This window comes from Oceanibaculum indicum P24, from assembly GCF_000299935.1.
GTDB classification, from domain to species: Bacteria; Pseudomonadota; Alphaproteobacteria; order Oceanibaculales; family Oceanibaculaceae; genus Oceanibaculum; species Oceanibaculum indicum.
The window spans coordinates 56231-168166 of sequence record NZ_AMRL01000004.1 but is presented as its reverse complement, the minus strand read 5'-3'; the positions used below and the strand labels follow the sequence as shown (position 1 = coordinate 168166).

107 protein-coding genes, 5 tRNA genes and 1 riboswitch (2 of these 113 only partly in view) are annotated in these 111936 nt (G+C 64.2%); of the genes, 88 read left to right on the top strand and 24 right to left on the bottom strand.

What is annotated here, in order from left to right; genetic code table 11:
* Positions 1–1233, bottom strand: the 5' portion of a protein-coding gene (locus P24_RS05375; protein WP_008943681.1) for an NAD(P)/FAD-dependent oxidoreductase. The gene continues 84 nt to the left of window position 1, outside the view; only the first 1233 of its 1317 coding nucleotides appear in the window; it begins with the start codon at positions 1231–1233; its stop codon lies beyond the left edge, outside the window.
* Complete coding sequence (locus P24_RS05370; RefSeq protein WP_040706677.1) at positions 1234–2688, bottom strand: cryptochrome/photolyase family protein; 1455 nt, start codon at positions 2686–2688, stop codon at positions 1234–1236. It lies immediately after the preceding gene.
* Between the two features lie 175 nt (positions 2689–2863).
* Between P24_RS05370 and P24_RS05365 the strand changes: the two genes are divergently transcribed.
* Positions 2864–3262 (top strand): cyclic nucleotide-binding domain-containing protein, encoded by a 399-nt coding sequence (locus tag P24_RS05365; protein ID WP_008943679.1) that lies wholly within the window; start codon positions 2864–2866, stop codon positions 3260–3262.
* Here P24_RS05365 and P24_RS05360 read toward each other — a convergent pair.
* Positions 3259–4098 (bottom strand): helix-turn-helix transcriptional regulator, encoded by an 840-nt coding sequence (locus P24_RS05360; RefSeq protein ID WP_008943678.1) that lies wholly within the window; start codon positions 4096–4098, stop codon positions 3259–3261. The genes P24_RS05365 and P24_RS05360 overlap by 4 nt on opposite strands.
* A 96-nt stretch (positions 4099–4194) precedes the next feature.
* On the opposite strand from P24_RS05360, the gene P24_RS05355 reads away from it, so the two are divergent.
* The gene (locus tag P24_RS05355; RefSeq protein ID WP_156816184.1) at positions 4195–5298 is read left to right on the top strand and encodes a putative glycolipid-binding domain-containing protein; all 1104 of its coding nucleotides are present in this window, start codon (positions 4195–4197) and stop codon (positions 5296–5298) included.
* Between the two features lie 225 nt (positions 5299–5523).
* Here the strand turns inward: P24_RS05355 and P24_RS05350 are convergent, their stop codons facing one another.
* Positions 5524–6627 carry a cis-3-hydroxy-L-proline dehydratase gene (locus tag P24_RS05350; RefSeq protein ID WP_008943676.1) on the bottom strand — a complete coding sequence of 368 codons (1104 nt, stop codon included), beginning with the start codon at positions 6625–6627 and terminating at the stop codon, positions 5524–5526.
* Between the two features lie 174 nt (positions 6628–6801).
* Between P24_RS05350 and P24_RS05345 the strand changes: the two genes are divergently transcribed.
* The 9 genes from P24_RS05345 to P24_RS19995 all read left to right on the top strand — a co-directional run bounded on the left by P24_RS05345 (position 6802) and on the right by P24_RS19995 (position 17295).
* On the top strand, positions 6802–8307 hold the full coding sequence (locus P24_RS05345) for a M81 family metallopeptidase (RefSeq protein WP_008943675.1): 1506 nt from the start codon (positions 6802–6804) through the stop codon (positions 8305–8307).
* A 111-nt stretch (positions 8308–8418) separates the two neighbouring features.
* Complete coding sequence (locus P24_RS05340; protein ID WP_008943674.1) at positions 8419–9924, top strand: M81 family metallopeptidase; 1506 nt, start codon at positions 8419–8421, stop codon at positions 9922–9924.
* Between the two features lie 237 nt (positions 9925–10161).
* Entirely contained in the window at positions 10162–11766 is a 1605-nt protein-coding gene (locus tag P24_RS05335) for an ABC transporter substrate-binding protein (RefSeq protein WP_040706619.1), read from the top strand.
* A gap of 50 nt (positions 11767–11816) precedes the next feature.
* A complete protein-coding gene (locus P24_RS05330) occupies positions 11817–12758 on the top strand; it encodes an ABC transporter permease (RefSeq protein ID WP_008943672.1) in 942 nt (313 codons plus the stop codon).
* Positions 12758–13642, top strand: a complete 885-nt coding sequence (locus tag P24_RS05325) for an ABC transporter permease (RefSeq protein WP_008943671.1) — start codon at positions 12758–12760, stop codon at positions 13640–13642. The genes P24_RS05330 and P24_RS05325 overlap by 1 nt, the downstream gene beginning before the upstream one ends.
* A 240-nt stretch (positions 13643–13882) precedes the next feature.
* Complete coding sequence (locus P24_RS05320; RefSeq protein ID WP_008943670.1) at positions 13883–15031, top strand: TRAP transporter substrate-binding protein; 1149 nt, start codon at positions 13883–13885, stop codon at positions 15029–15031.
* A gap of 108 nt (positions 15032–15139) precedes the next feature.
* Positions 15140–15760 (top strand): TRAP transporter small permease subunit, encoded by a 621-nt coding sequence (locus P24_RS05315; RefSeq protein ID WP_008943669.1) that lies wholly within the window; start codon positions 15140–15142, stop codon positions 15758–15760.
* The gene (locus P24_RS05310; RefSeq protein ID WP_008943668.1) at positions 15757–17106 is read left to right on the top strand and encodes a TRAP transporter large permease; all 1350 of its coding nucleotides are present in this window, start codon (positions 15757–15759) and stop codon (positions 17104–17106) included. The genes P24_RS05315 and P24_RS05310 overlap by 4 nt, the downstream gene beginning before the upstream one ends.
* 12 nt (positions 17107–17118) lie before the next feature.
* On the top strand, positions 17119–17295 hold the full coding sequence (locus P24_RS19995; RefSeq protein ID WP_156816183.1) for a hypothetical protein: 177 nt from the start codon (positions 17119–17121) through the stop codon (positions 17293–17295).
* 4 nt (positions 17296–17299) lie between these two features.
* On the opposite strand, the gene P24_RS05305 is transcribed toward P24_RS19995, so the two are convergent.
* On the bottom strand, positions 17300–18340 hold the full coding sequence (locus P24_RS05305; RefSeq protein ID WP_192813231.1) for a DUF4340 domain-containing protein: 1041 nt from the start codon (positions 18338–18340) through the stop codon (positions 17300–17302).
* Between the two features lie 283 nt (positions 18341–18623).
* Here P24_RS05305 and P24_RS05300 point away from each other — a divergent pair, with 283 nt between their 5' ends.
* Positions 18624–19034 (top strand): hypothetical protein, encoded by a 411-nt coding sequence (locus P24_RS05300; protein WP_008943665.1) that lies wholly within the window; start codon positions 18624–18626, stop codon positions 19032–19034.
* Between the two features lie 203 nt (positions 19035–19237).
* Positions 19238–20866, top strand: a complete 1629-nt coding sequence (locus P24_RS05295; protein ID WP_008943664.1) for an ABC transporter ATP-binding protein — start codon at positions 19238–19240, stop codon at positions 20864–20866.
* A gap of 7 nt (positions 20867–20873) precedes the next feature.
* Here the strand turns inward: P24_RS05295 and P24_RS05290 are convergent, their stop codons facing one another.
* Together P24_RS05290 and parE are read right to left on the bottom strand one after the other, a co-directional pair.
* Entirely contained in the window at positions 20874–21710 is an 837-nt protein-coding gene (locus P24_RS05290) for a YkgJ family cysteine cluster protein (RefSeq protein ID WP_008943663.1), read from the bottom strand.
* A gap of 10 nt (positions 21711–21720) precedes the next feature.
* On the bottom strand, positions 21721–23715 hold the full coding sequence (gene parE, locus P24_RS05285; RefSeq protein ID WP_008943662.1) for a DNA topoisomerase IV subunit B: 1995 nt from the start codon (positions 23713–23715) through the stop codon (positions 21721–21723).
* A 107-nt stretch (positions 23716–23822) separates the two neighbouring features.
* Here parE and P24_RS05280 point away from each other — a divergent pair, with 107 nt between their 5' ends.
* On the top strand, positions 23823–24215 hold the full coding sequence (locus P24_RS05280; RefSeq protein WP_008943661.1) for an acyl-CoA thioesterase: 393 nt from the start codon (positions 23823–23825) through the stop codon (positions 24213–24215).
* A gap of 170 nt (positions 24216–24385) precedes the next feature.
* Positions 24386–24607: a hypothetical protein gene (locus P24_RS05275; protein WP_008943660.1), complete on the top strand. Its 222-nt coding sequence runs from the start codon at positions 24386–24388 to the stop codon at positions 24605–24607.
* A gap of 144 nt (positions 24608–24751) precedes the next feature.
* Here P24_RS05275 and glnA read toward each other — a convergent pair whose 3' ends face one another.
* The 3 genes from glnA to P24_RS05260 all read right to left on the bottom strand — a co-directional run bounded on the left by glnA (position 24752) and on the right by P24_RS05260 (position 28055).
* Positions 24752–26161, bottom strand: a complete 1410-nt coding sequence (gene glnA / locus P24_RS05270) for a type I glutamate--ammonia ligase (protein WP_008943659.1) — start codon at positions 26159–26161, stop codon at positions 24752–24754.
* 76 nt (positions 26162–26237) lie between these two features.
* Entirely contained in the window at positions 26238–26576 is a 339-nt protein-coding gene (locus P24_RS05265) for a P-II family nitrogen regulator (protein WP_008943658.1), read from the bottom strand.
* 276 nt (positions 26577–26852) lie between these two features.
* The gene (locus tag P24_RS05260; protein ID WP_008943657.1) at positions 26853–28055 is read right to left on the bottom strand and encodes a pyridoxal phosphate-dependent aminotransferase; all 1203 of its coding nucleotides are present in this window, start codon (positions 28053–28055) and stop codon (positions 26853–26855) included.
* A 152-nt stretch (positions 28056–28207) separates the two neighbouring features.
* Between P24_RS05260 and P24_RS05255 the strand changes: the two genes are divergently transcribed.
* Both P24_RS05255 and P24_RS05250 read left to right on the top strand, forming a co-directional pair.
* Positions 28208–29383 (top strand): aminotransferase, encoded by a 1176-nt coding sequence (locus tag P24_RS05255; protein ID WP_008943656.1) that lies wholly within the window; start codon positions 28208–28210, stop codon positions 29381–29383.
* A gap of 69 nt (positions 29384–29452) precedes the next feature.
* Positions 29453–29529: transfer RNA gene (locus P24_RS05250), tRNA-His, on the top strand.
* 78 nt (positions 29530–29607) lie between these two features.
* Here P24_RS05250 and P24_RS05245 read toward each other — a convergent pair.
* Positions 29608–32181 carry a 5'-nucleotidase C-terminal domain-containing protein gene (locus tag P24_RS05245; RefSeq protein ID WP_008943655.1) on the bottom strand — a complete coding sequence of 858 codons (2574 nt, stop codon included), beginning with the start codon at positions 32179–32181 and terminating at the stop codon, positions 29608–29610.
* A gap of 244 nt (positions 32182–32425) precedes the next feature.
* Here P24_RS05245 and P24_RS05240 point away from each other — a divergent pair, with 244 nt between their 5' ends.
* The 31 genes from P24_RS05240 (at position 32426) to P24_RS05090 (ending at position 62364) form a co-directional block, all read left to right on the top strand.
* Positions 32426–33208 carry an HpcH/HpaI aldolase family protein gene (locus tag P24_RS05240; protein ID WP_008943654.1) on the top strand — a complete coding sequence of 261 codons (783 nt, stop codon included), beginning with the start codon at positions 32426–32428 and terminating at the stop codon, positions 33206–33208.
* Between the two features lie 2 nt (positions 33209–33210).
* A complete protein-coding gene (locus P24_RS05235) occupies positions 33211–34692 on the top strand; it encodes an NAD(P)H-hydrate dehydratase (protein WP_008943653.1) in 1482 nt (493 codons plus the stop codon).
* Between the two features lie 138 nt (positions 34693–34830).
* Positions 34831–34915 (top strand) — tRNA-Leu (locus P24_RS05230).
* Between the two features lie 103 nt (positions 34916–35018).
* The gene (gene tig / locus P24_RS05225) at positions 35019–36596 is read left to right on the top strand and encodes a trigger factor (protein ID WP_008943652.1); all 1578 of its coding nucleotides are present in this window, start codon (positions 35019–35021) and stop codon (positions 36594–36596) included.
* A 114-nt stretch (positions 36597–36710) separates the two neighbouring features.
* Positions 36711–37352, top strand: coding sequence for an ATP-dependent Clp endopeptidase proteolytic subunit ClpP (gene clpP, locus P24_RS05220; protein ID WP_040706670.1), 642 nt, complete (start codon positions 36711–36713; stop codon positions 37350–37352).
* A gap of 181 nt (positions 37353–37533) precedes the next feature.
* Positions 37534–38802, top strand: a complete 1269-nt coding sequence (clpX, locus tag P24_RS05215; protein ID WP_008943650.1) for an ATP-dependent Clp protease ATP-binding subunit ClpX — start codon at positions 37534–37536, stop codon at positions 38800–38802.
* Between the two features lie 237 nt (positions 38803–39039).
* On the top strand, positions 39040–41445 hold the full coding sequence (gene lon, locus P24_RS05210) for an endopeptidase La (protein ID WP_008943649.1): 2406 nt from the start codon (positions 39040–39042) through the stop codon (positions 41443–41445).
* 259 nt (positions 41446–41704) lie between these two features.
* Positions 41705–41995 (top strand): HU family DNA-binding protein, encoded by a 291-nt coding sequence (locus tag P24_RS05205; RefSeq protein WP_183077919.1) that lies wholly within the window; start codon positions 41705–41707, stop codon positions 41993–41995.
* Positions 41996–42091: 96 nt separating this feature from the next.
* A tRNA-Val gene (locus P24_RS05200) sits at positions 42092–42166 on the top strand.
* Between the two features lie 137 nt (positions 42167–42303).
* A tRNA-Asp gene (locus P24_RS05195) sits at positions 42304–42380 on the top strand.
* 312 nt (positions 42381–42692) lie between these two features.
* Entirely contained in the window at positions 42693–43058 is a 366-nt protein-coding gene (locus tag P24_RS05190) for an NADH-quinone oxidoreductase subunit A (RefSeq protein WP_008943647.1), read from the top strand.
* The gene (locus P24_RS05185; protein ID WP_051013081.1) at positions 43049–43612 is read left to right on the top strand and encodes a NuoB/complex I 20 kDa subunit family protein; all 564 of its coding nucleotides are present in this window, start codon (positions 43049–43051) and stop codon (positions 43610–43612) included. Before P24_RS05190 ends, P24_RS05185 begins: the two co-directional genes overlap by 10 nt.
* Before the next feature lie 27 nt (positions 43613–43639).
* Positions 43640–44263, top strand: coding sequence for an NADH-quinone oxidoreductase subunit C (locus P24_RS05180; RefSeq protein ID WP_040706613.1), 624 nt, complete (start codon positions 43640–43642; stop codon positions 44261–44263).
* Entirely contained in the window at positions 44263–45441 is a 1179-nt protein-coding gene (locus tag P24_RS05175; RefSeq protein ID WP_008943644.1) for an NADH-quinone oxidoreductase subunit D, read from the top strand. Before P24_RS05180 ends, P24_RS05175 begins: the two co-directional genes overlap by 1 nt.
* On the top strand, positions 45438–46103 hold the full coding sequence (gene nuoE / locus P24_RS05170; protein ID WP_008943643.1) for an NADH-quinone oxidoreductase subunit NuoE: 666 nt from the start codon (positions 45438–45440) through the stop codon (positions 46101–46103). The genes P24_RS05175 and nuoE overlap by 4 nt, the downstream gene beginning before the upstream one ends.
* On the top strand, positions 46103–47395 hold the full coding sequence (gene nuoF, locus P24_RS05165; protein ID WP_008943642.1) for an NADH-quinone oxidoreductase subunit NuoF: 1293 nt from the start codon (positions 46103–46105) through the stop codon (positions 47393–47395). Before nuoE ends, nuoF begins: the two co-directional genes overlap by 1 nt.
* A gap of 21 nt (positions 47396–47416) precedes the next feature.
* Positions 47417–49492 carry an NADH-quinone oxidoreductase subunit NuoG gene (gene nuoG / locus P24_RS05160; RefSeq protein WP_008943641.1) on the top strand — a complete coding sequence of 692 codons (2076 nt, stop codon included), beginning with the start codon at positions 47417–47419 and terminating at the stop codon, positions 49490–49492.
* Positions 49485–50495 (top strand): NADH-quinone oxidoreductase subunit NuoH, encoded by a 1011-nt coding sequence (nuoH, locus tag P24_RS05155; RefSeq protein WP_008943640.1) that lies wholly within the window; start codon positions 49485–49487, stop codon positions 50493–50495. The genes nuoG and nuoH overlap by 8 nt, the downstream gene beginning before the upstream one ends.
* Positions 50496–50618: 123 nt before the next feature.
* Positions 50619–51107: an NADH-quinone oxidoreductase subunit NuoI gene (nuoI, locus tag P24_RS05150; RefSeq protein WP_008943639.1), complete on the top strand. Its 489-nt coding sequence runs from the start codon at positions 50619–50621 to the stop codon at positions 51105–51107.
* An 88-nt stretch (positions 51108–51195) separates the two neighbouring features.
* A complete protein-coding gene (locus P24_RS05145; protein ID WP_008943638.1) occupies positions 51196–51810 on the top strand; it encodes an NADH-quinone oxidoreductase subunit J in 615 nt (204 codons plus the stop codon).
* A 5-nt stretch (positions 51811–51815) separates the two neighbouring features.
* Positions 51816–52124: an NADH-quinone oxidoreductase subunit NuoK gene (gene nuoK, locus P24_RS05140; RefSeq protein ID WP_008943637.1), complete on the top strand. Its 309-nt coding sequence runs from the start codon at positions 51816–51818 to the stop codon at positions 52122–52124.
* 6 nt (positions 52125–52130) lie between these two features.
* Entirely contained in the window at positions 52131–54062 is a 1932-nt protein-coding gene (gene nuoL / locus P24_RS05135; RefSeq protein ID WP_008943636.1) for an NADH-quinone oxidoreductase subunit L, read from the top strand.
* A gap of 3 nt (positions 54063–54065) precedes the next feature.
* Entirely contained in the window at positions 54066–55583 is a 1518-nt protein-coding gene (locus P24_RS05130; protein WP_040706610.1) for an NADH-quinone oxidoreductase subunit M, read from the top strand.
* A gap of 18 nt (positions 55584–55601) precedes the next feature.
* The gene (gene nuoN, locus P24_RS05125) at positions 55602–57065 is read left to right on the top strand and encodes an NADH-quinone oxidoreductase subunit NuoN (protein WP_051013080.1); all 1464 of its coding nucleotides are present in this window, start codon (positions 55602–55604) and stop codon (positions 57063–57065) included.
* Positions 57062–57805: a biotin--[acetyl-CoA-carboxylase] ligase gene (locus tag P24_RS05120; protein ID WP_008943633.1), complete on the top strand. Its 744-nt coding sequence runs from the start codon at positions 57062–57064 to the stop codon at positions 57803–57805. Before nuoN ends, P24_RS05120 begins: the two co-directional genes overlap by 4 nt.
* A gap of 14 nt (positions 57806–57819) precedes the next feature.
* Positions 57820–58593, top strand: coding sequence for a type III pantothenate kinase (locus P24_RS05115; RefSeq protein WP_008943632.1), 774 nt, complete (start codon positions 57820–57822; stop codon positions 58591–58593).
* Complete coding sequence (locus P24_RS05110) at positions 58590–60332, top strand: ribonuclease J (RefSeq protein WP_008943631.1); 1743 nt, start codon at positions 58590–58592, stop codon at positions 60330–60332. The genes P24_RS05115 and P24_RS05110 overlap by 4 nt, the downstream gene beginning before the upstream one ends.
* A 41-nt stretch (positions 60333–60373) precedes the next feature.
* On the top strand, positions 60374–60778 hold the full coding sequence (gene mce / locus P24_RS05105) for a methylmalonyl-CoA epimerase (RefSeq protein WP_008943630.1): 405 nt from the start codon (positions 60374–60376) through the stop codon (positions 60776–60778).
* A 10-nt stretch (positions 60779–60788) separates the two neighbouring features.
* Positions 60789–61022, top strand: a complete 234-nt coding sequence (locus tag P24_RS05100; protein WP_008943629.1) for a DUF1467 family protein — start codon at positions 60789–60791, stop codon at positions 61020–61022.
* A gap of 13 nt (positions 61023–61035) precedes the next feature.
* Complete coding sequence (locus P24_RS05095; protein WP_008943628.1) at positions 61036–61578, top strand: DNA-3-methyladenine glycosylase I; 543 nt, start codon at positions 61036–61038, stop codon at positions 61576–61578.
* A gap of 417 nt (positions 61579–61995) precedes the next feature.
* A complete protein-coding gene (locus tag P24_RS05090; protein WP_156816182.1) occupies positions 61996–62364 on the top strand; it encodes a hypothetical protein in 369 nt (122 codons plus the stop codon).
* Positions 62365–62413: 49 nt separating this feature from the next.
* Here P24_RS05090 and P24_RS05085 read toward each other — a convergent pair whose 3' ends face one another.
* A complete protein-coding gene (locus tag P24_RS05085; RefSeq protein WP_008943626.1) occupies positions 62414–63634 on the bottom strand; it encodes an acyl-CoA dehydrogenase in 1221 nt (406 codons plus the stop codon).
* A gap of 197 nt (positions 63635–63831) precedes the next feature.
* Between P24_RS05085 and P24_RS05080 the strand changes: the two genes are divergently transcribed.
* Complete coding sequence (locus P24_RS05080; RefSeq protein ID WP_008943625.1) at positions 63832–64050, top strand: DUF6898 family protein; 219 nt, start codon at positions 63832–63834, stop codon at positions 64048–64050.
* A 140-nt stretch (positions 64051–64190) separates the two neighbouring features.
* Here P24_RS05080 and P24_RS05075 read toward each other — a convergent pair whose 3' ends face one another.
* On the bottom strand, positions 64191–64634 hold the full coding sequence (locus tag P24_RS05075; protein ID WP_040706662.1) for a MucR family transcriptional regulator: 444 nt from the start codon (positions 64632–64634) through the stop codon (positions 64191–64193).
* 403 nt (positions 64635–65037) lie between these two features.
* On the opposite strand from P24_RS05075, the gene rpiB reads away from it, so the two are divergent.
* The 12 genes from rpiB to P24_RS05015 all read left to right on the top strand — a co-directional run bounded on the left by rpiB (position 65038) and on the right by P24_RS05015 (position 76598).
* A complete protein-coding gene (gene rpiB, locus P24_RS05070) occupies positions 65038–65475 on the top strand; it encodes a ribose 5-phosphate isomerase B (RefSeq protein WP_008943623.1) in 438 nt (145 codons plus the stop codon).
* Positions 65476–65552: 77 nt separating this feature from the next.
* Positions 65553–66869 carry a serine hydroxymethyltransferase gene (glyA, locus tag P24_RS05065; protein ID WP_008943622.1) on the top strand — a complete coding sequence of 439 codons (1317 nt, stop codon included), beginning with the start codon at positions 65553–65555 and terminating at the stop codon, positions 66867–66869.
* Positions 66870–66922: 53 nt separating this feature from the next.
* A complete protein-coding gene (nrdR, locus tag P24_RS05060; protein WP_008943621.1) occupies positions 66923–67393 on the top strand; it encodes a transcriptional regulator NrdR in 471 nt (156 codons plus the stop codon).
* A gap of 14 nt (positions 67394–67407) precedes the next feature.
* The gene (ribD, locus tag P24_RS05055; RefSeq protein WP_040706660.1) at positions 67408–68502 is read left to right on the top strand and encodes a bifunctional diaminohydroxyphosphoribosylaminopyrimidine deaminase/5-amino-6-(5-phosphoribosylamino)uracil reductase RibD; all 1095 of its coding nucleotides are present in this window, start codon (positions 67408–67410) and stop codon (positions 68500–68502) included.
* A gap of 42 nt (positions 68503–68544) precedes the next feature.
* Positions 68545–68693: riboswitch (FMN riboswitch) on the top strand.
* A 150-nt stretch (positions 68694–68843) separates the two neighbouring features.
* Positions 68844–69458, top strand: coding sequence for a riboflavin synthase (locus P24_RS05050; RefSeq protein ID WP_008943619.1), 615 nt, complete (start codon positions 68844–68846; stop codon positions 69456–69458).
* Between the two features lie 6 nt (positions 69459–69464).
* On the top strand, positions 69465–70613 hold the full coding sequence (ribB, locus tag P24_RS05045) for a 3,4-dihydroxy-2-butanone-4-phosphate synthase (protein WP_008943618.1): 1149 nt from the start codon (positions 69465–69467) through the stop codon (positions 70611–70613).
* Between the two features lie 4 nt (positions 70614–70617).
* Positions 70618–71046, top strand: coding sequence for a 6,7-dimethyl-8-ribityllumazine synthase (locus tag P24_RS05040; RefSeq protein WP_008943617.1), 429 nt, complete (start codon positions 70618–70620; stop codon positions 71044–71046).
* A gap of 2 nt (positions 71047–71048) precedes the next feature.
* Positions 71049–71549, top strand: coding sequence for a transcription antitermination factor NusB (nusB, locus tag P24_RS05035; protein ID WP_008943616.1), 501 nt, complete (start codon positions 71049–71051; stop codon positions 71547–71549).
* Positions 71546–72550 carry a thiamine-phosphate kinase gene (thiL, locus tag P24_RS05030; protein ID WP_008943615.1) on the top strand — a complete coding sequence of 335 codons (1005 nt, stop codon included), beginning with the start codon at positions 71546–71548 and terminating at the stop codon, positions 72548–72550. Before nusB ends, thiL begins: the two co-directional genes overlap by 4 nt.
* A gap of 39 nt (positions 72551–72589) precedes the next feature.
* The gene (locus P24_RS05025) at positions 72590–73048 is read left to right on the top strand and encodes a flagellar basal body-associated FliL family protein (protein WP_008943614.1); all 459 of its coding nucleotides are present in this window, start codon (positions 72590–72592) and stop codon (positions 73046–73048) included.
* Between the two features lie 91 nt (positions 73049–73139).
* A complete protein-coding gene (locus P24_RS05020; RefSeq protein ID WP_008943613.1) occupies positions 73140–74360 on the top strand; it encodes an MFS transporter in 1221 nt (406 codons plus the stop codon).
* A 159-nt stretch (positions 74361–74519) separates the two neighbouring features.
* Positions 74520–76598 carry a sodium-translocating pyrophosphatase gene (locus P24_RS05015; protein ID WP_008943612.1) on the top strand — a complete coding sequence of 693 codons (2079 nt, stop codon included), beginning with the start codon at positions 74520–74522 and terminating at the stop codon, positions 76596–76598.
* A gap of 75 nt (positions 76599–76673) precedes the next feature.
* On the opposite strand, the gene P24_RS05010 is transcribed toward P24_RS05015, so the two are convergent.
* Entirely contained in the window at positions 76674–77192 is a 519-nt protein-coding gene (locus P24_RS05010) for an outer membrane protein assembly factor BamE (RefSeq protein ID WP_008943611.1), read from the bottom strand.
* Positions 77193–77380: 188 nt separating this feature from the next.
* Here P24_RS05010 and P24_RS05005 point away from each other — a divergent pair, with 188 nt between their 5' ends.
* The 8 genes from P24_RS05005 to P24_RS04970 all read left to right on the top strand — a co-directional run bounded on the left by P24_RS05005 (position 77381) and on the right by P24_RS04970 (position 82016).
* Entirely contained in the window at positions 77381–77956 is a 576-nt protein-coding gene (locus tag P24_RS05005) for a ubiquinol-cytochrome C chaperone family protein (RefSeq protein ID WP_008943610.1), read from the top strand.
* The gene (locus P24_RS05000; protein ID WP_008943609.1) at positions 77953–78528 is read left to right on the top strand and encodes a YceD family protein; all 576 of its coding nucleotides are present in this window, start codon (positions 77953–77955) and stop codon (positions 78526–78528) included. The genes P24_RS05005 and P24_RS05000 overlap by 4 nt, the downstream gene beginning before the upstream one ends.
* 122 nt (positions 78529–78650) lie before the next feature.
* Positions 78651–78827, top strand: coding sequence for a 50S ribosomal protein L32 (rpmF, locus tag P24_RS04995; protein ID WP_008943608.1), 177 nt, complete (start codon positions 78651–78653; stop codon positions 78825–78827).
* Between the two features lie 26 nt (positions 78828–78853).
* Positions 78854–79900, top strand: coding sequence for a phosphate acyltransferase PlsX (gene plsX / locus P24_RS04990; RefSeq protein ID WP_040706607.1), 1047 nt, complete (start codon positions 78854–78856; stop codon positions 79898–79900).
* Positions 79900–80874 carry a beta-ketoacyl-ACP synthase III gene (locus P24_RS04985; RefSeq protein ID WP_008943606.1) on the top strand — a complete coding sequence of 325 codons (975 nt, stop codon included), beginning with the start codon at positions 79900–79902 and terminating at the stop codon, positions 80872–80874. The genes plsX and P24_RS04985 overlap by 1 nt, the downstream gene beginning before the upstream one ends.
* Before the next feature lie 112 nt (positions 80875–80986).
* Positions 80987–81298, top strand: coding sequence for an integration host factor subunit alpha (locus tag P24_RS04980; protein ID WP_008943605.1), 312 nt, complete (start codon positions 80987–80989; stop codon positions 81296–81298).
* A 37-nt stretch (positions 81299–81335) separates the two neighbouring features.
* Positions 81336–81863, top strand: coding sequence for a MerR family transcriptional regulator (locus P24_RS04975; protein ID WP_008943604.1), 528 nt, complete (start codon positions 81336–81338; stop codon positions 81861–81863).
* A gap of 76 nt (positions 81864–81939) precedes the next feature.
* Positions 81940–82016, top strand: a tRNA-Pro gene (locus P24_RS04970).
* Positions 82017–82028: 12 nt separating this feature from the next.
* On the opposite strand, the gene P24_RS04965 is transcribed toward P24_RS04970, so the two are convergent.
* Positions 82029–82448, bottom strand: coding sequence for a hypothetical protein (locus P24_RS04965; protein WP_156816181.1), 420 nt, complete (start codon positions 82446–82448; stop codon positions 82029–82031).
* A gap of 119 nt (positions 82449–82567) precedes the next feature.
* Between P24_RS04965 and P24_RS04960 the strand changes: the two genes are divergently transcribed.
* Complete coding sequence (locus tag P24_RS04960) at positions 82568–83302, top strand: aldolase (protein WP_008943602.1); 735 nt, start codon at positions 82568–82570, stop codon at positions 83300–83302.
* A 6-nt stretch (positions 83303–83308) separates the two neighbouring features.
* On the opposite strand, the gene P24_RS04955 is transcribed toward P24_RS04960, so the two are convergent.
* The 5 genes from P24_RS04955 to P24_RS04935 all read right to left on the bottom strand — a co-directional run bounded on the left by P24_RS04955 (position 83309) and on the right by P24_RS04935 (position 88765).
* On the bottom strand, positions 83309–84373 hold the full coding sequence (locus tag P24_RS04955) for a response regulator (protein ID WP_008943601.1): 1065 nt from the start codon (positions 84371–84373) through the stop codon (positions 83309–83311).
* Between the two features lie 43 nt (positions 84374–84416).
* Entirely contained in the window at positions 84417–84920 is a 504-nt protein-coding gene (locus tag P24_RS04950; RefSeq protein ID WP_008943600.1) for a hypothetical protein, read from the bottom strand.
* 50 nt (positions 84921–84970) lie between these two features.
* Positions 84971–85219 carry a hypothetical protein gene (locus tag P24_RS04945; protein WP_008943599.1) on the bottom strand — a complete coding sequence of 83 codons (249 nt, stop codon included), beginning with the start codon at positions 85217–85219 and terminating at the stop codon, positions 84971–84973.
* A 122-nt stretch (positions 85220–85341) separates the two neighbouring features.
* The gene (trpE, locus tag P24_RS04940; protein ID WP_008943598.1) at positions 85342–86847 is read right to left on the bottom strand and encodes an anthranilate synthase component I; all 1506 of its coding nucleotides are present in this window, start codon (positions 86845–86847) and stop codon (positions 85342–85344) included.
* Between the two features lie 34 nt (positions 86848–86881).
* Positions 86882–88765 (bottom strand): SurA N-terminal domain-containing protein, encoded by a 1884-nt coding sequence (locus P24_RS04935; RefSeq protein ID WP_008943597.1) that lies wholly within the window; start codon positions 88763–88765, stop codon positions 86882–86884.
* Between the two features lie 239 nt (positions 88766–89004).
* On the opposite strand from P24_RS04935, the gene tpiA reads away from it, so the two are divergent.
* The 12 genes from tpiA to P24_RS04875 all read left to right on the top strand — a co-directional run bounded on the left by tpiA (position 89005) and on the right by P24_RS04875 (position 101766).
* Positions 89005–89757, top strand: a complete 753-nt coding sequence (gene tpiA, locus P24_RS04930; protein ID WP_008943596.1) for a triose-phosphate isomerase — start codon at positions 89005–89007, stop codon at positions 89755–89757.
* Between the two features lie 66 nt (positions 89758–89823).
* Positions 89824–90171 carry a preprotein translocase subunit SecG gene (secG, locus tag P24_RS04925; RefSeq protein ID WP_008943595.1) on the top strand — a complete coding sequence of 116 codons (348 nt, stop codon included), beginning with the start codon at positions 89824–89826 and terminating at the stop codon, positions 90169–90171.
* 118 nt (positions 90172–90289) lie between these two features.
* Positions 90290–91918, top strand: a complete 1629-nt coding sequence (locus P24_RS04920; RefSeq protein WP_008943594.1) for a CTP synthase — start codon at positions 90290–90292, stop codon at positions 91916–91918.
* Positions 91919–91934: 16 nt separating this feature from the next.
* On the top strand, positions 91935–92786 hold the full coding sequence (kdsA, locus tag P24_RS04915; RefSeq protein ID WP_008943593.1) for a 3-deoxy-8-phosphooctulonate synthase: 852 nt from the start codon (positions 91935–91937) through the stop codon (positions 92784–92786).
* 100 nt (positions 92787–92886) lie between these two features.
* Complete coding sequence (gene eno, locus P24_RS04910) at positions 92887–94161, top strand: phosphopyruvate hydratase (RefSeq protein WP_008943592.1); 1275 nt, start codon at positions 92887–92889, stop codon at positions 94159–94161.
* A 137-nt stretch (positions 94162–94298) separates the two neighbouring features.
* On the top strand, positions 94299–94712 hold the full coding sequence (locus P24_RS04905) for an FtsB family cell division protein (protein ID WP_008943591.1): 414 nt from the start codon (positions 94299–94301) through the stop codon (positions 94710–94712).
* Between the two features lie 220 nt (positions 94713–94932).
* Complete coding sequence (gene pdhA, locus P24_RS04900) at positions 94933–96000, top strand: pyruvate dehydrogenase (acetyl-transferring) E1 component subunit alpha (RefSeq protein ID WP_008943590.1); 1068 nt, start codon at positions 94933–94935, stop codon at positions 95998–96000.
* Positions 96001–96068: 68 nt separating this feature from the next.
* On the top strand, positions 96069–97451 hold the full coding sequence (locus P24_RS04895) for a pyruvate dehydrogenase complex E1 component subunit beta (RefSeq protein ID WP_008943589.1): 1383 nt from the start codon (positions 96069–96071) through the stop codon (positions 97449–97451).
* A 41-nt stretch (positions 97452–97492) separates the two neighbouring features.
* On the top strand, positions 97493–98809 hold the full coding sequence (locus P24_RS04890; RefSeq protein ID WP_008943588.1) for a pyruvate dehydrogenase complex dihydrolipoamide acetyltransferase: 1317 nt from the start codon (positions 97493–97495) through the stop codon (positions 98807–98809).
* Between the two features lie 22 nt (positions 98810–98831).
* On the top strand, positions 98832–100247 hold the full coding sequence (lpdA, locus tag P24_RS04885; RefSeq protein WP_008943587.1) for a dihydrolipoyl dehydrogenase: 1416 nt from the start codon (positions 98832–98834) through the stop codon (positions 100245–100247).
* A gap of 54 nt (positions 100248–100301) precedes the next feature.
* The gene (gene lipA / locus P24_RS04880; protein WP_008943586.1) at positions 100302–101273 is read left to right on the top strand and encodes a lipoyl synthase; all 972 of its coding nucleotides are present in this window, start codon (positions 100302–100304) and stop codon (positions 101271–101273) included.
* A 10-nt stretch (positions 101274–101283) separates the two neighbouring features.
* Positions 101284–101766: a type II toxin-antitoxin system RatA family toxin gene (locus tag P24_RS04875; RefSeq protein ID WP_008943585.1), complete on the top strand. Its 483-nt coding sequence runs from the start codon at positions 101284–101286 to the stop codon at positions 101764–101766.
* 127 nt (positions 101767–101893) lie between these two features.
* Here the strand turns inward: P24_RS04875 and P24_RS04870 are convergent, their stop codons facing one another.
* From P24_RS04870 to P24_RS04855, 4 genes are read right to left on the bottom strand one after another with little or no spacing between them, the layout of a single operon-like run.
* Positions 101894–102379, bottom strand: coding sequence for a CinA family protein (locus P24_RS04870; RefSeq protein ID WP_008943584.1), 486 nt, complete (start codon positions 102377–102379; stop codon positions 101894–101896).
* 5 nt (positions 102380–102384) lie between these two features.
* Positions 102385–102846, bottom strand: a complete 462-nt coding sequence (locus P24_RS04865; protein ID WP_008943583.1) for a phosphatidylglycerophosphatase A family protein — start codon at positions 102844–102846, stop codon at positions 102385–102387.
* Positions 102843–104000 carry a bifunctional 2-C-methyl-D-erythritol 4-phosphate cytidylyltransferase/2-C-methyl-D-erythritol 2,4-cyclodiphosphate synthase gene (locus P24_RS04860; protein ID WP_008943582.1) on the bottom strand — a complete coding sequence of 386 codons (1158 nt, stop codon included), beginning with the start codon at positions 103998–104000 and terminating at the stop codon, positions 102843–102845. Before P24_RS04860 ends, P24_RS04865 begins: the two co-directional genes overlap by 4 nt.
* 48 nt (positions 104001–104048) lie before the next feature.
* Positions 104049–104357, bottom strand: coding sequence for a hypothetical protein (locus tag P24_RS04855; RefSeq protein WP_008943581.1), 309 nt, complete (start codon positions 104355–104357; stop codon positions 104049–104051).
* Between the two features lie 258 nt (positions 104358–104615).
* On the opposite strand from P24_RS04855, the gene ccsA reads away from it, so the two are divergent.
* The 6 genes from ccsA to ntrX form a co-directional block, all read left to right on the top strand.
* Positions 104616–105416: a cytochrome c biogenesis protein CcsA gene (gene ccsA, locus P24_RS04850; protein ID WP_008943580.1), complete on the top strand. Its 801-nt coding sequence runs from the start codon at positions 104616–104618 to the stop codon at positions 105414–105416.
* A gap of 116 nt (positions 105417–105532) precedes the next feature.
* Positions 105533–106546, top strand: coding sequence for a tRNA dihydrouridine synthase DusB (dusB, locus tag P24_RS04845; RefSeq protein WP_008943579.1), 1014 nt, complete (start codon positions 105533–105535; stop codon positions 106544–106546).
* Complete coding sequence (locus tag P24_RS04840; protein WP_008943578.1) at positions 106546–107712, top strand: two-component system sensor histidine kinase NtrB; 1167 nt, start codon at positions 106546–106548, stop codon at positions 107710–107712. The genes dusB and P24_RS04840 overlap by 1 nt, the downstream gene beginning before the upstream one ends.
* Positions 107712–109172, top strand: coding sequence for a nitrogen regulation protein NR(I) (gene ntrC, locus P24_RS04835; RefSeq protein ID WP_008943577.1), 1461 nt, complete (start codon positions 107712–107714; stop codon positions 109170–109172). Before P24_RS04840 ends, ntrC begins: the two co-directional genes overlap by 1 nt.
* Positions 109173–109262: 90 nt before the next feature.
* Positions 109263–111608 carry a sensor histidine kinase NtrY-like gene (locus P24_RS04830; RefSeq protein WP_237740162.1) on the top strand — a complete coding sequence of 782 codons (2346 nt, stop codon included), beginning with the start codon at positions 109263–109265 and terminating at the stop codon, positions 111606–111608.
* Positions 111598–111936, top strand: the start of a protein-coding gene (gene ntrX, locus P24_RS04825; protein WP_008943575.1) for a nitrogen assimilation response regulator NtrX. 1065 nt of this gene lie beyond the right edge of the window; only the first 339 of its 1404 coding nucleotides appear in the window; the start codon lies at positions 111598–111600; the stop codon falls past the right edge of the window. The genes P24_RS04830 and ntrX overlap by 11 nt, the downstream gene beginning before the upstream one ends.

Sequence of the window (111936 nt, the reverse complement as noted above, 5' to 3'; positions counted from 1 at the left end):
CAGCGCACGCGCAACGGCGATGCCGGATTTCAGCCCGTCCTCGTGAAAGCCATAGCCGCCCCAGGCACCGCAGAACCACAGGCCGCGCGTGCCCTGAATGCGGTTCAGCTCCCGCTGTGCCTGCATGGCGGGGCCATCGAACACCGGATGGCTGTAGGAAATCCGGGCGAACACCTTGTCCGGGTCGGGCTGGCGGATCGGGTTCAGCGTGACGAACAGCGGGCAGGCGGGGTCGATGCCCTGCAGCAAATTCATCCAGTAGGTGACGGCAACCTCGCGGTCATAGGCGTCGCCCTCGGCCAGATAGTTCCAGCTCGACCAGACGCCGCGGCGCCGCGGCATCAGGGCCGGGTCGCGGTGTAGCACCGCCTCGTTCAGCTGGTAGCGGAACCGCCCCATAATGCCGCGCTCTGCCGCGTCGGCATCGGCCAGCAGCGCCAGCGACTGGTCGGCATGGCTGGCTAGGATGACCTGGTCGAACAAAGTCTCTTCGCCATCCGCGCCGCGCACCATCACGCCGCCGGGCACCCGCCGCACCGACACCGCGGCATTGCCGAGGCGGAACCGGTCGGCAAAGGGCGCCGTGAGGCGCCGCACATATTCGCGGCTGCCGCCTTCGACCGTCATCCATTGCGGCCGGTCGTTTACGGTCAGCAGGCCGTGATTGTGGAAGAAGCGCGCGAAGCTGGCTGCCGGGAACTCTAGCATGGTCTCTACCGGGCAGGACCAGATGGCGGCCGCCATCGGCAGCAGATGGTCGTACAGGAAACCGTCGGAATAGCGGTTGCGCTTCAGATACTCGCCAAGCGACTGCGCACCGGCATCGCCCTCCAGCAGCTCCGGCGCCTCGCGGAAGAAACGCAAGATATCACGCACCATCCTGACAAAACGCGGGCGCAGCAGATTGCGCTTCTGCGCGAACAGCTGCGGGATACTGCCGCCGCCATATTCCAGGCGCCCGCCATCGATGGAGACGCCGAAGGACATCTCGCTGTTCCGGTAGGGCACGTCCAGTTCGCTGAACAGGCCGCGCAGGTTCGGATAATTGCGGTCGTTGAACACGATGAAGCCGGTATCGACCGGAATCTGCTTGTCGCCGAAATCCGCTTCCACCGTGTTGGCGTGGCCGCCGATCCGGGACTCCTTCTCGTAGATCGTGATCTCGTGGCGCTGGTGCAGCAGCCAGGCGGCGCCGAGGCCGGAGATACCGCTGCCGACAATCGCTATTCTCATTCAGGCCGCCTTCTTGATGCGGGAGAAGGCGTCGAGCGCGCGGTCGCGCGCCGTGCCATGGTCCACGATGGGGTTGGGATAGCTCTTGCCCAGCGTCACGCCGGCCTGACGCATCACATCGTCGGGGGCCAGCCAGGGCTTGTGGATATGGGAGGCCGGCATCTTCGCGAGCTCCGGCACCCAGCGCCGGACATAAGCACCCTCCGGGTCGAACTTCTCGCCCTGCAGCACCGGGTTGAAGATGCGGAAATAGGGCGCGGCATCGGCGCCGCAGCCGGCGACCCACTGCCAGCTCGCCGCGTTGTTGGCGAGGTCGGCATCGACGAGCGTGTCCCAGAACCAGGCTTCGCCCTCCTGCCAGGGGATCAGCAGATCCTTCACCAGGAAGGAGGCCACGATCATCCGCACCCGGTTGTGCATCCAGCCGGTCGCCCAGAGTTCCCGCATGCCGGCATCGACAATGGGATAGCCGGTCAGGCCGCGCTGCCAGGCGGTCAGCGCCTTGTCGTTCTCGTGCCAGGGGAAATCCGCGAATTCCGGCCGCAGGGGATGCTCGGGCAGGGCATCATTGTGATAGAGCAGATGGTGGGAGAATTCCCGCCAGCCGACTTCCGACAGGAATTTCTCGGCGCTGGCCTCGTTAAGATCATGGGCGGCCATGGCGGCGCGGGTGGCATGCCAGATCTGGCGTGGGCCGATCTCGCCGAAATGCAGATGCGGCGACAGGCGGGATGTCGCCTCGATATCCGGGCGGTCGCGCTCTGCCTTGTAGCGGTTGACCGCTTCGTCAAGGAAGCCCGTCAGCCGCTCCTGCGCGCCGTTCTCTCCGGGCGTCCAGGCGGACTCGAAGCGCTTCGCCCAGTTCGGCTTGGTGGGCAGCAATTTCCAATCCCCGATGCTGTCGCTGGCCGGCGCGGAAGCCGCCACAAGCGTTTCCGGCGCGGGCAGCGGCTTGTCCGGCTTGCCCTTCGCCAGACAGGCACGCCAGAAGGCGGAATAGACACGGAACGGTTCGCCGGACTTGTTCTCGACCGTCCAGGGTTCGTGCAGCAGTGCGGAATTGAAGCTGCGGGCCTCGATCCCGTCCTGTTTCAGGGTAGCCTTGATGGCCTCGTCGCGCTTGCGGGCAAAAGGCTCGTAGCAGCGGTTCCAGTACACCGCCGTTGCGCCGGCCTCCCTCACCAGCGAGTCGATTACCTCGCGTGAGTCGCCCCGCCGCAGGATGAGCGGTGCACCAAGCGCCTTCAGGTCATGCGACAGCGCCGTCAGGCTGTGATGCAGCCACCAGCGCGCGGCACCGCCAATCGCCCAGGCACCAGGCGTCTCGTCATCGAGGATGTAGACGGGCAGGATCGGTTGTCCGCTCTCCACCGCCGCGCGCAGGGCCGGATTGTCCGCAAGGCGCAGATCCTGCCGGAACCAGAGGAGGAGGGGCCTGTCGCTGTCTCGGTGCATGGAATGCAAGGCGCTCACGAAGATATGGTGTAGAAACATTAACTTTTACGGAAGCGCGTGCCTAACGGATCATTCGTGGCGTGCATCCGCACGGCGATAACATCCTATTGATTTGCAAGCCTAGGCAGGCTGCGCGATAACGGGCTTTATCAGGGCTGAAGAGGCGGCGCACAGCATGGCCAAGACCAAGGTACTCGACCGTCGGGTGTTTTATGCCGGTGCGGTGCTGTTCCGGGAGGGGGAGCTTGGCAGCCATGCCTATCTCATCGAATCCGGCCGGGTTGAGGTGTTCGTCGGCCGGAACGAGCAGGAAACCGTGCTCGCCGAACTGGGCGAGGGCGAGATCATCGGCGAGATGGCGCTGATCGCCAAGGGGCCGCGCCAGGCCTCGGTCCGCGCCCTGGAACTGACCGTCTGCTCGACGATCAACGAGCAGGTCATGGACAAGCTGCTGGAAAGCTGCGAGCCGGGCGTGAAGGCGCTGCTGAAGGTGCTGATGAAACGGCTCTACACCACCAACATGATGCTGGCGGACCATCTGCGCCGCGATGCCGAAATGGGGCGCTGGAACTAGCGCTTGCTCCGATAGGATGCCGGCGTCTGCCCGAAGGTGCGGCGGAAACGCCGGGTGAATTCCGACAGATCGCCGAAACCGGAAGACAATGCCGCGTCCAGCACGCTCCTGCGATCCGCGCGCAAGGTACGGGCGGCCGCTCGCAGACGACGGTTCAGCAGATACTGATAGGGCGTCATGCCCATGGTGGCGCTGAACAGGCGCAGGAAGTGATAGCGGCTGAGACCGACCCTGGCGGCGATATCGGCAATCGTCAGCGGTTCGGTGTAGTGCTCCTCGATCAGCCGGGCGGCAGCCGCGATGCGGCCGATATCCCGGGCGCGGTCCGGTGGCGGTGAATCGGCGTGGCTGAGACGCAGTGCTGCGCCCGCCATGCGCAGCGCCAATTCCTCCAGTGCAGGGGCGTCTTCTTCCAGCAAGGCGGTTTCCGCCGCCGCGAACAAGGGCGTCAGCGTGGCCATCGGCGGCAGGCGATGCTGCGGGAAATCGATCCACCGCAGGCCGGGCAGGCCGCCCGCGACATCCTCAAGGAAACCGGGCGTGAAATGGAAGGCCAGGCAACGGTCCCCGGCACCATGCTCATGCCCGCAGGAATAGCACGCCCCTGCGTTGCCCAGCATCAGCGACCCCGCCGCCATCAGCGTGCTGCCCCGGTCCGAGCGATAGACGAAATTGCCGGACAGCACGGCGGCGATCACTGAAGGGCCATGCTGTTCCTCATAGGGTTTGTCCTCTGGCCCGCAGCGGCAGATCACGTCGCTGACGCTCCAGCCATCGCCTCTTGCGAGGTCGGTCTGGGTGACCTTCTCCTGGTGGATGGCGGGGGCGATGTTCATGGACGGAATTATAGCAATAATCCCCAAGAAAGGCGTGCATTTCAGGCGCTAGGGTCCGGCATTCCGAGACCATGCCCGAGACCAAGGAGGCAATAAATGACATCGAGCATGCGGACCCTGATGTGGCGGCGCGACTGGGACGGCAACAGCATGGAGCAGGCGACCTTCCGCCGGGGCGAGGACGGGATAGAGATCGCCGGCACGGTGCTGCTGGCGGAGAAGGGCATCCCCTTGCGCGTCGAATACCGGGTGCAGTGCGATGCCGGCTGGAATACCCGCCGGATCGAGGTCAGCCAGGATTTCCAGGGTAAGACGCGCAGCCTGACCCTGCTGCATGACGGGGCGGGCAACTGGCGGCTGAATGGCGCGGCTGCCCCGGATCTCGCCGGCTGCACCGATATCGATCTGGGTGTCAGCCCGTCCACCAATGCGCTGCCGGTGAACCGGCTGCGTCCCGCCATCGGTGCAACCGGGGAAATCCGCGCCGCCTGGGTGCGGTTTCCCGAACTGACGGTGACGGCAGCGCCGCAGGCCTATGATCGGCTGGCGGAGCGGCGCTACCGCTACCGCAATCTCGACAGCGACTTCAAGGCGGTGCTGGAGGTCGATGAGGACGGATTCCCCGTCCAGTATGAAGGTATCTGGACACGCATCGCCGATGGCGCACCGGCACGCGGGCTGACCCATGCGCTGGCTGGGGCCCTGTTCTCGCCCGGCCCGTCGCCAGAACTGGGGGAGGCCGCGAAGGCCTTCGACTGGGTGATCGGCGGATGGCGCGCCGAAGTGTTCGACTATGGCCAGGATGGCACGGTCCGCACAGGCCACGGCGAATGGTGGTTCAGCTGGGCGCTGGAGGGCCGTGCCATCCAGGACATCTGGATCGCGCCGCCCCGTGGCGGTAGGGAGACGGGAGATCTGCCGGTCCGCGACCGGTACAGCACCACCCTGCGCTGGCTCGATGGCGATGGTGAGACATGGCGCATCCTCTGGCTGAACCCGGTGACCGGCGTGCTGAACCGGCTGCAAGGCCGCATGAAGGATGGCCGGATTGTACTGGAAGGCGAGGAATATGGCCGCCCGGCGCGCTGGAGCTTCAACGACATCACGCCCGACAGCTTCGTCTGGCGCGGCGAGAGCCAGCAGGAGGATGGCAACTGGCGGCTGGACGCCGAATTCCGGCTGCGGCGGATGGTGGGGTGACGAACTCTAGACGTAGCAGACAAAAAAAGACCGTCATTCCCTCAATATGTCAGGGGAATGCCGATTTCTCTGACCGTCACCCCCGGCCTTGTGCCGGGGGTCCAGGCCTACGCTCACTGGATGCCAGTCGCATAAGCTGAACCCTGGATTCCCGGGCGAAGCCCGGGAATGACGATCAGAGAGAAATAGCGGCCAGAGTGTCTCTGGAAAGCAACCCTCTCTAACTCACCCCACGCTGAACACGGGCGCGCCCAGCACTTCCATGCGCGGCAGGACGCCCAGTCCCGGCGCGGGGGAGGCGCTCATGCGGCCGTGCTGGCGCTGCGGCGCGCCCTCGGCCAGCGAGACGGTGACGTAGGAGTTGAAGTCGGTTGCCGAGAACAGGAAGTCCGCCGGGGTCGAGTGGGCGAGATGGGCGATGGCGGCGGTGGTGATGTCACCGCCCCAGGTGTCCTCGATGGTCATGGCGATGCCGAGCGACAGGCAGAGGTCGCGGATCTGCCGCGCCCTGGTCAGCCCGCCGACCTTGGAAATCTTCAGGTTGATGACGTCCATGGCGAGGTCCGATGCGCCGCGCAGCACGGCGGGCAGCCCGTCGATCACCTCGTCCAGGATGAAGGGCTTTGGCGTGCGGCGGCGGATCGCCAGGCACTCCTCGTAGGACGGGCAGGGCTGTTCGATATAGACATCGACATCGCGCACGCCCTCGACGACGCGCGCCGCCTCATGCATCAGCCATCCGGTATTGGCGTCGGCGATCAGCACATCGCCGGGCAGCAGTTTCTTCGAGACGGCATGAATGCGCGCGATATCGGTATCGGCGTCGCCGCCCACCTTCAGCTGGAACTTGGTGTAACCCTCCGCCCGGTAGCCGGCGACATTGGCGGCCATCGCCTCGGGCGTGTCCTGCGAGATAGCGCGGTAGAGCAGGACATCCTCGCCGCAGCGGCCGCCCAGCAGCGTCACCACCGGCAGCCCGGTGGCCTGGCCCAGAATATCCCAGCAGGCGATGTCGAGCGGCGATTTCACATAGGGGTGCCCGCGCATCGCCTGGTCCATGACGCGGTTGATGGTGCCGAGATCGCGCGGGTCGAGCCCGATCAGCTTCGGTGCCAGCTCGCGGATCCCGGTGCGCGCGCCATTGGCATAGGCCGGCAGATAGGCCGGCCCCAGCGGGCAGACCTCGCCATGGCCGGTGATGCCTGCATCGGTTTCGATGGCGACCACGGTGGAATCGAACACCTCGACCGACTTGCCATCCGCCCATTTGTAGCTGCCCTCATGCAGCGGAAGATCGATCTGGTAGGCGGAAATCCGGGTGATCTTCATGGCGCGCTTCCTCCGCTGGCCGGCTTCTTGTGAGACGCCACACTAACCTTTGAGTCAGGAGGATTCCATACGGCTTTAGTAATTTAGCACGGGAGGGGTTGACGAGAGTTGTAAAGAAAGTTTGCATATCCCCGCCTATCAAAAAACAAAACGGCTGAACGGGGGTTCGTTTCGATGCATTTCTTGCTGGCGATGATGAAACACGAGACGAACACCTTCTCCCCGGTGCCGACGCCGCTGGAGCGGTTCGCCCGTGGCCGGGGCACGCCGCCGGAAGGTCAGGATGCGGTGGATGCCTATCGCGGTACGCAGAGTGCGCTGGCCGCCTTCATCGACATCGCGGAGAAGGAGGGGGCCACCTACGACATTCCGGTCGCCGGCCAGGCTTGGCCCTCCGGCCCGGTGCAGGATGACGCCTACAATTACATGACCGGCAAGATCATCGCGGCGGCGAAGGCGCGCAAATACGACGCCATCCTGCTCGACCTGCATGGCGCGATGGTGACCGAGAGCTTCGAGGATGGCGAGGGTCAGCTGATCAAGGCGCTGCGCGAGATCGCACCGGATACGCCGATCGCCGTAGCATTGGACATGCACACCAACCTCTATGCGGAGATCATCGATAACGCGACCTCGGCCGCCGGCTACCAGACCTATCCGCATATCGACGTGTACGAGACCGGCACGCGCGCGGCGCTGCCGGTGATCGCCAAGCTGAAGGGCAAGGCCAATCCGGTCATGGCCTGGGGCAACCGGCCGATGCTGCCGCATGTGATGCGTCAGGGCACCGACGATTTCCCGAACAAGGAACTGCAGATCCGGGCTCGCGAGATGGAAACGACCGGCGGCGCGCTGGCGGCGACCCTGTTCACCGGCTTCCCGCATGCCGACATCCACAATGCCGGCCTGTCGGCGGTGGTGGTGACCGATGGCGACAAGGCACTGGCGCAGAAATATCTGGACGAGCTGCTGGACTTCGCCTGGGACGAGCGCGAGGCCTTCGTCTACAAGCTGGAGCCGCTGGGCGAATCGGTGGCGCGTGCCAAGAAGATGAGCGACGGGCCGGTGGTGCTGCTCGACCATTTCGACAATGCGGCGTCGGGCGGCACGATGGATACCACCGCCGTGCTGGGCGAGATCGTCCGGCAGGGGCTGGAGAATGTCGCTTTCTTCGCGATCCATGATCCCGAAGCCGTGCAGCAGATGATCAAGGCCGGCATCGGTGCCAAGATGACGCTGAAGCTGGGCGGCAAGATCAAGATGCCGCTGCTGGCCGCCGATGCGGTCAGCGAGCCGCTGGAGGTCACCGGCACGGTGCGTGTGCTGACCAATGGCGAGTTCCGCAACCGCGGGCCGATGGGCACCGGCATCCTGAACGATATGGGGCCGACCGCCGTGTTCGATACCGGCAAGGTGGAGATCGTCGTGATCTCCCGCCATCAGGAGCCGAACGACCTCAACTGCTTCTACAGCCTGGGCATCGATCCGCTGGCCAAGCGCTATCTGTGCCTGAAGAGCCGCGTGCACTGGCGCGCTGGCTTCAAGCCGATCATGACGGATGTGGTGGAATGCGCCGGCGTCGGCGTCTGCACCTCGGACTACAACCAGCTGGAGTTCAAACATGTCCGGCGGCCGATCTATCCGCTCGACATTCTGAACGAGGCGAAGGCCGGGCAGTAAGGAGCGTTTGCAACCTGCCAGCGTAACTGTCCTGCTCGGTACAATATTGTACCGAGCAGGCGGAGCGGGCAGTCTTATTTTCCAACTGGCGAAAAACAGGAGGCCCAAGGTATGCGTCTCGTCCTCGGCATGATGAAGCACGAGACCAACACCTTCTCCCCGCTGCGGACCGACTGGGCGCGGTTCCAGGACTGGGGTGCCTTCGCCGGCGATGAGGCCCGCAAGGCCTTCGAGAAGACGGCGATGCCGCTGGGTGCCTACATGAAGCTGGCGCGCGAGCGCGGCGCCGAGTTCACCATCCCGATGGCGGCGGAGGCGATGCCCTCCGGCCCGGTCGAACGCGATGCCTATGAGCGGATGGCTGGCGCCATCTGCGAGGAAGTCGTCAAGGGCTGCGATGGCGTGCTGCTCGACCTGCACGGCGCCATGGTTACGGTCGATCACGAGGATGGGGAAGGGGAACTGCTGGCCCGCATCCGCGAGATCGCACCCGATGTGCCGATTGCCGTCACGCTGGACCTGCACACCAACCTGACCCAGCGCATGATCGACAATTGCACGGCGCTGATCGGCTACAAGACCTATCCGCATGTCGATATGTACGAGGTTGCCGAGCAGATCGGCCGTGTCGTGCTGGACAGCATGGAGGGCAAGTGCCGCCCGGTGATGGCGTGGCGCAGCCTGCCGCTGCTGTCCCAGACCCTGAAGCAGGGCACCGATGACGAGCCGATGAAGTCGCTGATCGCCATGGCGTGCGCGGCGGAAGCACGGCCGGGCATCCTGGCGGCCAGCGTGTTCGGCGGCTTTCCGATGGCCGATATCCGCGATGCCGGCACCTCGGTCATCGTGGTGGCCGATGGCGACAGGGAAAAGGCCGGTGCGGCCTGTGAGGAGATCGGCCAGGCGGCCTGGAAGGCCCGCGAGACCTTCATCTATCAGCATGAACCGCTGGAGCAGGCGGTCGCCCGCGCCAAGACGCTGACCAACGGCCCGGTGCTGCTGCTCGACCATGCCGACAATACCGGCTCCGGCGGCACGCAGGACGTGATGACGGTGATTGCCGAGGTGATCCGCCAGGGGCTTGAGGATGTCGCCGTCGCGGCTGTCTGGGACCCGGCAGCGGTACAGGACATGGCGAAAGCCGGTATCGGCGCAACTGTCACCATCAGGCTGGGCGGCAAGACCGACATGCCGTCCATCGGCCTGAAGGGCGAGCCGCTGGAGATCACCGGCAAGGTGAAGATTCTGACCGATGGCGAATGGGTGGTGCACGGCCCGATGTACACCGGCGTGACGGTGCGGATGGGGCCGACGGCGGTGCTGGATACCGGCAAGGTGCAGATCGTCATCGTCTCGCGCCATCACGAGCCCTGGGATACCGGCGTGTTCCGCTCCGTCGGCATCGAGCCGGAGCACAAACGCTATCTGGTGCTGAAGAGCCGCATCCATTACCGCGCAGGCTTCGCCGAGCTGGGCAAGGCGACGATCACCTGTGACGGCCACGGGGTGACCACGTCGGACAACAGCATCCTGACGTTCGAGCGGTTGCGGCGGCCTATTTACCCACTGGACCGGATGAATGACGATACGCTCTTGCCATCGACTGCCCAACAGTGATGCAGTCGAGGGTGAACTGCCTCGTATGAGGGCAGGCCCGTGCACGATGCGGGCAATCAACAGGCAGTAGCTGCCGAAACGGTGAGAAGGAGTACGGCTAACCTAATAAAATCAGTTGCTTATAAAAATTTCGCGGTACTGCCGAGTTGGCACGGTTTTCGCCTTGGTGGCGGGGAAGCGTCGAACCGGCAAAAGTCGCGATAGCTAAAAAAGTTGAACAGGAAAGGACATATCACAATGAAACTCCATCACATGCTGAAAGGGGCTTGTGCCGTCGTCGCGCTGAGCGCGCCGATGCTGCTGGCGAACGCCGCCCCGGTCTCGGCCGAATCGGTCCTGCGCGTGGTCAAGCACTCCAGCTTGCGCGTGCTCGACCCGATCATGACCACGGCCTACATGTCTCGTAACCATGGCTACATGATCTACGACACGCTTTTCGCCCTGAACGAAAAGCAGGAAGTCACGCCGCAGATGGCCGAGGGCTACAAGGTCAGCGCCGACGGCCTGACCTACACCATCACCCTGCGCGACGGGCTGAAGTTCCATGACGGCGCCCCGGTCAAGGCCGAGGATGCCGTGGCCTCGCTGCAGCGCTGGGGCAAGCGCGACGGCATGGGCCAGAAGCTGATGGACTTCGTGAAGGAGATGAAGGCCACCAGCGACAAGAGCTTCGACATCGTCCTGAAGGAGCCCTATGGCCTCGTCATGGCGTCGCTGTCCAAGCCCAGCTCCAACGTGCCGTTCATCGTGCCGAAGAAGCTGGCCGAGACGCCGCCGTCCGAGCCGATGCCGGAACAGATCGGCTCCGGTCCCTTCACCTGGGTTGCAGCCGATTTCCAGCCGGGCGTGAAGGCGGTCTATGCCAAGTTCGGCGACTACAAGCCGCGCTCCGAGGCGCCGAGCTGGGCCGCCGGCGGCAAGATCGCCAAGGTGGACCGCGTCGAGTGGGTCACCATGCCGGACCACATGACGGCGGCGAACGCGCTGATCAGCGGCGAGATCGACTATATCGAAAACCCGCCGACCGACCTGCTGCCGCTGCTCGAAGCCGATGACGGCATCGAGATGCGCACCATCAACGAGTTGGGCAGCATGGTCATGCTGCGCCCGAACCACATCCACCCGCCCTTCAACAACCCGAAGGTGCTGCAGGCGCTCGCCTATGCCATCAATCAGAAGGATGTGATGGTCGGTATGATGGGCGACAATGAGAAGTACTACAAGCTGTGCAAGTCGCAGTTCGTGTGCGGCACGCCGCTTGGCACCGAGGCCGGTTCCGAAGGCATGATGGTCGGCAATATCGACAAGGCGAAGGCCCTGCTGAAGGAAGCGGGCTATGACGGCACCCCGGTGCTGGTCATGCATCCGACCGACGTGGCGACGCTGTCCAGCCATCCGCCGATCGTCGCCCAGGCGATGCGCCAGGCCGGCTTCAAGGTCGATCTGCAGGCGATGGACTGGCAGACCCTGGTGGGCCGCCGCGCCAAGCAGGACCCGGTCGCGCAGGGCGGCTGGAACATGTTCATCACCACCTGGGTCGGCCCGGACCTGATGAGCCCGGTTGCCAACCTCGGCATCAGCGGTCGTGGCAAGCAGGGCGGCTGGTTCGGCTGGTACGAAGATGCTGAGATGGAGAAGTTGAAGGATGCCTACGCCCGCGAGACCGATCCGGCAAAGCAGAAGGCGCTTGCCGAGGAGATGAACAAGCGTTCCTGGCAGACCATCCCGAACCTGCCGCTGGGCCAGTTCTTCACCGTCAGCGCCTGGCGCAAGGGCGTGGTGAAGGGCGTGCTTGACGGCCCGGCACCGTTCTTCTGGAACATCGAAAAGACCAAGGGCTAAAACGGCTTAGGGCTTTATTTTGAAAAATCAGAAGAAAAGAAAAACCGACGATGTTTGCTTTCATTAGTCGGCGCATCCTGGCCACCATCCCCGTCATGGGGGTGGTGGCGCTCGTCGTCTTCCTGTTGCTCAGGCTGACGCCGGGCGACCCGGCGGCGATCATTGCAGGCGATGCCGCCACCCCGGCCGAACTTGAAGCGATTCGGGAACGCCTGGGGCTCAACCTGCCGATCTACCTCCAGTTCTTCGACTGGGTGTTCCGGCTGCTGCAGGGCGATTTCGGCACCTCGATCCTCTCCAATACATCCGTGGGGACGATGGTGCTGCAACGGCTGGAGCCGACACTGGCGCTGGCCACGACGACGATCATCTTTGCCGTTCTCGTCGCGGTGCCGATGGGCGTGATCGCGGCCTGGAAGCACGGTACCTGGATCGACCGGGCGATCATGATGTTCTCGGTCATCGGCTTCTCGGTGCCGGTTTTCGTCTTGGGCTATCTCTGGATCTACGGCATCTCGATCAACCTGCGCTGGCTGCCGGTGCAGGGCTACCGGCCAATCGCCAACGGCTTCTGGCCGTTCTTCGAGCGGCTGATCCTGCCGACGCTGACCCTGAGCGTCATCTATATCGCGCTGATCGCCCGTATCACCCGGGCCAGCGTGCTGGAAATTCTCGACGAGGATTACATCAGGACCGCCCGTGCCAAGGGCCTGACCGAAAAGCGGGTGCTGCTGGTGCATGCGCTGCGCAACGCGGCGGTGCCCATCGTCACCATCATCGGCATCGGTATCGCGCTGCTGATCAGCGGCGTGGTGGTGACCGAAAGCGTGTTCAATCTGCCGGGGCTTGGCCGGTTGACCGTGGATGCCGTGCTGGCGCGGGACTATCCGGTGATCCAGGGCATCATCCTGATCTTCGCCTTCGTCTATGTGATCGTGAACCTGGTGATCGATCTCAGCTACACGCTGTTTGACCCGAGGATACGATACTGATGGCCGTGCAAACCGAAACCGCGCCGATCGACGCCGCGCCGGCCAAACCGGCCCAGGCGATCTTCCGGCAGGCGCTGCGCAACCCGGGCGTGATCGTGGGTGGCGTCATCCTGGCGATCATGGTCTTCGTGGCGATCTTCGCGCCCTTCCTGGGGACTGTGGACCCGGTCCATCTCGATCCGCTGACGCGCCTGAAGAAGCCCTTCACCGACTGGTTCCTGGGGACCGATGCCTTTGGCCGCGATATCTATTCCCGCATCATCTATGGTGCACGGATATCGCTGATCGTCGGCATTGGTGCTGCGGTGCTGAGCATCGCCATCGGGCTGTTCGTCGGCCTGATCTCCGGCTATTTCCGCATCGTGGATGCCATCGTGATGCGGATCATGGACGGCCTCATGGCGATTCCCGGCATCCTGCTGGCGATTGCCCTGGTGTCGCTGTCCGGCGCCTCGCTGCTGACCGTCATGGTGGCGATCACCATCCCGGAGATTCCGCGCGTCGTGCGCCTGGTGCGCTCGGTCGTGCTGTCGATCCGGGAGGAGCCCTATGTCGAGGCGGCGATCTCCATCGGCACACCGCTGCCGCTGATCCTGATCCGTCATGTCATGCCGAACACCTTCGCACCGCTGATCGTGCAGGGCACCTATATCTGCGCCTCGGCGATGCTGACGGAGGCCATCCTCAGTTTCCTGGGCGCCGGCATCCCGCCGGAAATCCCGACCTGGGGCAACATCATGGCCGAGGGGCGGGTCTATTTCCAGCTGGCCCCCTGGATCATCCTGTTCCCGGGCATTTTCCTGTCGCTGACCGTGCTGGCAGTGAACATTCTGGGCGATGGTCTGCGCGACACACTGGACCCGAGACTGGCGAAGCGGGTCTGATTTCAATTTTCCACAATATGGAATTATTTCTGCGCGGGGCTTCGGCCCCGCGTTTTTTTGTTGCTGGCAGGGGCGAACTTAGGCAAGTCTAATGCAAGTGGTATGTCCACTTGACCATCCGGCCGCGTGACCCGACGGAGAAGCCTGGCGAACAAAATGCGTTAAAAAACAATGCCATTCAAAAAGGATGGTGCGGATGGTGAACATGCCAGCCGACGATAAACAGGGAGGTAAGAGACTATGGAAAGCGTTAACAAGGCGACCTCGCGTCGCAATTTCCTGAAGAACACGACGGTTGCGACCGCGGCCACGGCAGGTGCCGTTGCCGGTGTCGGCAGCCTTGCGGCTCCGGCCGTTCTGGCGCAGGCGCCAATCGTGCTGAAGATGCAGTCGTCCTGGCCGTCCTCGGATATTTTCCAGGAAATGGCAAAGCAGTATGTCGAGCGTGTCGAGGCAATGTCCGGCGGCCGGCTGAAGATCGATCTGCTGCCGGCGGGTGCGGTGGTCGCCGCCTTCCAGGTGCAGGATGCCTGCCATGACGGCATTCTGGACGCGGCCCATTCGGTGCCGGTGTACTGGTACGGCAAGAACAAGGCGGCCTCGCTGTTCGGGACCGGCCCGGTGTTCGGTGCCAATGCGGCGCAGATGATCGCCTGGATGTATCATGGCGGTGGCAATGAGTTCTATCGCGAGCTGACCCAGGACATTCTCGGCCTCGATATCGTTGGCTTCATGGGCTTCCCGATGCCGGCGCAGCCCTTCGGCTGGTTCAAGAAGCCGATCGAGAATGCCGATCAGGTGAAGGGTATGAAGTACCGCACCGTGGGTCTGGCCGCCGATCTGTTCCAGGCCATGGGCGCCAGCGTTGCGCAGCTGCCGGGCGGCGAAATCGTGCCGGCGATGGAGCGCGGCGTGATCGACGCGTTCGAGTTCAACAACCCGACCTCGGACATGCGCTTCGGTTCGCAGGACGTGGCCAAGAACTACATGCTGTCCTCCTACCATCAGGCGAGCGAGAGCTTCGAGTTCATCTTCTCCAAGCGCAAGTATGAGAGCCTGCCGCCGGATCTGCAGGCGGTTCTGCGTTATGCCGTCGAGGCGGCCAGCACTGCCAATTATGCGCTGGCGATGCACCAGTATTCCCAGGATCTGGACAAGCTGCAGAAGGACCATGGGGTGAATGTGAAGCGCACCCCGGAATCGGTGCTGAAGGCGCAGCTGGCGGCCTGGGACAAGATCCTGCCGCCGCTGATGAAGGACGCGTACTTCAAGAAGGTCGTGGACAGCCAGAAGGCCTGGTGCGAGCGCGTGGTGTTCTACGATCTGATGAACGCGCCGGACTACAAGCTGGCCTACCAGCATTATTTCCCGGGCAAGATCAACTTCTGATCGGCCATCTGGGTGTAGGAGTGCGGAAAGTCCGGCCTTCGGGCCGGACTTTTCTGCCGTCGAACGGGACGACGCCCTGGTCCCGAACGGTATAGCGCGAGCGGATTTATGGAGCAGTATATTCGGTTCGCCGACAAGCTGTCGGCGTGGTTCGGCAAGGTGTTTGCCTGGTGCGTCATGGTGATGGCGCTGGGGGTAGGCTATGAGGTCTTCGTCCGTTATGTCCTGAATGCTCCCACGGTCTGGGCCTTCGACCTCACCTACATGATGTACGGCACCATGTTCATGATTGCCGGCGCCTACACGCTGTCGCGCGACGGCCATGTGCGCGGCGACTTCGTCTATCGGCTTTGGAAGCCGGCGACCCAGGCGAAGGTCGAGCTGGTGCTGTATTTCTTCTTCTTCTTTCCCGGTGTGCTGGCGCTGATCTTCGCCGGCTGGAAATATGCCGGGCGCTCCTGGCGCTATCTCGAAGTCAGCACCATGAGCCCCGCCAACATCCCGATCTATCAGTTCAAGAGTGTCATCATCGCCGCCGGCATCCTGCTGACGATCCAGGGGATTGCCCAGGTGTTCCGCTGCATCCTGACGATCCAGCGTGGCGCCTGGCCCGAACGCGAAGCCGATGTGGAGGAGCTTGAAACAGTGCTGCAGAAGGAAGGGGCAGGTGCCCTGAAGCATGGCAGCGAAGCCATCGATATTGTCACGCCGAAGGTGGACCGGTCATGAGCGATCCCTTCATTGCGATCATGATGCTGGGGATTTTCATCCTCATCATCATGCTGGGTTTCCCGATTGCCTTCACGCTGATGGCCATGGGCATCGGCTTTGGCTACTACGCCTATTTTGATGCCGAGCGGATGCGGACGATCTTCGACAACCGCATCTTCGATTTGTTCGTCAACCAGACCTATTCGGTCATGTCGAACGATGTGCTGACGGCGATACCGCTGTTCCTGTTCATGGGATATATCGTCGAACGCGCGAACATCGTGGACCGGCTGTTCCAGACGCTGGCCCTGGCAACCCGGCGGGTGCCGGGGTCGATGGCGGTCGCCGCGCTGATCACCTGCGCGCTGTTCGCCACCGCGACCGGCATCGTCGGCGCCGTGGTGACGCTGATGGGGCTGCTGGCCTTCCCGGCCATGCTGAAGGCGCGCTATGATACCAGCTTCGCCTCCGGCGTGATCTGCGCCGGCGGCACGCTGGGCATCCTGATCCCGCCCTCGATCATGCTGATCGTCTATGCCGCGACCTCGGGCGTTTCCATCGTCCGGCTCTATGCCGGCGCGCTGCTGCCGGGCTTTACGCTGGCCGGCATGTACCTGCTCTACATTCTCGTGCGCGCCTGGATGCAGCCGAAGCTGGCCCCGAAACCGGAGAAGCAGGAGGACGTGCCGATCACGAAGATCCTGCTGATGCTGCTGACCTCCTTCTTCCCGCTGGCCTTCCTGATCCTGTCGGTGCTGGGGGCGATCCTGTTCGGCCTTGCCACCCCGTCGGAGGCGGCGGCGATCGGTGCCCTCGGCGGCCTTCTGCTGGCTGTCGCCTACCGGGCGCTGACCTGGCGGCGCTTGCAGGAATCTGTCTATCTGACGGTCCGTACCACGGCGATGGTGTGCTGGCTGTTCGTCGGGTCCTGGGTGTTCTCGTCGGTCTTTTCTTATCTCGGCGGCGAACATGTGGTCAGCGAGTTCGTGAAGGGGCTGGACCTTACGCCGCTGCAGTTCCTGATCCTGGCGCAGCTCATCATCTTCCTGCTGGGCTGGCCGCTGGAATGGTCGGAAATCATCATCATCTTCGTGCCGATCTTCCTGCCGCTGCTGCCGCTGTTCGACATCGACCCGCTGTTCTTCGGCATTCTGATCGCAATCAACCTGCAGACCAGCTTTCTGACACCGCCCATGGCGATGTCAGCCTATTATCTGAAGGGGATTGCACCGCCCTATGTGCAGCTGGTGCAGATTTTCCGGGGGTCACTGCCCTATGTGGCGATGGTGTTCATCACCATGATCCTGCTCTACACGGTGCCGGAGATCGTGTACTGGCTGCCGCAGCTGATCTATGGCCGGTAAGGAGGAACCCGCATGACTATGGACCGTGTTCTCGGCCTGATTGCGCTGGCCGTCTTTACCGGATTCATCGGCATCATCGTGTTTTCGGTGCTGAAACCGGCCCTCATCGCGGTGGCGCTGATCGGCTGCGGGCTGGCGGCCTACGATATCTGGGGGCAGCTCTTTAAGGGAAAGAAGCCGCAGGGCTGACCTCCTACCGCTGCGCCGGTTCCGGAGCGCGGTCCGTTTCCCGGACCGTCGCTTCGGGATTGGCCGTCAGGTCCTTGGTGACGAAATCGGGAAGCCGGAAGTGCCAGCCGGCGGTGCGGGCATTGATGGAATCGGCTTCCGGCTTCGCGGCGCTGGCATCGTCGGCCTGAGCCTCGATCTCAGCCCATGTCGCATCGCCCTGATGGGCCATCGCAAGCTTTACCCGCAATCCGTCGAGCGTCTTGAACTCTGCTTCCAGCGTGTCGGAATCGGTGGGCAGAGGGGTGCCGTCTGCCTTTCGTGCCTCGACGATCTGCAGCTTTTCCAGCGCGGCGGCCACGCGGGTGAGGAGCCAGGGCTCGGAGACACGGGTGCCTTCCGGCTGGTTGGTCGGCTTGAAGGGCTGTTCCATATTCTCCTGGCGCTCGATCTCCAGCCTGTTGCCATCGGTATCGCGTAGCTGTGCCGCGGCGATGCGGTCAGGCGCGATATCGAGAATGATCGGGCTGATCCAGGCAGTGTGATCGACCGGCACCCTGATTTCCCGCGCGGACAGCCAGGCCCGCTCGGCCCCTTGCGGCTGCACGAAGGTCCTGTTGATCTCGGCACCGCCCGGCGTGGCGACGGTGTCGCCGATTATCAGGCCAGCAAGCACGGCACCCTCATTGTCGCGGACGGTCACTTCCGTTGCCGTGTTCCGGTCGCGCAGGTCGGGGATGTTGGCGGCGCTGATCTGGTCGGTGCTCGTCTCGACGCCGCGCAGGGAGGCGAGATCGTCGATCAGGCCGGCGACCTTCTCCTCATCCACCGGATAGCCGTCCCAGTTGGCGAGGCCCCACTGGTCATCCCCCTGATGGCCATCGTCCCGGCGGACCAGTTCCAGCCTGTCCTGTCCGCGTTCGATGACGATACCGGCCACGGCGTCGTTTTCGCCGGACAGGCGCGGGAAGAGTTGCTCGTCCTGCTCCTCGACGGTCTTGACGATGGAGCGCTCCATAAACAGGTGGCTGCCGAGGGCCACCATGCCGGCCACGAAAATGAACACGAGCAGTATCAGCAAATTGACGGGACTTGCCCATTTCCGGGAGCGCGTCTTAGATATTTCGTTCATTTTCAAGTTTCTTCCATTTGTTTTTAATATTCACCGGTGCGGTGAATGTAACCGATTCCATTAATTTGATAATCGTATGTTGATCGGCAGGCTGTTCGATGCAGTGAGCATGCTGCATATTGACGTCATATTATGTCCATTTTTTGTTAGGATGATCTCTAGAAGGTGGTTCTGCGCCACCTGACTTCTTGGTTTCGCATTGCATTATGGGTTTCGGATGAGCCGCAAGAACATATTCTTCAAGCGTCCTCCCAAACGGCGATTTGGACTGGCCGTCGCCGCTGCCGTCCTGGTGGCCGGTGGCCTGTCATGGTCGCTCTATGACGGGTATTACGCGTCCGGCCTGCCCAGATGCGACAGCGAGCCGGTCCGCCAGGAGATCGGCAGGGCCCTGGCTGCACAATGGTCGGCGCGGCATTCCACGCCCGAAGTGGTTTCCTTCCGCGAGAATCGCCGCCGCGTGGCTGGCGATGTGATCGAAGCCCGCGATTGCGCGGCGCGGACCCTTCAGGATGGAAATGTGGGGATCGTCCGCTATACGGTGTTACAGCGATCTGAAGGCGGCGGTTTTAGGGTCGATGTGATGGGGCGGGAGTCCCAGCAGGCCCAGCAGGGCAACAGCCGCTGAGGCCGATTATCTTTTTTCCCACTTTCCGCATTTTTTGCGCTGCAAACTTGCCTCAAACCCTGACATCTTCGCTATAGTTCTATCAGCGTTCCGGAAAATGCCGGGACGGCACATTAAAACGCTCCCGCACGCCGCGATCCTGCAGCGAAGCGGGGGTGATGAACCAGGCGAGCGCGAACCGTTTAGGAGATGGAAGGGAACAGATGTCCGACAAGCCGGTCCTGCAAGTAAAGAACCTGACCGTTCGCCTGCCGCGCGGTGCCGACCGCGAGAATGCGGTGGAACATATCAACCTGGAAGTGCGGCCGCAGGAGATTCTCTGCGTCGTCGGCGAATCGGGCTCCGGCAAGTCGGTGACGGCGCATACCGTCATGGGGCTGCTGCCGAAGAAGCAGCTGGTACCGACGGCCGGCGAGATTCTGCTGGAAGGCGAGAATCTGCTGACCGCCTCGGCGGAGCGCATGCGCGAATTGCGCGCCAGCCGCATGTCGATGATCTTCCAGGAGCCGATGACGGCGCTGAACCCGGTGATGAAGGTCGGCGACCAGATCGACGAACTGCTGAGCGTCCACACCAGCATGAGCCAGCAGGAACGGCTGGAGCGCGTGCTGGCGGTGATGGAGGATGTGCGCCTGCCGGACCCGGAGCGTATCCGCAATTCCTACCCGCATCAGCTGTCGGGCGGGCAGCGCCAGCGCATTATGATCGCCATGGCGCTTGCCCTCGATCCGGTGCTGCTGATCGCGGACGAGCCGACGACCGCGCTGGACGTGACGACCCAGGCGCAGATTCTGCGGCTGATCAAGGATCTGCAGGGCCGCCACCAGACCGGTGTGCTGTTCATCACCCATGATTTCGGCGTGGTGGCGGAGATCGCCGACCGTGTTGCCGTCATGCAGTTCGGCAAGCTGGTGGAATTCGGCGAGGCGAAGCAGGTCCTGCGCAACCCGCAACATCCCTACACCCGCATGCTGATTTCTTCCGTGCCCAGCATCAAGCCGAAGCAGCGGGAACCCATCGGCAATGCGCCGATCGTGCTGGAAACCACGAACCTCTCCAAGACCTATGGCGGCGGCGGGCTGTTCCAGAAGGCGCACCCGGTGCATGCGGCGAAGGAGGTGAATCTCACCGTCCGCCGCGGCGAGACGCTGGGGATCGTTGGCGAATCCGGCTCCGGCAAATCCACCGTGGCGCGCTGCGTGGTCCGGCTGATCGATCCGACATCGGGGTCGATCAACCTGCACAATGTCGATATCGGCACGTTGCCGGCCAGCCTGCTGCGGCCGCACCGCAAGAAGGTGCAGATCGTCTTCCAGGACCCGTACCGCTCACTCAATCCGCGCCGCACCGTCGGCCAGTCCATCGTCGAGGGGCCGATGAATTTCGGCCTGTCCTCCAAGGAAGCCTGGGACCGGGCGCGTGACCTGATGAAGCTGGTGGGCCTCGATCCGAACGCCGTGGACCGTTTCCCGCACCAGTTCTCCGGCGGGCAGCGCCAGCGCATCTGCATTGCGCGGGCGTTGGCGATGGAGCCGGAGTTGCTGATTGCCGACGAGGCGGTGTCAGCGCTGGATGTGTCGGTGCAGGCACAGGTGCTGGAACTGCTGGACGATGTGCGCAAGCGCTTCGATCTCGCCATGCTGTTCATCACCCACGATCTGCGCGTTGCAGCACAGGTCTGTGACCGGGTCGCCGTCATGTTCAAGGGCGAGGTGGTGGAATACGGCCTGGCGTCCAAGGTCTTCACCGCGCCAGAGCATGAATATACCAAGGCGCTGTTCGATGCAGCACCCGGCAAGGACTGGGAATTCGGCCAGTTCGACGCGGCCTGACAGGCGCTTAGCGGGTAATCCAGGGATTGGCGGGCAGGGGGCCATCTTCCGCCCCCGCCGCCAGGACCGACAGGAACAGCACGGCTTCCGGCTGGCTGTCTGCATCAATCCGTTCGTGCCGGATGCCGGCGAAGATATCCTCGCCGGAAAGCCAGCGCCGCTCGGCATTTTCCGTTTCAAGTGCGGTCCGCAGCGCCTGATTCAGCTCGTACAGCCGGTCATCCAGCCCTTCCGCGCGCAAGGCCGCCAGCAGCGTGTAGGAATAGGCCGTGCGCAGCGCGCCATAGGTCTTCGGCACCGGGATTTGCGCCGGCTCGCCATCGAAACTGGCACGGCAGGCCGTGACCGAGGCTGACACCATGGTGCGGCAGACATTCGGCCGTGCCTCATAGGCAGTGCACAGGCCATTCTCGTCCAGCAGCCCGCAGCCGATATGGGCGAGGTAACGCTGGCGCGGGTCGAGATCGCGGCCAGCCTCGTCGGCCGCGCGCAGCTTTTCCAGCGCCTTTTGCAGGTGCGCCGGGGCGGCCTTGCGGAAATGCCGGGCCAGCAGGAAAATCTCGGGCGCGCTGGCCGTCACCATATTATGGCAGCAATAGCTGCACCCCTTGGTGCATTCCAGGGAGAAGGCGCCGGCCTGCTGGCGCAGCGAGCGGTTGAGCGCATCGAGGTGATGGCGCGCGGCGTCCTGGGCGCGGGCGGCGTTCGATCCTTCACCGAGGATGCGTCGCAGATTGGATGTGTGGGCGAACAGCAGGCCGAAATCCCGCTCCGGCGGCAGGCCGCCACGGCGCAGGGCGGCCTGTACCGCCTTTTCCTGTTTCCGGGTGTCGGCGCGGGACATGCCGCCGCCGTCAGACGTCCAGATCGCGGACGAAGCGGGCGTTTTCCTGGATGAAGGCAAGGCGCAGTTCCGGCTTCCGGCCCATCAGGCTTTCCACCAGCTGGGCGGTATCCTTGGCGTCGTCGCGCTGTTCGGCGTCGCGCGTGTCGGGAATGGTCACCCGCACCAGCACGCGCTTATCCGGGTCCATGGTGGTTTCCTTCAGCTGCTGCGACGGCATTTCGCCCAGGCCCTTGAAGCGGCTGATCTCGATCTTGCCGCGGCCCTTGAAGCCATTGGCCATCAGCTCGTCCTTGTGCTTGTCGTCGCGCGCATAGAGCGTGACCGCCCCCTGCGTCAGCCGGTAGAGCGGGGGGATGGCCAGGTAAAGATGGCCATTCTCGATCAGCTTCGGCATCTCGCGGTAGAAGAAGGTCATCAGCAGCGAGGCGATGTGCGCGCCATCGACATCGGCGTCGGTCATGATGATGACGCGGTCATAGCGCAGCGCCGCCTCGTCATAGCGGTCGCCCGTGCCGCAGCCCAGCGCCAGCAGCAGGTCGGAGAGTTCCTGGTTGCCGCGCAGCTTGTCGGCGGAGGCCGAGGCGACGTTCAGGATCTTGCCGCGCAGTGGCAACACCGCCTGGGTGTCGCGCCGGCGCGCCTGCTTGGCGGACCCACCCGCCGAATCGCCCTCGACCAGGAAGATTTCGGTGTCTTCGCGGTTGGTGCGTGTGCAATCGGCCAGCTTGCCGGGCAGGCGCAGCCGCTGGGTCGCGGTCTTGCGCTGGGTGTCCTTCTGCTGGCGGCGCTTCAGCCGCTCCTCGGCCTTGTCGATGATGAAGCCCAGCAGCTGGTTCGACTGTTCCGGCTGGTCCGCCAGCCAATGGTCGAACCGGTCCTTCACTGCCTGCTCGACGAGGCGGGTGGCATGCTGGGAGACCAGCTTTTCCTTGGTCTGGCCCTGGAACTGCGGATCGCGGATGAAGACCGACAGCATGATGGCGGTACCGCCCAGAATATCGTCCGCCGTGATCTGCGCGGCGCGCTTGTTGCCGACCAGCTCGCCATAGGCCTTCAGCGCGCGCAGCAGCGCCGTGCGCAGGCCCTGCTCATGCGTGCCGCCCAGCGGAGTCGGAACGGTATTGCAGTAGGCATTCAGGAAGCCGTCATCCTCGTCGGCCGGCCAGGCGATAGCCCATTCGACGCGGCCGGTCTCGCCATTCTGCACCTCCACCTCGCCGGTGAAGGGCTGGGCGGTCACCAGCGTTCGGTCTTCCAGCGCGTGGCTGAGGAAGTCAGTGAGACCATTGGGGAAATGCAGCGTCTCGGTTGCCGGCGTGGTGTCACTGCCGGTTATCAGCACCGGATCGCAGCTCCAGCGGATTTCCACACCCTTGAACAGATAGGCCTTGGAGCGCGCCATGCGGTACAGCGTCGCCGGCTTGAAGCGCGCCCGTTCGCCGAAAATCTCCGGATCGGGATGGAATTTCAGCGTCGTGCCGCGCCGGTTCGGGGCGGCGCCGATGACTTCAAGCGGCCCCTGCGGCGCGCCCCGGCTGAAATGCTGGGCGTACAGCCGCTTCTCGCGGGCGACCTCGACTGTCAGCCGGTCGGACAGCGCATTGACCACCGACACGCCGACGCCATGCAGGCCGCCGGCGGTCTTATAGACGGAATCGCTGAACTTGCCGCCGGAATGCAGGGTGGTGAGGATGACCTCCAGCGCCGACTTGTCGCGGTATTTGGGGTGCGGATCGACCGGGATGCCGCGGCCATTGTCGCGGACAATGACGCTGCTGTCCGCCAGCAACTCCAGCTCGATACGGTTGGCATGGCCGGCGACCGCCTCGTCCATCGCGTTGTCCAGCACCTCGGCAACCAGATGGTGCAGGGCCCGCTCGTCGGTGCCGCCAATATACATGCCGGGCCGGCGCCGGACCGGCTCCAGCCCTTCGAGAACCTCGATATCCTTAGCGGTATAGTCGCCGGTATCGCGCGCTGTCGTTTGAAAAAGGTCTGCCATGAGCCGAGTATATCGGCAGCGGGCAACGGTTCAAGCGTATCCTGTGTGACGGAATTTTAGGTTAACAATATATAGTGGATTCAGGGGCCCGACAGAGGAGGGGAAAGATGAGCGCTGATGACCGCGCGCCCAAGGGCGATCTGCAGATCAGGACGGTCGCCATGCCGGCCGATGCGAACCCGAATGGCGATATTTTCGGCGGCTGGGTGCTGTCCCAGATGGACATTGCCGGCGGAGTCGCGGCGCAGCAGCGGGCCGGCGGACGGGTCGCCACGGTGGCGGTGGATGCGATGACCTTCCACCGGCCGGTCTTCATTGGCGATATCTTGTGCTGCTACACGACCATCGAGCGGGTGGGGCGGACCTCGATGACCATCCGCATCGAGGCCTGGGCGCAGCGCCGCGACCACAGCCCCCGCGTGCTGGTCACGGAAGGCACCTACACCTTCGTTGCCATCGACGAGACACGGCGGCCGCGGCCGGTCGATCCCGAAGTCTGAGTTTCCGCCGCTGGCGGCCCTTTCAGACCTGCGTCAGGAACAGGGTTTTGTTGCAGTGCACGCATGGCAAAATAGGGCAGTAAAGCTTGCCTATTGTGCGCTGCAATAATATATTGGTCTCAACGATATGGGAGAGCGCTCTTCGTAACCCATTTTTACGGAGATACCCGATGTTTCAGGACCTTGAGAAGACCCACGCGGCGTACCAGGACTATGCCCTGCCGCCCTACGATCCGAGCCAGATTTATACCCATGTGCGGTATGCCCGCCAGCTGCGGGCTCAGGCGATCCGCGAGGGCATGACCCTGTTCGTGGTGAACCCGGTGAAGGCCATTGTGCGCCGCACCCTGGATGCCCTGAAAAGCCACAACGGCGCTGCTGCGCACTCCTGATCGGCAGCACCATCTGATAGCGAACGGCCCCGCTCCAGCGGGGCCGTTTTCTTTTGCGCATCGGTAATCCCGCGAGAGCCCATAAGAAAACTCCCCCGCCGGCTGGCGGGGGCGTTCTCGTTCCGATATCGGATGCGCGTCAGCTTAGACGCTGTAGTACATCTCGAACTCGATCGGGTGCGGGGTGTGCTCGAAGGCGTACACCTCTTCCCACTTCAGGGCGAGGTAGCCGTCGATCATCTCGTTGGTGAACACATCGCCGCGGGTCAGGAACTCGCGGTCGGCGTCCAGCGACTGCAGCGCCTCGCGCAGTGAACCGCACACGGTCGGCACTTCCGCCAGCTCTTCCGGCGGCAGGTCGTACAGGTTCTTGTCCATCGGGTCGCCCGGATGGATCTTGTTGATGATGCCGTCGAGGCCGGCCATCATCAGCGCCGAGTAGGTCAGGTAGGGGTTGCCGGCCGGATCCGGGAAACGGACTTCGACGCGCTTGCCCTTCGGGCTGGCCACATGCGGGATGCGGCAGGAAGCCGAACGGTTACGCGAGGAGTAGGCTAGCAGCACCGGCGCCTCGAAGCCCGGAATCAGCCGCTTGTAGCTGTTCGTGGTCGGGTTGGAGAAGGCGTTGATCGCGCGGGCGTGCTTGATGACGCCGCCAATGTAGTACAGCGCCGTCTCCGACAGGTCGGCGTAGCCGGAACCCGCGAAGGTGTTCTTGCCGCCCTTCCAGATCGACTGGTGGACATGCATGCCCGAACCGTTGTCGCCCTTGACCGGCTTCGGCATGAATGTCGCGGTCTTGCCATAGGCGGCGGCGACCATATGGATGCAGTACTTGTAGATCTGCATGTTGTCGCCGCACTTCACCAGCGTGTCGAACTTGATGCCCAGCTCGTGCTGCGCCGCCGCCACCTCATGGTGATGCTTCTCGACGCTGACACCCATCGCAGCGATGGTGTCCAGCATCTCGCCGCGCATGTCATGGCCGCTATCGACCGGGGCGACCGGGAAATAGCCGCCCTTGGCCGGCGGACGGTGGCCGAGGTTGCCTTCCGGATAGACCTTGCCGCTGTTGTACGGGCCTTCCTCGGAATCGAGGTGGTAATAGGCCTCGTTCATGCCGGTCTTGAAGCGGACATCGTCGAAGACGAAGAACTCGGCCTCGGGGCCGAAATAGGCGACATCGCCCAGGCCGGTGCTGCCCAGATAGGCCAGCGCCTTCTTGGCGATGGAGCGCGGGTCGCGCTCGTAGGGCTGGCCGGTGGACGGCTCCAGCACGTCACAGATCAGGATCAGGGTCGGCTGCGCCGAGAACGGATCCATCACCGCGGTCTCAAGGTCCGGCATGAGGGTCATGTCGGACTCATTGATGGCCTTCCAGCCGGCGATCGACGAGCCGTCGAACATGAAGCCCTCGACCAGCGCTTCCTCATCGACGGTTTCGATGTGCTGGGTCAGGTGCTGCCACTTGCCGCGCGGGTCGGTGAAGCGGAGATCGACGTAGTTCGCGCCATTCTCCTTGATCATCTGCATAACGGTCTTGGTGTCCGACATATCCCTTTTCCCTCACTCGGGTTTCTTAGGTTTGGGTACGGTGAATCTTGCCGGCGGGTCGTCCGGCAAAATATCGTTAGACGGCGTCCGCGCCGCGTTCGCCGGTACGGATACGGATGACTTCGTCAATGGTCGAGACGAAAATCTTCCCGTCGCCGATGCGGCCGGTCTGGGCCGCCTGCTGGATGGCTTCGACGGCGCGTTCGACCATCGAATCCTCCATCACGATCTCGATCTTTACCTTGGGCAGGAAGTCCACGACATATTCGGCACCCCGATATAGCTCGGTGTGCCCCTTCTGCCGGCCGAAACCCTTGGCTTCGGTCACGGTGATGCCCTGGATGCCGACCTCGTGCAGCGCCTCCTTCACTTCGTCCAGCTTGAACGGCTTGATGATGGCTTCGACTTTTTTCATCTGCGCTTCTCTTTTCGTCGTCTGCGGCTAAGGCCGTCGGGAGATACCGAAACAGTTCCGGGAAAACAGCTCCGGGGAACAGGTCCCGCCGCCCGAGGTTTGTCATCTGATAGCAGGACTCGTGCCAGCTTGCCGGAATCGCGGAATCGCCTGCACCCTCGCCCTGTGACCTTGCCGCCGGTTGCGGGAATCGGACGATATTTCGTCATTCTGCACACGAAATAGGCAATTGTTCGACTAAATTTTAATCTTCGTGTGCCTAATATCGCGCCATCATCAGGCAGAGAGCAGCCTGCGGATGCGCGCCATTGCCTCCCGAATGTTCTCCGTACTGTTGGCGTAGGAGAATCGCAGATAGCCCTCGCCATATTTGCCGAAGCTGGTGCCGGCGATAACGGCGACGCCTGCTTCCTCCAGCAGCCTGGTCTGCAGCTGCTTGGTGGCGATGCCGGTCCCCTCGACATTGGGGAAGGCATAGAAGGCGCCGCCCGGTTCGACACAGCGGAATCCGGGAATCTGGTTCAGCTCGGAAACAATGACGCGACGGCGCTCGTCGAACGCCTTCACCATGGCATGGACGGCATCCTGCGGGCCGGTCAGTGCGGCGATGCCGGCATATTGCGTGGCGGCGTTCACGCAGGAATGGCAGTTCACCGCCAGCTTCTCGGCATGCGGCAGCACGGCCTTCGGCCACACGCTGTAGCCCAGCCGCCAGCCGGTCATGGCGTAGGTCTTCGACCAGCCATCCAGCAGGATCACCCGGTCGCGGATTTCGGGGTAGGAGAGCATGCTGACATGCTGGCGCCCGTCATAGAGCATCTGGCCATAAATCTCGTCGCTCATGATGGTGACGGTCGGATGGTCGAGCAGGCCCTTCACCAGCTTGTCCATCTCCTCCTTCGGCACCGCGCCACCGGTCGGGTTGGCCGGGCTGTTCAGCATGATCAGGCGGGTCTTCGGGGTGATCCGTGACAGAACATCCTCGGCGGAGAAGGCAAAGCCATTCTCCTCCAGCAGCGGGATCGGCACCGGGGTGGCGCCGGAGAAGCGGATCACCGACTCATAGATCGGGAAACCCGGGTTCGGGTACATGATCTCCACGCCAGGCTCGCCATAAAGCATGGCAACGAAGAACATCGTCACCTTGCCGCCCGGCACGATCAGCACCTGGCCGGGATCGATCCCGACGCCAATCCTGCGCTGGATGTCGGCGGCAACCGCCTCGCGCAGCGCCGGGATGCCGGCCGCCGGCGTGTAGCCATGATGCCCGTCGCGCAGCGCCTTGCAGGCCGCCTCCACAATGTGGTCGGGCGTGCGGAAATCCGGCTGGCCGATGCCCAGATTGATGATGTCCTTGCCCTGCGCGGCAAGCTGGCCGGCGCGGGCCAGAACCTCGAAGGCGGTCTCGGTGCCCAGCGTGGACATGCGGGCGGCAAGCGTGGGGGCGTCGATTGCAGTGGCGTCGAGAGTGGTGGCCATGGCGGGGTCGTTTCCTGGAAGGCTGGTTATTGTTGGCCGCCACTATGCCGCATGCCATGCGCGGCGGAGAAGCCGAAAACCGCATGGCCGGCGCCACTACTTCATGCTAGGAAACTTGCCCTTTTTCGGTACCAGCCAAGGGAAGCCTTGCGATGAAGCCAGCCAATGCCATCCTTTCCGGTTACGGGACCACCGTGTTCGAGGTGATGTCGCGGCTGGCGATGGAGAAGGGGGCGATCAATCTGGGACAGGGCTTCCCGGACGATAACGGCCCGTCGGAGGTGGTGGCCGCCGCGCAGGCGGCGCTGGCCGACCGCCCGAACCAGTATCCGCCGATGATGGGCGTGCCGGAACTGCGCCAGGCCGTCGCCGCGCACAACAAGCGCTTCTACAATCTGGATGTGGACTGGCAGACCGAGACGATGGTGACCTCGGGCGCCACCGAGGCGCTGGCCTCCTGCCTGTTCGGGCTGATTGAGCCGGGCGACGAGGTGGTGCTGATCGAGCCGCTGTACGATTGCTACCTGCCGATCATCCGCCGTGCCGGCGGCATCCCGAAGCTGGTGCGGGTCGAGCCGCCGCGCTGGGAACTGCCTTACGAGGCGTTGGCGGCGGCGTTCTCCGACAAGACCAAGCTGATCCTGCTGAACAGCCCGATGAACCCGGCAGCCAAGGTGTTCAGCCGGGAGGAGCTGGGCTTCATCGCCGATCTGGTGAAGAAGCATGATGCCTATGCGGTGTGCGACGAAGTCTATGAGCACATTGTCTTCGACGGGCTGACGCATCACCCGCTGATGACGCTGCCCGGCATGCGGGAGCGCTGCGTGCGCATCGGGTCGGCCGGCAAGACCTTCTCGCTGACCGGCTGGAAGGTCGGCTATGTGACGGCGTGTCCGGCGCTGCTGCAGCCGATCTCCAAATGCCACCAGTTTCTGGTGTTCACCACGGCGCCCAATCTGCAGCGCGCGGTGGCCTTCGGGCTAACGCAGGATGACAGCTATTTCACCGGCCTTGCCGCCTCCATGCAGGCCAAGCGCGACCGGTTCTCGGAGGGGCTGCGGCGGATCGGCTTTGCGGTGCAGCCCTGCCAGGGCACCTATTTCGTGAATGCCGGTTTCGCGCCGCTGGGCTTTGCAGGCGACGATGCGGAGTTCTGCCGCCATATCATCGAGGAGGCGGGCGTCGCCGCGATCCCGGTTTCCGCCTTCTATCAGGACCAGGAAAGTGCTGTGCGCACCACGGCACGCTTCTGCTTTTCCAAGCAGGACGCGGTGCTGGACGAGGCCCTGGACCGGCTGGCGCGGCACTTCGGCAGGCAGGCAGCCTGACCCTCAAGAATCCTGCATCTGGTTCTTGACCGGAAAGGGGCGTTCGGGTACCAAGGCGCTCCCACGGTGGCGGGCTTAGCTCAGTTGGTTAGAGCGCATGGTTGTGGTCCATGAGGTCACGGGTTCGAACCCCGTAGCTCGCCCCACTATTCTCAAGATTTGCCTGATAGAAAAAGGCGCGCCGGACGGGTCCGACGCGCCTTGTGTATTTCTGGCTGGGCCGATCAGGCGACGGCGAAATCCGCCACCGTCAGCTGGGCCAGGGTGACGCCCTGCAGCGTGACGCTGTTCTCGCCGCCCAGCTCGATCACCACATTACCGCTGCTGTTCACCGCCGCCGCCAGCAGCTGCTCGGCCGTGAAGATGCTGTTGCCATTGGCGTTGGAGGTGACGAACAGCTTGTCGGTGCCGGCCTGAAAGTCGGTGATGACATCGGTGCCGCTGGACGCCTCGAACAGGAAGAAATCCACACCGCTGCCGCCGGCCAGCGTATCGTTGCCCTGACCGCCATAGATCAGGTCATTGCCGGCCCCACCATCGATCGAGTCATGGCCCTTGCCGCCGCGCAGCACCTCGCCGGCATCGCCGCCCAGAATGGTGTCGGCATTGCGGTTGCCATTGGCGACCGTTACGCCGCTGTCGGCCCGAAGGTCGATGATGTCATTACCGTCGCCGCCTTCGATGGTGTCGTTGCCCGCACCGCCGGTCAGCGAGTCGTTGCCGGCCCCGCCGCGGATGTTGTCATTGTAGTCGCCGCCATTGATGGTGTCGGCGCCGTTGGTGCCGTTGCGCTGCTCGGTCAGGACGCTATCGCTGCGCACCGACAGGTTCTGGATGCGGATGTCCAGGCTGGCGGCCGTATCGGCCTCTGCATAAGGCGTGGTGCTGTGGAAGGCCGCCAGATATTCGGCCAGCGCGTCCTGTTCCGTGCCCGGATCGGCGAAGGTGGCGAGCCCGGCCTCGGTCAGCGTATCGGCGAGATCGACCCGGTTCGCGAAGGTCGGGTTGGCGGCAATGAAATCGTCCAGCGGATAGCTGTCGCCGCCATCGGCCAGGAAGCTCAGCGTCACCATGCGGATGGCCCGGCCGGCATCGCCCGCCAGCTCGCCATTCTGCACGATGACATCGACGATGAACCCGTCATCATTGACGATAGCCAGGTTCTGCACCCGGCTGCCGGCTTCCAGGCTGGTGTCGTAGCTGAAGCGGATGCCGCCCCACTGGCCGAACTGGCCCGGCGTGGCGCTGCCGCCGGACGCGGCGACCGAATGCTCGACAAGCTGCTTCAGCTGATCGGCGGTGACGGTGACCACCGACAGCGCGTTGTTGAAGCGCAGCGCGTTCAGGATGTCGAGCTGGGAGACCTGGCCGGCCTCCTTGCCGGAGAGCGCGTTGGCCTCCGGCGGGGACAGTTCGTACACGCCGGGCGAGGTCTCGCTGACCTGGCCGATGGCAGCACGAATGCCGCCGCCATTCTTCATCGACACCAGCACGCTGCTGTCGGTCTGCTGCGCGACATAGAGGTTGGCGTCGGCGGTCAAATTGCCGAGGTTGGTTTCCTCGGTACGGACGGAGCCGCGCACGCCGTTTAGATAGACATCGGTGTTGCCGAAGACATTGCCGTCCTGCGCGGTGACGATGGTGCTGACCGCGCTGGTCAGTTCCTGCACCAGATCGCCCTTGCTGCCGTCGGCGAAGGCGTCCGCCGTGCCGTACAGTGCCTCGACCTGCTCCGTAGTGGCGGCGAAGGCGCCGCTGACATTGGCGTCGATGCTGGAGGCGTCGAGCACGCCATTATCGTCGAAGGTGACGACCAGCCGGCCGACATAGCTGTATTCACCATCGGTGCTGACGATGGCGACCGGGTCGCCGTCGGCATTGGTGGTGAGGAACGGATAGGTCTCGGCCGGCGTGTCGCCGTCCTTCAGGCCGCGCGAGACGTCCTCGGCATCGGCCTGCAGCGTGTCGGAACCACCGGCGATGATGACGTCCACGCCCTTCAGCAGGCCGGCCAGTTCCTTTTCCAGCGAAATCTGCTGCAGGTGGCTGACCAGGATGATCTTGTTGATGCCGGCGGCCAGCATCGCGTCGATCTCCGGCTGGATGATCGCGGCCAGCGCGGCCATGTCGTTGCTGCCACCGCTCTCGACGGAGACGGTGCCGGGCGAGGAGATCGAGGCCAGCAACTGCGTCGTCGCGCCGACCACGCCGATCTGCTCGCCGTCGCGCTCGATGATGGTGGAGGCCGCCAGCTTCGGCGCGCCGGAGACGAGTTCGCCTTGCGCATTCAGCGACTGGAAGGCGGTGTTCTGCTGCAATGTGCTGCTGTACAGCGCGTTCAGCCCGCTATTGGCAGAGAAATCCAGATTGGCGCTGAGATACGGGAACATGGTGCCCAGCCAGCCGGTATTGGCCGTGCTGCTGCCCAGGCTGGCGGAGATCACTGACTGCAGCCCGTCCGTGCCGGCGTCGAAATCATGGTTGCCGAGCGCCGAGGCGTCGAACCCGATGGTGTTCATGATCGCGATGTCGAGGCGACCGGAACCGGTGGACAGGCCCGAGAAGGTCTGGCCATAGAGCTGCGTATAGACCGAGTTCAGCGTTGCCGCGACCGAGGAGTCGGCTGCCGCGTTGAAGAACGGGCCGGGAATGAAATTGTCGCCCGCGGACAGTACGATGGTGTTCGCGTAGGTATCTTCCAGATAATCGACGATGGCGGCGAAATTCGGCGCCTGGCTGATGGCATCGACACCGCCTTCCAGGTCGGAAGCGTGCAGGATTTGAAGCGTATAGGCCATTTGAGTTCCCCCTCTTAAGCCTCAGCGGGCCGCAATCGCCCGATCCTGTCCCGATTAAACGGCGGCAGTTACGTCGGCATTGCAGGGCGGTTGCGGGGGTGTGAAGAGTTGCGGACGGTTTCATGAACTGGACATGCCGATGCCGTGACCGGTGCAGCGCAGACCTGCCCTCGCGTGCGCTTGTCAGGCCGTTTTGCCCGGCCTATGCATGAAGCGTCTGTAATGCAGGGGGAGGAACAATAAGGTGACCCAGAACACGCCGCTGAAGCACAGCTTGCAGGCGGGCCGGCCGGCCCTTGGCTGCTTTCTCAACATGGCGAACGGCATGTCGGCGGAAATCTGCGCCCGTGCCGGCTTCGACATGGTGCTGATCGATTGCGAGCACGGGCCAGGCGATATCACGGCGGCGATCCAGCAGATGCAGGCGGCAAACGCGGGCGGCTGCCCGGCGATGGTGCGCGTACCGTGGAACGATACGGTCTATCTGAAGCGCATCCTGGATGCCGGCGCCGAGGGTGTGATGATCCCCGCCATCAGCACGGGCGCGGAGGCGCAGGCCGCAGTCGCCGCCTGCCGCTACCCGCCGCGCGGCGTGCGCGGCATCGCCTATCCCATCGTGCGCGCCTCCCGCTATGGCACCGACCTTGCCGCCTATCTGGAGAAGACGGTGGATGAGCTGCTGATCATGGCGCAGATCGAAACAAGAGCAGGTGTCGAGAATGCTGCGGCCATTGCCGGCACCGATGGCATCGACCTGATCTTCGTCGGGCCGATGGATCTCTCCGCCAGCCTTGGCTATTTCGGCCAGCCGGACCATCCCGAGGTGCGCAAGGCCATTGACGGCGTGAAGGCGGCAGTGAAGCAGGCCGGCAAGCTGATCGGCATCATCCCGACGCCGGAGTACGACGCCCGCACCCTGTTCGGCCAGGGCTTCGATCTGGTGCTGGATGGCGCGGATGTCGCCTTCCTGCGCGACGGGGCGCTGGCCAAAGTGCGCGCCGTGGCCGATATCACCGGCGGGAAGTAGACATGAAAGCCGGCCCGCTCGCCCTGCTGACCACTGCCCAGATGTATGCGGCGGACCGGGCAGCGATGGCGGGCGGTGTTTCCAGCCTCGATCTGATGGAGGCGGCGGGCAGGGCGGTCGCGGAGGCGATTCGCCGGCGCTGGTCGCCCCGGCCGGTGCTGGTGCTGGCAGGGCCGGGCAATAATGGCGGCGACGGCTATGTCGCTGCGCGCCTGCTGGCACAGGCCGGCTGGCCGGTGACAATTGCCGTCCTGACGCCGCCCGAGACTCTAAAAGGCGATGCAGCGGCGATGGCGGCGCGCTGGACTGGTCCGGTCATCGGTATCGACGGCATCGGTTGGGATGAGGTTGGCCTCGTCATCGACGCGCTGTTCGGTGCCGGCCTGTCGAAGCCGGTGGAGGGTGCTGCGCGCGCGGCGCTACAGGCGGCAGAAGCACGTGGCCTGCCCATCGTCGCCATCGATGTGCCGAGCGGTGTCTCCGGCGATAGCGGGGCGGTTCTGGGCTATGCGCCGCAGGCGGCGCTGACGGTCAGCTTCTTCCGCGCCAAGCCGGGCCATCTGCTGCTGCCCGGGCGCGATCTCTGCGGCCCTGTCGAGATCGCCCCCATCGGCATTCCCGATATGGTGCTGGACGAGATTAAGCCCAGCTGCTGGCGCAATGGCCCCGCCCTGTGGCTGGACAGCCTGCCCGTGCCGCGCGGCGAGACGCACAAATATCATCGCGGCCATGCGCTGATTCTGGGCGGGCCGATGACTGGCGCCGGCAGGCTGGCGGCGCAGGCTGCGCGGCGCATCGGGGCAGGGCTGGTCAGCCTTGCCGTGCCGCCGGGCACCGCTGCCATCTACGCCGCGGATCATCCGGGCGCCATCGTTCTGGAATGCCCGGACAGGGCGGCACTGGCTGACATCCTGCGCGATCCGCGCCGCAATGCGCTGCTGGTCGGGCCCGGAGCGGGCAGTGGGCCAGAGGTAGGTGAGTCCGTTGCCGCCATGCTGGCGACCGGCCGGTTCTGCGTGCTGGATGCCGAAGCGATCAGCGCCTTTGCCGACGATGCTGAGGCGTTGGCCGGGCTGATCCAGGGGCCGTGCGTGCTGACCCCGCATGAGGGGGAGTTCACGCGACTGTTCCCTGATATTGAGGGCGACAGGCTGGCCCGTGCACGGGAAGCGGCGCGGCGGCTGGGTGCGGTGCTGGTCCTGAAGGGATCGGACACGGTCATCGCGGCACCCGATGGCAAGGCGGCGATCAACGACAATGCGCCGGCCGACCTGGCGACGGCGGGCAGCGGCGATGTGCTGGCCGGGCTGGTGCTGGGGCTTCTGGCGCAGCGCATGCCGGCCTTCGAGGCGGCGTGCGCCGCGGTCTGGCTGCATGGCGCCGCCGCGGGGACAGCGTCGGCAGGGCTGATCGCCGAGGATATTCCGGACCGGCTGCCGGGCCTGCTGCAGCGGTTGCGACGGAATCCTGTAGCCGGCTTTTGAGCGGGTGTTGCCGCGTCCCGGCAATTGGTATACAAGCGCCCCCTTAGCGTTGCTCGGGAGAGCGGCGATAGCGTCTGGCTGCTTGGCTCTTGGCCTCTCGGCTGGCGTGTCGCGATCCCGACCGGTGCGGCGTCCCGGGCGGGCGTGGTGAAATTGGTAGACACGCAGGATTTAGGTTCCTGTGGCGAAAGCCGTGGGGGTTCAAGTCCCTCCGCCCGCACCATGCCATATCAGGCTGGATTGCCGTTCCGGACAGCGCGCTTATAGAGATTCGACGAGACACCGCCGCCCGTCGCGGCCCCAGACGAGAACGATTCGAGAGCCCCATGGAAATCACCCAGACGCAGTCCGCCGGCTTGACCCGTGAATTCAAGGTGGTCGTCGCCGCCAAGGACATCGAGGAAAAGCTGAATATCCGTCTCGCGGAAGTGCAGGGGATGGTCAACCTGCCGGGCTTCCGCCCCGGCAAGGTGCCGCTGACGCTGGTGAAGAAGCGCTTCGGCGCCTCGGTGATGGGGGAAGTGCTGGAGCAGGTGGTGCAGGACAGCTCCAGCCAGGCGCTGGCCGAGAACAATGTCCGTCCGGCCATGCAGCCGCAGATCGAGATCGAGAAGTTCGACGAGGGGGCCGACCTCGAATACAAGTTGAAGGTCGAGGTCATGCCGGAGATTGTGCCGGTCGATTTCTCCACCATTGAGGTCGAGCGCGAGACCGCCGAGATCGCCGAGGATGAGATCGAGCAGGCGATGTCCCGTATTGCCGAGCAGAACCAGCAGACCAAGCCGGTCGAGAAGAAGCGCGCTGTGAAGAGCGGCGACGTGGTGGTGATCGACTTCACCGGCAAGCTGGAAGGCAAGGATGATGACCGGCTGAAGGGCGAGGGCGCGCGCCTGACCCTGGGCTCTAACACCTTCATCGCCGGTTTCGAGGACCAGCTGGTCGGCGCCAAGCCGGGCGATACCCGAGAGGTGAAGGTGACCTTCCCCGAGGAGTACGGCAATGCCGAACTCGCCGGCAAGGAAGCCGTGTTCACTGTCGAGGTGAAGGAGTTGCACGAACCGATCCCGGTCGAGATCAATGACGAGTTCGCCAAGACCCTGGGCTTCGATGACCTGGCCGGCGTGAAGGCGGCGATCCGCCAGCAGATCGAGGGCGAGTACAAGCAGGCCGCGCGCACCAAGGTGAAGCGCCGTCTGCTCGACAAGCTGGCCGAGTCGCACAGCTTTGAGGTGCCGCAGGGCATGCTGGATGCGGAGTACGAGACCATCGTGCGCCAGGTCGCCGGTGCCGGCCATGATCACGACCACGACCATGCGCACGATCATGATCATGACCACGATCATGACCACGACCATCATCATCACGATCATGACCATGGGCACGATCACGACCATGATCATGGTCATAAGCACGCCGTGGACGAGAAGCTGAGCGACGAGGAGAAGGCGGAATATCGCACCATCGCCGAGCGTCGCGTCCGCCTCGGCCTGCTGCTCTCCGAGGTCGGCCGGCTGAACAACATTGATGTCGCTGACGAAGAGGTGCAGCGCGCGATGATCCAGGAGGCCAGCCGCTATCCGGGACAGGAGCGTCAGGTGATCGAATTCTATCGCGGCAACCCGCAGGCGCTGGCCAATCTGCGCGCCCCGCTGTTCGAGGAGAAGATCATCGACTTCATCCTCGAGATGGCGAAGGTGTCGGACAAGACCGTGACGCCGGAAGAGCTGTTCAAGCCGATCGACGAGGATGGCGAGGAGGCCGATTCCGGCAAGAAGAAGCCGGCGAAGAAGACCGCTGCCAAGAAGACCAAGGCTGCCGACAAGGACGCCAAGGAGACGAAGGCGGAAGACGCGGAAGCCAAGCCGAAGAAGACCACCAAGAAGGCCGCCGCGAAGTCGGAGTGAGCCGGCGCTTGAAGCCGGGCTTGTTGCGGGCCAAATTCCCATGACATGATGCCAACGCCGCCGGGCAGGGCGCCCGGCGGTTCCGGTCCGAAGCAGGAAAGCACCCGACTGATGATGCGTGAGCGTGATCCGATTGACGTCTACATGAACACCCTGGTCCCGATGGTGGTCGAGCAGACCAACCGGGGCGAGCGTGCCTACGACATCTATTCCCGTCTGCTGAAAGAGCGGATCATCTTCCTGACGGGGCAGGTCCATGATGGCGTATCCAGCCTGATCTGCGCCCAGCTGCTGTTCCTGGAATCCGAGAATCCGACCAAGGATATCGCGCTCTACATCAATTCGCCGGGCGGTGTGGTCACCTCCGGCCTCGCGATGTACGACACCATGCAGTATATCCGGCCCGACGTTTCCACCCTGTGCATCGGCCAGGCGGCCTCCATGGGCTCGCTGCTGCTGACCGCGGGCGCCAAGGGCAAGCGCTTCTGCCTGCCGCATTCCCGCGTGATGGTGCATCAGCCCTCCGGCGGTGCCCAGGGGCAGGCGACAGACATCGAAATCCAGGCCCGCGAGATCCTCTCGATCCGCGCCCGACTGAACCGGATTTACGCCGATCACACCGGCCAGCCGATCGAAGAGATCGAAAAGACGCTGGAGCGTGACCGTTTTATGTCGGCCGAAGAAGCCAAGAATTTCGGCCTGATCGACGAGGTCGTGTCACGGCGCGCCATTCCTGAGGGCGAAGAAAAGAAATAGGCATCAATGGGTTACGGCTTGTGCCTTTACCTGGCGCGATCCGTAACCCATTTGAATCCTGTTGATCGCGTGAAGCCGGCTGTAACGAAAACGACGCGCAGCCGCGTTTTTTCACGTTGAGCGTAGCGGAACGCTGCGTCTAACATAGAATATTAAGCGCACGTGACCCCACGGAGTTAAGATGAGCAAATCCGGCGGCGGCGATTCGAAGAACACGCTTTACTGCTCCTTTTGCGGCAAGAGCCAGCACGAGGTCCGCAAGCTGATTGCGGGCCCGACCGTTTTCATCTGCGATGAATGCGTCGAGCTGTGCATGGACATCATCCGCGAGGAGCACAAGAGCAGCCTCGTCAAATCGCGTGACGGCATTCCGACGCCAACGGAAATCCGGACCGTGCTGGACGACTATGTCATCGGGCAGGCGCATGCAAAGCGCGTGCTGTCCGTTGCCGTGCACAACCACTACAAGCGGTTGGCGCATGGCGCGAAGAATGGCGATGTCGAGCTGGCCAAGTCGAACATCCTGCTGGTCGGCCCGACCGGCTGCGGCAAGACGCTGCTGGCGCAGACGCTGGCGCGCATCATCGATGTGCCCTTCACCATGGCCGATGCGACCACGCTGACTGAGGCTGGCTATGTCGGCGAGGATGTCGAGAACATCATCCTGAAGCTGCTTCAGGCCGCCGACTATAATGTCGAGCGGGCGCAGCGCGGCATCGTCTATATCGACGAGGTCGACAAGATTTCGCGCAAGTCCGACAATCCGTCGATCACCCGCGACGTGTCGGGCGAGGGTGTGCAGCAGGCCTTGCTGAAGATCATGGAAGGCACCGTCGCCTCCGTGCCGCCGCAGGGCGGGCGCAAGCATCCGCAGCAGGAATTCCTGCAGGTGGACACGACCAACATCCTGTTCATCTGCGGCGGTGCCTTCTCCGGCCTGGAGAAGATCATCGGGCAGCGCAACAAGGGCACCTCAATTGGCTTCGGCGCCGATGTGCAGGGGCCGGACGAGCGCCGCACCGGCGATGTGCTGCGCGAGGTCGAGCCGGAGGATCTGCTGAAGTTCGGCCTGATCCCCGAATTCATCGGCCGTCTGCCGGTCCTCGCGACGCTGGAGGATCTGGACGAGAACGCGCTGGTGGACATCCTGACCAGCCCGAAGAACGCGCTGGTGAAGCAGTATCAGCGCCTGTTCGAGATGGAGGATGTGCACCTGACTTTCGCCGAGGACGCGCTGCGCGCCATCGCGCAGAAGGCGATCCAGCGCAAGACCGGTGCACGCGGCCTGCGCTCGATCATGGAGGGCATCCTGCTCGATCCGATGTTCGACCTGCCGGGCATGGAGGACATCGACGAGATCGTCATCAACCGCGAGGTGGTCGAGAGCAAGGTTGCACCGCTCTACGTCCACAGCCGGGAGCGCAGCAAGGACGCCAACACAAGCGCGTGACGGTGCTTGCGGCAGCCCAAATCATCGAAATCGGGACCAGCCACAACCCCTAAACAAGGGGTTGTGGCTGTTCCGTCTTGACGGACGATGTGTGGTGCTGCCACGCTCTTGAACGGGCCAAAACAAAGGCCATCTGAATAGGCGAAAGGTCGATCTGAAATCCCGCGCCATTTCCGCCGCTTCCCCACCTCTTGAAGCGGCTATCCTCCCGGCGGGACAAGGTCGAAATGAGGTAGAATGTACGAACAATCGCGTGGCGGTACGTATCCGGTTCTCCCGCTGCGGGACATCGTGGTGTTCCCGCATATGATCGTTCCCCTTTTCGTCGGGCGCGAAAAGTCGGTCCGCGCGCTCGAAGATGTGATGCGCGACGACAAGCAGATCATGCTGGTGACGCAGAAGGATGCCAGCCAGGATGATCCGCAGTCCGGCGACATCTATCAGGTTGGTACCATCGGTACCGTGTTGCAGCTGCTGAAGCTGCCGGACCAGACCGTGAAGGTGCTGGTCGAGGGCGGCCAGCGTGCCCGGATCAAGAGCTTCACCGACAATCCGGACTTCTTCCAGGCGTATGCCGAGGTGTTCGACGATGTCGCCACCGAACGGCAGGAGCTGGAGGCGCTGTCGCGGGCCGCGGTGACGCAGTTCGAGCAGTACATCAAGCTGAACAAGAAGATCCCGCCGGAGGTGCTGGTGTCGATCAACCAGATCGACGACCCCAGCAAGCTGGCCGATACGGTTGCTTCGCATCTGGCGCTCAAGATCGCCGACAAGCAGCAGCTGCTGGAGACCAACTCCATCGCCGAGCGGCTGGAGAAGATCTTTGCCTTCATGGAAGGCGAGATCGGCGTGCTGCAGGTGGAGAAGCGCATCCGTAACCGCGTGAAGCGGCAGATGGAGAAGACCCAGCGCGAGTACTATCTGAATGAGCAGATGAAGGCCATTCAGAAGGAACTGGGCGAGGGCGAGGATGGCCGCGACGAGGTGGCCGAGCTGGAGGAGCGGATCAAGAAGACCCGCTTCAGCAAGGAAGCCCGCGACAAGGCCATGGCGGAGCTGAAGAAGCTGCGCTCGATGAGCCCGATGTCCGCCGAATCGACGGTGGTGCGAAACTATCTCGACTGGATGCTGTCGATTCCGTGGAAGAAGCGCAGCAAGGTCAAGAAGGACATCAAGCTGGCGCAGGAGGTTCTCGACTCCGATCACTACGGGCTCGAGAAGGTGAAGGAACGCATCCTGGAATATCTCGCCGTGCAGCAGCGCGTCGGCAAGATCAAGGGGCCGATCCTGTGCCTCGTCGGTCCTCCGGGTGTGGGCAAGACCTCGCTGGGTAAGTCCATGGCGAAGGCGACGGGCCGCAATTTCGTGCGCATCAGCCTGGGCGGCGTACGTGACGAGGCGGAAATACGCGGCCACCGGCGCACCTATATCGGCTCCATGCCGGGCAAGGTGATCCAGGGCATGAAGAAGGCGAAGACCTCGAACCCGCTGTTCCTGCTGGACGAGATCGACAAGCTGGGTGCCGACTGGCGCGGCGACCCCAGCTCCGCGCTTCTGGAGGTGCTGGACCCGGAGCAGAACGGGACCTTCTCCGACCATTATCTGGAGGTCGAATATGATCTCTCGGATGTGATGTTCGTGACCACGGCGAACACGCTGCGCATGCCGCAGCCGCTGCTCGACCGCATGGAGGTCATCCGCATCCCCGGCTACACCGAAGATGAGAAGGTGGAGATCGCGCGCCGCCACCTGATTGCCAAGCAGGTATCGGAGAACGGTCTGAAGCCGGCCGAATGGTCGATCACCGATGGCGCACTGCGTGACCTGATCCGCTATTACACGCGGGAAGCAGGCGTGCGTAGCCTGGAACGCGAGATCGCGAACCTGGTGCGCAAGGCGGTGAAGGAAATCCTGTCCGAAGGCAAGGAGACCATCGAGGTCACCAGCGAGAACCTCGACAAGTATGCCGGCGTGCGGAAGTTCCGCTTCGGCGAGGCGGAGCTTGAGGATGCGGTCGGCGTGGTGACTGGCCTCGCCTGGACCGAGGTTGGCGGCGAGCTGCTGTCGATCGAGGCGGTGACGCTGCCCGGCAAGGGCAAGGTGGCCGCGACCGGCAAGCTGGGCGATGTGATGAAGGAATCGGTGCACGCTGCCGAATCCTTCGTGAAGTCGCGCTCCATCGCCTTCGGGATCAAGCCGACGATCTTCGAGAAGAAGGACATTCACGTCCACGTTCCCGAAGGCGCCACGCCCAAGGATGGCCCCTCGGCCGGTGTTGCCATGGTGACAGCGATTGTCTCGGTGCTGACCGGTATTCCGGTGCGCCGCGATGTCGCCATGACCGGCGAGATCACGCTGCGTGGCCGGGTGCTGCCGATCGGCGGCCTGAAGGAGAAACTGCTCGCAGCCCTTCGCGGCGGCCTGAAGACCGTGCTGATCCCTCAAGAGAATGAGAAGGATCTGGCGGATATTCCGGACAATGTGAAGAAGGGCATGGAGATTATCCCATGCTCCAACATCGATGAGGTTCTGAAGGTGGCGCTGAGCCAGGCGCTGACTCCCATCGAATGGGATGAGAGCAAGGTCGAGCCGGTTTCCCGGCCGGCAGGCGAGGAAGATCGGGGCGGTCTGACGACTCACTGATCCCGATCTACCTGCCATATGTTCTGGAATCGGCCCCGTGTCCTCGTGACCGGGGCCGATTTTTTGCGCCTCCAGGGAGGAAAGCATGCCGGAATATGCGACAAACTTGCATTTATCCCCAGAAAACGTCAGGAAACTGCGGATTTCTGCGGCTTGGCGATTGACGCAGACGGATTCTGCGATTTACAGTCTTCCGGTCTTAAGGATGCCTTGTGGCGTTCTTGGGCGTTGATTTGTATACGCCTTTCTTTTTTTGAGGATTGCGAGGGGGGCCGACGTGAATAAGAATGAACTCGTGGCTGCGGTCGCGGAGAACAGCGGGCTGACCAAGGCCGATGCCGGCAAGGCGGTCGATGCTGTTTTCGATTCGATTACTGCTGCACTGAAGTCTGGTGATGAGGTTCGCCTCGTCGGCTTCGGTACTTTTGCCGTTTCGGCGCGCGCGGCCAGCGAAGGTCGTAACCCGCGGACCGGTGAGAAGATCAAGATCCCGGCTTCCAAGCAGCCGAAGTTCAAGGCTGGCAAGGGTCTGAAGGACGCGATCAACTAAATCGCGTTCCGTTTAGGGGCTTAGAAATCACGCCAGCGGGGCTTCTCCTGGCGTGATTTTTATTTCAGCGCCACACGCGCTGATACCGGATGGTGAGGGCGATTAGCTCAGCGGTAGAGCGTCTCGTTTACACCGAGAATGTCGGCGGTTCGATCCCGTCATCGCCCACCATTTCCGTCCGCGTCGGAGCGGCCCGCAAGGGCTTCTACTTTAGCGTCGGACAATCTGTTTCAAGGCCGAGAAAGATCGTTGACACCCATCGGGTGAGACGCTATTTCAAGGCTCCCTTTCACGAGGGGCCCTGTCGCGGGGGTGTAGCTCAGTTGGTTAGAGTGCCGGCCTGTCACGCCGGAGGTCGCGGGTTCGAGCCCCGTCACTCCCGCCATTTCCTCGGAAATGAACATCGTTTCGACCAGACCATGCGTCGCCACTTCCGTGTGCGGCGCATTTGCCGTTCTGGGCCTTCTTCCGGGCGGTTATGTCGCGCCTGAATCCCTGTTCCGCGTGCGGTTTGCTTTGCCAAATCATATGTCATCTGTATAGTGGCGCCCGTATCCGATGGCTGACGAAGTCGCCGTCCGATGGCCATGGGTCAGGGCGGTGTACGGCGGACTGCCAAATGCACGGGACGCAGGATTACGGAACAGGGGTATAGCCCCGCCGCCAACCCGGTGAGTTCTCGCTAGGGCCGCATCGCATGGAAGAGTTTCTGAAAGAGTATCTGGCGATACTGATCTTTCTCGGCGTAGCCATTGGCTTGGCCGCCGTGATGGTCATTGCCTCCTATCTGGTCGCGCCGCAGCGGCCCGACTCGGAAAAGGTTTCGGCCTATGAGTGCGGGTTCGAGGCTTTCGACGATGCGCGCGGCCGGTTCGATGTGCGCTTTTACCTGGTGGCGATCCTGTTCATCATCTTCGACCTTGAGGTCGCCTTCCTGTTTCCCTGGGCTATATCCCTGGGTGAGATCGGGCTGTTCGGCTTCTGGTCCATGGTGGTCTTCCTCGGCATCCTGACCATCGGCTTCGTCTATGAATGGAAGAAAGGAGCCCTGGAATGGGAGTAACTCTTCCGCGTGACGGTCTCGCACAGGGCCCGCAGGGCGTGCTGCAGCCCGGCGCCGAGCAGGATGCGCTGCTGCGTCGCGTGACCGATGAGATTTCCGACAAGGGGTTTGTGGTCGCCCAGCTGGACAAGCTGATCGGCTGGGCCCGCAGCGGCTCCATGTGGCCGATGACCTTCGGCCTGGCCTGCTGCGCGGTGGAGATGATGCACACCGCCGCCAGCCGCTACGACCTTGACCGCTATGGCATCGTGTTCCGCCCCAGCCCGCGCCAGTCCGACGTGATGATCGTCGCCGGCACGCTGTGCAACAAGATGGCGCCGGCCCTGCGCAAGGTCTATGACCAGATGGCGGAACCGCGCTACGTCATCTCGATGGGCAGCTGCGCCAATGGCGGCGGCTACTACCATTATTCCTATTCGGTGGTGCGCGGCTGCGACCGTGTGGTGCCGGTCGATATCTACGTACCGGGCTGCCCGCCGACAGCGGAGGCGCTGCTCTACGGCATCCTGCAACTGCAGAAGAAAATCGGGCGTTCCAGCAGCTTTGCCCGCTGATCCCTTCTCATCGCTAGCGACTGCATCATGAACCAAGCATTGATCGATCTGGGCGACTATATCGCGGGCGCCGCGGCGAACGAGGTGGAGCGCAGCGAGTTCGTCTCCGGCGAACTGATCCTGTGGACGCGCCCGGCCTCGCTGATCCGGCTGATGACCCTGCTGCGGGACGACAGCAATTGCCAGTTCAAGGTGCTGGTCAGCGTGTGCGGCGCCGATTACCCGGCCCGCGAGCAACGCTTCGAGGTGGTCTATAACCTATTGAGCCTGAAGCACAATCAGCGCATCCGGGTGAAGGTGGCGACCGACGAGGCGACGCCCGTGCCGTCGGTCGTCGGGGTGTTCCCCAGCGCCAACTGGTTCGAGCGCGAGACCTGGGACCTCTATGGCGTGCTGTTCAGCGACCATCCCGACCTGCGTCGCATCCTCACCGACTATGGCTTCGAGGGGCATCCGCTGCGCAAGGACTTCCCGCTGACCGGCTATGTCGAGGTGCGCTACGACGAGGAGCAGAAGCGCGTGGTCTATGAGCCGGTGAAGCTGGTGCAGGATTTCCGGACCTTCGATTTCACCAGCCCGTGGGAGGGCATGACCCGCCAGCTTCCGGGCGACGAAAAGGCCAATGTCCCGCAGGATGGGGGGAATGCCTGATGGCTGAGGTCACGATCAAGCCGATGACGCTGAATTTCGGCCCCCAGCATCCGGCCGCCCATGGCGTGCTGCGCCTGGTGCTGGAGATGGACGGCGAGGTCATCGAGCGTGCCGACCCGCATATCGGCCTGCTGCATCGCGGCACCGAGAAGCTGATCGAGTACAAGACCTACCTGCAGGCCGTGCCCTATTTCGACCGGCTGGATTACGTCTCGCCGATGTGCCAGGAGCATGCCTATGCGCTGGCGGTCGAGAAGCTGCTGGGCATCACAGTGCCGGCGCGCGCGCAGTATATCCGCGTGCTCTATGCCGAGATCACCCGCATCCTGAACCACCTGCTGAACATCACCACCTTCGCGCTCGATGTCGGCGCCATGACGCCGCTGCTCTGGGGCTTCGAGGAGCGCGAGAAGCTGATGGAGTTCTATGAGCGGGTGTGCGGCGCGCGCTTGCATTCGGCCTATTTCCGGCCGGGGGGCGTGCATCAGGACCTGCCGGCAGGACTGGCCGACGACATCCTGGCCTGGACAGAGACTTTCCCGAAAATCATCGACGATATCGAGAGCCTGCTGACCGAGAACCGCATCTTCAAGCAGCGCACCGTGGATATCGGCATCATGTCGGCAGAGGAGGCGCAGGCCTGGGGCTTCTCCGGCCCGTCGCTGCGTGCCTCGAACGTGCCGTGGGACCTGCGTAAGTCGCAGCCCTACGACGCCTATGCCGACATGGATTTCGACGTGGTGATCGGCAAGACGGGCGACTGCTACGCGCGCTATCTGGTGCGCATGGCGGAGATGCGTGAAAGCCTGAAGATCATGCGCCAGGCCATTGAAAAAATGCCAGAAGGCCCGGTTAAGACGACCGACCGGAAGGTGGCACCGCCGAAGCGTGGCGAGATGAAGCAGTCGATGGAAGCGCTGATCCATCACTTCAAGCTCTATACCGAGGGCTACCACGTCCCGGCGGGTGAGACCTACACGGCGGTCGAGGCGCCGAAGGGCGAGTTCGGCGTGTATCTGGTGGCCGATGGCAGCAACCGGCCTTACCGCTGCCACATCCGCGCGCCGGGGTTCCCGTTCCTGGCCGCCATGGACTACATGTGCAAGGGTCACATGCTGGCCGATTCCGTCGCGGTCCTGGGATCGCTCGACATCGTTTTCGGGGAGATCGACCGATGAGCGCCGCGCCAACCGCCACGGTGCAGCAGCCCGACAGCTTCTCCTTCACCAAGGAGAACATGGCGCAGGTCAAGAAGATCATCGCCAAGTACCCGGAAGGCCGCCAGCTTTCCGCCGTTCTGCCCCTGCTCGATCTGGCGCAGCGCCAGCACGACAACTGGGTGCCGCAGGCGGCGATGGAGCATATCGCGGAGATCCTGGGCGTGGCGCCGATGCGGGTGATGGAGGTCGCGACCTTCTACACCATGTTCCATCTGGTGCCGGTCGGGACCTACCACCTGCAGCTCTGCACCACGACGCCGTGCTGGCTGCGCGGCTCCGACGATGTGGTGGAGACCTGCCGCCGCAAGCTGGGGATCGATTTCGGCGAGGTGACGGCGGACGGCAAGTTCTCGATGGTCGAGGTCGAGTGCCTGGGGGCCTGCGCCAATGCGCCGATCCTGCAGGTGAACGACGATTTCTACGAGGACATGACCGCCGAGACGACGGAGACGCTGCTCGATCAGCTGTCGCGCGGCGAGGTGCCGCCGGCCGGCTCGATGATCGGCCGCCAGTTCTCGGCGCCGGAAGGCGGTCCGACCACGTTGCTGGAAATGAAGCCGGCGAAGAAGGCCAGCAAGAAGAAGGCCGATACTTCGGATAGCGATGAGGCGAGTGTCTGATGCTGAAGGACGAAGATCGCATCTTCACCAACCTGTACGGTCAGGAAAGCTGGCAGCTTGCCGCTGCCCGCAAACGCGGCGACTGGGACCAGACCAAGGATTTCATCGCCAAGGGCCGTGACTGGATCATCGACCAGGTGAAGGAATCGGGGCTGCGCGGCCGCGGCGGCGCCGGCTTCCCGACCGGCCTGAAATGGTCTTTCATGCCCAAGGAGATCGGGCCGCGCCCGCATTACCTGGTCATCAACGCCGACGAATCGGAGCCCGGCACCTGCAAGGACCGGGAGATCATGCGCCACGATCCGCAGAAGCTGATCGAGGGTGCGCTGATCGCCAGCTTCGCGATGGGCGCGCATGCGGCCTACATCTATATCCGCGGCGAGTTCTACAACGAGGCGATGCGCCTGCAGGCCGCCATCGACGAGGCCTATGACGCCGGGCTTCTGGGCAAGAACGCCGCCGGTTCCGGCTGGGATTTCGACCTGTATCTGCATCGCGGCGCCGGTGCCTATATCTGCGGCGAGGAAACCGCGCTGATCGAGAGCCTGGAAGGCAAGAAGGGCATGCCGCGCCTGAAGCCGCCCTTCCCGGCGGCGGTCGGCCTCTATGGCTGCCCCTCGACGGTGAACAATGTCGAGAGCATCGCGGTGGTGCCGACCATCCTGCGGCGCGGTGCGACCTGGTTCTCCGGGCTGGGCCGGCCGAAGAACACCGGCACCAAGCTGTTCTGCATTTCCGGCCATGTGAACAAGCCGTGCAATGTGGAAGAAGAGATGGGCATTCCGCTGCGCGAGCTGCTGGAAAAGCATGCCGGCGGCGTGCGCGGCGGCTGGGACAATCTGCTGGCGGTGATCCCCGGCGGTTCCTCCGTGCCGGTGCTGCCGGCCGAGCAGTGCGACGAGCTGTTCATGGATTTCGACACGCTGCGCGAGAAGCGGTCGGGCCTCGGCACGGCGGCGGTCATCGTCATGGACAAGTCCACCGACATCGTGAAGGCCATCGCCCGCCTGTCCTATTTCTACAAGCATGAAAGCTGCGGCCAGTGCACGCCGTGCCGCGAGGGCACGGGCTGGATGTGGCGCGTCATGGAGCGCATGGTGCGCGGCGAGGCGGATATCGGCGAGATCGACATGCTGGAAGACGTCACCAAGCAGGTCGAGGGGCATACGATCTGCGCGCTGGGCGACGCCGCCGCGTGGCCGATCCAGGGGCTGATCCGGCATTTCCGGCCGGAAATGGAACGGCGTATCCATGCGCGCAAGGGCGGCGTTTCCGCCCGGGCCGCCGAGTAGGATAGGGGTAGGGGAATATCCATGCCGAAACTGATCGTCGACGGCATCGAAGTCGAGGTCCCTGCCGGGGCCACCGTGCTGCAGGCCTGCGAAGTGGCCGGCAAGGAAGTGCCGCGCTTCTGTTATCACGAGCGCCTGTCCATCGCCGGCAATTGCCGCATGTGCCTGGTGGAGATGGAGAAGGCGCCGAAGCCCATCGCCTCCTGTGCCTTTCCGGCCGCCGACGGCATGGTCATCAAGACCGACACGCCGGTCGTGGAGAAGGCGCGTAACGGCGTCATGGAATTCCTGCTGGCAAACCATCCGCTGGATTGCCCGATCTGCGATCAGGGCGGCGAATGCGACCTGCAGGACCAGGCGATGGCCTATGGCCTGGGCGACAGCCGCTATCACGAGAACAAGCGCGCGGTCACCGACAAGCATATGGGGCCGCTGATCAAGACGATCATGACGCGCTGCATCCATTGCACGCGCTGCATCCGTTTCGCCAGCGAGGTGGCGGGCGTGGACGATCTGGGCGCCGTCTATCGCGGCGAGAACATGCAGATCACCACCTATCTCGAAAAGGCGCTGGCCTCCGAGCTGTCGGCCAATGTGATCGATCTGTGCCCGGTCGGCGCGCTGACCTCGCGGCCCTATGCCTTCGTGGCGCGCCCTTGGGAGCTGAAGAAGACCGAGACCGTCGATGTGATGGACGCGGTCGGCTCCGCGATCCGGGTGGACAGCCGCGGCTCCGAGGTGCTGCGCGTGCTGCCGCGCCTGAACGAGGATGTGAACGAGGAGTGGATTTCCGACAAGACGCGCTATGCCTGCGACGGGCTGAAGCGCCAGCGTCTGGATACCCCCTATGTCCGCGTGAACGGCAAGCTGCAGCCGGCGAGCTGGGACGAGGCGCTGCTGGCCGTCGCCGACCGGATACGAGCGACCCCGGCGGCCAAGCTGGCGGCGATCGCCGGCGATACGGTCGATGCCGAATCCATGTATGCGCTGAAGGGCATCATGACGGCGCTGGGGGCGGCCAGTCTCGATTGCCGTCAGGATGGCACGAAGCTGAATGCGGGCCCGCGCGCCGGCTATATCTTCAATACCGGCATCGCCGGCATCGAGCAGGCGGACGCCATCCTGCTGGTCGGCACCAACCCGCGCACCGAGGCGCCGATCCTGAATGCGCGCATCCGCAAGCGCTGGCTGGCGGGCGGTCTGAAGGTGGCTTCCATCGGCGCGCCGGCGGACCTGACCTACAAGGCGGAGTTCCTGGGCGACAGCCCGGCGATCCTGTCGGAGTTCGTCTCCGGCAAGCACGCCTTCGCCAAGGTGCTGAAGGCGGCCGAGCGGCCGATGATCGTGATCGGCCAGGGCGCCCTGACCCGCGCCGACGGCGCTGCGATCTTGGCGGCCGCACGGGAGATAGCCGAGAAGCTGAACATGGTCCGCGAGGACTGGAACGGCTTCAACGTGCTGCACACGGCCGCCGCACGCGTTGCCGGCCTCGATCTCGGCTTCGTGCCGGGCGAAGGCGGCAAGGATGTCGCCGGCATCCTGGAAGGCGCTGAGAAGGGTGAGATCGAGACGGTCTATCTGCTGGCCGCCGACGAGATCGACACCGACAGGCTGAAGAACGCCTTCGTGATCTATCAGGGCCATCATGGCGACCGCGGCGCGCATGTCGCCGACGTGATCCTGCCGGGCGCGGCCTATACCGAGAAGGAAGGCCTCTACGCCAATACCGAGGGGCGGGTGCAGCTCGGCAAGATGGCCGCCTTCCCGCCGGGCGAGGCGCGTGAGGACTGGAAGATCCTGCGCGCCCTGTCGGAGCGGCTGGGCAAGACACTGCCGTACAACTCGCTGATCGAACTGCGCCAGAAGCTGGTGGCGGACTATCCGGTCTTTGCCCGGGTGGAGCATGCCGAGGCTGGCGAATGGGGCGCGTTCGGCGCCGCCGGCATCATCGAGGATACGGCCATCGCCTATCCGATCCGGAATTTCTACATGACGGACCCGGTCAGCCGCGCCTCGGCGACGATGGCGAAGTGCACCGAGGCCTTCGTGCTGAAGAATGCGGGCGACGAGCAGGGGATGACGGGGACCCATGGTTGAGTTCTGGGACGGCTATGTACTGCCGCTGATCATCATTCTGGCGCAGATTCTGGCCATCGTGGTGCCGCTGCTGGTGGCAGTGGCCTATCTGACGCTGGCTGAACGCAAGGTGATCGCCGGCATGCAGCTGCGCACCGGCCCGGCCAAGGTCGGCCCGTTCGGCCTGCTGCAGCCGCTGGCCGACGGGCTGAAGCTGTTCGCCAAGGAGACGATCCTGCCGGCGGGCGCCAACCGTGTCGTCTTCATCATGGCGCCGATGCTGACCTTCATCCTGGCGATGGTGGCCTGGGCGGTGATCCCGGTCGGCGACGGCATGGTGATCGCCGACATCAATGTCGGCATCCTGTACCTGTTCGCGATCTCCTCGCTGGGCGTGTACGGCATCATCATGGCCGGCTGGGCGTCGAACTCGAAATACCCGTTCCTGGGCGCGCTGCGCTCGGCGGCGCAGATGGTCTCCTACGAGGTATCCATCGGTTTCGTCATCATTACCGTGCTGCTGTGCGTCGGGTCGCTGAACCTGTCGGACATCGTGCGCGCGCAGGAGACGGTATGGTTCGCCATCCCGCTGCTGCCGATGTTCGTGATCTTCTTCGTGTCCGCGCTGGCGGAGACCAACCGCGCGCCGTTCGACCTGCCGGAAGGCGAGTCGGAGCTGGTGGCCGGCTATTTCGTCGAATATTCGTCGATGAGCTTCGCACTGTTCTTCCTCGGCGAATACGCGAACATGATCCTGATGAGCGCGATGACCACCATCCTGTTCCTGGGTGGGTGGCTGCCGCCGTTCGACATCGCGCCGTTCAACTGGGTGCCGGGGCCGATCTGGTTCGTGCTGAAGATCTGCGCGGTGCTGTTCGTGTTCCTGTGGGTGCGCGCGACGTTCCCGCGCTACCGCTACGACCAGCTGATGCGTCTCGGCTGGAAGGTGTTCCTGCCGTTCTCGCTGCTCTGGGTGGTGCTGACGGCGGGTGTTCTGGTGGCCTTCGACTGGCTGCCGAAGTGAGGCTTGTCATCCGGCAGGCGGCGACTATGGTAGGCGCCGCCGGACCGGGGGGTGATTTGGGGTTCGAGGGGCAGACCCGGCTACGGGCTGCCCGCCAAGGAAGGGATTTGAGGGACGGACTGCATGGCGTTCATTGATCGAAATGCCCGCGCGCTGCTCCTGACGGAGCTGGTCTCCGGCATGGCCTTGACCTTGAAGTATTTCTTCAAGCCCAAGGTGACGCTGAACTATCCCTACGAGAAGGGGCCGATCAGCCCGCGCTTCCGGGGCGAGCATGCGCTGCGCCGCTATCCGAACGGCGAGGAGCGCTGCATCGCGTGCAAGCTGTGCGAGGCGATCTGCCCGGCGCAGGCCATCACCATCGAGGCGGAACCGCGCGAGGATGGCAGCCGGCGCACCACGCGCTACGACATCGACATGACGAAGTGCATCTATTGCGGCTTCTGCCAGGAAGCCTGCCCGGTGGATGCCATCGTCGAGGGACCGAATTTCGAGTTCGCGACCGAAACCCGCGAGGAGCTGTTCTACAACAAGGACAAGCTGCTTGCGAACGGCGACCGCTGGGAAGCCGAGATCGCGGCGAACCTGACCGTGGACGCGCCTTACCGCTGAGGGCGCGGCCGTCGGGACGGCATGGGGTTTTGACTGAGGGAGGGGCGGCCATGTTCGGCCGCATCCGGGGGCACCAATCGAGGGCTTGATGATTATCCAGGCGCTAGTCTTCTATCTGTTTGCGGGGATTACCGTGGCGTCGGCCGTCATGGTCATCGCCTCGCGCAATCCCGTGCACTCCGTGCTCTATCTCATCCTGGCCTTCTTCAATGCCGCCGGGCTGTTCGTGCTGATCGGGGCGGAATTCCTGGCGATGATCCTGGTCGTCGTCTATGTCGGCGCGGTCGCGGTGCTGTTCCTGTTCGTGGTCATGATGCTGGACATCAACTTCGTGCGGATGCGCGAAGGCTTCCTGCAGTACCTGCCAATCGGCGGGCTGATCGGCGTGATCCTGCTGGTCGAGCTGGGGCTGATCTTCGGAACCTGGATCATGGCGCCGGAGATGACGCAGCTGTCGGCGCTGCCGACGCCGGCCATGACCGAGGTGAGCAACACCGAGGCCATCGGCCAGGTCATGTATACGAAATATGTCTATCTGTTCCAGGCATCGGGTCTGGTGCTGCTGATCGCGATGATCGGCGCCATCGTGCTGACGATGCGCCAGCGCGAGGGCGTGCGCAAACAGTCCATCGCCGAGCAGAACGCGCGCCGCCCCGAGGATGTGGTGGCGACCGTGAAGGTGCCGACCGGCGGGGGAGTGTAAGCGCCATGGAAATCGGACTGTCCCATTACCTCACGCTGGCGGCGATCCTGTTCACGCTGGGTATCTTCGGCATCTTCGTGAACCGGAAGAACGTCATCATCATCCTGATGTCGATCGAACTGATGCTGCTGGCGGTGAACATCAACCTGGTCGCCTTCTCCAGCTTCATGGGTGATCTGGTCGGCCAGATCTTCGCCATGCTGGTGCTGACGGTCGCGGCGGCGGAGGCGGCCATCGGCCTTGCCATCCTGGTCGTGTTCTTCCGCAACCGCGGCTCGATCGAAGTCGAAGACGTCAACATGATGAAGGGCTGATCCGGGATGTTTGCCGCAATCGTCTTCCTGCCCCTCCTGGGCGCCATCATCGCGGGCTTCTTCGGCCGTATCATCGGCGACCGCGCGGCGCAGCTCGTCACCTGCGCGCTGATGCTGGTGTCGATGGCGCTGTCCATCGTCGTGTTCATCGACGTGGCACTGGGCGGCAATGCCCGGACGGTGGAGCTGTTCACCTGGTTCCAGTCCGGCGCGATGGACGTCAGCTGGGCGCTGCGCGTCGATACGCTGACCGCGGTCATGCTGATCGTCGTCACCGTGGTGTCGTCGATGGTGCATGTCTATTCCATCGGCTACATGTCGCATGATCATTCGATCCCGCGCTTCATGGCCTATCTGTCGCTGTTCACCTTCTTCATGCTGATGCTGGTGACGGCCGACAATCTGGTGCAGATGTTCTTCGGCTGGGAAGGCGTGGGCCTTGCCTCCTACCTGCTTATCGGCTTCTGGTACCACAAGGATTCCGCCAACGACGCCTCGATCAAGGCGTTCCTGGTGAACCGCGTTGGCGATTTCGGCTTCATGCTGGGCATCTTCGGCTGCTTCCTGCTGTTCGACACGGTGGTGTTCGACGAGCTGTTCCAGGCCGCCCCCGGCGCCGTCGGTCAGAAGATCGACTTCCTGGGCATGCAGCTTGATGCGCTGACCACGGTCTGCCTGCTGCTGTTCGTCGGCGCGATGGGCAAGTCGGCGCAGTTCATCCTGCACACCTGGCTGCCGGACGCGATGGAAGGCCCGACGCCGGTCTCCGCGCTGATCCATGCCGCGACGATGGTGACCGCCGGCGTGTTCATGGTGTCGCGCCTGTCGCCGATGTTCGAATACGCCCCGATGGCGCTGGAGGTGGTGACCTTCCTCGGCGCGATCACGGCGATCTTTGCCGCGACCGTCGGCCTGACGCAGACCGACATCAAGCGGGTCATCGCCTATTCGACCTGTTCGCAGCTCGGCTACATGTTCTTCGCCATCGGCGTGTCGGCCTATTCGGCGGCGATCTTCCACCTGATGACGCACGCCTTCTTCAAGGCGCTGCTGTTCCTTGGCGCCGGCTCGGTCATCCATGCGATGTCGAACGAGCAGGACATGCGCAAGATGGGCGGCATCTGGAAGCTGATCCCGCTGACCTACGGGCTGATGTGGATCGGCTCGCTGGCGCTGGCCGGCGTGCCCTTCTTCGCCGGCTTCTATTCCAAGGACATGATCCTAGAATCGGCTTTTGCGGCGGGCACGCCCATCGGGCATTTCGCCTTCTGGCTGGGCATTGCGGCGGCCGTGCTGACCGCGTTCTATTCCTGGCGCCTGCTGCTGCTGACCTTCCACGGCAAGCCGCGCGCCGACCATCACACGATGGAGCATGTGCACGAATCGCCGAAGGTGATGACGATCCCGCTGATCGTGCTGGCCATCGGCGCCATCTTCGCCGGCTTCGTCGGCTACGAATCCTTCGTCGGCGATGGCCGCGAGGCGTTCTGGGGCGCGTCCATCTTCGTGATGGAAGGCCGCGATGTGATCGAGGCCGCGCACCATGTGCCGCTGTGGGTGAAGCTGCTGCCCATCCTGGCCGGCGTGGTTGGCATCGGCGGCGCCTATTACGTCTATATGCTGCGTCCGGGCACGGCGGAAGCCATCGCCAACCAGTGGCGGCCGCTGTACCTGTTCCTGCTGAACAAATGGTACATCGACGAGCTGTACGACTTCCTGTTCGTGCGCCCGGTGCGCTGGATCGGCCGCGTGCTGTGGAAGCAGGGCGACGGCAGGATCATCGACGGTTTCGGCCCGGACGGCGTGGCGCTGACCACGCGCCTGCTGGCCCAGCGCACGGCGCTGCTGCAGTCGGGATATCTCTATCATTATGCATTCGCCATGCTGATCGGCGTGGTGGTGCTGGTGACCTGGTACGTGTTCTCTCGGATGGCCTGACCCATGACCAGTAGCTGGCCCTTGCTCTCGCTCGTCACCTTCCTGCCGCTGGTGGGCGCGCTGTTCATCCTGGCGACCCGCGGCGAGGCCGAGGTGGTGGCCCGCAATGCCCGCAACATGGCACTGTGGACCTCGCTCATCACCTTTGCCCTGTCGCTGATGATCTGGGCGGAGTTCGACAGCTCCACCGCCGATTTCCAGCTGGTCGAGAAGGTCGCCTGGATGCCGGAATTCGGCATCGGCTACCATATGGGCGTCGATGGCATCTCGATGTTCTTCGTGCTGCTGTCCACGCTGCTGACGCCGATCTGTGTGCTGGCGAGCTGGGATTCGGTGAAGACCCGCGTGAAGGAGTACATGATCGCCTTCCTCGTCCTGGAGACGATGATGGTCGGCATGTTCTGCGCGCTGGACCTGGTACTGTTCTACATCTTCTTCGAGGCAGTGCTGATCCCGATGTTCATCATCATCGGGGTGTGGGGTGGGGCGCGCCGCGTCTATGCCGCCTTCAAGTTCTTCCTCTACACACTGCTCGGCTCCGTGCTGATGCTGCTGGCCATCCTGGCGATGTATTTCGATGCCGGCACGACCGACATCCCGACGCTGATGGCGCACGGCTTCCCGGCGGGCATGCAGCACTGGCTGTGGCTGGCCTTCTTCGCCTCCTTTGCGGTGAAGGTGCCGATGTGGCCGGTGCACACCTGGCTGCCGGACGCCCATGTCGAGGCGCCGACCGCGGGCTCCGTGATCCTGGCCGGCGTGCTGCTGAAGATGGGCGGTTACGGCTTCATCCGCTTCAGCCTTCCGATGATGCCGGAAGCCAGCGAGTTCTTCGCGCCGCTGGTGTTCGCGCTGTCCATCGTCGCGGTGATCTACACCTCGCTGGTGGCGCTGGCGCAGGAGGATATGAAGAAGCTGATCGCCTATTCGTCGGTCGCCCATATGGGCTTCGTGACCATCGGCATCTTCACCGCCACCATGCAGGGGCTGCAGGGCGCGATCTTCCAGATGCTGAGCCATGGCATCGTCTCTGGCGCGCTGTTCCTGTGCGTCGGCGTGGTCTATGACCGGCTGCACACCCGCGAGATCGCGCGCTATGGCGGCCTCGTCCACAACATGCCGCGCTATGCGCTGGTGTTCATGGTGTTCATGCTGGCTTCGGTCGGCCTGCCGGGCACCAGCGGCTTCGTCGGCGAGTTCCTGGTGCTGACCGGCGCCTTCATGACCAACAGCTGGATCGCCTTCCTGGCGGCCACCGGCGTGGTGCTGGGCGCGGCCTACATGCTCTACCTCTACCGGCGGGTCGTGTTCGGCGTGTTGGACAAGGACGATGTGAAGGCGATGCTGGACCTGAACTGGCGCGAGAAGGCGATGTTCGCGCCGCTGATCGTGCTGGTGCTGTGGATGGGCATCTACCCCTCGACCTTCCTGGACGTCATGGCGGTGTCGGTCGAGAATCTGATCCAGAATTACGAGACGGCGCTGGCTGCCGGCCAGGCGACCTCCGTGGCGGTACGGTAAGGGACGGGGCAAACGGACATGCAAGACACAACCCTTGTGCTCGGAAGCCTCGTGCTCGGACCGGCAATCCCGGAAATCTTCCTGGCCTGCGCCGGCATGGCGCTGCTGCTGCTGGGCGTGTTCCAGGGCAACCGGTCGCTGCGCAGCCTGTCCTGGCTGACCGTGGCCAGCTTCGCCGTCACGGCGGTGCTGCTCTACATCTTCGCCGGCTGGGGCGGGAAGGTCATCGCCTTCGAGGGGATGTTCGTCGCCGATTCCTTCGCGCTGTTCGCCAAGCTGTTCATCCTGCTGGGCTCGGCGGTCGCGGTTATCCTGTCGATGGATTATCTGGAGCGCGAGAACGCGGCGCGCTTCGAATATCCGGTGGTGATCCTGTTCGCCACGGTCGGCATGATGATGATGGTGTCGGCGAACAATCTGATGTCGCTCTATGTCGGCCTCGAACTGCAGAGCCTGTCGCTCTACATCGCGGCGGCCTTCCGGCGCGATTCGCTGCGCTCCACCGAGGCGGGCCTGAAATATTTCGTCCTGGGGGCATTGTCCTCGGGCATGCTGCTCTATGGCAGCTCGATGATCTATGGCTTCACCGGCAGCACCGATTTCGCGGTTCTGGCGCAGGCGCTGGGCGGCGAGCCGTCGGTTGGCCTGATCGTCGGCATCGTGTTCCTGTCGGCTGGCCTTGCCTTCAAAGTCTCCGCTGTGCCGTTCCACATGTGGACGCCGGACGTCTATGAGGGCGCACCGACCCCGGTGACCGCGCTGTTCGCCTCGGCGCCGAAATTCGCCGCTATCGCGCTGTTCTGCCGGGTGATGGTGGAGCCGTTCGGCGAGATCGCCAGCCAGTGGCAGCAGATCATCGTGCTGATCTCCATCGGCTCCATGGTGTTGGGCGCGCTGGCCGCCATCATGCAGACCAACATCAAGCGCCTGATGGCCTACAGCTCCATCGGCCATATGGGCTATGCGCTGGTTGGCCTGGCTGCCGGCAGCGAGGTCGGCGTGCGCGGCGTGCTGATCTACATGGCGATCTATCTGGTGATGAATGTCGGCACCTTCGCCGTCATCCTGTGCATGCGCCAGCAGGGCCGGCTGGTCGAGAACATCTCCGACCTGGCGGGCCTGTCCCGCACCCATCCGATGATGGCGGTGGCGCTGACCATCTTCATGTTCTCCATGGCGGGCATTCCGCCGCTGGCCGGCTTCTTCGGCAAGCTGTACGTGTTCCTGGCCGCCATCGAGGCCGGCCTTTATATCCTCGCCGTCATCGGCGTGGTCAGCAGCGTCGTTGGCGCCTTCTACTATCTGCGCATCGTGAAGGTGATGTATTTCGACGAGCCGGTTGAGGAGCTGGACAGCCCGGTCCGCCGTGAACTCGGTACGGTGATCGCAGTCAGCGGCCTGTTCACCCTGCTGTTTTTCCTGTGGCCGGCGCCGATCCTGAACGGGGCCGCACAGGCGGCGGCGGCGCTCTTCCCGGGATGATCGAGGCTGGTCCGCGCTTCGAGGTCGTCGCCCTCGGCAGCGTCGGCAGCACGAATGACGAGGCGCATGCTCTTGCCCGGCAGGGGGCGGCTGACCGTACGGCGGTAACCGCCGAGGAGCAGCTGGGGGGCAGGGGGCGCCGCGGTCGTGCCTGGGCATCGCCGCCGGGCAATCTCTATCTCTCCGCGATCCTGCGGCCTTCCTGCCCGGCGGGGCAGGCGGCCCAGCTTTCCTTCATCGCCGCGCTGGCAGTGCGCGATCTGGTGCGCCGGTTCCTGCCCGACAGCGTGCCGGTGGCGGTGAAATGGCCGAACGATGTGCTGGTGGACGGGCTGAAGATTTCCGGCATCCTGCTGGAAACAGGCCCGGTCAGCGGCGGCGATGTCGAATATGTGATCCTCGGCATGGGCATCAATCTCGCGCATTACCCGACGGACTCGGAGCGCCCGGCAACCAGCCTCGCCGCCCAGGGAGCGGACCCCGGCGTTCTGGCGGCCCGTGACACCCTGTTGCAGGCGCTCGGCCATTGGGACAGCCAGTGGCGGACACAGGGCTTCCCGGCGATCCGGGAGGCATGGCTGCGCGATGCCATCGGCCTTGGCGCGCCGATCCAGGTGCGGCTGCCGGACAGCACGCTTGAGGGCGTGTTTGCCGATCTCGACGGGGACGGGGCGTTGCTGCTGCAACAGCCGGACGGGCGGCGCCGGATCACCGCCGGCGACGTCTTCCTGGCGCGGTAGGAGGGGGATCGGACATGCTGCTGGCCATTAACTCCAACAACACCAATGTGAAGTTCGCGCTGTATGACGATGACCGGGAGATCGGCTCCTGGCGCATCGGCACCGATGCCAAGCGCACGGCGGACGAATATGCGATCTGGCTGATCCAGCTGATGGCGCTGAAAGGCAAGACGCCCGCCGATGTGACGGAATGCCTCATCGCCTCTGTCGTACCGGACACGCTTTATAACCTTCGGCAGCTTTGCCGCGCCTATTTCGGGCGCGATGCGCTGGTCTATGGCGACGCCTCGGTGAAGAAGGGCACGGTCGCCAAGGTGGACCGGCCGGAAGAAGTTGGCGCCGACCGTCTGGTCAATACGGTCGCGGCGCACCATTTCTACGGTGGTCCCGCCATTGTTGTCGATTTCGGCACCGCCACGACCTTCGACGTGGTCGATGCCGACGGCAATTATTGCGGCGGGGTCATCGCGCCGGGCATCAACCTTTCGATCGAGGCGTTGCGCATGGCAGCAGCCCTGTTGCCGCGCGTTGCGGTGCGCCGGCCGGAGAAGGTGATTGGCTCGACCACGGTTGGCTGTTTCGAGTCCGGCATCTTCTGGGGCTACATCTCGCTGATCGAGGGGCTTGTGGCGCGTATCCGTGACGAATTCGGCCAGCCCATGAAGGTTATCGCGACCGGCGGGCTGGTACCGGTCTTCGCCGATGCGACCGGCATCTTCGACATTCTCGACCAGGACCTGACGATGAAGGGCATGGTCATCGTGAACCGCTTGAACAGACAGGCATGACGAAAAAACAGAAGAAGAACGCCGCCGCGCCGGTCAATGGCGCGGCCCTGAAGAGTGCGGCCCGTAATGGTGTCGTCACCGATTATCTCGATCCAGACGACGAGGGGCTGTACTTCCTGCCGCTTGGCGGCGCCGGCGAGATCGGCATGAACCTCAACCTCTACCGCCACAAGGGTCAGTGGCTGATGGTCGATTGCGGCGTGACCTTCGGCGACGATTCGATGCCGGGGATCGAGGTCATCACGCCGGACCCGACTTTCATCGTCGAGCATGTGGACGAGCTGTGCGGCCTGATCCTGACCCACGCGCATGAGGATCATCTGGGCGCGGTGCCCTATCTCTGGAAGCGTCTGCGCTGCCCGATCTACGCCACGCCCTTCACCGCCTCCGTGCTGCGCCGTAAGCTGGAGGATACCGACTTCGGCAAGCAGGTGCCGGTCACTGTGGTTCCGCTTTCCGGCACTTTCGAGGTGGGGCCGTTCGAGATCGAACTGATCACCCTGACCCATTCGATCCCGGAGCCGAACGCGCTGGTGATCCGCGCCGGCGAGGCCGGGCCGGTGGTACATACCGGCGACTGGAAATTCGACCCCGACCCGCTGGTCGGCCCGACCTCCGACGAGGCGCGCCTGCGCGACCTGGGCGAAGAGGGGGTGCTGGCGATGATCGGCGATTCCACCAACGTCTTCCGGGAAGGCGAGGCGGGATCAGAGGCCGATGTGCGCCGGAACCTGATCGAGATGGTGGGCCGCTTCAAGAACCGCGTGGCGGTTGCCTGCTTCGCCTCCAACGTGGCGCGGCTGGAAACCATGGCGAAGGTGGCCGAGGCAAATGGCCGTCATCCGGCGCTGATCGGGCGCTCCCTGTGGCGCATGAATTCGGCGGCGAAGGAGAATGGCTATCTGAAGGGCATCGAGTTCCTGAGCGAGCACGATGCGGGCTTCCTGCCGCGCGACAAGGTGCTGCTGATCTGCACCGGCAGCCAAGGCGAACCGCGTGCCGCGCTGTCCCGCATCGTCGGCGACAGCCACCCGCACATCACGCTGGAAGGCGGGGATACGGTGATCTTCTCCTCGCGGGTGATTCCGGGGAACGAGAAATCCATCGCCCGGGTGCAGAACGCGCTGATCCGCCGCGGCATCGAGGTGGTGACGGCGAAGAATGACGATATCCACGTCTCTGGCCATCCGGCGCGCGGCGAGCTGGTGCGCATGTATCAGCATGTGCGCCCGCAGATCGCCATTCCGGTGCATGGCGAGAGCCGCCATCTGATCGAGCATGCAAGGCTGGCGCGCGACTGCCAGGTGCCGGAAGCGCTGGTCGTCGCCAATGGCGATGTCATCCGGCTCTATCCGGGGCCGGCGGAGCGGGTGGACGAGGTCTATAACGGCCGCCTTGCGCTGGACGGCAAGCGGCTGGTGCGGCTGGGCGATCCGGTACTGCGTGACCGCCACCGGCTGATGCACAGCGGTGCCGTAACGCTGACGCTGGTGCTGGACAAGGCAGGGCGGCTGCGCAGCGACCCTGTCGGCAGCTTCCATGGCGTACTGGAGGTCGATGATCCGGCCTGCGACGATATCCTGGATCTGGCGGCCGATACGGTCGAGGCGATGCAGTCGGGCGCGCGGCGCGACGATGCGTCGGTGGCCGAGGCGGTGCGGATCGCGGTGCGCCGGGCGCTGAACGAGGAGCTGGGGCGCAAGCCGGTGACCGATGTGCATGTGGTCAGGCTGAACTAGCGGACCTATCATCGGATCATGAGACAAGACGGAAGCAACGCATGATCGGCCGGCTGAACCATGTCGCCATTGTCGTGCCCGATCTGGCGGCGGCGGCGGAGAGCTATCGCGGCATCCTTGGGGCCGAGGTTTCCGAGCCTCTCGATATGCCGGAACATGGTGTGACCACGGTGTTCGTCACGCTGCCGAACACCAAGATCGAGCTGCTGCATCCGCTGGGGGAGGGCTCCCCGATCCGCACCTTCCTGGAGCGGCATCCGTCGGGCGGCATGCATCATCTGTGTTATGAGGTCGCGGATATCTACGCCGCGCGGGACCGCCTGGCGGAAGCGGGGCTGAGGGTTCTGGGCGATGGCGAGCCCAGGATCGGCGCCCATGGCAAGCCGGTGCTGTTCCTGCATCCGAAGGATATGCACGGCACGCTGGTCGAAATCGAGCAGGCTTGAGGAAACGGGAATGTACTGGACATCGGGAATCGTCGTTTACGTCATCGCCTGGTGGATCGTCTTCTTCATGATGCTGCCGGTCGGCGTGAAGACGCCGGACAAGCCGGAGACGGGGCATGCCGCCAGCGCACCGGTGAAGCCGATGCTGGTGCGCAAGGCGCTGATCACCAGCGTCATCGCCGCGGTAATCTGGGCCGTGGTCTACTGGATCGTATCGTCCGACTTCTATTCCTTCCGGCAATAGGGGCTTAAGGCCGATGTCAGGCTATTGCGACAGCGCGCCGGGGCACCCGGTCCATGCCAGCTATCACGATACGGAATACGGTTTCCCTGTCAGTGACGACAAGGTGCTGTTCGAGCGGCTGGCGCTGGAGATCATGCAGGCAGGATTGTCCTGGGAAATCACGCTGAAGAAGCGGCCGGCCCTGTTCGCTGCCTTCGAGGGCTTCGATCCGGCGGTCGTTACCCGCTATGGCGAGGCTGAGCGGGCGCGCCTTCTGGCCGATGCCGGCATCATCCGTAACCGGCTGAAGATCGATGCCATCATCCACAATGCCGGCATTATCTGCGGCATGCAGGATAGCCATGGCTCGTTCGGCGGCTGGCTCGATACACACCACCCGCTCGACAAGGCAGGCTGGGTGAAGCTGTTCAAGAAGACCTTCCGCTTCACCGGCGGTGAGATTGTCGGCGAGTTCCTGATGAGCACCGGCTATCTGCCCGGCGCGCACCGGGACGACTGCCCGATTCAGGCGCTGATCCTGGCGGCAAATCCGCCCTGGAGGCGTCAGTCGCGATAGAGTCGCATTATCGAATGCGTATTATTTAGGCAAATGGCGGTGATAATCTTCGCAAATGCCAAAACTGCCAGCAAAATAGGCAAAAAATAATGGCAAGAGCGGGTTTGCTCTTGCCATAGTGCAATGCACAATTCATATTTTTTCTCAGGTCGTTTGAGGCTGTTATGGCCTCTCGACCGACGCCTGGTGGCGATTCCTCCCTAAACTTGGGCCGTGCCGCTTAACAGCGGCGCGGTCTTTTTTTGTGCCGCTCAGGCTACAAAATAGATTTCACTGAGTCATCAACTTTCTGCATGTTAGATGCAAATGCCAGACAGTGGAATTTCGTCCATGCGGTTTGCCCTTTCAAATCTCCTCACTTCCGGCGCTGCCATCGGGCTGATGCTTGCGGCCGGTCCGGCCATGGCGACGGAGATCATGGTTCAGGGAGACGTCTGCTCCGGCGCTGTCCAGCACCGGCCGGATGCAGGCGTGGCCTATCAGCCTGGCGTCGATGCCTATGGCCGGAAGGTGGCCCCGGCGGACCTGTCCGGCGGCAGCGCCATCCGGATTCCCGATACCATTGCCATCGACATAACGGTCGAGCTGCAGAAGCGCTATGGCCTGCCGTCCGATTCCAGGCTGTTCAAGCCTGAGGCGCGCATCGGCACGCTGGAGGTGGATCGTGATGGCGCCATGCGCTTCAACGGTGAGCCTGTGAGCAGGGACGAGGCGCTCGCGGTTCAGGCGGCCTGCCGCGCCGCGCTGGGCCTGCCTCCGCTGCCGCTGCCCAAGCCGGCGAAATAAAAAGGGCGGCCCCACAAGGCCGCCCTTTCCACTAGCTATGCCGGAAGGCTTACATGAAGGCCTGCAGGCCGGTCTGGGCGCGGCCCAGGATCAGCGCATGCACGTCATGGGTGCCTTCGTAGGTGTTCACCGCCTCCAGGTTCATCACATGGCGGATGACGTGATATTCGTCGGAAACGCCATTGCCGCCATGCATGTCGCGGGCGACGCGGGCGATGTCCAGCGATTTGCCGCAATTGTTGCGCTTCAGCAGCGAGATCATCTCCGGCGCGGCGCGGCCCTCATCCATCAGTCGGCCCAGGCGCAGGCAGGAATGCAGGCCCAGCGTGATCTCGGTCTGCATGTCGGCCAGCTTCTTCTGGACCAGCTGGTTGGCGGCCAGCGGCCGGCCGAACTGCTTGCGGTCCAGCGTGTACTGGCGGGCGGCGTGCCAGCAGAACTCGGCGGCGCCCAGCGCGCCCCAGGCAATGCCGTAGCGCGCCTTGTTCAGGCAGCCGAACGGGCCCTTCAGCCCCTCGACATTCGGCAGCAAATTCTCTTCCGGCACGAACACCTCGTCCATCACGATCTCGCCGGTGATGGAGGCTCGCAGGCTGAACTTGCCCTCGATCTTCGGCGCGGACAGGCCCTTCATGCCCTTTTCCAGGATGAAGCCGCGGATCACGCCATCCTCGGTCTTGCCCCAGACGACGAAGACGTCGGCGATCGGGGAATTGGTGATCCACATCTTCGCGCCCGAGATGACATAACCGCCATCGACCTTCTTGGCGCGGGTCTTCATGCTGCCGGGATCGGAGCCGTGGTCCGGCTCGGTCAGGCCGAAACAGCCGACCCATTCGCCGGTCGCCAGCTTCGGCAGGTACTTCTGGCGCTGCGCCTCGCTGCCATAGGCATGGATCGGGTGCATGACCAGGCTGGACTGCACGCTCATCGCCGAGCGGTAGCCGGAATCGACACGCTCGACCTCACGGGCGACCAGGCCGTAGCAGACATAGTTCACGCCGGCACAGCCATAGCCGTCGATGGTGGAGCCGAGGAAGCCCTGCTCGCCCAGCTCGTTCATGATCTCGCGGTGGAAGACCTCGTGGCGGAAGGCTTCCTGCACACGGGTCATCAGCTTTTCTTCGCAGAAGGCGCGCGCGGCATCCTGCACCATGCGCTCATCCTCGGTCAGCGCATCGTCGAGAAGCAGCGGATCTTCCCAGGAGAAGCTGGGGCGATGCGCCTTGCCGGCGGCGGGTTTCATGGCGGTGGCGGCCTGCGCGGTCATGGTCGTTACTCCGGTAGCTCGAAAGGACCGTTGAAATGCGGAACAGAGTTGTTCACCAAACGAACATAGCGTGCAACCCCGGAATCTCCATATATATGGTTGGGTTGCGGCAAAACGCCATGAAGCGCATGTGCCGAGGGCGGAAAACTGGGATATATTGGTCGCCCGCTTTTGACGGATTGACCTGACGGGATCGCATGAAGACCGGCTTCGACGAGAACAGCGTGATCATCGAATTCTATTCGGTAGGCGCCTATGTGAAGGTCAGCGCCATCGATCCCAGGACTCTGGTCGAGGTCTCCATCGTGGGGGACCCGCAGCGGGGCGAAGCGGCTCTTCGTCACGCCGTGCTGCGCAAGCTGCGCTTCGTCATGGAAAAAAGGGAAAAGGGGGGCCGGGGCGGTCTCATCGTCTGAGAGCCGGTTTGCAAGCATGCGGAGCCGTCTGCACATGACGCTTGCCCCTTGGCGCTGTTGCCACTTAAGGCTGACATGCCCCCTGATCACCCGCGCTTGGACGGGCCTGGCGGGTTATCTGTAACGCTGCAAGCAGGCAATCAGGCGCTGGCGCGTCGTCCCCGGCTGCCGCTCTTGCCGAGACCAATCTTCTTGGCGAAGGCGGAGCGCTGCTTGGCATAGCTCGGCGCCACCATCGGATAGTCAGCCGGCAGGTTCCATTTCGCCCGGTATTCGTCCGGCGTCATGTTGTAGTTGGTGCGCAGGTGACGTTTCAGCATCTTCAGCTTCTTGCCGTCTTCCAGGCAGATAATGTAGTCGTCACCGATGGACTTCCGGATGGCCACTGCCGGCTTTAACGGCTCGGCCGGCATTTCGCCATTCCGGTCGCTGAGGGCGCGCAACGAACTGTATACTGTGCCGATGATCTCGGACACTTGCGCGGCGGGCAGAGGGTTATTGCGCAGATAAGCAGCCACGACTTCGCTTGTCATTTTCAGAAGTTCGTTTGCCGTGACGCTTTCTGGCGCGGTCTCTGGGTTCATCTCCACATCCATCGTTAAGTTTTGTAAAATTTGATATTTATACGTTCCATATAGTCTATGTCAATTGCGATGCGCAATAATCAAATTGAAATTTTCTCAAAGCGAGCATGCAGTGCTTTAAGAATAAAAATCACAGTCAGGAATCTGGTTAATAAACGTTAACAATTACTCTGCAGGCAATATTCTTCACCTAGTCATTTGTAGGCGTTGCCTCCTGTGGCAAGGGGGCCGCGTGATTTTTTCGCGATAATGCCTCCCGCGCCTGCGCATGGCCCATTCCTGAATAGTCCTTGTGGTGGACTGGCAGGGGTGCCGGACATATGGTAGTGTCCATCGCATATAGGCGCGGCAATCCTTTGGTTTGGGTATGCCGCGAATTCGACACGGACCTGTAAAGACATTCATGACCGAGACCATCGCGATTGCATCCGACCATGCCGGCTTCGCGCTGAAAGGCGTTCTGAAGCTTGAGCTGGAGTCCCTGGGATATGCGCCGCTCGACCTGGGGACTGACGATACCGCCTCGGTCGATTATCCTGACTATGCTGAAAAGCTGGCGCAGGCGATCAAGGCGGGGAAGGCTTCACGTGGCATCCTGGTCTGCGGTACCGGTATCGGCATCAGCATTGCGGCCAATCGCCACCGGGAAATCCGGGCGGCGCTGTGCCAGGATGTGACCACCGCCCGGCTGTCGCGCGAGCATAATGACGCGAATGTTCTGGTCCTTGGCGGGCGCATCGTGGGCGAGGAAGTGGCCAAGGGTTGCCTGAAGGCATTCCTTGAAACACCCTTTGCCGGCGGCCGCCATGAAGGGCGGGTTGCCAAGCTCGCGAAACCATAGGTTACAAGGCTGGACAAGCCGCCCTGCCGGCGGCTATGCCCTCACTCCCGATCCTTTGATTCAAGGTTGCCGCCTCGATGACTTCTTCCAAGCCTATTGCTTCCCGCCCGCTGAGTCATGACCGGTTTTTCGAGGCCTCGCTAGGCGAGGCCGATGCCGAGCTGAAGGCCGCCATCCAGGATGAGCTTCATCGCCAGCAGGAACAGATCGAGCTGATCGCCTCTGAAAACATCGTCTCCCGCGCGGTGCTGGAAGCACAGGGCTCGGTGCTGACGAACAAATATGCCGAAGGCTATCCGGGCAAGCGCTATTACGGCGGCTGCGAGTTCGTCGATGTCGCCGAGACCCTGGCGATCGAGCGGGCGAAGAAGCTGTTCAACTGCAAATTCGTCAATGTGCAGCCGCATTCCGGTGCGCAGGCCAACCAGGCAGTTATGCTGGCGCTGGCGAAGCCCGGCGACACCATCATGGGCCTGTCGCTTGCGGCCGGTGGCCATCTGACGCATGGGGCGGCACCCAACCTGTCCGGCAAGTGGTTCAACGCCGTGCAGTATGGCGTGCGCCGCCAGGATGGCTTGATCGACTATGATGTGGTCGAGGAGATGGCCAAGGAGCACAGGCCGAAGATCATCATCACCGGCGGCTCGGCCTATCCGCGCACCATCGATTTCAAGCGCTTCCGGGAAATCGCCGATTCGGTCGGCGCGATCTTCTGGGTGGATATGGCGCATTTCGCCGGACTGGTGGCAGGCGGCGTTTACGCCGATCCGCTGCCGCATGCCCATGTGGTGACCACCACCACGCACAAGACGCTGCGCGGCCCGCGCGGCGGCATGATCCTCTCGAACGACGAGGACCTGGGCAAGAAGATCAATTCCGCGGTTTTCCCCGGCCTGCAGGGCGGTCCGCTGATGCATGTCATCGCCGCCAAGGCGGTGGCCTTCGGTGAGGCGCTGAAGCCGGAATTCAAGGATTACGCCCGCGCTGTGGTGGAGAACGCCAAGGTGCTGTCCGCCACGCTGGTTGAGCGCGGCCTCGACATCGTCTCGGGCGGCACCGACAGCCATGTGGTGCTGGTCGATCTGCGCCCGAAGAAGCTGACCGGCAACATCGCCGAACAGGCGTTGGAGCGTGCTGGCATCACCTGCAACAAGAATGGTGTGCCGTTCGATCCGGAAAAGCCGATGGTGACCTCGGGCGTGCGCCTGGGCTCGCCGGCGGCGACCACGCGCGGTTTCGGCACGGCGGAGTTCCGCCAGGTCGGCGAGATGATCGGCGATGTGCTGGACGGGCTCGCCGCTAACGGGGAAGACAATACGGCGGTCGAGAACGCAGTACGTGGGCGCGTGAAGGAGCTGTGCGCGCGGTTCCCGATCTATTCGAATTTGGGGTAGGCGAGGCGAGCCGGGTCCGGAACCTGGCCGTTAAACAGGGGGAGTAGGGGGCAATGCGCTGTCCGTTCTGCGGGAATGACGACACGCAAGTGAAGGATTCTCGGCCCACCGAGGATAATTCCGCGATCCGGCGCCGGCGCTTCTGCCCGGAATGCGGGTCGCGCTTCACGACATTCGAGCGGGTGCAGCTGCGTGATCTGGTGGTGGTGAAGCGCAACGGAAAGCGCGCGCCCTTCGATCGCGACAAGCTGGCTCGGTCGCTGCAGATCGCGCTGCGCAAGCGGCCGGTGGAGAATGAGCGGCTGGAGCGTGTGGTGAACTCCATCGTGCGGCGGCTGGAAAGCTCCGGCGAGACCGAAATCCCGGCGGCGCAGATCGGCCTGCTGGTGATGGAGTCGCTGCGCAACCTCGATCCCGTGGCCTATGTCCGCTATGCCTCTGTGTATAAAAACTTCCGTGAAGCCAAGGACTTCGAGGAGTTTGTTGGCAAGATCGATCAGGATATGGAGCCGGTCGAGGATTGACCGATCTGGTCCATATGCGTGCCGCCCTGTCCCTTGCCGAGCGCGGTCTGGGACAGGTGGCACCGAATCCGGCGGTAGGCTGCGTCCTTGTCTCCTCTGATGGCCAAATCGTCGGGCGTGGCTGGACCCAGCCAGGCGGCCGGCCGCATGCCGAGACCGAGGCTCTGCGCCGTGCCGGGCCGCTGGCAAAAGGGGCCACGGCCTATGTCACGCTGGAGCCCTGTTCCCATCACGGCAAGACCCCGCCCTGCGCCGATGCGCTGGTCGCGGCAGGCATCGCCCGCGCGGTTGTGGCGCTTGAGGATTCCGATCCCAGGGTTTCCGGGCGCGGCATTGCCCGCCTGCGCGACGCCGGTATTGCCGTGGATGTCGGCCTGTGCGCGGATGAGGCCCGCCGGCTGAATGAGGGGTTCTTCCTGAAGGTGGAGCAGGGGCGGCCGCTGGTGACGGTGAAGCTCGCCAGCTCGCTTGACGGCAATATCGCGACCCACAGCGGCGACAGCAAATGGATTACCGGGCCGGAGGCCCGCCGTCACGCCCATCTGCTGCGCGCCACCCATGATGCCATTCTGGTCGGCAGCAACACAGCGCTGTCCGATGATCCCGAACTCACCTGCCGCCTGCCGGGGCTCGCCGGCCGGTCGCCGGTCCGCATCGTGGCGGATGGCAGGCTGCGGCTGCCCCTGACCAGCCGGCTGGTGGCGACGGCATCCCAGGTGCCGACCTGGCTGTGCACGCGGGAGGGGAACGATCCGTCGCGGCTTGATGCCTACCGCGATCTCGGGCTGGAGGTGATCGAGCTGCCGGGCGACGGAGACAATCCGCTGGACGTTACGGCGCTGGCGCAGGCCTTGGGTGCGCGCGGGATCACAAGGCTGCTGGTCGAAGGCGGTGGCGCGGTCATCGCCGCCCTGCTGCAGCGTGACCTGATCGACCGGCTGGTCTGGTTCCGGGCCGGCCTTGCCATCGGCGGCGACGGTGTGCCGGCCATTGGCGGGCTGGGGCTGCAACGGGTGGCGGACGCCCCGGATTTTGTCCGGACCGATGCGGTTCCGGTCGGTGCGGACATGATGGAGTGCTACGCGCGCAACCCCATCCCGCGCGCTTAAACGTTGCCAGCGCGGCAACTGCGCCATATATCAGCGGTACTATGACGTTCTCAGGGCGGGGTGAAACTCCCCACCGGCGGTAAGCAGGCTGGTCCTGCAAAGCCCGCGAGCGCCCGACCGCAAGGCCGGGGTCAGCAGATCCGGTGAGATGCCGGAGCCGACGGTTAAAGTCCGGATGGAAGAGAACGGGCATCGCCTGAACGGCCTCGCGCTTTCGCGAGGGCCGCCGATTCCCGCTTTCGCCCCGAGTGCGCGCTGACCTGTAGTGCAAAGGAAGCCGCCATGGATCAGGGGCCGATCCCGAACCCTGCCGCCGCCCATCGACCGGATGGGACTGCCTGATGTTCACCGGCATCGTCACCGATATCGGCCGTGTCGCCGATCTGCGCGTGGAGGGCGATACGGTCCTGACCATCGAGACCGCCTATGCGCCGGATAGCATCGATCTCGGCGCCTCCATCGCCTGTTCGGGCGTCTGCCTGACGGTCACGGAGAAGGGACAGGGCGAGGGCGGCAACTGGTTCCGCGTCGCCGCCTCGGCGGAAACCCTGTCGAAGACAACGCTGGCCGGCTGGCAGGTTGGCACGCGCATCAATCTGGAGCGCGCGCTGCGGCTGGGTGACGAGCTGGGCGGCCATCTGATGCTGGGGCATGTCGATGGCATCGCACGGCTGGTCTCTGTCACGCCGGAAGGCGACAGCCACCGGCTGGTCGTGCAGGCGCCGGCGGATCTCGCGCGCTATGTGGCGCCCAAGGGCTCGGTCTGCCTCGACGGCATCTCGCTCACCGTGAATGCGGTCGAGGACAGGCCGGATGGCACGGCGCATTTCGGCATCAACATCGTGGGCCATACCTGGACCCACACCACCCTGGCCGACCGCCGCCCCGGCGATGGGCTGAACATGGAAATCGACGTGCTCGCGCGCTATGTCGCGCGGCTTACGGCAAGGGATTGAGCGATCATGGACACCAAGGATCTGCGCCGCACCACCTATCACGAGGCGCTCGCCTCCATTGAGGAGATCATTCAGGACGCCCGCAACGGCAAGATGTTCATCCTGATCGATGACGAGGATCGGGAGAATGAGGGCGATCTGGTGATCCCGGCCTCGATGGCGACGCCCGAGGCGGTGAATTTCATGGCGAAGTTCGGCCGTGGCCTGATCTGCCTTGCCATGACGCGGGAGCGTATCGACGAGTTGGGGCTGCCGCTGATGCCGCGCAAGCACACTTCCCGGCACGAAACCGCCTTCACCGTCTCCATTGAGGCGAAGGACGGGGTGACGACCGGCATTTCCGCAGCCGACCGGGCGCGGACCATCGCGGTCGCCATCGATCCGGCCTGCGGCCGCGACGAGATCGTCACGCCGGGCCATGTCTTCCCGCTGGTGGCACGCGAGGGCGGCGTGCTGGTGCGCGCCGGCCATACCGAGGCCGCCGTCGATATCGCCCGCATGGCCGGTCTGCTGCCGGCCGGCGTGATCTGCGAGATCATGAACGATGACGGCACCATGGCGCGGCTGCCCGACCTGATTCAGTTCGCGCAGTTTCACGGGCTGAAGGTCGGCACCATCGCCGATCTGATTGCGCACCGCCGGCGTACCGAGAGCATCGTGCGGCGCAGCCTGGAAAGCCAGATCGAGACGCTGCATGGCGGCGCGTTCCGCATGGTGCTGTATGTGAACAAGGCGACCTATGCCGAGCATATCGCGCTGGTGAAGGGCGATATCTCGACGCCGGAGCCGGTGCTGGTGCGCATGCACGCATTGAACGTGCTGGACGATGTGCTGGGCGACCGGGGCAGCGGCAAGGGTGGCCAGCTGCAGGCCGCGATGGCGCAGATCGCCGAGGCCGGGCGCGGCGTCGTCGTACTGATCCGCGAACCCAGCGCTACCGCCCTGTCCGATACGGTGCGCGCGCGTCTGGAGCATGAAAGTGCCGGCGGCGAGCTGCGCGACTATGGTGTCGGCGCGCAGATCCTGCTCGACCTCGGTATCCGGGACATGATCCTGTTGTCGAACAGCCAGAAGAACATCGTCGGTCTGGACGGTTATGGCCTCAGCATCGTAGAACGCCGGCCGATATCCAACGCAACGGAAAAGGGCGCCTGAGCCAATGACACATGTGCTGATCGTGGAGGCACGGTTCTACGAGGACTTGGCCGATGAGCTTGTGAAGGGGGCAATGGCGGCGCTGGACGCGGCCGGCGTCACCTATGACCGTATCGCCGTGCCGGGCGCCTTCGAGATTCCGGCCGCCATCGCCTACGCCGCGCAGGGCGATAAATATGCCGGCTATGTCGCGCTCGGCTGCGTGATTCGCGGCGAGACCACGCATTATGATTATGTTTGCGGGGAAAGCGCGCGCGGGTTGCAGAATCTGGCGATCCAGCAGCGCCTGGCGATCGGCTATGGCATTCTGACCTGCGAGAATGGCGACCAGGCCTGGGCGCGGGCCAGCGTGACGAAGAAGAACAAGGGTAAGGACGCCGCGGAGGCGTGCCTGGCGATGATCGGCCTGAAACAGCGCTTTGGGGTGTCGTGAGGATGACGGAGGGTAAGGGCAAGCCCAGGGCGGGAGCGACCGCCAAGTCGCGCGGTCGGTCGGTCGCGCGCCTGCAGGCGGTGCAGATCCTCTACCGCATCGAGATGACGGATGAGCCGCCGCAGACCGCCCTGCCGGACTTTCTTGCCAGCGCCTCGGCCGGCGAGGTGGAGGGCGAGGCGCTCAGCCAGGCCGATGTCTCGCTGCTGAAGGAAATCGTCCATGGCGTGTTTCACCGGGCGGAAAAGGATATCGACCCCATCCTGACTGCCGTGCTGCCGGCGGATTGGCCGCTGGACCGGCTGGAAGCGGTGATGCGCGCGATCCTGCGTGCCGCCGGCTTCGAGATGCTGGCAAAGGGCGATGTGCCGGCCCGTGTTGTCATCAACGAATATGTCGATCTGACGCATGCCTTCTTCGAGGGCAAGGAGCCGGGCTTCGTGAACGGCGTGCTGGACAAGATCGCGCGGACCTTGCGGCCGGAGGAGTTCCAGACCTCGTGAGTGGCACTCCCTCTCTCAACGAGTTTGACCGTATCGCCCGTTATTTCGCGCCGCTGGCCCGGTCCGCGAAGGGGGCGTTCGGCCTGACCGATGATGCCGCGGTGTTCGACTGCGTGGCGGGGGAGGAAATTGTCGTCACCACGGATGCGATGGTGTCCGGGGTGCATTTCCTGCCGGACGATCCGCCCGATCTGGTGGCGCGCAAGACCCTCAGAGTCAATCTCTCCGACATTGCGGCGATGGGGGCGGTGCCGTTCGGCTATACCCTGGTCACGGCGCTGCCGCGCGCGCTGGGCGGCCCGGCGGGCGAGGCCTGGCTGGAACGCTTCGCCGATGGGCTCAGGAGCGATCAGGAAGCCTTCGGTGTCACCCTGCTGGGCGGTGACAGCGTTTCCACGCCGGGGCCGCTGATGGTCTCGATAACCGTGCTGGGGCGCATTCCGAAGGGGCAGGCGGTGACGCGCGGCGGCGCGCGGGCCGGCGACCTGATCTTCCTCTCCGGTACGCTGGGCGATGGCGCGCTGGGGCTGCGTGTGCTGCAGGGCGGGCTTGCGGGCCTGTCTCGCGAGCATCAGGAGTTCCTGGCCGACCGCTATCGCCTGCCGCGTCCTCGTGTCGGGCTTGGTCCCCGTCTGACCGGCCTCGCCAGCGCCATGCTGGATGTCTCCGACGGGCTGGTGGGCGACCTGAAGCATATTGCCGAGGTGTCCTCCGTGGCCGCTGAAATCCGCATTGACCGACTGCCCCTGTCGGCGGCGGCCTGGGCCGCCATCGAGCAGGACAAGTCGGTCGTCGAGGCCGTGCTGACCGGCGGGGACGATTACGAGCTGCTGTTCACGGCGCCGCCGTCGCGGCGCGAAGACGTCATCGCCGCCGCGGCTGAGGCCGGGGTACCGGTCGCGGAAATCGGCCGCATCCAGGCCGGCAAGCCGGGAGTGACGGTCCTCGACCTCGCGGGCGAGCCGATGACCCTGACCGCCGCCGGCTATGTTCACTTCTGATTTTTTTGCTTTTTTCGCGCAAGCAGCGATGATGCGCGCATGAAGATCGTCATCATCCTGGTTGTCCTGCTGGCCCTGATCGGCGGCGGCGGTTTCGCCGCCTGGACCTTCTTTCCGGATGTGGTGAAGCCGATGGTCGGCATATATCCGGAAGGGCAGGAGCCGCCGCCACCGCCGCCGGAGACCGGGCTGGTGAACATCGATCCGCTGATCATGCCGATCTTCGAGGATGGCACCGTCCGCCGCTTCCTGGTGCTGGAACTGTCCTTCGAGGTGTTCCAGCCGAATGGCGCCCTGATCGTGAACAGCCAGTTGCCGCGCATCCAGAATGCCTTCCTGACCTATATCCTGTCGCTGCAGGCCAAGGGGCTGAACGACAAGCTGACCGATCTGCGCTTCCTGAAGGAGCGGCTGCTGCGGGTGACGACCGATGTGGTCGGGCCGGGTGTCGTGAACGACATCTTGCTGAAGAACGTGTTCGAGCGTCCCGTTTCCTGACAGCCAGACCCGGTGAACCGGCATAGCCAGCCCGGCGGATGGCGTGCTATGGCACTGGCAAGAATAAGGAATCGCTCAACCGGATCAATCCATGACCAGTGTTTCATCCTCGTCCTCGGCCGCCATGGGCGATCCGACACGCAAGAATGTCGTGATCCTGGCGCTGTGTCAGGCGCTGTCGATGACGGGCAGTTCGCTGGTGATGACCGTGTCCGCCATCGTCGGCACGATGATCGCCGCCGACAAGACGATGGCCACGCTGCCGCTGGCCTTCCAGATGACGGCGATGATGCTGACGACGATCCCGGCCTCCATGGCCATGAAGCGGTTTGGCCGGCGTGCCGGCTTCCTGTTCGGCATTCTGGTTGGCATTTGCGGTGCGCTGCTGGCGACCTTCGCGATCTTCGAACGTAATTTCGCGCTGCTGTGTACGGCATCCTGCGTCATGGGCATCCAGATGGGGTTTGCCCAGTTCTACCGCTTTGCCGCGGCCGATACCGCGAAGCCCGATTTCAAGAGCAAGGCGATCTCCCTCGTGCTGGCGGGCGGCGTGATCGCGGCGGTGCTGGGCCCGAACCTGGCGAAATGGGCGCGCGACCTGTTCGACCCGGTCATGTTCGCCGGCAGCTACGCCGCCATCGCCGTGCTGTGGTTGATCCCGCTGGTTCTGCTGTTCTTCATCGATATTCCCCGTCCCAGCGTCGAGGAGCGCAAGCAGAGCGGCCGGCCGCTGGTCGTCATCATGCGCCAGCCGGTGTTCCTGGTGGCCATCGTCAGCGCCATCGTTGCCTATGCCATGATGAATATGGTGATGACCTCGACGCCGCTCGCCATGCTGGCCTGCGGGCTGGAGTTCGAGGATGCCGCCTTCGTCATCCAGTGGCACGTTCTGGGCATGTACGCGCCGGCCTTCTTTACCGGCTCGCTGATCGCGCGCTTCGGCGTGCTGAACATCATGCTGGCGGGCGCGGTACTGATGCTGGGCTGCGTGGCGGTCAATCTGAGCGGCCAGGACATTACCCGCTTCTGGCTGGCGCTGGTGCTGCTGGGCGTGGGCTGGAACTTCCTGTTCGTCGGGGCGACGACCCTGCTGACCGAAACCTATGTGCCGGCGGAGAAGGCCAAGGTGCAGGCGGCGAACGACTTTCTCGTATTCGGCTCCGTGTCGATCTCGGCATTCTCGTCGGGCATGCTGCAGAATGCCTTCGGATGGGATGTCGTGAACACGATGGCGATGCCTTTCCTTGTGGTCGCCTTGTGCATGGTCGCGTGGTTGCGTTTCCTGCGCCCTGAACATACCGCCAATTCATAACCTATTGCTTGTTAACCCCTTCCTTTATTTGCCTGTTCTGTTAGGCTTCGCCGCGTAAGCGGGAGGATGCGCGGGGCGTTCCAGCCTCCGCAGCCAGAATAAAGGATAAGGCGGTACGGCCCTCTTCTGGCCGGCCGACGCAACAAGGGGCTCACATTCATGTCGGGTTTATACTTATTCGTCGTTGCCTGCGGCGCGGTTGCGCTGCTCTATGGGCTTTACGCATCGCGCGGCGTGCTGGCGGCCAGCGCCGGTTCCGCGCGGATGCAGGAAATTGCGGGGGCGATCCAGGAAGGCGCCAACGCCTATCTGAACCGCCAGTACAAGGCGATTGCCGTGGTTGGCGTCGTAGTGGCCGTCATCCTGGTTCTGACGCTGGGCGTCCTTAGTGCCGTCGGCTTCGTGATCGGTGCCGTGCTGTCCGGCGTTGCCGGCTATATCGGCATGAACGTCTCGGTGCGCGCCAATGTCCGCACCGCGGAGGCCGCTCGTCACGGCATGACCCCGGCGCTGGACATCGCCTTCAAGTCGGGCGCGATCACCGGCATGCTGGTGGTTGGTCTCGGCCTGCTGGGCGTTGCTGTCTATTATCTTATCCTGCTGCAGATGGGCACGCCGATCCGCGGCATCCTGGAGGCACTGGTGGCGCTGAGCTTCGGTGCGTCGCTGATTTCCATCTTCGCCCGTCTGGGCGGCGGCATCTTCACCAAGGGTGCTGATGTCGGCGCTGACCTGGTCGGCAAGATCGAGGCCGGCATCCCCGAGGACGACCCCCGCAACCCGGCGGTGATCGCGGATAATGTCGGCGACAATGTCGGCGACTGCGCCGGCATGGCGGCTGACCTGTTCGAGACCTATGCCGTTACCGTCGTGGCCACCATGTTGCTGGCCGCGATCTTCTTTTCTCCGGCGCTACAGCCGACGCTCATGGCCTATCCGCTGGTGATCGGCGCCGTCTGTATCCTGGGGTCGGTTGTCGGCACCTTCTTCGTGAAGCTGGGCGCCAGCAAGAAGATCATGGCCGCCCTGTACAAGGGGCTGATCGTCAGCGCGATCATCTCCGCTGGGCTGATTGTCGCCGCCACCGGCTACATGCTGGGCTTCTCCAACCCGATGGAGGCGGGAAACCGCACCGTGACCGGCGGAAATCTGCTGGTCTGCGCGATCACCGGCCTGGTGGTCACCGGCCTGATCGTCTGGATCACGGAATATTACACCGGCACCGAATACCGGCCGGTGCGCAGCGTCGCCAAGGCCTCCGAGACCGGCCACGCCACCAACATCATCCAGGGGCTCGCCGTTTCGATGGAGGCCTGTGCCCTGCCGGTGCTGGTGATCTGCGGCGGTATCCTGGTCTCCTACATCTCGGCCGGCCTGTTCGGCATTTCCATCGCCGCGACGACGATGCTGGCCCTGGCCGGTATGGTGGTGGCGCTGGATGCCTATGGCCCAGTGACCGACAATGCCGGCGGTATCGCGGAAATGGCCGAACTGCCGCCGGAAGTCCGCGAGGTTACGGATGCGCTGGATGCGGTCGGCAACACCACCAAGGCGGTGACCAAGGGCTATGCCATCGGCTCCGCCGGTCTGGCGGCCGTGGTGCTGTTCGCGGCCTATACCGAGGATCTGCGCCACTACTTCCCCAACCTCGATGTTCAGTTCCGGCTGCAGGACCCCTATGTGGTGATTGGCCTGTTCTTCGGCGGCCTGCTGCCCTACATGTTCGGCGCGATGGGCATGATGGCGGTCGGCCGCGCGGCGGGCGCCGTGGTGGTCGAGGTGCGCCGCCAGTTCCGTGAGATTACCGGCATCATGGAAGGCACCGCCAAGCCGGAATATGGCAATGCGGTCGATATGCTGACCAAGGCGGCGATCAAGGAGATGATCGTGCCGTCGCTGCTGCCGGTGCTGGCGCCGGTCTTCCTCTATGTGGTGATTGCCATGATCGGCGGGCAGGCAGCGGCCTTCACGGCGGTTGGCGCGATGCTGCTGGGCACCATCGTGACCGGCCTGTTCGTCGCCATCTCGATGACCTCGGGCGGCGGCGCGTGGGACAATGCCAAGAAGTATATCGAGGATGGCCATCACGGCGGCAAGGGCTCGGATGCCCATAAGGCCGCGGTGACCGGCGATACGGTCGGCGATCCCTACAAGGATACGGCCGGCCCGGCGGTGAACCCGATGATCAAGATCATCAACATCGTCGCCATCCTGCTGCTGGCCGCGCTGGCACACTGATAGCGCCAGCCTCTAAAGCGAAACGCCCCCGGATTTCCGGGGGCGTTTTTCGTTGTGTACCAGCTACTGCCGGGATCAGCGCCGGCCGATACCGCCGCTTGGCAGCGCACCGCGATTATCGGTAGCGTTGAACCGGCCGAGATTGCCGAACATCTGCTGCAGGAAGGTCATTTCGGCGCCCGCCGTGGGCGTGGTGCGCTGGACGAGCTGCACCTCATTGCCATTTTCTTTGTCCAGCCGGTCGATGCCGCTGACGACACCGTTATTGTCGAAACGAATGATGACGACCTGCTGCTCCAGAACCTCCGGCGCGAAGAAGGCCAGCGTCTCGGTGCGCTTGCCGATGTAATACCAACTCTCATTGTCGAACAGTGCCGTAGCCGAGGGCGAGCCGAGGGACTGCAGCACCTGCTCACGGCTGCTCTGGCCGATCTTCACGGTCTCCATGCGGTCGCTGTCGACCATATGGCCGCGGGTATCGACGATTGGCGCACAGCCGGCCATGGTGGCGGCCGTCAGGCCACCGGCGAGGGCGAGGCCCAGGCAACGCTTGCCGGAAGCACGAAAAATCGGAAGGGAGCTGAGCTTGAACATCACGCCTGATCTGTTTGTCGATACCGCAGGCCCGAAGACAGCCCCCAAGGGCACTCTTGGCAAATTTGCCACGGCAGCTTGACCTGCAGGCCGGGTCACGCGATTTATAGGGCAGAAACTCGCACCGTCCTTCGCGGCTGTCAATCTTGCCGCTGGGAAATGGCCTGGCCGACACGAAACGAGTGTTCATGCCCTTCAGCAAGCTTTTCAGCAGGACCGCACGCCGGCGGTACAGCGCCGACAGCCTCTATCTGGCGCTGGTTGCTCTGGCGCGGGAACCACGCTTCTACACCGAGCTCGGCGTGCCGGACACGGTCGATGGCCGCTTCGAGATGCTGTCACTGTTCGTCTATCTGGCACTGCGCCGCCTGCGCCGCGAGGGCGAGGCAAGCGCGCGGTTCTCGCAAGAACTGTTCGACACCATGTTCGCCGATATGGACCAGAGCCTGCGCGAACTGGGGGCCGGCGACCTTGGCGTCGCACCGCGCATCAAGCGCATGGCCGAGGGGTTCTATGGCCGGATCGCCGCCTATGACAAGGCGCTGGAGGAGGGGGCTGGCGCGCTCGTCACCGCCCTGTCCCGCAACCTGTACGGCACGGTAAAGCCCGATGAGGCGGTGCTGGCACGCATGGCGGACATTGTGCGCCAGCTGGATGGCCTCTTCGCCGGATTGCCGGCGGAGGCGCTGTACGCGGGCGAACCTCACGTGCCGCTGACGCCTGTGCTTGACGGGCAACCGGCGGCGGAAGGAGCAAAGATATGAGTGCCGAACAGGCAAAGCCGGAATTTTCCCGGCCGGTTGCAGTCTCCAGGATCGGCAGCAACGGCCTGTCCATGGAAATCAAGGCGGAACCGCACGAGCGCGAGGCCCTGGCCCAGCGCCTCGACCTGATGTCGCTGGACCGGCTGGAGGCAACGCTTGCCTTCCGCGAGAAGGCGGATGGCGTCGTGCTGGAAGGCCATCTGACCGCCAAGCTGGCGCAACGCTGCGTGGTCAGCCTGCAGCCGGTGCCGGTCCGGATCGAGGAGGATTTCACGCAATATTTCTCCGAAAACGCGCCGAGCGATGCCGAGCTGATGCAGCGCGCGATGGAGGAGGGGCTGGATTTCTTCGCCGAAGCTGAGGATGAGGAGATTCCGGACCCCATCGTGAACGGTCGGATCGATGCCGGAGAGGCAGTTGTGCAGCAGCTGGCCATGCTTCTCGACCCGTATCCGCGCCTGCCGGACGCGGAATTGCCTGCGCGGCGGCGTGGCGTTACCCTGAATGGTGAGGATGAACCGCTGGCCAAAGCCAACCCCTTCGCGGAATTGGCGGGTAAAATTCAAAAATAACCCGTCATCTGCGCGAACGGCTTGCTGCGCGGCAGGTTTTTAGCTAAACAAGCGCGCTCCGCAGACTCGCGCGATAAGGCAAGTCTGCCATCCATCTTTGAATTGCTCAGAAAGTCGGACCCATGGCTGTTCCGAAGAAGAAAAAATCCAGTTCGAGCCGCAACATGCGCCGCTCGCATGATTCGATCACGGCGAAGCTCTCCAACGAGTGCCCGAACTGCGGCGAGCCGAAGCTGCCGCATCACGTCTGTTCGTCGTGCGGGTACTATAAGGGCCGTGAGGTTTCCGAGGCGGCCTAAGGCTTGCCGAACGGGAGGCTGATCCTTTGAGCGCTCGTGTCACGCTTTCCCTGGATGCCATGGGTGGCGACAAAGCGCCGGAAATGGTGATCCGGGGAGCGGAGATCGCGCTTGAGCGCCTTCCCGATCTCCGGTTTCTCATTTTTGGCCGGGAAGATGAGATTGCTCCTCTCATCCCGAAGAACAGCGCGCTTAGCAAGGCGGCGGAAATCCGCCATGCGCCCGATGTGGTCAGCGCCGATGTGAAGCCGTCTGTGGCCTTGCGCAACAGCCGCGATACCAGTATGCGCCAGGCCATTGAGGCGGTGCGCGACGGCAGCGCCGCCGGCATGGTCTCGGCTGGCAATACCGGCGCGCTGATGGCGCTGTCGAAGGTCGTGCTGCGCACGGTGCCCGGCATCGACCGTCCGGCGATCGCATCCTTTTTCCCGACGCGGCGCGGCGAAAGCGTGATGCTGGACCTTGGCGCCAACATCGATTGCGACGCTGCCAACCTGGTGCAGTTCGCCATCATGGGCGACGTTTTCGCGCGGGCCGTGCTGGGCATGCCGAAGCCGACCATCGGCCTGCTGAATGTCGGTGCCGAGGATCAGAAGGGCCATGAGCATATCCGCTCGGCGGCGGCAATCCTGCGGGCGACGACGCTTCCGCTCGATTTCCGTGGCTTCATCGAAGGCGACGATATCGGCGCCGGTACGGTCGATGTCATCGTCACCGACGGTTTCACCGGCAATGTCGCGTTGAAGACGGCGGAAGGCATGGCGAAGCTGGTCACCACCTTCCTGCGCGAAAGCTTCAAATCCTCGCTCATGGCCCGCATCGGCTATGTGATGAGCCGGACGGCCCTGAAGCGGCTGTCGCAACGCGTCGATCCACGGCGCTATAACGGCGCGATGTTCCTTGGGCTGAACGGGATCGTCGTGAAGAGCCATGGCGGCACGGACGAATTCGGCTTCGCCAACGCCATCGGCGTGGCCGCCGATCTGTGTCGCCAGGGGTTCATCGATCGCATCCGGGACGAGATCGGTAATCTGACCCGGGAACTGAACGAGAAAAAGGCGGCAGCGATATAATGATCTACCGGTCTCGTCTGGTCGGCTGGGGCGGCTTCCTGCCCGCGCGCGTCGTTACCAATGCCGAACTGGCCCAGCGCGTGGATACCACCGACGAGTGGATCGTGCAGCGCACCGGCATCCGCCAGCGCCATATTGCGGAAGAAGGCCAGCTGACCTCGGACCTGGCGCTTGGCGCCGCCCGCAAGGCGATGGCGGTGGCCGGCAAGACGGCGGACGAAATCGACCTTGTCATCGTCGCGACGACGACCCCGGACGAAACCTTTCCGGCCACGGCGACCAAGGTGCAGGCAGCGCTCGGTATGACGCGCGGTGCCGCCTTCGACGTGCAGGCGGTCTGCGCCGGTTTCATCTATGCGCTGGCGGTTGCCGACAATTTCATCAAGGCCGGGCAGGCGCGCAACGTGCTGGTCATCGGGGCGGAGACCTTTTCCCGCATTCTCGACTGGGAAGACCGCTCGACCTGCGTGCTGTTCGGCGATGGCGCCGGTGCTGTGCTGCTGACCGCGGAGCAGACGGAAGGCAAGTCCGGCGACCGGGGGCTGCTATCCACCCACCTGCATTCCGACGGGCGCGAGCATGACGCCCTCTATGTCGATGGCGGTCCGTCCTCGACCCGCACGGTCGGGCATGTGCGCATGGTCGGCCAGCATGTCTACAAGCATGCGGTGACCAAGCTGGGCGCGGTCATCGAGGAAGCGCTGGAAGCCAACGGGCTGAACGCGTCCGATATTGACTGGCTGGTGCCGCACCAGGCCAACAAGCGGATTATCGACAGTATGCGCCAGCGCTTTGGCCTGGACGAGGACAAAGTGGTGCTGTGCATCGACCGCCACGCCAACACATCGGCGGCCTCCGTGCCTCTGGCGCTGGCCGAGGCGATGGAGGATGGCCGGATCAAGCAAGGCGATCTCGTCGTGCTGGAGGCGATTGGCGGTGGCCTCGCCTGGGGAGCCGGCCTCCTGCGGGTTTGAGTTCTCCGCCGCCGCTCATGTTAAATCTCACTTAAAAAACCCGGCTCATCCCTTTGTAATTGACGGGTTTATCCGGTCAGGGTACCGTGTCCTTTCTTGGGGGAGGCATGGCATGACCGAAAAGACCGTTACCCGTGCGCAATTGAGCGAAGCGGTATATCAGGAAGTTGGCCTGTCGCGGAACGAGTCCGCCGATCTGGTGGAGACCGTTCTGAACGAGGTGGCGGATGCCCTCGAACGCGGTGAGATGGTGAAGATTTCCTCCTTCGGCAGCTTCTCTGTCCGGCAGAAGGGACGCCGGATCGGGCGGAATCCGAAGACAGGGGAGGAAGTGCCGATCCTGCCGCGCCGTGTCCTGGTCTTCCGCCCGTCGCATGTGCTGAAGAACCGGATCAACGCCCAGCTTACCGGCAAACGGGGCTGAGGGGCTTCTTGGCTGACAGAGTGTCGGACCGGGGGAAATGAGTGTGGAAACCGTGAGCAGCCCGTCCTCCGCGCGGCGACGCGGCAGCGGCAAGTCGGCCGCGGCTTTCAGGACGATCAGTGAGGTCGCCTCGGAGCTTGACGTTCCGCCGCATGTCCTGCGGTTCTGGGAAACCAAATTCTCGCAGATCAGGCCCATGAAGCGGGGCGGCGGGCGCCGCTATTACCGCCCCGAGGATGTCGATCTTCTGCGCCGCATCCGCGAGCTTCTCTACAAGGACGGCTATACGATCAAGGGCGTGCAGCGGCTGTTGCGCGACGGCATTCACCGTGAGGATGGTGACGACGAGTCCGGCGAGGATGAGGATGAGTCGCTGGAAGCCGATGGTTTTTCCGCGGACTCTGAAGAGTCTGGCGACGAGGATGAGGCGGAAGAAGCCGATCTTTTCTCCGACTCCGGTACGAAGAAGACGGTCCTTGCGCCAGCGGCCCGGGCGGAGCTTGAGGCCGCCATGCGGGAATTGACGGAGCTGTCCGGCCTGCTGCGGCAGGCGGCCCGGAAATAGCGGCGAAAATCGCGCTTCTTGCCCGTTGAAACCGTTGCGCGGCAGGACGATGGCGGCTATGGTCCGCGTCCTCGGTCGGAGCGTAGCGCAGCCTGGTAGCGCACTTGTCTGGGGGACAAGGGGTCGTCGGTTCAAATCCGGCCGCTCCGACCAGTCTTCCCCCAATTATCCCGAAATCTGCTGGCGCAACCGTTCGAACACAGCCTCGATGCTGTCGTTCATTGCGGCCATGTGCGCGGCTGTCGCCGGGTCCAGATCGCGCAGCATGGCCAGCGTGCGCTCGTCCAGCCTTGGGTGCAGCGTGGCGTAGGCGAGGGAGGTGCCGCTGCCGGCCTCGATCTCATGCAGCGCGATATCGAATTTCACGCCGTCGCGCACCAGCTCCGCCAGGATCAGGATGAACTGCGTCTTGTCGCAGAAATAGCTGGGGCAATCGAGGCTGGCCGGCAGCGCGTCATTCGCGGCCAGGCCGGCGGAATCGGCTACCACCAGCGCATTCGGGTCGAGATTGACCAGCGCTGCTGCCTGCCGCAGGTTGCGGTAGCTTGCCGTCAGGCGCCAGGCGATGGTGCTGCTGTGTGTCATGAATGCCGTCATCCGTGTATCGTGCCCAAGACGTAGCGTTGCCTGCCCCCACTGCGCAACGCTAGACTGCCCCTGTCGGGACAGACGCTCCCGCCCGCCATACATTCCGGAAGGCCTCCATGCCGATCATCGACCAGAAAGAACAGGCCAGGATCGACCTCGCCGCCGCTTTCCGCTGGGCCGCGCGGATGAATTTCCACGAAGGCGTGTGCAATCATTTCAGCCTGGCGATTCCCGGCGAGACGGACCGGTTCCTGATCAACCCGCATGGCCTGCATTTCTCCGAGATCCGGGCCAGCGACCTGTGCACCCTGGATGCGGAGGGGAAGGCGCATGGCGGCTACCACCCGCCGGAGCCGACCGCCTTCTACATCCATTCGGCGATCCACCGCACCAATCCGCAGGCGACCTGCGTGCTGCACACCCACATGCCCTATGCCACGGCGCTGTGCCTGGTTCAGGAAGGTCGGCTGGAGATGGTCAGCCAGAATGCGCTGCGCTATCTCGACCAGATCGCCTATGACGACAAGTATAACGGGCTGGTGCTGGATTTCGATGAAGGCTTCCGCATCGCCGAGGTGCTGGGCGACAAGCGCGTGCTGTTCCTGGCCAATCACGGCGTGATCGTGGTCGGTCCCACCGTGGCAGATGCCTTCGATGATCTCTATTACCTGGAGCGAGCCTGCCAGCATCAGGTACTGGCGATGTCCACCGGGCGGCCGCTGAAGCCGATCGATCCGCAGGTTGCCGCCATGACCTGCGAGCAGATCGAGGGCGAACGGCTTAATGCCCAGCTGCATTTCCAGGCACTGAAGCGGATTCTGGAACGGGAAGCGCCTGACTACGCGGATTGAGGGGGCTTACCCGCCCTTGTACTTCTTCACCGCGATCTGCAGCATCCTGACCAGTTCCTTGCCGATGGCGCCGCCATCGCCCTTCACCTTGTCGCCGATTACCGCGCGCAACCCGTCGATATGCGCCTTGATCAGCTCCAGCAGTTCCGGGCTGACGCCCGTGGTGTCCTTGTCGAGCGCCGTGTACTCATAAAGCGAGCGCCCGAAGGTGGTGATCAGCGGATAGCCGAAGGTCGATCCCTGGCCACGCAACTCGTGTGCGATCAGGTTCATCTCCCGCAGCGGCTTCCAGGCCATGCCCGGGTCCTTCAGGGCGATTTCGTGTTGCGCCTGAAGCTGCCTGGCGTAGTCGCGCACCCAGTCGGCATAATCACTTTCCATCTTCTGGATCTGCTGTTCCGCGGCGCGCAGCAGCGATGGATCAATGCCGCCTTCCAGCGAGCCGCCCAGCGCCAGCACCTTGTCCTTCACCCGGTTGGGCAGCCGGAAGATCCAGCATTTCGTATTGCCAGGCACGGAACGCAGAGACCGCGCGGAATACAGCACGGCAACCTCGTTCTTCTTGGCGATGCGCTTGTCCGGCCCCTCATATTCCTGGCTGGTCCGCCGCCGGTCTGGCCCGAAATAATCCTGTGTCAGGACAAACTGGCGGGGATTTTCGATGGCGGCCTGCAGATGCGCGGCGACGGCGGCGATGGAGAAGGGCTTGGCCAGGAACTCGCTGACGCCGAGGTCGCGCACTTCCTGCACGCGCTTGCGGTCCACTGCGCCACTGATCATCACGAAGGGCATGAACCGGTCCGGCGAATCGTCGGAGCGTCGCACCCAGCGCAGCAGCATGGCACCGTCGGTCGGGGACATGACTAGATCGCTGAGGATGAGATCGACCGGTGCCTGTCCCGGCAACCCGCTGCGCGACCGCGACACCAGGAAATCGATGGCCTCCTGGCCGTTCCGGGCGGTGTGGATCTGGCCGACATCCAGGGAGCGCAGGATGCTGAACAGCAGCTTCCGGATGATGTCGCTGTCTTCCACCAGCAGGATCGACAGGCGGTCGAGACGATAGCTCATCGCGGGGAGGGGGCTCCGTGTTGCGGGAGGGCTGGCGCGGTGATCAGGCCGGCCAGTCCGTTTTCGCGACACGCATGCCGCAGCGCTGGAAATAGGTCTCGAAATTGGTGTTCGGTCCGACCAGCCCGTGCACCAGCTTGGCGATGGCGTGCTGCTTCTCGGGTATCTGGAACGGCGATTCGATCTGCTCGGCTGAGGGCTGCGGCAGCAGGCACTTCCACCCATCCACGGCGATCAGCGTGTCGCGGAACACCATGGCGCCGCCGAACAGGAAGTCCAGCAGCACGCTCTGCGCCCGCTTGTTCGGGAAGTTGGTCGCCCAGTCATCGTTGAAGTTGGCGTTCTGTACCAGGCCGAACGCCATCGAGAAGCGGATGTCGCGGCGGAAGATGATGAGCGCGGTGTGTTCCTGCAGCTCGAAGTCGAGCGTGCGGTTGTCCGCACCCCTGGTCGGCACGAGCCGGTACATGAAGGTCGGCACCTTGCTGACTGTCCAGTCGTTGGGCGCGCTTTGCGCGACAACTGTCAGGTAATCGTTGAGCTTCATTGATGGTGTCCTGTTCCGGCAGCCGTTTTCGTTTTCGGTACGATACGCTGTCAGGGGTTGCTGGCAAGTGCCATGCGACCGGCATCGGTCAGTTTGCAGACCAGCCAGTCCGGTTTCAGCGGATTGGCGAACCAGGGTTCCGCCCAGCCCTGATCGATACAGGAACGGATCGTCTGTGCGTTCACGCGCTGGCCGTCTTCGTCGAACAGCGGCAGCTTGCCGCCCGGCTGGTCGATGCCACGGGCGAGCCAGGCGCGCTGCGCCGGGGTCGGTGTCTTTCGGCCTGCCCTGGCAGGCATGGGCTGCCCTCCCTGTCCGCTGATCCGAGGCGGATCACATGGTAGCCGGGCATGACGAACCTTGCCAGCAGGAGGCAGGGCCAGCCGGAGGCAGGGCCAGCGGAAGACGGGGAAGGGCGCGTTCAGCGCGAGGCGGCGAAGCGCACGGCTTCCTGCGCGGCACGAACCAGGGCGCGCGCCTTGTTGATGCTCTCCTGATATTCCGATTCGGGATCGCTGTCGGCCACCACTCCGCCGCCGGCCTGGACGTACATGACGCCATCCTTCACCAGGGCGGTGCGCAGCGCGATACAGGTATCCATCGCCCCGTTCGCCGAGAAATAGCCGACCGCGCCGGCATAGATGCCCCGCCGCGACTTTTCCAGCTCGTCGATGATCTCCATGGCCCGCACCTTCGGTGCGCCGGAGACGGTGCCGGCCGGGAAGCCGGCGCACAGCGCGTCCACCGCATCCAGCTCCGGCCGGATCTTGCCCTCGACATGGCTGGCAATGTGCATGACGTGCGAATAGCGCTCCACCATGAAGCTGCCCTTCACCTGCACCGTGCCGATCTGCGACACGCGGCCGACATCGTTGCGGCCAAGGTCGAGCAACATCAGATGCTCAGCGCGCTCCTTCGGGTCGGCCAGCAGCTCCTGCTCCAGCGCCTTGTCTTCCTCCGGCGTGGCGCCGCGCTTGCGGGTGCCGGCCAGCGGGCGGATCGTCACCGTCTCGTCGCGCAGCCGCACCAGGATTTCCGGGCTGGAGCCGACGATGGAGAATTTGCCGAAATCCAGCAGGAACAGGAAGGGCGAGGGGTTCAGCCGCCGCAGCGACCGGTAGAGCGCAATTGGCGGCAGCTTGAAGGGCACCTCGAAGCGCTGCGAGGGCACCACCTGGAAGGCATCGCCGGCCAGGATATATTCCCGCGCCTTGGTCACCATCGCGTGGAATTCCTCCCGCGTGGTGTTGGAGGTGGGCTCCGGCGGGGTTGCCGTGGCGCCGCTCGCCTCCCGCCGGAAGGGCAGGGAGCGGCCGAAATCCTCGATCACGTCCGACAGCCGTTCGCGTGCCTGGCGATAGGCTGCCTCCGCATCGAGGCCGGGCTCCACGCGGGCCGAGGTGATCAGCGTCACGCTGTCCTCGATATTGTCGAACACGGCGATGATGGTCGGGCGCACGAACATGCCGTCCGGCACCTCATAGGGCTTCGGCTTCGGGTTCGGCAGATGCTCCATCAGCCGCACCATGTCATAGCCCATATAGCCGAACAGGCCGCTGGCCATCGGCGGCAGGCTGGCGGGAACCTCGATCCGGCATTCCTCGATCAGCGCGCGCAGGCTCTCCAGCGTCGGCTTGTCTTCCTTAACAAAGGCGGTCTCGTCGAAACGGGCCTGGCGGTTGATCTCCGCCGCCTCGCCCTCGCAGCGCCAGATCAGGTCCGGCTTCAGCCCGATGATGGAATAGCGGCCCCGGATGGCGCCGCCTTCCACCGATTCGAACAGGAAGGAGTTCGGGCTTCCATCGGCCAGCTTCAGCATGGCGGAAACCGGCGTTTCCAGGTCGGCGACCAGGGTGGTCCAGACCAGCTGATGCTTTCCCGCTTCGTAGGTCCGGATGAAGGCGTCGCGATCGGGAAAGGTGGTCATGGCTCGGTCTGTGGCTCAATCTGGGGTGTGGGGATCAGAAGAAACGGTCGATGACGGCCCGGTCAATCTCGACCGGGTAGGTCTGGCGCAGGCCAGCGGTGAGGCTGGCATAGAGGTCGTTGCCCATGCCCTGGTTCAGCGACTGGCGCAGCTGGTCGAGGGCGCCTTCCTCCGCCTGGGCCGGATCGGCCGGGCGGATTTCCTTCAGCACCGTCACATACTGGCCGTCCTGCGCACCGACCACCTGCACTGCGCCGGTGGCGAGGCGGAAGGCGGCGGAAGCCAGGCTGCGGGGCAGGTTTTCCAGCCCTTGGCCGTCGCGCGTGAAGGGGGCGGTGGTGGCGCTGGAGATACCGGCGGTGCTGGCCACCTCGGTGATGGCGGTGTCGCCCTTCAGCTGCTCGGCGAGTGCCTCTGCCTTCTGCTTTGCCGCTTCGGCACGGCGTTCCGCCAGCACATCCTCCCGGACCTGCTCGCGCACGCTCTCGAACGGCTTCACGGCCGGCTCGGTGACGCTATCGACACGCAGCACGGTGAAGCTGCCATCCTGGCCTTCGATCGTATTGCTCTGCTGGCCCTCGGCGGTCTGGAAGGCAGCCTCCAGGAAGCGCTGCGGGGCAGGGAGGTCGGTCACGTCCGTACCTTCGGCGGTCTTGCCGGCGCGGGTGATGTTTTCCAGCTTGCGGACCGGGGCATTCAGGGTCTGCGCGGTCTCTTCCAGCGTGGCGCCGCTGGCCAACCCGTCTTCCAGACGGTTCGCCATCTCGAAGAGCTGGTCGAGCGAGCGCTCCCGCGCCATCTCGGCGCGCAGTTCCTCACGGACATCGTCGAAGCTGCGGGTCGCGGCCGGCTTGATGGCATCGACGCGGAAGATGTGCCAGCCGAACGGGCTGTTCAGCGGCTCGGTCACGCCGCCCTCCGGCAGGGCGAACACGGCATCGCCCAGACCGCCGACCAGGTCGCCCTGGGAAACCCCGGCAAGGGTCAGGTCGCCCGGACCCATGCCGGCCAGTTCCTGTGCCACGGCGACGAAGTCCTGCCCGCCGGCGAGGGCGGTTGCGGCCTGCTTCGCCTTTTCCTCCTCGGTGAACAGCATCTGCGACAGGTCGCGCGTTTCCGGCGTTGCGTAGCTGGCGGCCCGCGCCTCGTATTCGCGGTGCAGCTCTTCGTCGGGAATCAGCGTTTCGGCGGCCAGCGCTGCCGCCGTCAGCGTCACATAGCTGACGGAACGGTATTCCGGCGCCAGATAGCGGCGTTCGTTGTTCTTGTGGAACTCCACCAGCTCCGCCTCGGTTGGCGCCGCCACATCCTGCATGCTGCTGTTGGCGACGAAAATCAGGTCGGCAACGCGCTTCTCGGCGCGGTGGCGGTACAGCCGGTCCACCAGGATGTCGGGTGCCGAGGCGCTGGCCAGCGTGGCGTTGATGACGTTCTGGCGCATCAGCTCGCGGCGCATCGTCTGCACATAGCCATCCTCCGTCATGCCGACGGAGCGCAGGGCGGCGACGAACTGGTCGCGGCTGAAGCTGCCGTCCGGCCCCCGGAAGGCAGGCTCCGCGGCGATGGCTTCGCGCACCATTGTATCGGTCACCACGATGCCGCGGTCGCGGGCGAAGGCCAGGAAGACGGCGTCGGTCGCCATGCTGTCGATCACCGTGTCGAGCAGGCCCAGCTGGCGCGCCTGTTCGGTGGTGATGGTCTGGCCGAAGCGCTGGCGCAGCGTGGCGATCTCGGACTGCAGCCGCTCATTCACCTGCCTCGCCGGGATTTCGATATCCTCGACCTTGATGACGATGTCGCTGGTGTTGCCGCCCCGGAACATGTCCTCGATGCCCCAGACAGCGAAGCTGAGGACCAGAAGGGCGAACAGGAGCTTCACAAGCCAGGACGCGGTCTTGGTTCGGATCGACTGCAGCATGGTCGTTCTAGGCTTTCGGTTAAGCAAAAAACCGCCCGGAAACCGCCCGGACGGACCTCACAGCCAATCGGGCCGGAGAGGCCGGGCATCATAGAGGGGGCGCCCTTTCCGCCGCAACCTGAAATGGGCCGGTTTCCGTGGGGAGTTGCGCGCGGACTGGCAGAATCCCCGACAGGCATGTTAGTAACCGCCCGCGAATGTGATGGACATAACCGACGAACCTGACGGGAGGGCAGCAAATGGCGCCACGCAAGCTGATCGCCGGCAACTGGAAGATGAACCTGCTGAAGGCAGAAGGGGAGGCGCTGGTGCGCGCGCTGGGCGGCAGCCTCTCCGGCACGCCGAAGCCGGCCTGCGATGTGCTGGTCTGCCCGCCTTTCACGCTGCTGGGCGCATTGGCGCCGCTGTGCCGGGAGACCGGCCTGGCGCTGGGCGCGCAGGATTGCCACGCCAAGTCGTCGGGCGCTTTTACCGGCGATGTGGCGGCGCCGATGCTGGCGGATGCCGGCTGTAGCCATGTCATCGTCGGTCACTCCGAACGGCGCAGCCTGCATGGTGAGGACAATGCCACCGTGAAGGCGAAGGCGGAGGCGGCACTGGCCGCCGGCCTTGTCGCCATCGTCTGCGTCGGCGAGACCGAGGCGGAGCGCGATTCCGGCAAGGCGGAGGAGATCGTGGTCGCGCAGCTGCTGGCCTCGCTGCCGCAGGGGGCATCGGCGAAGACGCTCGTCGTTGCCTATGAACCGGTCTGGGCCATCGGCACCGGCCGCACGCCGACGGTGGAGCAGGTGGCCGACATGCATGCCGCACTCCGCAAGGCGCTGGGCGGTGTCCTGAGCGATGCGGCCGGCCTGCGCCTGCTGTATGGCGGGTCGGTGAAGCCGGGCAATGCGGCGGAGCTGCTGGCGGTCGCCAATGTCGATGGCGCACTGGTTGGCGGTGCCAGCCTATCCCACGGGGATTTTTGGGCGATCTGCCAAAGTTGCGGCTAGCAAATTGCCGTCCGAGACGGTACAACACCGGCAATATTTATCCTTTAGGCAACCCGCAGGTTTTTCATGACCACGATCATCCTGGTCATCCATAGCCTTTTGGCTCTGGTGCTGATCGGCATCGTTCTGATCCAGCGCAGCGAAGGTGGCGGACTTGGCATCGGCGGTGGTGGCGGCGGTGGCGGCGGCTTCATGACCGCACGCGGCAGCGCCAATTTCCTGACCCGCACGACGGCGATCCTGGCCGCCTGCTTCATGGGGACCAGCCTGGTTCTGGCGATCCTGGCGGGCGGGCACAGCCAGCCGCGCTCCATCGTGGACGATATCTCGACGCAGCCGGCTGGCACCCAGTCGCCTGCCGCGCCGCAGGGGAATACAGCGCCGGCCACGCCGCGCGCTCCGGTCAGCCAGTAAGCTGGCTTGCCGGTTCATTGCTTTCTCGCCGGGCACGGTTTCCTGCCGCGCCCGTCCTTTCCTACAAGCCCAACTTGTCGCATGACGGTTGGGCTTTTCTGATGTAGTTTGCAGGTCCATGACGCGTTTTATTTTCGTTACCGGCGGCGTGGTTTCTTCTCTCGGCAAGGGGCTGGCGTCGGCAGCGCTTGGGGCGCTGCTGCAATCGCGCGGCTATGCCATCCGGCTGCGCAAGCTTGACCCTTACCTGAACGTCGATCCCGGCACGATGAGCCCGCTGCAGCATGGCGAGGTGTTCGTGACCGATGATGGCGCGGAAACCGACCTTGACCTCGGCCATTACGAGCGCTTCACCGGTATTCCCGCGCGCCGCAGCGACAATGTGACGACGGGGCGCATCTATTCGACGGTGATCGAGCGGGAGCGGCGCGGCGACTATCTGGGCGCCACCGTACAGGTCATTCCGCATGTTACTGACGCGATCAAGGAATTCGTCCGCGCCGATGTGAATGGCGAGGATTTCATCATCTGCGAGATCGGCGGCACGGTCGGCGACATTGAGAGCCTGCCGTTCCTGGAGGCGATCCGTCAGCTCGGCAATGAGATGGGGCGCGAGCGCGTGATGTTCGTGCATGTCACCCTGCTGCCCTATGTCAGCGCGGCGGGCGAGCTGAAGACCAAGCCGACCCAGCATTCGGTGAAGGAGCTGCTGTCGGTCGGTATCCAGCCCGACATGCTGCTGTGCCGCTCGGAAATGACCATCAGCGAGGATGAGCGCCGCAAGATCGCGCTGTTCTGCAATGTCCGTCAGGAAGCGGTCATCCCGGCCCTGAACGTCGATACCATCTATGCGGTGCCCATCGAATATCACCGCCAGGGCCTGGATACCCAGGTTCTGCGCCATTTCGGCCTGACCTCGGACGTCGAGCCGGATCTGACGCGCTGGGAGACCATCGCCAACCATATCCGCCAGCCGGAAGGCGAGGTGAAGATTGCGGTGGTCGGCAAGTACACCTCCGTGTTCGATGCCTACAAGTCGCTGGCCGAGGCCCTTGCGCATGGCGGCATCGCCAACAATGTGAAGGTCAACCTGCACTGGATGGATGCCGAGATCTTCGAGCGCGAGGATGCCGTCCATTTCCTGGAGGGCATTCACGGCATCCTGGTGCCGGGCGGCTTCGGCGAGCGCGGCAGCGAAGGCAAGATCGCGGCGGTGCGCTTCGCGCGCGAGCGCAACGTGCCCTATTTCGGTATTTGCTTCGGCATGCAGATGGCGGTGATCGAGGCGGCGCGCTCACTGGCGCATCTGCCGAAGGCCAGCAGCACCGAATTCGGCCCGTCGGACGAGCCGGTTGTCGGATTGCTGACCGAATGGATGCGCGGCAATGAGGTTGAGCGCCGCAGCGCCGAGGGCAATCTGGGCGGTACCATGCGGCTGGGCGCCTATGACTGCGCCGTCGCCGCCGATAGCAAGCTGGAGGAGATTTACGGCCAGCGCATGATCAGCGAGCGGCATCGTCACCGTTATGAGGTGAACATCAACTACAAGCAGCGGCTGGAGCAGGTCGGCCTGCGCTTTTCCGGCATGTCGCCGGACGGCGAGCTGCCGGAAGTGGTGGAGATTCCGAGCCACCCCTGGTTTGTCGGCGTACAGTTCCATCCGGAGCTGAAGTCGAAGCCGTTCGAGCCGCACCCGCTGTTCACCTCTTTCGTGAAGGCCGCGCTCGAACAGTCGCGGCTGGTCTGAGTTCAAAGGGAAAGCCATGAGCGTCGCACAGCGTCTCGTCCGCGTCGGCAAGCTGGAGATCGGCAACGACCGGCCCTTCACCCTGATCGCCGGCCCGTGCCAGCTGGAAAGCCGGCAGCACGCGCTGGAGATGAGCCATGCGCTGGCCGAGCTGACGGCAAAGCTGGGCATCGGGCTGATCTACAAGACCTCCTATGACAAGGCGAATCGCACCAGCATCAAGGGCGAACGCGGCCTCGGCATGGAAAAGAGCCTGCCGATCATGGCCGAGGTGCGCGAGACCTATGGCTGCCCGGTGCTGACCGACGTGCATGAGCCGGCTCATTGCGCCATCGTCGCCGAGGCGGTGGACGTGCTGCAGATTCCGGCCTTCCTGTGCCGCCAGACCGACCTGCTGGTCGCGGCGGCGAAGACCGGCCGCACGGTGAATGTGAAGAAGGGCCAGTTCCTCGCCCCGTGGGACATGAAGAATGTGGTCGCCAAGCTGGTCGAGAGCGGCAACGAGAATGTGCTGGTGACCGAGCGTGGCGCCAGCTTCGGCTACAACACGCTGGTCAGCGACATGCGCTCCCTGCCGATCATGGCGGCGCAGACCGGCTGCCCGGTGGTGTTCGACGCCACCCATTCGGTGCAGCAGCCGGGCGGGCAGGGGACCAGCAGCGGAGGCCAGCGTGAATTCGTGCCGATCCTGGCCCGCGCCGCCCTGTCCATAGGCGTGGCCGCAGTCTTCATGGAAACCCATCAGGACCCGGACAACGCGCCATCCGACGGGCCGAACATGGTGCCGTTGAAGGCGATGCCGGCACTGCTGGAAACGCTGCTGGCCTTTGACCGGCTGGCCAAGGCCAATCCGGTGTCGATCGGCTGACCGAACCTGTCAGCCGGCTTGTCATCTTCCGGGCAGGCGGCTATGAGTCGCCAGCCCGTACATTCCTCGTCTCGTTCTGCCATCCGGAGGCCATCACGCCATGAGCGCCATCATCGATATCGTCGCCCGCGAGATTCTCGACAGCCGCGGCAACCCGACCGTCGAGGTCGATGTGACGCTGGAAAGCGGCGCCACCGGGCGCGCCGGCGTGCCGTCGGGCGCTTCCACCGGCACGCATGAGGCGCTGGAGCTGCGCGATGGCGACAAGAGCCGCTATCTCGGCAAGGGCGTGCAGAAGGCCATCGATGCGGTGAATGGCGAGATTTTCGATACGCTGTCGGGTCTGGACGCCACCGAGCAGGTGCATATCGACCAGCTGATGATCGATCTGGATGGCACGCCGAACAAGGCGCGTCTCGGTGCCAACGCCATTCTCGGCGTCAGCCTGGCGGTTGCCAAGGCGGCCGCGGCCGATCTCGGCCTGCCGCTCTACCGCCATGTCGGCGGCGTCTATGCCCGCACCCTGCCGGTGCCGCTGATGAACATCATCAATGGCGGTGCGCATGCCGATAATCCCATCGACTTCCAGGAGTTCATGATCCTGCCGGTCGGCGCGGACAGCTTCGCCGAGTCGCTGCGCATGGGCGCCGAGGTGTTCCATAATCTGAAGAAGCAGCTGAAGGATGCCGGCCACAACACCAATGTCGGCGACGAGGGCGGCTTCGCGCCGAACCTGAAGAGCGCCGACGAGGCGCTGGCCTTCATCATGAAGGCTATCGAGGCGGCGGGCTACAAGCCGGGCGAGGATATCGCGCTCGGTCTGGATTCGGCCGCCAGCGAGTTCCACAAGGGCGGCAAGTACGCGCTGGACGGTGAGGGCAAGAGCCTGGACGCCGCCGGCATGGTGAAGCTGTATGAGGAGCTGTGCGGACGCTACCCCATCATCTCCATTGAGGATGGCATGGGCGAGGATGACTGGGACGGCTGGAAGGCGCTGACCGATGCGCTGGGCGGCAAGGTCCAGCTGGTCGGCGACGATCTGTTCGTCACCAACCCGGACCGGCTGTCGGACGGCATCGCGCGCGGCGTCGCCAACTCCATCCTCATCAAGGTGAACCAGATCGGTACCCTGTCGGAGACATTGGAAGCGGTCGAGCGCGCGCATCGCGCCGGCTACACCGCCGTTATGTCCCACCGCTCCGGCGAGACCGAGGATTCGACCATCGCCGACCTGGCGGTCGCCACCAATTGCGGGCAGATCAAGACCGGCTCGCTCAGCCGCTCCGACCGGCTGGCGAAGTACAATCAGCTGCTGCGCATTGAGGATCAGCTGGGCGGGGCCGCGCGCTACGCAGGCACCGCGATCCTGCGCTAAGCAATTCGACGGATTGGGAAAGGGCGGTCTTCGGGCCGCCCTTTTCCATGAGTCATTTCCGCAACAGGTTGATTCTTCTTGGCGAATCCAGCCGGTATCGCTTGACGGCATGGAATCGCGTGTGATTCCATCCCTCCATGGACGCCATTCGTGAAATACGCCGTCGCGCGCGACATGCTGTAGGCCCGGTCTGCGGGGCGCTGCTGCTGGGCTATTTCGTCTATCACGCGGTGCAGGGCGAGCGCGGGCTGCTGGCCTGGCGTCTGGTCGACCAGCAGATTGCCAGTGCCGAGGCGACGCTGGACGAGGTGCGGGCCGTCCATGACCGGCTGGAGCGCCGCGTTTCGCTGCTGGAGCCGGCCAGTATCGACCCTGATATGCTGGAAGAGCGGGCCAGGATCATGCTGAATCTCGCGCACCCTGACGAGGTCGTGATTATTGCTGCGCCTGCGAATGGATTTTCCACTACGCCAGACTTGCCGCCGGCTCCAGTTCTTCGCAGTGCGAAATCGATGGTCGCACAGTTGCCGGTGGCCGCCAAAGACGATTAACTGAAATTCAGTTAATTACAGTTTCTTCCAATATTTTCAGTATTTTAGCGTGCCCTTGATCGCATGCTGGCTTTGCATTATCTGTTGCCCTGACACTAGGGGCGTCGATCAAGCGATTAGCCTTGTCGGCACTTTCTCCTATATAGTGGTTGGTGATGGTTAATGGCCGCGCTGTGGCCGGTCGCCATCCAACGCATGAACGCGACCGAGGGGAGGCGTTATGGCCAGTACCAGCAGCAAGACCCGGACAAAGAGTGCTGCCAGCCGCAGCACATCCAGCCGCCAGTCGTCGAAGGCCCAGTCGTCTAAGGCGAAGAGCGCGCCGGCGGCCTCCCTCGACGATCTGAAGCATTATTACCGTGAGATGCTGCTGATCCGCCGTTTCGAGGAGAAGGCGGGCCAGCTTTACGGCATGGGTCTGATTGGCGGCTTCTGCCACCTCTATATCGGCCAGGAAGCCGTGGTGGTGGGCATGCAGGCGGCCATCGAGGATGGCGACTCGGTCGTCACCTCCTACCGCGACCATGGCCATATGCTGGCCACCGGCATGGAATCGCGCGGCGTGATGGCGGAACTGACCGGCCGCATCGGCGGCTATTCCAAAGGCAAGGGCGGCTCCATGCACATGTTCAGCCGCGAGAAGAACTTCTACGGCGGCCACGGCATCGTCGGAGCGCAGGTGCCGATCGGTACCGGCATCGCCTTCGCCAACCAGTATGAGGAGAACGACCGGGTCTGCCTCACCTATATGGGCGATGGCGCGGTGAACCAGGGCCAGGTCTATGAGAGCTTCAACATGGCCGCCCTGTGGAAGCTGCCGGTCATCTACATCATCGAGAACAACCAGTACGGCATGGGCACTTCGGTGCAGCGCGCCGCCGCCGGGCCGGACCTCGCTCATCGTGGCCATGCCTATGGCATTCCCGGCGAGGTCGTGGACGGCATGAATGTGCTGACCGTGAAGGAAGCCGGCGAACGCGCCGTGGCGCACGCCCGCGCCGGCAAGGGCCCCTATATCCTGGAGATGAAGACCTACCGCTATCGCGGCCACTCCATGTCCGATCCGGCCAAGTACCGGAGCAAGGAGGAGGTCAACAAGATGCGGCAGGAACGCGATCCCATCGACAATGTGCGCAAGATGCTGCTCGACGCCGGTGCGGCCGAGGACGATCTGAAGGTGATCGACCGCGAGGTGAAGGACATCGTCACCGACGCCACCGATTTCGCGCAGACCAGCCCGGAACCCGATCCGTCGGAACTGTGGACCGACGTGCTGGTCGAGGCCTGAACGCAATCCGAAGCTACACTCAGCGGCCGGCGATCAAGGCGCTGCCGCGAAACAGGTGAGGGGGTACCATGCCCATCGAGGTTCTGATGCCGGCGCTGTCGCCGACCATGACGGAAGGCAAGCTGGCCAACTGGCTGAAGAAGGAAGGCGATGAGGTCAAGGCCGGCGACGTTCTGGCCGAGATCGAGACCGACAAGGCGACCATGGAGGTCGAGGCGGTCGATGAAGGCACGCTCGGGAAGATTCTGGTCCAAGCGGGCACCGATGGGGTGGCGGTGAACACCCCCATCGCCATGCTGCTGGAGGAAGGCGAATCCGCCGAGGATGCAAAGGCCGCTCCCGCGCCGAAGCCCGAGGCAAAGCAGGAAGCCCCCAAGGAGGAGCCGAAGGCCGAGGCCAAAGCCCCCGCCGCGCCGGCCCAGCCAAAGGCCGCCGTGCCGGCCAGTGACGAGGACCGCTATTTCGCCAATACGAAGACCCAGACCGTCCGCGAGGCACTGCGCGACGCGATGGCGGAGGAGATGCGGCTGGACAAGAAGGTGTTCCTGCTGGGCGAGGAAGTCGCCCAGTATCAGGGCGCCTACAAGGTCAGCCAAGGGCTGCTGGACGAGTTCGGCGCCAAGCGCGTGATCGATACGCCGATCACCGAGCAGGGCTTTGCCGGCCTTGCCACCGGTGCCGCCTTCAAGAAGCTGCGCCCCGTCGTCGAGTTCATGACCTTCAACTTCGCCATGCAGGCGATTGACCAGATCATCAATTCGGCGGCCAAGACGCTGTACATGTCGGGCGGCCAGATGGGCTGCCCCATCGTGTTCCGCGGGCCGAACGGCGCTGCCTCACGCGTCGCCGCCCAGCACAGCCAGTGCTATGCCTCCTGGTACGCCCATTGCCCCGGCCTGAAGGTGGTCTCGCCCTGGTCGGCGGCGGATGCCAAGGGGCTGCTGAAATCGGCGATCCGCGACGACAACCCGGTTATCTTCCTGGAGAACGAACTGCTCTACGGCCAGAGCTTCGAGGTGCCGGAATCGGAAGAGTTCGTCGTGCCCATCGGCCGCGCCAAGGTGGTGCGCGCGGGCTCGGACGTGACCATCACGGCCTTCTCGATCATGGTCGGCCGGGCACTTGAGGCAGCCGAGAAACTGGCGGAGCAGGGCATTGAGGCGGAAGTCATCGACCTGCGTACCATCCGGCCGCTGGATACCGAAACCATCATCAATTCGGTGAAGAAGACCAACCGTCTGGTCACCTGCGAGGAGGGCTGGCCCTATGCCGGCATCGGCTCCGAGCTGGCGGCGCTGATGATGGAGGAATGCTTCGACCATCTGGACGCGCCGGTGAAGCGGGTCTGCGGCGTGGATGTGCCGCTGCCCTATGCCGCCAATCTGGAAAAGCTGGCCCTGCCGCAGGCGGACCATATCACCGAGGCGGCCAAGGCCGTCTGTTATCGCTGAGCAACCCTGGACAAAAAGCCGGACGCTGAGGGGGAAACACCATGCCGATCAAGGTTCTGATGCCGGCCCTGTCGCCGACCATGACCGAGGGAACGCTCGCCAAGTGGCTGAAGAAGGAAGGCGACACGGTCGCTTCCGGCGACGTGATTGCGGAGATCGAGACCGACAAGGCCACGATGGAGGTCGAATCCGCCGATGAGGGCGTGCTCGGCAAGATCGTCGTGCCGGAAGGCACCGAGGGCGTGCCGGTGAACGAGCTTATCGGCTGGCTGCTGGAGGAGGGCGAGGACGCCTCCGCCATCGAGGGGGCCGGTGACGCCAGGCCGGCGCCGAAGCAGGAGGCCCCCAAGCAGGAAACGAAGGCCGAGGCGCCGAAGGAACAGCCCAAGCCCGCCGCCGCGCCGGCACCGGCTGCCTCTGGCGGCGGCGACAAGGGCGACCGCATCTTTGCCAGCCCGCTGGCCCGCCGCATGGCGGAGCAGGCCGGCCTCGACCTCGCCAGCCTCAGCGGGTCCGGCCCGAACGGCCGCATCGTGAAGGCGGATATCGAGGCGGCGCTGTCGAAGGGCGGGACAAAGGCTCCAGCTTCTGCGCCGCAGGCCGCTGCTGCGCCGCAGGCGGCTGCACCGGTTTCGCTGCCGCAGAGCCAGCCGGACGTACCGGGCCTGCCGTCCTATACCGAGGTGCCGAACAGCTCCATGCGCAAGGTCATCGCCAAGCGCCTGACCGAATCGAAGCTGACCGCGCCGCATTTCTACCTGACCATCGACTGCGAGATCGACAAGCTGCTCGCCGTGCGCAAGGAGCTGAACGAGAAAGTCGGCGACAGCGGCTACAAGCTGTCGGTGAACGATCTCGTCATCCGGGCGACGGCGCTGGCGCTGAAGAAGGTGCCGGCGGCCAACGCCACCTGGACCGAGAGCGCCATCCGCATCTATGATCAGGTCGATATCTCGGTTGCGGTTGCCATCGACGAGGGGCTGATCACCCCGGTGATCCGCGATGCCGGCTCCAAGGGGCTGGTCGAGATTTCCGCCGAGATGAAGGATCTGGCGAAGCGGGCGCGCGAGCGCAAGCTGAAGCCGGAGGAATTCCAGGGCGGTACCTTCTCGATCTCCAACCTCGGCATGTTCGGCATCAAGGACTTCGCCGCTGTCATCAACCCGCCGCAGGGCGCCATCCTGGCGGTTGGGGCTGGCGAACAGCGGCCTGTGGTGAAGGACGGCGCGCTGGCCATCGCCACGGTGATGAGCTGCACCCTGTCGGTCGATCACCGCGTGGTCGATGGCGCGATCGGGGCGGAGTTCCTGTCCGTCTTCAAGAAGCTGATCGAAGACCCGATGACGATGCTGCTGTAAGGCGGCAGGAAGGGAGACCGACATGGCCGATACCTCATTCGACCTCATCGTCGTCGGCGGCGGGCCGGGCGGCTATGTCGCCGCCATCCGCGCGGCGCAGCTCGGCATGAAGACCGCACTGGTGGAGCGCGAGCATCTGGGCGGCATCTGCCTGAACTGGGGTTGCATCCCCACCAAGGCGCTGCTGCGTTCCTCCGAGGTCAAGCACATGCTCGACCATCTGGGCGATTACGGCTTTTCCGCCAAGGACATCAGCTTCGACGTGAAGAAGGTTGTGGAGCGCTCCCGCAAGGTGGCCTCGCAGCTTTCCGGCGGCGTGAAGCATCTGCTGAAGAAGAACAAGGTCACCGTCTTTGACGGCATGGGCAAGCTGGACGGCACCGCCGGCGGGCAGCGCAAGCTGGCAGTCACCGACAAGGACGGCAAGAAGATCGCCGACCTGACCGCGAAGAATGTGATCCTGGCGACCGGCGCGCGGGCGCGCTCCCTGCCGGGGCTGGAGGCGGACGGCAAGCTGGTCTGGACCTACAAGGAAGCGATGGTGCCGGAGAGCATGCCGAAATCGCTTCTGGTTGTCGGCTCGGGCGCCATCGGCATCGAATTCGCCAGCTTCTACAAGGATATGGGCGCCGACGTCACGGTCGTGGAGGTAATGGACCGCATCCTGCCGGTGGAGGATGAGGAAATCTCCGCCTTCGCGAAGAAATCCTTCGAGAAGCAGGGCATGAAGATCATGACCTCGGCCGGCGTGAAGGGGCTGAAGAAGGGCCAGAACAACGTAACCGTCACGGTCGAGGCCGGGGGTAAGACCACCGATATCACCGTGGATCGCGTCATCCTGGCGGTCGGCATCGTCGGCAATGTGGAGAATCTGGGCCTCGACGGTACCAAGGTGAAGGTCGAGAAGACCCATGTGGTGACCGATCCCTATGGTGCCACCGGGGAGCCGGGGGTCTATGCCATCGGCGATCTGGCCGGCCCGCCCTGGCTTGCCCACAAGGCCAGCCATGAGGGCGTCGTCTGTGTCGAGAAGATCGCCGGGCTGAAGGGCGTCCATCCGCTGGACACCGCGAACATTCCGGGCTGCACTTATTGCCGTCCGCAGGTTGCCAGTGTCGGCCTGACCGAGGCCAAGGCGAAGGCGGCGGGGTATGAGGTGAAGGTCGGGCGCTTCCCCTTCATCGGCAATGGCAAGGCCATCGCGCTGGGTGAGCCGGAAGGCATGGTGAAAACCGTGTTCGACGCCAAGACCGGCGAGCTGCTGGGCGCCCACATGATCGGCGCGGAAGTGACCGAGCTGATCCAGGGCTATACCGTGGCCCGCACGCTGGAGAGCACGGAGGCGGAGCTGATGCACACCGTCTTCCCGCATCCGACGCTGTCCGAGATGATGCACGAATCCGTGCTTGACGCTTACGGGCGGGCCATCCACTTCTAGGATGTTCCCGCCGTAAGGCGCGAAGCCAAGGCCCGTAGCAAGGATAGGCCAGCCATGAGTACCGTTGAGGCGAAGCCGACGGTCCGTCACCCCGAAAAGGCGCACCGGCCCGACAATCCCGTGCAGCGCCGTAAGCCGGAATGGCTGCGCGTGAAGGCGCCGGTCTCGAAGGAATATAACGAGACGCGGCAGCTCATGCGCACGCTCAACCTCGTCACCGTGTGCGAGGAAGCGGCCTGCCCGAATATCGGCGAATGCTGGAAGAAGAAGCACGCCACCTTCATGATTCTGGGCAGCGTGTGTACGCGCGCCTGCGCCTTCTGCAACGTCGCCACCGGCATGCCGGACAAGCTGGACCCGCACGAGCCCGACAATATCGCGGTGGCGGTCGGCAAGCTGGGGCTGGAGCATGTGGTCATCACCTCGGTGGATCGCGACGATCTGCCGGATGGCGGTGCCGCCCATTTCGCGCGCGTTATCCAGCGGCTGCGCGAGGAGGCACCGGGCACCACCATCGAGATCCTGACGCCCGATTTCCTGCGCAAGGAGGGCGCGCTGGAAGTGGTGGTCGCGGCCAAGCCAGACGTGTTCAACCACAATCTGGAAACCGTGCCGCGGCTCTATCCGTCGATCCGGCCCGGTGCGCGCTATTTCCATTCGTTGCGCCTGCTCGATCGGGTGAAGGAGCTGGACCCGTCGATCTTCACCAAGTCCGGCATCATGGTCGGCCTCGGCGAGACGGCGGAGGAGGTGGCGCAGGTGATGGATGATCTGCGCAGTGCCGATGTGGATTTCATGACCATCGGCCAGTATCTGCAGCCGACGCCGAAGCATGCGGCGGTGGACCGTTTCGTCACGCCGGACGAGTTCAAGACCTATGAGCGCAAGGCCTACTCCAAGGGCTTCCTGATGGTCTCGGCCTCGCCGCTGACGCGTTCCTCGCATCATGCCGGCGACGACTTCCAGCGCCTGCGCGCGGCCCGCGAGGCGAAGCTGACGGCTCAGGCCGTTCCCGCCGCCGAGTAGCTGCCGCTTCATGCCGACGCACGCCGAACAGCGCGTCCTGCCCTACGCGCCGCAGAAGCTTTTCGATCTGGTCGCCGATGTGGAGCGCTATCCGGAATTCCTGCCCTGGTGCCTGGGCGCGCGCATCCGCAAGCGCGAGCCGGCGCTGCTGATCGCCGACCTGATCATCGGGTTCAAGATGGTGCGGGAGCGCTTCACCTCCCGCGTGGCGCTCGACCGGCCGGGCATGCGGATCGACGTGACCTATACGGAAGGCCCGTTCAAGTACCTGAACAATCACTGGATTTTCCTGCCGGCCGAAGGCGAGGGGGCAGAGGCCTGCCTCATCGACTTCTATGTCGATTTCGAGTTCCGCTCGGTCCTGCTGCAGAAGATGATGTCGGTGCTGTTCAACGAGGCGGTGCGCCGCATGGTTGGTGCCTTCGAGACGCGGGCGCACGCGCTCTATGGCGAGGCTGCGGGCAATCCCGCCGAAGACCGTTCAGCCGGCTGACAGTCGATTTTTCTCTCGTCATCCTCGGGCTTGACCCGAGGATCCATAGAAACGGAGCCGTTCGCTGGATGGTCGGCCCTTCGGATCAAGTCCAAGGATGGCCCGACCATGACGATGGAGAGTGCGGTTAAGTCGCCGCGTCGATCATCGTCAGCGCCTTTTCCACGGTGGCGCGGCGCACCGCTGAACGGTCGCCGGAAAATACCTCATGATGCGCCACCGTCTCACGCCCCTTGCGGGCGACAGCAAGATGGACGAGGCCGACCGGCTTGCTGGCCGTGCCGCCGCCGGGACCGGCAACGCCGGTGACGGCGACCGTGATATCGGCGCTGGACCGGGCCAGCGCGCCTTCCGCCATGGCGCGGGCGACCGCCTCGCTGACCGCGCCATGAGTAGCGATCAGCGCCGGATCGACGCCCAGCATTTCCGCCTTCGCCTCGTTGGAGTAGGTGACGAAGCCGCGATCCACCACGGCGGATGAGCCGGCGATCTCGGTCAGCGTGCCAGCGATCAGCCCGCCGGTGCAGGATTCCGCCGTGGCGAGCATGAGGCCGGCCTGTTTGCAGTGCTCCAGCAGGGCGGCGGCCTGAGCCTGTAGATCGACGGGAATCATCGCGCTCACCAGAAGAAATGGACGATCAGGGCGGCAGCCATCATGCCATAAAGCGCGGCCAGCACGTCATCCGCCATGATGCCGAATCCGCCGGTGAATTTCCGGTCGGCCAGCGACACCGGCCAGGGCTTGGCGATGTCGAACAGCCGGAACAGCGCGAAGCCGATGGCATAGGCCAGCGGGTCGTGCGGCATGACGGCCAGCACCATCCATTGCCCGACAACTTCGTCGATGACAGCGGAGCCGGGGTCCTTGCGGCCGATACCTTCGGCATAGGCGGCGCTGGCCCAGCAGCCGACAGGGAACAGCAGGGCGGCGGCGATTAGCAGTGCCAGCGGCCCGAACGCGTCGGCAATTACCCAGGCGAAGGGCAGGGCGGCCAGCGAGCCCCAGGTGCCCGGCGCCTTCGGGATACGCCCGACCCAGAACCAGGTGGCCAGGATATAGGCCGGGTGGAGCGGGCTCATGTGCGCGGCAGCTCGACGGTCGCCATGGCCTGCGCGGCGATGCCCTCGCGCCGGCCGGTGAAGCCCAACTTCTCGGTGGTGGTCGCCTTCACGCTGACCTGGTCGGCGCTGAGGCCGAGGATCTGCGCAATGCGGGCGGTCATCGCCTCCCGGTGCGGGCCGATTTTGGGGCGCTCGCAGATCAGCGTCACATCGACATGCACGATGCGTCCGCCCTTCGCCGCCACTAACCCCGCCGCATGGGCGAGGAACCGGTCGGAGGACGCCCCCTTCCATTGCGGGTCGGTCGGCGGGAAATGCTGGCCGATATCGCCGGCGGCGATGCAGCCCAGCAGCGCATCGGTCAGCGCATGCAGCCCGACATCGGCATCGGAATGGCCTTCCAGTCCGCTGTCATGCGGCACCGGGACGCCACACAGCATGACATGGTCCCCGCCCTCGGCGAAGCGGTGGACGTCGAAGCCGCTGGCGCTGCGGGTCTCGAAAGCAGCGCCCAGAAGGGTTTCGGCGCGCATCATGTCCTCCGCCGTGGTGATCTTGAAATTCTCCTCGGTGCCCGGCACCAGCGCGACGGTCTGGCCTGCCGCTTCCAGCAGAGAGGCATCGTCGGTCAGTTCCCGCCCGGCCAGCGCCCGATGGGCCGCCAGTATATCGGCAAAGCGGAAGCCCTGCGGTGTCTGCGCGCGGTACAGGCCGTCGCGCGGCACCGTTGCGGCGATCTGGGCACCCTCGGCGCGCTTCAGCGTATCGGCGACGGCAAGGGCGGGAATGGCGCCGGGATGGTCCTGCAGCGCCGCCAGCACGGCGTCGATGGTCGCAGGGGCGGTGAAGGGGCGGGCGGCATCCTGAATCAGCACAAGCTCGGGCGCATCTTTGGAAAGCGCCTCCAGCCCCAGCCTCACGCTGTCCTGCCGCGTGGCGCCGCCGGCAATCGGTTCGTCCGGGCCAAGATCGCCCACCGCTTGATTGTAAAGATCGCGGTCATCAGGGTGGATTACCACCCGCACCGCCTTGATGCCAGGATGTGCCAGGAACCGCCGCACCGTATGGCGCAGCACCGTCTGCCCGGCCAGCGGCAGATACTGCTTCGGCAGGCTGCCGCCGAGGCGATGACCGCGTCCGGCGGCGACGATAAGGGCGATGGTCTTGGACATGCGCCGGAGCCTAAGCCGGCGCGGGCGGAATTTCCACCGGGATGCGCGTCAGACCGCGACGTCGACAATCATGCCGGTCTTCTTCTCCGCGCTTTCCTTGACCTTCTCCAGGATGGTCTCGCGGATCTTCTCCTCGATCTTGGCGCGCTCCTGCGAGTCCATGTTGCGCAGTTGCTCTTCCGTCACGCCGAGCTCGCCGAGGATCATCTCGCGCATCCGCTCGGCGGGCGATTTCGTCATATAGTCGAGGAATTCGTCCTGCGCGGTCGGCTTTTCGAGGCGCGAACTGCCGGGCGATATCGATGACGGGCTGCCAATGGTAATGCCCGATGGGCCGCCGATACCGGAAATGGACATGTGCCGCTGCTCCATCCGTTGGGAGGGTAGGAGCACAGAGGCAAATGTCATGCCCGCATGATATAATTATAACTTATTGATTTATTTGACAGTGGGCTGGGAAGGCCACCCGGCCGATCTTGCCGGGCGGCAGAATTTGCCGGGCAGAAACTTCCGCCTGGGATCATCAGGGCCGTTAACAGCGTCGGCTGACAAATGATGTTTTGCGAATGGTTCGCAGCACTATATATTTCTCACCAGACCGGATATAAGGCGCGCATGCCGACCACCCTGATCGTCAGTCTTTCCGCCCTGATCGCGATGCTGCCGGCATCGCTGCTGCCGTTCGGCCGGACGGCGGAAAGGGACCGGCTGTTCTGGGTGCTGCTGGTCCCCGCCGTGATCGGCCCCGTGGGCTGGGTGGTGGCGCAGATGTATGGCCGCTGGTACGCCGACCTGTCCGGCGCGCTGTGGGTCACCGTGGCGGCGACCATGGTGCTGTTTGCCGGGGCGGTGCTGATCGTGCCGGCCAGCCGGCGGCTGGCGCCGCTGCTGCTGCCCTACATGCTGCTGCTGGGTGTATTGGCAACCGTGCTGCGGCCTATCGAGACCGGGCCGTTCGCCGGTACGGTACCGGGCCTGTGGACGCAGGCGCATATCCTGCTCTCGGTCACAGCCTATGCGCTGCTGACCCTGGCGGCGGTGTCAGGTTTCGCTGTCTTCCTGCAGGAACGTGCGCTGAAGCGCAAGCAGCCAACCCGGCTGACCCGGCTGCTGCCCGCCGTGGCGGAGGGGGAGCGGCTGCAGATCGGCTTGCTGCTGCTGGCGGAAATCCTGCTGGGCCTTGGTGTTGCCACTGGAATGGCGGTGAACTGGACCAGGGGCGGCGGGGTGCTGGCGCTGGACCATAAGAGCGTGCTGTCGATTGCTGTCTTCGCCGTCGTGCTGGCGCTGCTGCTGGCGCACTGGCTGACCGGCCTGCGCGGGCGGATGGCGGCCCGTCTAGTGCTGATCGCCTTCCTGCTGCTGACACTGGCCTATCCGGGCGTGAAATTCGTCGCCGACATCCTTCTGGGCTAATACCGAACGACTGCCGAACAAATGTATGCAGGTTGCGTGATCCGCGCGCTTGTCATCGGGATTTGTTCGGTGTAGCGTTGCCCAAAGTTTGGGCACGAAAGGAAGATGCCTAAAATATGAGCGTATCAATCGGGCCAATTAAACTGGAGTCGCCGGTGATCCTGGCGCCCATGTCTGGTGTCACCGATCAGCCGTTCCGCCGCATTGTCCGGCGCTTCGGCGTCGGGCTCGTGGTTTCCGAGATGATTGCCAGCGCCGCCATGGTGCAGCAGGCGCGCAAGGAAATCCGCAAAATGTCGGAGGATTACAGCGCGGACTATCCGCTGTCGGTCCAGCTGGCAGGCTGCGAGCCTGCGCTGATGGCCGAGGCGGCGAAGCTGAATGCGGGCCGGGGCGCGGCCATCATCGACATCAATATGGGCTGCCCGGTGAAGAAGGTAACGGGCGGGCAACAGGCCGGCTCCGCCCTGATGCGCGACCTCGACCATGCCGCATCGCTGATCGAGGCGACGGTTAAGGCCGTCGATATCCCGGTCACACTGAAGATGCGCACCGGCTGGGACGATGGCAGCCGTAACGCGCCGCAGCTTGCCCGGATCGCCGAGGATCTCGGCGTGCGCATGGTCACCGTGCATGGCCGCACCCGCTGCCAGTTCTATACCGGCCGGGCCGACTGGTCCTATGTGCGTGCGGTGAAGCAGGTGGTTTCCATCCCAGTCGTCGTGAATGGCGACGTGACGACGGAGGAAGAGGCGGCCGAGGCGCTGCGCCTGTCTGGCGCTGATGCGGTGATGATCGGCCGGGGCAGCTATGGCCGGCCCTGGTTCCCAGCCCAGGTGGGGCACTATCTGCGCACCGGGGAGAAGCTGCCGGACCCGCCGCTGGCGGTCATCCTGGAGACGGTCAGGGATCACTGGGAGGCGATGCAGCGCCATTACGGGCCGCAGCTCGGCTGCCGCATCGCGCGCAAGCATATTGGCTGGTACAGCCGGTGCCTGCCCGGTTCCGCGGCCTTCCGCCAGCTGGTCAACAACACCACGGACCCGGATGCTGTACGGGACGCCATGGAGCATTACTTCACTGCCGCCCTCGACGGATCGGCGGGCAAATCCCTGCAGGAGGCCGCCTGATGGCGAAGATAAGCACGCCGCTGAAGCTGCTGGGCCGGGGACGGCGCCCGGCGCGCGTCGAGGAATCGGCGATCCTGCTGGCGCTGGCCAGCCCGGTGCTGGTGGTCGATGCGGACAACCAGATCGTCTATGTGAACGACGCGACCGAGCAGTTCTTCCGCCTCAGTGCCAACCAGCTGGTCGATCAGCGGCTTGCCGATTTCATCCCGGACGACAGCCCGCTCTTCTCCCTGCTGTCGCAGGTCCGGGCGCATGGCAACAGCATGTCGGACCATGGCGTGACGCTGGAGACGCCGCGCATCGGCACGCGCGACGTGACGATCGAGGTCGCACCGATCGCGGATTCCGACGGGCAGGTGGCGATCTGCATCCATGAACGTTCGGTGGCGCTGCAGTTCCACCAGCAGCTGACCTTCCGTGGCGCGGCGCGCTCCGTCACCGCGATGGCAGCGATGCTGGCGCATGAGGTGAAGAACCCGCTCTCCGGCATCAGGGGGGCGGCACAGCTGCTGGAGCAGAGTGTGCAGGACCCCGGCGACCAGGAGCTGACGACGTTGATCCGCGACGAGACCGACCGTATCTGCGCGCTGGTCGACCGGATGGAGGTGTTCTCCGACCAGCGGCCGATGCCGCGCGGTCCGGTGAATATCCATCTCGTGCTGGATCATGTGCGCAAGGTCGCCAAGACCGGCTTTGCCCGGCAGCACCGCTTTGTCGAGCAGTATGATCCATCGCTGCCGGCCGTGCTCGGCAATCGCGACCTGCTGATCCAGATTTTCCTGAACCTTGTGAAGAACGCTTCGGAGGCACTGCCGGAGGAGGGCGGCGAGATCACCCTGAGCACGGCCTACAAGCATGGCATAAGGCTGGCGGTGCCCGGCTCGCGCAGCAGCTTCGACCTGCCGCTGGTGATCAGCGTCACCGATAACGGGCCCGGCATCCCTGACGATCTGCGGCAGAACCTGTTCGACCCGTTCGTCACCACCAAGCAGAATGGCAGCGGCCTTGGGCTGGCGCTGGTCGCCAAGATCGTCGGCGATCATGGCGGCATCATCGAGGTGGACAGCCAGCCGAAGCGCACCGTCTTCCGCGTCATGCTGCCGATGGCGCCGGAAGAGATGGGCAGCGATCCGGTCGCCCGGCTGCTGCCGGTGGAGGCTGAGTGATGGCGCTGGCACGGTCCCAGACCATTCTGGTCGCTGACGATGATCGCGCCATCAGAACCGTTCTACATCAGGCACTTGCGCGCGCCGGCTATGATGTGAAGGTAACCGGAACGGCTGCTGCCCTGTGGCGCTGGGTGGAAGCGGGCGAGGGCGATCTGGTGCTCACCGATGTGGTGATGCCGGACGAGAACGGCCTCGATCTCATCCCCCGCATCAAGCGCCAGCGGCCCGATCTGCGCATCGTGGTGATGAGCGCGCAGAACACGCTGCTGACCGCGGTGAAGGCAACCGAGCGCGGCGCCTTCGAATATCTGGCCAAGCCGTTCGACCTGAAGCAGCTGATCAATGTGGTGCAGCGCGCCTTGCTGGCGCCGAAGGAGAGCCCGCCGCCGGTGATCGAGCAGCCGGAGGAGAGCGACGACACCCTGCCGCTGATCGGTCGGTCGCCGGCCATGCAGGAAATCTACCGCGTGCTGGCGCGGCTCATGGGAACCGACCTTACGGTCATGATCCATGGCGAATCCGGCACCGGCAAGGAGCTGGTGGCCCGCGCCCTGCACGATTACGGCAAGCGGCGCACCGGACCGTTCGTGGCGATCAACATGGCGGCGATCCCGCGCGAACTAATCGAGAGCGAGCTGTTCGGGCACGAGAAGGGCGCCTTCACCGGCGCCACCCAACGCTCCACCGGCCGGTTCGAGCAGGCGCAGGGCGGCACGCTGTTCCTGGACGAGATCGGCGACATGCCGCTGGACGCCCAGACCCGGCTGCTGCGCGTGCTGCAGGAAGGCGAATACACCACGGTTGGCGGACGCACGCCGATCAAGGCGGATGTGCGGATCATCGCCGCGACCCACCGCGACCTGCGCCAGCTCATCCGCCAGGGCCTGTTCCGCGAGGATCTGTTCTACCGGCTGAATGTCGTGCCGATCCGGCTGCCGCCGCTGCGCGAGCGCAAGGAGGATGTGCCGGCGCTGGTGCGGCATTTCCTGGCCGAGGCGCACAGCGAGGGGCTGCCGCGCAAGAGCATCGAACCGGCAGCGCTGGACCGGCTGAAGGCCTATTCCTGGCCGGGCAATGTGCGCGAGCTGGAAAACCTGGTCCGCCGCCTAGCCGTGCTCTATTCGCAGGACGAGATCACCGCCGATGTGGTGAATGAGGAACTGGCCGAGGCGGAGGAACCGCAACCCGCGCTTGAGGTTGGCGGCGAGGGCGAAAGCCTGGGATCGGCAGTCGAACGGCATCTGAAGAGCTTCTTCTCGGCCCATGCCGATGGCATGCCGGGTTCCGGCCTGTACGACCTCGTGCTGCGCGAGGTCGAGCGACCGCTGATCTCACTCAGCCTGTCGGCGACGCGCGGCAACCAGATCAAGGCGGCGGAGCTTCTGGGGCTGAACCGGAACACCTTGCGCAAGAAAATCCGCGAATTGGACATCCGGGTGACGCGCGGCCTAAAATAGCCGCCTCGTAACGCAAGGCTGGCCAATGGTAATGCGATGAGCGACGACGCCTTGGAAAGGGCGCGGAGCGGAGACAGCGCCACGAAGGACATGACAGGGTCGGCCGGCATGGCGCGCTTCTGGCGTCACCTCGGGCACTGGGCGGAGCGTGTGCGCCTTGGCCGCAAGGTGGCGCTGCTGCTCATTGTCGCGGCCCTGGTCTCGGGCACGCTGACCTACGCCGCGCTGACCGATTCCGGGCCGCTGGGCCCCGACCCCAATACCATCTTCGTGCTGATGAACGTCAACCTGCTGCTGCTGCTGCTGGTTGGCATGGTGGTGTCCTACCGGCTGGTCCAGCTGTGGATGGAGCGGCGGCGCGGCCTGGCGGGCTCCAAGCTGCATCTGAAGCTGGTCACGCTGTTCGCGCTTGTTGCCGTCATTCCGGCGATCATTGTCGCGGTGTTCTCCGCCCTGTTCCTGAATTTCGGCATCCAGTCCTGGTTCGACGAACGGGTGCGCACGGCGGTCACCGAATCGCGTGAGGTGGCGAAGGCCTATCTGGAGGAACATCAGAAGACGATCCGCGCCGACGTGCTGGCGATGGCCGCCGACCTCAACCGCGAGGCGCTGAGCCTGTCTGCCAATCCCAGGCGGCTCACCGCCTTCATCAGCGCGCAGGCGCAGGTGAGGGCGCTGGCCGAGGCGGTGGTGTTCGACAGCACCGGCTATATCCTCGCGCAATCGGCGCTCAGCTTCGCGATGCATTTCGAAACCGTGCCGGAGGCCTCGCTGCGTGAGGCGGAAACCGGCGCCGTCGTGCTGATGGAAAATGACGCCGACGACCGGGTGCGCGCGCTGGTCCGGCTGGACGGGTTCGCCGACGCCTACCTTTATGTCGGGCGGTTCGTGGACAGCAAGGTGCTGGCCCATATGGACCAGACGGAGGCCGCGGTCGAGGAATATCAGCGCCTGCAGGGACGGCAATCCAGCCTGCAGATCACCTTCGTGATGATCTTCGTCGTGGTGGCTCTGCTGATGCTGCTGGCGGCGGTCTGGGTCGGCCTGAACGTGGCGGCGGAGCTGTGGCGCCCGGTGCGCAACCTGATCGGCGCGGCGGAGCGGGTGCGGGCCGGCGACCTGACGGCCCGGGTGACGGACGAGGACGGTACCGACGAGCTGGGCGTGCTCAGCCGCGCCTTCAACCGGATGACAAGCCAGCTGGAGGAACAGCGGCAGGAGCTGATCGACGCCAACCGGCAGCTGGATACCCGCCGCCGCTTCACCGAAACTGTGCTGGCCGGCGTCTCGGCCGGCGTCATCGGCCTCGATGCGGAGGGGCGGATCAACCTGCCCAACCGGTCGGCCTCGCTGCTGCTGGACCAGCCTCTGGAACGCGCCATCGGCCTGCCGATTGGCGATGTCGTGCCGGAAATGGCGGACTTGCTGGCGGTGGCACAGGCACGGCCGGACCGCGACCTGGAGCGCGAGGTCATCCTCCAGGGCGAGGCGGGGCAGCGCACCCTCCTGGTGCGGATCACGGCGGAGCGGGGCGACGGCAATGCCGAGCAGGACCGCGCGCTGGGTTTCATCCTGACCTTCGACGACATCACCCAGCTGATGACCGCGCAGCGCAAGGCGGCCTGGGCTGATGTGGCGCGCCGCATCGCGCATGAGATCAAGAATCCGCTGACCCCGATCCAGCTGTCCGCGGAACGGCTGAAGCGCAAATATCTGGGCGAGATCGTCTCCGACAAGGAAAGCTTCGCGGCCTGTACCGAGACGATCATCCGCCATGTCGGCGATATCGGCCGCATGGTGGACGAATTCTCCAACTTCGCGCGGATGCCGGCACCTGTCCTGCGCCACGAGAATCTGGACGAACTGTGCCGCGAGACCCTGACGCTCTATCGCAGCGCGCATCAGGATATCCGGTTCGTGGCCTCCCTGCCGGATCCGCCGGCCATGGTCTGGTGCGACCACCGCCAGGTCCGTCAGGCGCTGACCAACCTGGTGCAGAACGCCATCGAATCGATTGGCGCCCGGCAGGAGACTGACCCCAAACCCGGCATCGTCCGGCTTGCCATCCAGCACAGGGACGGCCAGGTCGAGCTGTGTATCGAGGATAATGGCAAGGGCCTGCCCAAGGAGGTACGGCACCGCCTGACCGAACCCTATGTGACGACACGGGAGAAGGGGACTGGGCTGGGCCTTGCCATCGTGAAGAAGATCATGGAGGACCATGGCGGCGATCTCACAATCGAAGACCGCCGTCGCACCGGTGCGCGTGTCCGGTTGATTTTCCCGGGGCGGGATGTAATCTCCGGCCACCATGGTAAATCCGGCATCGAAGCAGAGACTGCCCGCCTGTCCGATTCTGGCTCCGGCTCCGGTCCTGGCTCATCAGCCGGTTCCGGCGGCCACACTCCTGGATTAGCGGTTGTTCATGGCGCATGACATCCTGATCGTCGATGACGAGGCGGATATTCGACAGCTCATCTCCGACATTCTGGGGGATGAGGGCTATCGTACCCGCATGGCGGCGAATTCAGACGAGGCGCTGGATGCGATCGCAACCCGTCTGCCGCATCTGGTGATCCAGGATATCTGGCTGCAGGGCAGCCGGCTGGACGGGTTGCAGATTCTCGACCGCGTGAAGCACGATCACCCGAACCTGCCGGTGGTCATGATCAGCGGCCATGGCACCATCGAGATGGCGGTCAGCGCGCTTCAGCGCGGCGCCTACGATTTCGTCGAGAAACCCTTCAAGACCGACCGGCTGCTC

Bases quoted from the DNA above. Each gene is read 5' to 3' on its own strand.
- P24_RS05025 (WP_008943614.1), top strand. From the start codon at position 72,590: ATGAAGATCGTCATCATCCTGGTTGTCCTGCTGGCCCTGATCGGCGGC.
- rpiB (WP_008943623.1), top strand. From the start codon at position 65,038: ATGACCGAGACCATCGCGATTGCATCCGACCATGCCGGCTTCGCGCTG.
- P24_RS19995 (WP_156816183.1), top strand. From the start codon at position 17,119: ATGACTATGGACCGTGTTCTCGGCCTGATTGCGCTGGCCGTCTTTACC.
- P24_RS05040 (WP_008943617.1), top strand. From the start codon at position 70,618: ATGACACATGTGCTGATCGTGGAGGCACGGTTCTACGAGGACTTGGCC.
- P24_RS05315 (WP_008943669.1), top strand. From the start codon at position 15,140: ATGGAGCAGTATATTCGGTTCGCCGACAAGCTGTCGGCGTGGTTCGGC.
- P24_RS05295 (WP_008943664.1), top strand. From the start codon at position 19,238: ATGTCCGACAAGCCGGTCCTGCAAGTAAAGAACCTGACCGTTCGCCTG.
- P24_RS05000 (WP_008943609.1), top strand. From the start codon at position 77,953: ATGAGTGCCGAACAGGCAAAGCCGGAATTTTCCCGGCCGGTTGCAGTC.
- nuoF (WP_008943642.1), top strand. From the start codon at position 46,103: ATGCTGAAGGACGAAGATCGCATCTTCACCAACCTGTACGGTCAGGAA.
- P24_RS05325 (WP_008943671.1), top strand. From the start codon at position 12,758: ATGGCCGTGCAAACCGAAACCGCGCCGATCGACGCCGCGCCGGCCAAA.
- P24_RS05260 (WP_008943657.1), bottom strand. From the start codon at position 28,055: ATGGCCACCACTCTCGACGCCACTGCAATCGACGCCCCCACGCTTGCC.
- P24_RS05350 (WP_008943676.1), bottom strand. From the start codon at position 6,627: ATGAAGATCACCCGGATTTCCGCCTACCAGATCGATCTTCCGCTGCAT.
- nuoI (WP_008943639.1), top strand. From the start codon at position 50,619: ATGGCGTTCATTGATCGAAATGCCCGCGCGCTGCTCCTGACGGAGCTG.
- P24_RS05100 (WP_008943629.1), top strand. From the start codon at position 60,789: ATGTACTGGACATCGGGAATCGTCGTTTACGTCATCGCCTGGTGGATC.
- P24_RS04955 (WP_008943601.1), bottom strand. From the start codon at position 84,373: ATGAGCTATCGTCTCGACCGCCTGTCGATCCTGCTGGTGGAAGACAGC.
- P24_RS05330 (WP_008943672.1), top strand. From the start codon at position 11,817: ATGTTTGCTTTCATTAGTCGGCGCATCCTGGCCACCATCCCCGTCATG.
- nuoN (WP_051013080.1), top strand. From the start codon at position 55,602: ATGCAAGACACAACCCTTGTGCTCGGAAGCCTCGTGCTCGGACCGGCA.
- tpiA (WP_008943596.1), top strand. From the start codon at position 89,005: ATGGCGCCACGCAAGCTGATCGCCGGCAACTGGAAGATGAACCTGCTG.
- P24_RS04905 (WP_008943591.1), top strand. From the start codon at position 94,299: ATGGACGCCATTCGTGAAATACGCCGTCGCGCGCGACATGCTGTAGGC.
- P24_RS05280 (WP_008943661.1), top strand. From the start codon at position 23,823: ATGAGCGCTGATGACCGCGCGCCCAAGGGCGATCTGCAGATCAGGACG.
- clpP (WP_040706670.1), top strand. From the start codon at position 36,711: ATGCGTGAGCGTGATCCGATTGACGTCTACATGAACACCCTGGTCCCG.
- ribB (WP_008943618.1), top strand. From the start codon at position 69,465: ATGGACACCAAGGATCTGCGCCGCACCACCTATCACGAGGCGCTCGCC.
- P24_RS05185 (WP_051013081.1), top strand. From the start codon at position 43,049: ATGGGAGTAACTCTTCCGCGTGACGGTCTCGCACAGGGCCCGCAGGGC.
- P24_RS04865 (WP_008943583.1), bottom strand. From the start codon at position 102,846: ATGAGCCCGCTCCACCCGGCCTATATCCTGGCCACCTGGTTCTGGGTC.
- glyA (WP_008943622.1), top strand. From the start codon at position 65,553: ATGACTTCTTCCAAGCCTATTGCTTCCCGCCCGCTGAGTCATGACCGG.
- secG (WP_008943595.1), top strand. From the start codon at position 89,824: ATGACCACGATCATCCTGGTCATCCATAGCCTTTTGGCTCTGGTGCTG.
- P24_RS05075 (WP_040706662.1), bottom strand. From the start codon at position 64,634: ATGAACCCAGAGACCGCGCCAGAAAGCGTCACGGCAAACGAACTTCTG.
- P24_RS05275 (WP_008943660.1), top strand. From the start codon at position 24,386: ATGTTTCAGGACCTTGAGAAGACCCACGCGGCGTACCAGGACTATGCC.
- P24_RS05365 (WP_008943679.1), top strand. From the start codon at position 2,864: ATGGCCAAGACCAAGGTACTCGACCGTCGGGTGTTTTATGCCGGTGCG.
- P24_RS04855 (WP_008943581.1), bottom strand. From the start codon at position 104,357: ATGTCCATTTCCGGTATCGGCGGCCCATCGGGCATTACCATTGGCAGC.
- lon (WP_008943649.1), top strand. From the start codon at position 39,040: ATGTACGAACAATCGCGTGGCGGTACGTATCCGGTTCTCCCGCTGCGG.
- nuoH (WP_008943640.1), top strand. From the start codon at position 49,485: ATGGTTGAGTTCTGGGACGGCTATGTACTGCCGCTGATCATCATTCTG.
- nuoE (WP_008943643.1), top strand. From the start codon at position 45,438: ATGAGCGCCGCGCCAACCGCCACGGTGCAGCAGCCCGACAGCTTCTCC.
- P24_RS05175 (WP_008943644.1), top strand. From the start codon at position 44,263: ATGGCTGAGGTCACGATCAAGCCGATGACGCTGAATTTCGGCCCCCAG.
- ntrC (WP_008943577.1), top strand. From the start codon at position 107,712: ATGGCGCTGGCACGGTCCCAGACCATTCTGGTCGCTGACGATGATCGC.
- lpdA (WP_008943587.1), top strand. From the start codon at position 98,832: ATGGCCGATACCTCATTCGACCTCATCGTCGTCGGCGGCGGGCCGGGC.
- dusB (WP_008943579.1), top strand. From the start codon at position 105,533: ATGAGCGTATCAATCGGGCCAATTAAACTGGAGTCGCCGGTGATCCTG.
- P24_RS05320 (WP_008943670.1), top strand. From the start codon at position 13,883: ATGGAAAGCGTTAACAAGGCGACCTCGCGTCGCAATTTCCTGAAGAAC.
- glnA (WP_008943659.1), bottom strand. From the start codon at position 26,161: ATGTCGGACACCAAGACCGTTATGCAGATGATCAAGGAGAATGGCGCG.
- P24_RS05360 (WP_008943678.1), bottom strand. From the start codon at position 4,098: ATGAACATCGCCCCCGCCATCCACCAGGAGAAGGTCACCCAGACCGAC.
- P24_RS05345 (WP_008943675.1), top strand. From the start codon at position 6,802: ATGCATTTCTTGCTGGCGATGATGAAACACGAGACGAACACCTTCTCC.
- P24_RS05290 (WP_008943663.1), bottom strand. From the start codon at position 21,710: ATGTCCCGCGCCGACACCCGGAAACAGGAAAAGGCGGTACAGGCCGCC.
- P24_RS05115 (WP_008943632.1), top strand. From the start codon at position 57,820: ATGCTGCTGGCCATTAACTCCAACAACACCAATGTGAAGTTCGCGCTG.
- P24_RS04960 (WP_008943602.1), top strand. From the start codon at position 82,568: ATGCCGATCATCGACCAGAAAGAACAGGCCAGGATCGACCTCGCCGCC.
- P24_RS05190 (WP_008943647.1), top strand. From the start codon at position 42,693: ATGGAAGAGTTTCTGAAAGAGTATCTGGCGATACTGATCTTTCTCGGC.
- tig (WP_008943652.1), top strand. From the start codon at position 35,019: ATGGAAATCACCCAGACGCAGTCCGCCGGCTTGACCCGTGAATTCAAG.
- P24_RS05265 (WP_008943658.1), bottom strand. From the start codon at position 26,576: ATGAAAAAAGTCGAAGCCATCATCAAGCCGTTCAAGCTGGACGAAGTG.
- P24_RS05095 (WP_008943628.1), top strand. From the start codon at position 61,036: ATGTCAGGCTATTGCGACAGCGCGCCGGGGCACCCGGTCCATGCCAGC.
- pdhA (WP_008943590.1), top strand. From the start codon at position 94,933: ATGGCCAGTACCAGCAGCAAGACCCGGACAAAGAGTGCTGCCAGCCGC.
- nusB (WP_008943616.1), top strand. From the start codon at position 71,049: ATGACGGAGGGTAAGGGCAAGCCCAGGGCGGGAGCGACCGCCAAGTCG.
- P24_RS04870 (WP_008943584.1), bottom strand. From the start codon at position 102,379: ATGATTCCCGTCGATCTACAGGCTCAGGCCGCCGCCCTGCTGGAGCAC.
- P24_RS05335 (WP_040706619.1), top strand. From the start codon at position 10,162: ATGAAACTCCATCACATGCTGAAAGGGGCTTGTGCCGTCGTCGCGCTG.
- P24_RS04840 (WP_008943578.1), top strand. From the start codon at position 106,546: ATGGCGAAGATAAGCACGCCGCTGAAGCTGCTGGGCCGGGGACGGCGC.
- P24_RS05120 (WP_008943633.1), top strand. From the start codon at position 57,062: ATGATCGAGGCTGGTCCGCGCTTCGAGGTCGTCGCCCTCGGCAGCGTC.
- P24_RS05020 (WP_008943613.1), top strand. From the start codon at position 73,140: ATGACCAGTGTTTCATCCTCGTCCTCGGCCGCCATGGGCGATCCGACA.
- P24_RS04980 (WP_008943605.1), top strand. From the start codon at position 80,987: ATGACCGAAAAGACCGTTACCCGTGCGCAATTGAGCGAAGCGGTATAT.
- P24_RS04945 (WP_008943599.1), bottom strand. From the start codon at position 85,219: ATGCCTGCCAGGGCAGGCCGAAAGACACCGACCCCGGCGCAGCGCGCC.
- P24_RS04950 (WP_008943600.1), bottom strand. From the start codon at position 84,920: ATGAAGCTCAACGATTACCTGACAGTTGTCGCGCAAAGCGCGCCCAAC.
- P24_RS04895 (WP_008943589.1), top strand. From the start codon at position 96,069: ATGCCCATCGAGGTTCTGATGCCGGCGCTGTCGCCGACCATGACGGAA.
- mce (WP_008943630.1), top strand. From the start codon at position 60,374: ATGATCGGCCGGCTGAACCATGTCGCCATTGTCGTGCCCGATCTGGCG.
- P24_RS05180 (WP_040706613.1), top strand. From the start codon at position 43,640: ATGAACCAAGCATTGATCGATCTGGGCGACTATATCGCGGGCGCCGCG.
- P24_RS05085 (WP_008943626.1), bottom strand. From the start codon at position 63,634: ATGACCGCGCAGGCCGCCACCGCCATGAAACCCGCCGCCGGCAAGGCG.
- P24_RS04890 (WP_008943588.1), top strand. From the start codon at position 97,493: ATGCCGATCAAGGTTCTGATGCCGGCCCTGTCGCCGACCATGACCGAG.
- P24_RS04975 (WP_008943604.1), top strand. From the start codon at position 81,336: ATGAGTGTGGAAACCGTGAGCAGCCCGTCCTCCGCGCGGCGACGCGGC.
- P24_RS04965 (WP_156816181.1), bottom strand. From the start codon at position 82,448: ATGACACACAGCAGCACCATCGCCTGGCGCCTGACGGCAAGCTACCGC.
- P24_RS04830 (WP_237740162.1), top strand. From the start codon at position 109,263: ATGACAGGGTCGGCCGGCATGGCGCGCTTCTGGCGTCACCTCGGGCAC.
- P24_RS04985 (WP_008943606.1), top strand. From the start codon at position 79,900: ATGATCTACCGGTCTCGTCTGGTCGGCTGGGGCGGCTTCCTGCCCGCG.
- P24_RS05145 (WP_008943638.1), top strand. From the start codon at position 51,196: ATGATTATCCAGGCGCTAGTCTTCTATCTGTTTGCGGGGATTACCGTG.
- P24_RS05355 (WP_156816184.1), top strand. From the start codon at position 4,195: ATGACATCGAGCATGCGGACCCTGATGTGGCGGCGCGACTGGGACGGC.
- P24_RS05090 (WP_156816182.1), top strand. From the start codon at position 61,996: ATGGTTCAGGGAGACGTCTGCTCCGGCGCTGTCCAGCACCGGCCGGAT.
- P24_RS05370 (WP_040706677.1), bottom strand. From the start codon at position 2,688: ATGCACCGAGACAGCGACAGGCCCCTCCTCCTCTGGTTCCGGCAGGAT.
- eno (WP_008943592.1), top strand. From the start codon at position 92,887: ATGAGCGCCATCATCGATATCGTCGCCCGCGAGATTCTCGACAGCCGC.
- rpmF (WP_008943608.1), top strand. From the start codon at position 78,651: ATGGCTGTTCCGAAGAAGAAAAAATCCAGTTCGAGCCGCAACATGCGC.
- P24_RS05235 (WP_008943653.1), top strand. From the start codon at position 33,211: ATGAAAGCCGGCCCGCTCGCCCTGCTGACCACTGCCCAGATGTATGCG.
- trpE (WP_008943598.1), bottom strand. From the start codon at position 86,847: ATGACCACCTTTCCCGATCGCGACGCCTTCATCCGGACCTACGAAGCG.
- P24_RS05005 (WP_008943610.1), top strand. From the start codon at position 77,381: ATGCCCTTCAGCAAGCTTTTCAGCAGGACCGCACGCCGGCGGTACAGC.
- nuoL (WP_008943636.1), top strand. From the start codon at position 52,131: ATGTTTGCCGCAATCGTCTTCCTGCCCCTCCTGGGCGCCATCATCGCG.
- P24_RS05050 (WP_008943619.1), top strand. From the start codon at position 68,844: ATGTTCACCGGCATCGTCACCGATATCGGCCGTGTCGCCGATCTGCGC.
- P24_RS05255 (WP_008943656.1), top strand. From the start codon at position 28,208: ATGAAGCCAGCCAATGCCATCCTTTCCGGTTACGGGACCACCGTGTTC.
- P24_RS05340 (WP_008943674.1), top strand. From the start codon at position 8,419: ATGCGTCTCGTCCTCGGCATGATGAAGCACGAGACCAACACCTTCTCC.
- kdsA (WP_008943593.1), top strand. From the start codon at position 91,935: ATGAGCGTCGCACAGCGTCTCGTCCGCGTCGGCAAGCTGGAGATCGGC.
- clpX (WP_008943650.1), top strand. From the start codon at position 37,534: ATGAGCAAATCCGGCGGCGGCGATTCGAAGAACACGCTTTACTGCTCC.
- parE (WP_008943662.1), bottom strand. From the start codon at position 23,715: ATGGCAGACCTTTTTCAAACGACAGCGCGCGATACCGGCGACTATACC.
- P24_RS05310 (WP_008943668.1), top strand. From the start codon at position 15,757: ATGAGCGATCCCTTCATTGCGATCATGATGCTGGGGATTTTCATCCTC.
- P24_RS05130 (WP_040706610.1), top strand. From the start codon at position 54,066: ATGACCAGTAGCTGGCCCTTGCTCTCGCTCGTCACCTTCCTGCCGCTG.
- P24_RS04875 (WP_008943585.1), top strand. From the start codon at position 101,284: ATGCCGACGCACGCCGAACAGCGCGTCCTGCCCTACGCGCCGCAGAAG.
- ccsA (WP_008943580.1), top strand. From the start codon at position 104,616: ATGCCGACCACCCTGATCGTCAGTCTTTCCGCCCTGATCGCGATGCTG.
- ribD (WP_040706660.1), top strand. From the start codon at position 67,408: ATGCGTGCCGCCCTGTCCCTTGCCGAGCGCGGTCTGGGACAGGTGGCA.
- nuoG (WP_008943641.1), top strand. From the start codon at position 47,417: ATGCCGAAACTGATCGTCGACGGCATCGAAGTCGAGGTCCCTGCCGGG.
- P24_RS05080 (WP_008943625.1), top strand. From the start codon at position 63,832: ATGAAGACCGGCTTCGACGAGAACAGCGTGATCATCGAATTCTATTCG.
- P24_RS04920 (WP_008943594.1), top strand. From the start codon at position 90,290: ATGACGCGTTTTATTTTCGTTACCGGCGGCGTGGTTTCTTCTCTCGGC.
- P24_RS05015 (WP_008943612.1), top strand. From the start codon at position 74,520: ATGTCGGGTTTATACTTATTCGTCGTTGCCTGCGGCGCGGTTGCGCTG.
- nuoK (WP_008943637.1), top strand. From the start codon at position 51,816: ATGGAAATCGGACTGTCCCATTACCTCACGCTGGCGGCGATCCTGTTC.
- nrdR (WP_008943621.1), top strand. From the start codon at position 66,923: ATGCGCTGTCCGTTCTGCGGGAATGACGACACGCAAGTGAAGGATTCT.
- P24_RS05010 (WP_008943611.1), bottom strand. From the start codon at position 77,192: ATGTTCAAGCTCAGCTCCCTTCCGATTTTTCGTGCTTCCGGCAAGCGT.
- lipA (WP_008943586.1), top strand. From the start codon at position 100,302: ATGAGTACCGTTGAGGCGAAGCCGACGGTCCGTCACCCCGAAAAGGCG.
- P24_RS05110 (WP_008943631.1), top strand. From the start codon at position 58,590: ATGACGAAAAAACAGAAGAAGAACGCCGCCGCGCCGGTCAATGGCGCG.
- P24_RS05300 (WP_008943665.1), top strand. From the start codon at position 18,624: ATGAGCCGCAAGAACATATTCTTCAAGCGTCCTCCCAAACGGCGATTT.
- P24_RS05245 (WP_008943655.1), bottom strand. From the start codon at position 32,181: ATGGCCTATACGCTTCAAATCCTGCACGCTTCCGACCTGGAAGGCGGT.
- P24_RS04860 (WP_008943582.1), bottom strand. From the start codon at position 104,000: ATGTCCAAGACCATCGCCCTTATCGTCGCCGCCGGACGCGGTCATCGC.
- P24_RS04935 (WP_008943597.1), bottom strand. From the start codon at position 88,765: ATGCTGCAGTCGATCCGAACCAAGACCGCGTCCTGGCTTGTGAAGCTC.